This is a genomic window from Pseudomonas orientalis (genome assembly GCF_022807995.1).
Taxonomy (GTDB): Bacteria; Pseudomonadota; Gammaproteobacteria; order Pseudomonadales; family Pseudomonadaceae; genus Aquipseudomonas; species Aquipseudomonas orientalis_B.
This window is the reverse complement of record NZ_CP094351.1, coordinates 2615655-2729519: the sequence shown is the minus strand read 5'-3', so window position 1 is coordinate 2729519 and position 113865 is coordinate 2615655. Positions and strand designations below refer to the sequence as shown.

General features: G+C 59.7%; 105 protein-coding genes, 2 tRNA genes and 2 pseudogenes (2 of these 109 running past the window's edge). 70 read left to right on the top strand and 39 right to left on the bottom strand.

Going from position 1 to position 113865, the window contains the following annotated elements; translation table 11 throughout:
* Both gorA and galU read right to left on the bottom strand, forming a co-directional pair.
* A protein-coding gene (gene gorA, locus MRY17_RS12100) for a glutathione-disulfide reductase (RefSeq protein ID WP_181283676.1) crosses the window boundary here: on the bottom strand, positions 1–553 show its start. 806 nt of this gene lie to the left of the window's left edge; 553 of the gene's 1359 nt are visible here — the first part of the coding sequence; its start codon is at positions 551–553; its stop codon lies off the left edge, out of view.
* A 105-nt stretch (positions 554–658) separates the two neighbouring features.
* Positions 659–1498 (bottom strand): UTP--glucose-1-phosphate uridylyltransferase GalU, encoded by an 840-nt coding sequence (gene galU, locus MRY17_RS12095; RefSeq protein WP_003173830.1) that lies wholly within the window; start codon positions 1496–1498, stop codon positions 659–661.
* Between the two features lie 299 nt (positions 1499–1797).
* On the opposite strand from galU, the gene MRY17_RS12090 reads away from it, so the two are divergent.
* Both MRY17_RS12090 and MRY17_RS12085 read left to right on the top strand, forming a co-directional pair.
* A complete protein-coding gene (locus MRY17_RS12090) occupies positions 1798–1983 on the top strand; it encodes a hypothetical protein (RefSeq protein WP_049713265.1) in 186 nt (61 codons plus the stop codon).
* Positions 1984–2127: 144 nt separating this feature from the next.
* Positions 2128–2409 (top strand): hypothetical protein, encoded by a 282-nt coding sequence (locus tag MRY17_RS12085; RefSeq protein WP_181283675.1) that lies wholly within the window; start codon positions 2128–2130, stop codon positions 2407–2409.
* A gap of 9 nt (positions 2410–2418) precedes the next feature.
* Here the strand turns inward: MRY17_RS12085 and MRY17_RS12080 are convergent, their stop codons facing one another.
* The 4 genes from MRY17_RS12080 to MRY17_RS12065 all read right to left on the bottom strand — a co-directional run bounded on the left by MRY17_RS12080 (position 2419) and on the right by MRY17_RS12065 (position 4819).
* Entirely contained in the window at positions 2419–2649 is a 231-nt protein-coding gene (locus MRY17_RS12080) for a hypothetical protein (RefSeq protein WP_181283674.1), read from the bottom strand.
* Between the two features lie 77 nt (positions 2650–2726).
* Positions 2727–3638 carry a c-type cytochrome gene (locus MRY17_RS12075; RefSeq protein WP_181283673.1) on the bottom strand — a complete coding sequence of 304 codons (912 nt, stop codon included), beginning with the start codon at positions 3636–3638 and terminating at the stop codon, positions 2727–2729.
* On the bottom strand, positions 3635–4258 hold the full coding sequence (locus MRY17_RS12070; RefSeq protein WP_243353836.1) for a c-type cytochrome: 624 nt from the start codon (positions 4256–4258) through the stop codon (positions 3635–3637). The genes MRY17_RS12075 and MRY17_RS12070 overlap by 4 nt, the downstream gene beginning before the upstream one ends.
* 210 nt (positions 4259–4468) lie before the next feature.
* A complete protein-coding gene (locus MRY17_RS12065) occupies positions 4469–4819 on the bottom strand; it encodes a hypothetical protein (protein WP_181283671.1) in 351 nt (116 codons plus the stop codon).
* A gap of 212 nt (positions 4820–5031) precedes the next feature.
* On the opposite strand from MRY17_RS12065, the gene MRY17_RS12060 reads away from it, so the two are divergent.
* The 11 genes from MRY17_RS12060 to MRY17_RS12010 all read left to right on the top strand — a co-directional run bounded on the left by MRY17_RS12060 (position 5032) and on the right by MRY17_RS12010 (position 14762).
* Positions 5032–5334: a DUF1883 domain-containing protein gene (locus tag MRY17_RS12060; protein WP_003173824.1), complete on the top strand. Its 303-nt coding sequence runs from the start codon at positions 5032–5034 to the stop codon at positions 5332–5334.
* A 25-nt stretch (positions 5335–5359) separates the two neighbouring features.
* A complete protein-coding gene (locus MRY17_RS12055; RefSeq protein WP_181283670.1) occupies positions 5360–5527 on the top strand; it encodes a hypothetical protein in 168 nt (55 codons plus the stop codon).
* A gap of 3 nt (positions 5528–5530) precedes the next feature.
* Positions 5531–6196, top strand: coding sequence for a DNA oxidative demethylase AlkB (alkB, locus tag MRY17_RS12050; RefSeq protein WP_181283669.1), 666 nt, complete (start codon positions 5531–5533; stop codon positions 6194–6196).
* Positions 6197–6271: 75 nt separating this feature from the next.
* Positions 6272–7318, top strand: coding sequence for a bifunctional DNA-binding transcriptional regulator/O6-methylguanine-DNA methyltransferase Ada (ada, locus tag MRY17_RS12045; RefSeq protein WP_243353835.1), 1047 nt, complete (start codon positions 6272–6274; stop codon positions 7316–7318).
* A 109-nt stretch (positions 7319–7427) separates the two neighbouring features.
* Positions 7428–8486: an NAD(P)H-dependent flavin oxidoreductase gene (locus MRY17_RS12040; protein ID WP_243353834.1), complete on the top strand. Its 1059-nt coding sequence runs from the start codon at positions 7428–7430 to the stop codon at positions 8484–8486.
* A gap of 104 nt (positions 8487–8590) precedes the next feature.
* Positions 8591–9343, top strand: a complete 753-nt coding sequence (gene modA, locus MRY17_RS12035) for a molybdate ABC transporter substrate-binding protein (RefSeq protein WP_431768380.1) — start codon at positions 8591–8593, stop codon at positions 9341–9343.
* Positions 9344–10024 carry a molybdate ABC transporter permease subunit gene (modB, locus tag MRY17_RS12030; protein WP_243353833.1) on the top strand — a complete coding sequence of 227 codons (681 nt, stop codon included), beginning with the start codon at positions 9344–9346 and terminating at the stop codon, positions 10022–10024.
* Between the two features lie 5 nt (positions 10025–10029).
* Positions 10030–11109, top strand: coding sequence for a molybdenum ABC transporter ATP-binding protein (modC, locus tag MRY17_RS12025; RefSeq protein ID WP_243353832.1), 1080 nt, complete (start codon positions 10030–10032; stop codon positions 11107–11109).
* A gap of 75 nt (positions 11110–11184) precedes the next feature.
* The gene (locus MRY17_RS12020) at positions 11185–12231 is read left to right on the top strand and encodes a DNA topoisomerase IB (protein WP_181283663.1); all 1047 of its coding nucleotides are present in this window, start codon (positions 11185–11187) and stop codon (positions 12229–12231) included.
* Between the two features lie 124 nt (positions 12232–12355).
* A complete protein-coding gene (locus MRY17_RS12015; protein ID WP_243353831.1) occupies positions 12356–13990 on the top strand; it encodes an ABC-F family ATP-binding cassette domain-containing protein in 1635 nt (544 codons plus the stop codon).
* Between the two features lie 67 nt (positions 13991–14057).
* Positions 14058–14762 (top strand): YoaK family protein, encoded by a 705-nt coding sequence (locus MRY17_RS12010; RefSeq protein ID WP_181283661.1) that lies wholly within the window; start codon positions 14058–14060, stop codon positions 14760–14762.
* 159 nt (positions 14763–14921) lie between these two features.
* Here the strand turns inward: MRY17_RS12010 and MRY17_RS12005 are convergent, their stop codons facing one another.
* The 4 genes from MRY17_RS12005 to MRY17_RS11990 form a co-directional block, all read right to left on the bottom strand.
* Complete coding sequence (locus MRY17_RS12005; protein ID WP_181283660.1) at positions 14922–15275, bottom strand: hypothetical protein; 354 nt, start codon at positions 15273–15275, stop codon at positions 14922–14924.
* 171 nt (positions 15276–15446) lie between these two features.
* On the bottom strand, positions 15447–15758 hold the full coding sequence (locus tag MRY17_RS12000) for an AzlD domain-containing protein (RefSeq protein WP_181283659.1): 312 nt from the start codon (positions 15756–15758) through the stop codon (positions 15447–15449).
* Positions 15755–16450 carry an AzlC family ABC transporter permease gene (locus tag MRY17_RS11995; protein ID WP_124423732.1) on the bottom strand — a complete coding sequence of 232 codons (696 nt, stop codon included), beginning with the start codon at positions 16448–16450 and terminating at the stop codon, positions 15755–15757. The genes MRY17_RS12000 and MRY17_RS11995 overlap by 4 nt, the downstream gene beginning before the upstream one ends.
* A 71-nt stretch (positions 16451–16521) precedes the next feature.
* Positions 16522–16737: a hypothetical protein gene (locus MRY17_RS11990; RefSeq protein ID WP_181283658.1), complete on the bottom strand. Its 216-nt coding sequence runs from the start codon at positions 16735–16737 to the stop codon at positions 16522–16524.
* A gap of 46 nt (positions 16738–16783) precedes the next feature.
* Between MRY17_RS11990 and MRY17_RS11985 the strand changes: the two genes are divergently transcribed.
* The 3 genes from MRY17_RS11985 (at position 16784) to MRY17_RS11975 (ending at position 19683) form a co-directional block, all read left to right on the top strand.
* Positions 16784–17053, top strand: a complete 270-nt coding sequence (locus MRY17_RS11985) for a hypothetical protein (RefSeq protein ID WP_243353830.1) — start codon at positions 16784–16786, stop codon at positions 17051–17053.
* A 19-nt stretch (positions 17054–17072) separates the two neighbouring features.
* Positions 17073–18356, top strand: coding sequence for an arsenic transporter (locus tag MRY17_RS11980; RefSeq protein WP_124423733.1), 1284 nt, complete (start codon positions 17073–17075; stop codon positions 18354–18356).
* 715 nt (positions 18357–19071) lie between these two features.
* On the top strand, positions 19072–19683 hold the full coding sequence (locus MRY17_RS11975) for a LysE family transporter (RefSeq protein WP_243353829.1): 612 nt from the start codon (positions 19072–19074) through the stop codon (positions 19681–19683).
* A gap of 85 nt (positions 19684–19768) precedes the next feature.
* On the opposite strand, the gene MRY17_RS11970 is transcribed toward MRY17_RS11975, so the two are convergent.
* The gene (locus MRY17_RS11970) at positions 19769–20458 is read right to left on the bottom strand and encodes a tellurite resistance TerB family protein (RefSeq protein WP_191952755.1); all 690 of its coding nucleotides are present in this window, start codon (positions 20456–20458) and stop codon (positions 19769–19771) included.
* Between the two features lie 123 nt (positions 20459–20581).
* Between MRY17_RS11970 and MRY17_RS11965 the strand changes: the two genes are divergently transcribed.
* The 7 genes and pseudogenes from MRY17_RS11965 (at position 20582) to MRY17_RS11935 (ending at position 24360) form a co-directional block, all read left to right on the top strand.
* A complete protein-coding gene (locus MRY17_RS11965) occupies positions 20582–21109 on the top strand; it encodes a DinB family protein (protein ID WP_191955402.1) in 528 nt (175 codons plus the stop codon).
* A gap of 136 nt (positions 21110–21245) precedes the next feature.
* Positions 21246–21332: transfer RNA gene (locus MRY17_RS11960), tRNA-Leu, on the top strand.
* A gap of 112 nt (positions 21333–21444) precedes the next feature.
* Positions 21445–21768, top strand: coding sequence for a DUF2388 domain-containing protein (locus MRY17_RS11955; protein WP_191952881.1), 324 nt, complete (start codon positions 21445–21447; stop codon positions 21766–21768).
* 420 nt (positions 21769–22188) lie between these two features.
* Positions 22189–22965 (top strand): annotated as a pseudogene (locus MRY17_RS26615) (PAS domain-containing protein); the annotation flags it as partial.
* Positions 22945–23499, top strand: coding sequence for a methyl-accepting chemotaxis protein (locus tag MRY17_RS26610; RefSeq protein ID WP_244640544.1), 555 nt, complete (start codon positions 22945–22947; stop codon positions 23497–23499). The pseudogene MRY17_RS26615 and the gene MRY17_RS26610, both read left to right, overlap by 21 nt.
* A gap of 47 nt (positions 23500–23546) precedes the next feature.
* The gene (locus MRY17_RS11940; protein WP_243353828.1) at positions 23547–23981 is read left to right on the top strand and encodes a hypothetical protein; all 435 of its coding nucleotides are present in this window, start codon (positions 23547–23549) and stop codon (positions 23979–23981) included.
* A 202-nt stretch (positions 23982–24183) separates the two neighbouring features.
* Positions 24184–24360, top strand: coding sequence for a DUF3606 domain-containing protein (locus MRY17_RS11935; protein ID WP_181285326.1), 177 nt, complete (start codon positions 24184–24186; stop codon positions 24358–24360).
* Between the two features lie 193 nt (positions 24361–24553).
* Here the strand turns inward: MRY17_RS11935 and MRY17_RS11930 are convergent, their stop codons facing one another.
* From MRY17_RS11930 to MRY17_RS11915, 4 genes are all read right to left on the bottom strand, one after another.
* Complete coding sequence (locus tag MRY17_RS11930) at positions 24554–25207, bottom strand: RraA family protein (RefSeq protein ID WP_124423739.1); 654 nt, start codon at positions 25205–25207, stop codon at positions 24554–24556.
* 27 nt (positions 25208–25234) lie between these two features.
* The gene (locus MRY17_RS11925) at positions 25235–26290 is read right to left on the bottom strand and encodes an NAD(P)-dependent oxidoreductase (RefSeq protein ID WP_191952752.1); all 1056 of its coding nucleotides are present in this window, start codon (positions 26288–26290) and stop codon (positions 25235–25237) included.
* A 64-nt stretch (positions 26291–26354) separates the two neighbouring features.
* Positions 26355–29042 (bottom strand): phosphoenolpyruvate carboxylase, encoded by a 2688-nt coding sequence (locus MRY17_RS11920; RefSeq protein ID WP_243353827.1) that lies wholly within the window; start codon positions 29040–29042, stop codon positions 26355–26357.
* A 1074-nt stretch (positions 29043–30116) separates the two neighbouring features.
* Positions 30117–30575, bottom strand: a complete 459-nt coding sequence (locus MRY17_RS11915) for an Hsp20 family protein (protein WP_057722310.1) — start codon at positions 30573–30575, stop codon at positions 30117–30119.
* 225 nt (positions 30576–30800) lie between these two features.
* On the opposite strand from MRY17_RS11915, the gene MRY17_RS11910 reads away from it, so the two are divergent.
* The gene (locus MRY17_RS11910) at positions 30801–31208 is read left to right on the top strand and encodes a hypothetical protein (RefSeq protein ID WP_191952750.1); all 408 of its coding nucleotides are present in this window, start codon (positions 30801–30803) and stop codon (positions 31206–31208) included.
* Positions 31209–31298: 90 nt separating this feature from the next.
* Here MRY17_RS11910 and treS read toward each other — a convergent pair whose 3' ends face one another.
* From treS to MRY17_RS11895, 3 genes are all read right to left on the bottom strand, one after another.
* Positions 31299–33362, bottom strand: a complete 2064-nt coding sequence (gene treS / locus MRY17_RS11905) for a maltose alpha-D-glucosyltransferase (protein WP_243353826.1) — start codon at positions 33360–33362, stop codon at positions 31299–31301.
* 440 nt (positions 33363–33802) lie between these two features.
* Complete coding sequence (locus MRY17_RS11900) at positions 33803–34744, bottom strand: IS110 family transposase (RefSeq protein WP_191951590.1); 942 nt, start codon at positions 34742–34744, stop codon at positions 33803–33805.
* A gap of 323 nt (positions 34745–35067) precedes the next feature.
* Positions 35068–35907 carry an AraC family transcriptional regulator gene (locus MRY17_RS11895; protein ID WP_243353825.1) on the bottom strand — a complete coding sequence of 280 codons (840 nt, stop codon included), beginning with the start codon at positions 35905–35907 and terminating at the stop codon, positions 35068–35070.
* A 181-nt stretch (positions 35908–36088) separates the two neighbouring features.
* Here MRY17_RS11895 and MRY17_RS11890 point away from each other — a divergent pair, with 181 nt between their 5' ends.
* From MRY17_RS11890 to MRY17_RS11880, 3 genes are read left to right on the top strand one after another with little or no spacing between them, the layout of a single operon-like run.
* Positions 36089–37015 (top strand): 4-hydroxyproline epimerase, encoded by a 927-nt coding sequence (locus tag MRY17_RS11890; RefSeq protein ID WP_181283642.1) that lies wholly within the window; start codon positions 36089–36091, stop codon positions 37013–37015.
* A gap of 37 nt (positions 37016–37052) precedes the next feature.
* Positions 37053–38000: a dihydrodipicolinate synthase family protein gene (locus MRY17_RS11885; RefSeq protein WP_243353824.1), complete on the top strand. Its 948-nt coding sequence runs from the start codon at positions 37053–37055 to the stop codon at positions 37998–38000.
* Positions 38001–38056: 56 nt separating this feature from the next.
* Positions 38057–39304, top strand: coding sequence for an NAD(P)/FAD-dependent oxidoreductase (locus tag MRY17_RS11880; RefSeq protein WP_181283644.1), 1248 nt, complete (start codon positions 38057–38059; stop codon positions 39302–39304).
* A gap of 10 nt (positions 39305–39314) precedes the next feature.
* Here MRY17_RS11880 and MRY17_RS11875 read toward each other — a convergent pair whose 3' ends face one another.
* Entirely contained in the window at positions 39315–40298 is a 984-nt protein-coding gene (locus MRY17_RS11875) for a GlxA family transcriptional regulator (protein ID WP_191955485.1), read from the bottom strand.
* A 223-nt stretch (positions 40299–40521) separates the two neighbouring features.
* On the opposite strand from MRY17_RS11875, the gene MRY17_RS26405 reads away from it, so the two are divergent.
* A complete protein-coding gene (locus MRY17_RS26405) occupies positions 40522–40653 on the top strand; it encodes a hypothetical protein (protein WP_258232361.1) in 132 nt (43 codons plus the stop codon).
* A 3-nt stretch (positions 40654–40656) separates the two neighbouring features.
* Here MRY17_RS26405 and MRY17_RS11870 read toward each other — a convergent pair whose 3' ends face one another.
* Positions 40657–41265 (bottom strand): LysE family translocator, encoded by a 609-nt coding sequence (locus MRY17_RS11870; protein ID WP_191952745.1) that lies wholly within the window; start codon positions 41263–41265, stop codon positions 40657–40659.
* A gap of 235 nt (positions 41266–41500) precedes the next feature.
* Between MRY17_RS11870 and MRY17_RS11865 the strand changes: the two genes are divergently transcribed.
* Positions 41501–41749 (top strand): hypothetical protein, encoded by a 249-nt coding sequence (locus MRY17_RS11865; RefSeq protein ID WP_181283646.1) that lies wholly within the window; start codon positions 41501–41503, stop codon positions 41747–41749.
* Positions 41750–41777: 28 nt separating this feature from the next.
* Here MRY17_RS11865 and MRY17_RS11860 read toward each other — a convergent pair whose 3' ends face one another.
* The 4 genes from MRY17_RS11860 to MRY17_RS11845 form a co-directional block, all read right to left on the bottom strand.
* Positions 41778–41945 (bottom strand): hypothetical protein, encoded by a 168-nt coding sequence (locus MRY17_RS11860; RefSeq protein ID WP_191955395.1) that lies wholly within the window; start codon positions 41943–41945, stop codon positions 41778–41780.
* Between the two features lie 250 nt (positions 41946–42195).
* A complete protein-coding gene (locus MRY17_RS11855) occupies positions 42196–42393 on the bottom strand; it encodes a hypothetical protein (protein WP_124358350.1) in 198 nt (65 codons plus the stop codon).
* 390 nt (positions 42394–42783) lie between these two features.
* Positions 42784–42857, bottom strand: a tRNA-Cys gene (locus MRY17_RS11850).
* Between the two features lie 222 nt (positions 42858–43079).
* Positions 43080–45359, bottom strand: a complete 2280-nt coding sequence (locus MRY17_RS11845; RefSeq protein ID WP_243353823.1) for an acylase — start codon at positions 45357–45359, stop codon at positions 43080–43082.
* Positions 45360–45596: 237 nt separating this feature from the next.
* Between MRY17_RS11845 and MRY17_RS11840 the strand changes: the two genes are divergently transcribed.
* A complete protein-coding gene (locus tag MRY17_RS11840; RefSeq protein WP_181283648.1) occupies positions 45597–45977 on the top strand; it encodes a fe2+ zn2+ uptake regulation protein in 381 nt (126 codons plus the stop codon).
* Positions 45978–45987: 10 nt separating this feature from the next.
* Here MRY17_RS11840 and MRY17_RS11835 read toward each other — a convergent pair whose 3' ends face one another.
* Positions 45988–46182 (bottom strand): hypothetical protein, encoded by a 195-nt coding sequence (locus MRY17_RS11835; protein ID WP_124386825.1) that lies wholly within the window; start codon positions 46180–46182, stop codon positions 45988–45990.
* 174 nt (positions 46183–46356) lie between these two features.
* Between MRY17_RS11835 and MRY17_RS26400 the strand changes: the two genes are divergently transcribed.
* Both MRY17_RS26400 and MRY17_RS11830 read left to right on the top strand, forming a co-directional pair.
* On the top strand, positions 46357–46488 hold the full coding sequence (locus MRY17_RS26400) for a hypothetical protein (RefSeq protein ID WP_258232362.1): 132 nt from the start codon (positions 46357–46359) through the stop codon (positions 46486–46488).
* 224 nt (positions 46489–46712) lie between these two features.
* On the top strand, positions 46713–51590 hold the full coding sequence (locus MRY17_RS11830) for a membrane-targeted effector domain-containing toxin (RefSeq protein ID WP_243353822.1): 4878 nt from the start codon (positions 46713–46715) through the stop codon (positions 51588–51590).
* A gap of 100 nt (positions 51591–51690) precedes the next feature.
* On the opposite strand, the gene MRY17_RS11825 is transcribed toward MRY17_RS11830, so the two are convergent.
* Positions 51691–52602 carry a LysR family transcriptional regulator gene (locus MRY17_RS11825; RefSeq protein WP_191955367.1) on the bottom strand — a complete coding sequence of 304 codons (912 nt, stop codon included), beginning with the start codon at positions 52600–52602 and terminating at the stop codon, positions 51691–51693.
* A gap of 112 nt (positions 52603–52714) precedes the next feature.
* Between MRY17_RS11825 and MRY17_RS11820 the strand changes: the two genes are divergently transcribed.
* The 20 genes from MRY17_RS11820 to MRY17_RS11725 all read left to right on the top strand — a co-directional run bounded on the left by MRY17_RS11820 (position 52715) and on the right by MRY17_RS11725 (position 79694).
* Entirely contained in the window at positions 52715–53710 is a 996-nt protein-coding gene (locus MRY17_RS11820) for an aldo/keto reductase (RefSeq protein WP_181283650.1), read from the top strand.
* 119 nt (positions 53711–53829) lie between these two features.
* Complete coding sequence (locus MRY17_RS11815) at positions 53830–55824, top strand: methyl-accepting chemotaxis protein (protein ID WP_181283651.1); 1995 nt, start codon at positions 53830–53832, stop codon at positions 55822–55824.
* Positions 55825–55913: 89 nt separating this feature from the next.
* The gene (locus tag MRY17_RS11810; RefSeq protein WP_243353821.1) at positions 55914–56369 is read left to right on the top strand and encodes an SRPBCC family protein; all 456 of its coding nucleotides are present in this window, start codon (positions 55914–55916) and stop codon (positions 56367–56369) included.
* A gap of 253 nt (positions 56370–56622) precedes the next feature.
* Positions 56623–57066, top strand: coding sequence for a YqaA family protein (locus MRY17_RS11805; protein WP_181283653.1), 444 nt, complete (start codon positions 56623–56625; stop codon positions 57064–57066).
* 46 nt (positions 57067–57112) lie between these two features.
* On the top strand, positions 57113–58114 hold the full coding sequence (locus tag MRY17_RS11800) for an alpha/beta fold hydrolase (RefSeq protein WP_181283654.1): 1002 nt from the start codon (positions 57113–57115) through the stop codon (positions 58112–58114).
* Positions 58115–58135: 21 nt separating this feature from the next.
* Positions 58136–59089, top strand: a complete 954-nt coding sequence (locus MRY17_RS11795) for a D-2-hydroxyacid dehydrogenase family protein (RefSeq protein ID WP_243353820.1) — start codon at positions 58136–58138, stop codon at positions 59087–59089.
* 416 nt (positions 59090–59505) lie between these two features.
* Positions 59506–60447: an IS110 family transposase gene (locus tag MRY17_RS11790; protein ID WP_191951590.1), complete on the top strand. Its 942-nt coding sequence runs from the start codon at positions 59506–59508 to the stop codon at positions 60445–60447.
* 632 nt (positions 60448–61079) lie between these two features.
* A complete protein-coding gene (glgA, locus tag MRY17_RS11785; RefSeq protein WP_181284327.1) occupies positions 61080–62636 on the top strand; it encodes a glycogen synthase GlgA in 1557 nt (518 codons plus the stop codon).
* A 19-nt stretch (positions 62637–62655) separates the two neighbouring features.
* Positions 62656–64404 carry a malto-oligosyltrehalose trehalohydrolase gene (treZ, locus tag MRY17_RS11780; RefSeq protein WP_243353819.1) on the top strand — a complete coding sequence of 583 codons (1749 nt, stop codon included), beginning with the start codon at positions 62656–62658 and terminating at the stop codon, positions 64402–64404.
* The gene (gene malQ / locus MRY17_RS11775) at positions 64401–66485 is read left to right on the top strand and encodes a 4-alpha-glucanotransferase (protein WP_243353818.1); all 2085 of its coding nucleotides are present in this window, start codon (positions 64401–64403) and stop codon (positions 66483–66485) included. The genes treZ and malQ overlap by 4 nt, the downstream gene beginning before the upstream one ends.
* Positions 66482–69232: a malto-oligosyltrehalose synthase gene (locus tag MRY17_RS11770; RefSeq protein WP_243353817.1), complete on the top strand. Its 2751-nt coding sequence runs from the start codon at positions 66482–66484 to the stop codon at positions 69230–69232. Before malQ ends, MRY17_RS11770 begins: the two co-directional genes overlap by 4 nt.
* Positions 69233–69253: 21 nt before the next feature.
* A complete protein-coding gene (locus tag MRY17_RS11765; protein ID WP_181284331.1) occupies positions 69254–69514 on the top strand; it encodes a DUF2934 domain-containing protein in 261 nt (86 codons plus the stop codon).
* Between the two features lie 130 nt (positions 69515–69644).
* A complete protein-coding gene (gene glgX, locus MRY17_RS11760) occupies positions 69645–71804 on the top strand; it encodes a glycogen debranching protein GlgX (RefSeq protein ID WP_191953681.1) in 2160 nt (719 codons plus the stop codon).
* A gap of 1 nt (position 71805) precedes the next feature.
* Entirely contained in the window at positions 71806–72804 is a 999-nt protein-coding gene (locus tag MRY17_RS11755; protein WP_191953682.1) for an acyl-CoA dehydrogenase family protein, read from the top strand.
* Positions 72801–73559, top strand: coding sequence for a PIG-L deacetylase family protein (locus tag MRY17_RS11750; RefSeq protein ID WP_181284334.1), 759 nt, complete (start codon positions 72801–72803; stop codon positions 73557–73559). The genes MRY17_RS11755 and MRY17_RS11750 overlap by 4 nt, the downstream gene beginning before the upstream one ends.
* Complete coding sequence (locus tag MRY17_RS11745; protein WP_181284335.1) at positions 73556–74155, top strand: SAM-dependent methyltransferase; 600 nt, start codon at positions 73556–73558, stop codon at positions 74153–74155. Before MRY17_RS11750 ends, MRY17_RS11745 begins: the two co-directional genes overlap by 4 nt.
* The gene (locus tag MRY17_RS11740) at positions 74152–74811 is read left to right on the top strand and encodes a glycosyltransferase (protein WP_181284336.1); all 660 of its coding nucleotides are present in this window, start codon (positions 74152–74154) and stop codon (positions 74809–74811) included. The genes MRY17_RS11745 and MRY17_RS11740 overlap by 4 nt, the downstream gene beginning before the upstream one ends.
* Before the next feature lie 140 nt (positions 74812–74951).
* On the top strand, positions 74952–75713 hold the full coding sequence (locus MRY17_RS11735) for a PIG-L deacetylase family protein (protein WP_243353816.1): 762 nt from the start codon (positions 74952–74954) through the stop codon (positions 75711–75713).
* Positions 75714–75871: 158 nt separating this feature from the next.
* On the top strand, positions 75872–78028 hold the full coding sequence (locus MRY17_RS11730) for a TonB-dependent siderophore receptor (protein WP_243353815.1): 2157 nt from the start codon (positions 75872–75874) through the stop codon (positions 78026–78028).
* A 172-nt stretch (positions 78029–78200) separates the two neighbouring features.
* Positions 78201–79694 carry a methyl-accepting chemotaxis protein gene (locus MRY17_RS11725; protein WP_243353814.1) on the top strand — a complete coding sequence of 498 codons (1494 nt, stop codon included), beginning with the start codon at positions 78201–78203 and terminating at the stop codon, positions 79692–79694.
* 165 nt (positions 79695–79859) lie between these two features.
* Here MRY17_RS11725 and MRY17_RS11720 read toward each other — a convergent pair whose 3' ends face one another.
* Complete coding sequence (locus MRY17_RS11720; RefSeq protein WP_243353813.1) at positions 79860–80735, bottom strand: NmrA/HSCARG family protein; 876 nt, start codon at positions 80733–80735, stop codon at positions 79860–79862.
* Positions 80736–80850: 115 nt separating this feature from the next.
* On the opposite strand from MRY17_RS11720, the gene MRY17_RS11715 reads away from it, so the two are divergent.
* The 5 genes from MRY17_RS11715 to MRY17_RS11695 all read left to right on the top strand — a co-directional run bounded on the left by MRY17_RS11715 (position 80851) and on the right by MRY17_RS11695 (position 85915).
* Positions 80851–81726 carry a LysR family transcriptional regulator gene (locus MRY17_RS11715; protein WP_243353812.1) on the top strand — a complete coding sequence of 292 codons (876 nt, stop codon included), beginning with the start codon at positions 80851–80853 and terminating at the stop codon, positions 81724–81726.
* Between the two features lie 902 nt (positions 81727–82628).
* On the top strand, positions 82629–82868 hold the full coding sequence (locus MRY17_RS11710; RefSeq protein ID WP_181285916.1) for a hypothetical protein: 240 nt from the start codon (positions 82629–82631) through the stop codon (positions 82866–82868).
* 123 nt (positions 82869–82991) lie between these two features.
* Complete coding sequence (locus MRY17_RS11705) at positions 82992–84137, top strand: sensor histidine kinase (RefSeq protein ID WP_181285915.1); 1146 nt, start codon at positions 82992–82994, stop codon at positions 84135–84137.
* 139 nt (positions 84138–84276) lie between these two features.
* A complete protein-coding gene (locus tag MRY17_RS11700; protein WP_191955451.1) occupies positions 84277–85224 on the top strand; it encodes a hypothetical protein in 948 nt (315 codons plus the stop codon).
* Between the two features lie 70 nt (positions 85225–85294).
* Positions 85295–85915 carry a hypothetical protein gene (locus MRY17_RS11695; protein ID WP_057722265.1) on the top strand — a complete coding sequence of 207 codons (621 nt, stop codon included), beginning with the start codon at positions 85295–85297 and terminating at the stop codon, positions 85913–85915.
* A 24-nt stretch (positions 85916–85939) separates the two neighbouring features.
* Here MRY17_RS11695 and MRY17_RS11690 read toward each other — a convergent pair whose 3' ends face one another.
* Together MRY17_RS11690 and MRY17_RS11685 are read right to left on the bottom strand one after the other, a co-directional pair.
* Positions 85940–86713, bottom strand: coding sequence for a pyrroline-5-carboxylate reductase dimerization domain-containing protein (locus MRY17_RS11690; RefSeq protein WP_191953672.1), 774 nt, complete (start codon positions 86711–86713; stop codon positions 85940–85942).
* 95 nt (positions 86714–86808) lie between these two features.
* A complete protein-coding gene (locus MRY17_RS11685) occupies positions 86809–87339 on the bottom strand; it encodes a GNAT family N-acetyltransferase (RefSeq protein ID WP_191953671.1) in 531 nt (176 codons plus the stop codon).
* A 185-nt stretch (positions 87340–87524) separates the two neighbouring features.
* Here MRY17_RS11685 and MRY17_RS11680 point away from each other — a divergent pair, with 185 nt between their 5' ends.
* The gene (locus MRY17_RS11680) at positions 87525–88145 is read left to right on the top strand and encodes a LysE family translocator (RefSeq protein ID WP_191955452.1); all 621 of its coding nucleotides are present in this window, start codon (positions 87525–87527) and stop codon (positions 88143–88145) included.
* A 54-nt stretch (positions 88146–88199) separates the two neighbouring features.
* Here MRY17_RS11680 and MRY17_RS11675 read toward each other — a convergent pair whose 3' ends face one another.
* Entirely contained in the window at positions 88200–89414 is a 1215-nt protein-coding gene (locus tag MRY17_RS11675; RefSeq protein WP_181285910.1) for an aldose 1-epimerase family protein, read from the bottom strand.
* Between the two features lie 397 nt (positions 89415–89811).
* Between MRY17_RS11675 and MRY17_RS11670 the strand changes: the two genes are divergently transcribed.
* The 3 genes from MRY17_RS11670 to MRY17_RS11660 all read left to right on the top strand — a co-directional run bounded on the left by MRY17_RS11670 (position 89812) and on the right by MRY17_RS11660 (position 91769).
* Positions 89812–90072: a DUF6429 family protein gene (locus MRY17_RS11670; protein ID WP_243353811.1), complete on the top strand. Its 261-nt coding sequence runs from the start codon at positions 89812–89814 to the stop codon at positions 90070–90072.
* 434 nt (positions 90073–90506) lie between these two features.
* Complete coding sequence (locus MRY17_RS11665; protein ID WP_243353810.1) at positions 90507–90740, top strand: DUF6124 family protein; 234 nt, start codon at positions 90507–90509, stop codon at positions 90738–90740.
* 354 nt (positions 90741–91094) lie between these two features.
* Positions 91095–91769: a hypothetical protein gene (locus MRY17_RS11660; protein ID WP_243353809.1), complete on the top strand. Its 675-nt coding sequence runs from the start codon at positions 91095–91097 to the stop codon at positions 91767–91769.
* A gap of 245 nt (positions 91770–92014) precedes the next feature.
* Here MRY17_RS11660 and MRY17_RS11655 read toward each other — a convergent pair whose 3' ends face one another.
* Positions 92015–95368: a P-loop NTPase fold protein gene (locus tag MRY17_RS11655; RefSeq protein WP_243353808.1), complete on the bottom strand. Its 3354-nt coding sequence runs from the start codon at positions 95366–95368 to the stop codon at positions 92015–92017.
* Between the two features lie 459 nt (positions 95369–95827).
* Here MRY17_RS11655 and MRY17_RS11650 point away from each other — a divergent pair, with 459 nt between their 5' ends.
* Positions 95828–96739 carry an ion channel gene (locus tag MRY17_RS11650; RefSeq protein WP_243353807.1) on the top strand — a complete coding sequence of 304 codons (912 nt, stop codon included), beginning with the start codon at positions 95828–95830 and terminating at the stop codon, positions 96737–96739.
* A gap of 396 nt (positions 96740–97135) precedes the next feature.
* Here MRY17_RS11650 and MRY17_RS11645 read toward each other — a convergent pair whose 3' ends face one another.
* Together MRY17_RS11645 and MRY17_RS11640 are read right to left on the bottom strand one after the other, a co-directional pair.
* Positions 97136–98617 carry a DUF2971 domain-containing protein gene (locus MRY17_RS11645; RefSeq protein WP_243353806.1) on the bottom strand — a complete coding sequence of 494 codons (1482 nt, stop codon included), beginning with the start codon at positions 98615–98617 and terminating at the stop codon, positions 97136–97138.
* Positions 98618–98739: 122 nt separating this feature from the next.
* The gene (locus MRY17_RS11640) at positions 98740–99255 is read right to left on the bottom strand and encodes a GNAT family N-acetyltransferase (RefSeq protein WP_243353805.1); all 516 of its coding nucleotides are present in this window, start codon (positions 99253–99255) and stop codon (positions 98740–98742) included.
* Between the two features lie 119 nt (positions 99256–99374).
* Between MRY17_RS11640 and MRY17_RS11635 the strand changes: the two are divergent.
* The 3 genes and pseudogenes from MRY17_RS11635 to MRY17_RS11625 all read left to right on the top strand — a co-directional run.
* A pseudogene (locus MRY17_RS11635) lies at positions 99375–99845 on the top strand (GNAT family N-acetyltransferase); the annotation flags it as partial.
* A gap of 409 nt (positions 99846–100254) precedes the next feature.
* Positions 100255–100749, top strand: coding sequence for a hypothetical protein (locus MRY17_RS11630; RefSeq protein ID WP_243353804.1), 495 nt, complete (start codon positions 100255–100257; stop codon positions 100747–100749).
* 69 nt (positions 100750–100818) lie between these two features.
* Entirely contained in the window at positions 100819–101634 is an 816-nt protein-coding gene (locus tag MRY17_RS11625) for a hypothetical protein (RefSeq protein ID WP_243353803.1), read from the top strand.
* Between the two features lie 73 nt (positions 101635–101707).
* On the opposite strand, the gene MRY17_RS11620 is transcribed toward MRY17_RS11625, so the two are convergent.
* Positions 101708–102694 carry a DUF1176 domain-containing protein gene (locus tag MRY17_RS11620; protein ID WP_243353932.1) on the bottom strand — a complete coding sequence of 329 codons (987 nt, stop codon included), beginning with the start codon at positions 102692–102694 and terminating at the stop codon, positions 101708–101710.
* Between the two features lie 327 nt (positions 102695–103021).
* On the opposite strand from MRY17_RS11620, the gene MRY17_RS11615 reads away from it, so the two are divergent.
* Entirely contained in the window at positions 103022–103573 is a 552-nt protein-coding gene (locus tag MRY17_RS11615) for an ankyrin repeat domain-containing protein (RefSeq protein WP_243353802.1), read from the top strand.
* A gap of 125 nt (positions 103574–103698) precedes the next feature.
* Here the strand turns inward: MRY17_RS11615 and MRY17_RS11610 are convergent, their stop codons facing one another.
* Genes MRY17_RS11610 through MRY17_RS11600 form a run of 3 tightly spaced genes read right to left on the bottom strand, consistent with a single transcriptional unit; the run spans position 103699 to position 106164 of the window.
* A complete protein-coding gene (locus tag MRY17_RS11610; RefSeq protein ID WP_243353801.1) occupies positions 103699–104367 on the bottom strand; it encodes a hypothetical protein in 669 nt (222 codons plus the stop codon).
* 3 nt (positions 104368–104370) lie between these two features.
* Positions 104371–105732 carry a M48 family metallopeptidase gene (locus MRY17_RS11605; protein WP_243353800.1) on the bottom strand — a complete coding sequence of 454 codons (1362 nt, stop codon included), beginning with the start codon at positions 105730–105732 and terminating at the stop codon, positions 104371–104373.
* Positions 105733–105735: 3 nt separating this feature from the next.
* Positions 105736–106164, bottom strand: a complete 429-nt coding sequence (locus MRY17_RS11600; protein ID WP_243353799.1) for a hypothetical protein — start codon at positions 106162–106164, stop codon at positions 105736–105738.
* 173 nt (positions 106165–106337) lie between these two features.
* Here MRY17_RS11600 and MRY17_RS11595 point away from each other — a divergent pair, with 173 nt between their 5' ends.
* Positions 106338–107285, top strand: coding sequence for a helix-turn-helix transcriptional regulator (locus MRY17_RS11595; protein WP_243353798.1), 948 nt, complete (start codon positions 106338–106340; stop codon positions 107283–107285).
* A 59-nt stretch (positions 107286–107344) separates the two neighbouring features.
* Here MRY17_RS11595 and MRY17_RS11590 read toward each other — a convergent pair whose 3' ends face one another.
* Entirely contained in the window at positions 107345–108241 is an 897-nt protein-coding gene (locus MRY17_RS11590; protein WP_243353797.1) for a LysR family transcriptional regulator, read from the bottom strand.
* A gap of 94 nt (positions 108242–108335) precedes the next feature.
* Here MRY17_RS11590 and MRY17_RS11585 point away from each other — a divergent pair, with 94 nt between their 5' ends.
* From MRY17_RS11585 to MRY17_RS11575, 3 genes are all read left to right on the top strand, one after another.
* Positions 108336–109520 carry an MFS transporter gene (locus MRY17_RS11585; RefSeq protein WP_243353796.1) on the top strand — a complete coding sequence of 395 codons (1185 nt, stop codon included), beginning with the start codon at positions 108336–108338 and terminating at the stop codon, positions 109518–109520.
* A gap of 309 nt (positions 109521–109829) precedes the next feature.
* A complete protein-coding gene (locus tag MRY17_RS11580; protein WP_181283712.1) occupies positions 109830–111206 on the top strand; it encodes a pyridoxal-phosphate dependent enzyme in 1377 nt (458 codons plus the stop codon).
* Complete coding sequence (locus MRY17_RS11575; RefSeq protein ID WP_243353795.1) at positions 111203–112369, top strand: cystathionine gamma-synthase; 1167 nt, start codon at positions 111203–111205, stop codon at positions 112367–112369. Before MRY17_RS11580 ends, MRY17_RS11575 begins: the two co-directional genes overlap by 4 nt.
* A 654-nt stretch (positions 112370–113023) precedes the next feature.
* Here the strand turns inward: MRY17_RS11575 and MRY17_RS11570 are convergent.
* Positions 113024–113865, bottom strand: the end of a protein-coding gene (locus tag MRY17_RS11570) for an OsmC domain/YcaO domain-containing protein (protein ID WP_243353794.1). Its footprint extends 1357 nt past the window's final position; 842 of the gene's 2199 nt are visible here — the last part of the coding sequence; the start codon falls outside the window, past its right edge; it ends in the stop codon at positions 113024–113026.

The window sequence follows — 113865 nt, the reverse complement described above, 5'->3', positions numbered from 1 at the left end:
AAATGCCCGCGAACTCAACGGCAATGTAGCCACCGCCCACCACCAGCACACGCTTTGGCAGTTCTTTGAGAAAGAACGCTTCATTAGAGCCAATGGCGTGTTCACGGCCTGGAATGTCCGGAATTTGCGGCCAGCCGCCCGTGGCGATCAGGACATGCTTGGCGGTGAAGTGCTCACCGTTGATTTCCACCTGATGGGGATCAACCAGGCGCGCATGCCCTTCATGCAGGGTCACGCCGCTGTTGACCAGCAGGTTGCGATAGATGCCGTTGAGGCGGTTGATCTCACGGTCTTTATTGGCGATCAGGGTCGCCCAGTCGAAGTTCGCTTCACCCAGCGACCAGCCGAAACCGCTGGCCTGTTCGAAGTCTTCGGCGAAATGCGCGCCGTACACCAACAGTTTTTTCGGTACGCAACCGACATTGACACAGGTGCCACCCAGGTAGCGGCTTTCCGCCACGGCCACCTTGGCGCCAAAGCCTGCGGCAAAACGCGCCGCGCGAACACCGCCGGAACCGGCGCCAATTACATACAGGTCAAAATCGTAGGCCATTTCATTCTCCTCGGCAGGACACCAGCATACCGACTTACATGGGGCTGAAAAACGGAAAAGCCACCCGAAGGTGGCTTTCACTTGAAACAGATGAGCAAGGGTGAATCAGTACGCCTTGCCAGTCTTGTAGAAATGCTCGTAGCAGAAGTTGGTAGCCTCGATGTAGCCTTCAGCACCGCCGCAGTCGAAACGCTGGCCCTTGAACTTGTAGGCAATCACGCAACCGTCTTTGGCTTGCTTGAGCAGGGCATCGGTGATCTGGATCTCGCCGCCCTTGCCCGGCTCGGTTTCTTCGATCAGCTTGAAGATGTCCGGGGTCAGGATGTAGCGGCCGATGATCGCCAGGTTCGACGGTGCATCTTCCGGTGCAGGCTTCTCGACCATGTCACGCACGCGGATCAGGCCATCACCAATGTCGTCGCCAGCGATCACGCCGTACTTGTTGGTTTCGGTCGGGTTGACTTCCATTACCGCAACGATGGTGCAGCGATATTTCTGGTAGAGCTTGACCATCTGGGTCAGCACACCGTCGCCTTCCAGGTTCACACAGAGGTCATCAGCCAGTACCACGGCGAACGGTTCGTCACCGATCAGCGGGCGACCGGTAAGGATGGCGTGGCCGAGGCCTTTCATCTGGGTCTGACGGGTGTAGGAGAACGAGCATTCGTCGAGCAGCTTGCGAATACCGACCAGGTATTTTTCCTTGTCGGTGCCCTTGATCTGGTTTTCCAACTCGTAGCTGATGTCGAAGTGGTCTTCCAGCGCGCGCTTGCCGCGACCGGTCACGATGGAGATTTCATTCAAGCCGGCATCCAGTGCCTCTTCGACGCCGTACTGAATCAGTGGCTTGTTCACCACCGGCAGCATCTCTTTGGGCATGGCTTTGGTCGCTGGCAGGAAGCGAGTGCCGTAACCGGCTGCTGGGAACAAGCATTTCTTGATCATATGAGTCCTTACAAAGGGCTGTACGTACGGAATTCGGCGCAGTCTAATCAGGCCGCAGTCACCTTACAATGGGTCCTGCTGGCGCCGCGATGTCATCATAGAGAAAAAATATGGACGTAAGTTCCAACGATCTTTCAATGGGCGGACTGACCGGCACTCGAGCCTCACTGTTTTAACGAGTCGCACTCTTTGTAGCATGCTTTTCATTACCCGGCACCGGGCATGAATTACTTGGGCAACGCCAGGGTATTTGCGGCTATCATTGCGCACTTGAATCAGCTTACGAGACTGCTAATTAGATGTCAGAACCAAAAGGCGTAAACGGCTACCTGATCACCCAACGTGCGGACGGCTGGCACTTGATCAACTTCCATGGCGACAGCGTCGCGGGCGCTTTCGCGACCGAAAGCCAGGCAATTGCAGTCGCCGAAGTATTCGTGGATGAAGCCGGTCATGCATCGAGCAAGCGGCCAAAAGGCAAGTAAGCCACGCAGCCTTGCAGCAAAAGCCCCGCAAAGCGGGGCTTTTTTGTGTTTGGCTGTACCTAGATGGCAGTTCGCTATAATCTTCCGCCAACGCCCCACAACAGTGTCAGCGCCCCCCTCCCACACCTTCGAAGACGATTCTCTATGAACAAGATCCTGGCATTCACTGCGGTATTGGCGCTGGCCGGCTGCACCACCACATCCGACACTTACCTGAAAAATGGTGAGCAAGGCCTGACCATCGACTGCTCGGGCGAAGCCAACTCGTGGGCCAGTTGCTACGAGAAAGCCGACGCCTCCTGCGCGGGCACCGGCTACCGTATCGTCGGTACCGACGGAACCCCGGCCCTCAAGGAAAGCGAACAGACCCTGGGCAAGGACGTGGGCAATTTCAAAAGCCGCAGCGTCCTGGTGGTGTGCAAGTAAGCCTTGGCGCTACAGGTGAACTTCGGCGAACTTGATCCCCAGGCCGCGCAAGGTTTCGATCAGGTCATCCAGGCGCGGGAATGACTCGACCTCATCCTGATCGTCCACCAGGAAGTAACTGCGGCCGTCACTTTTCTTGAAAAATACGATCCACTCGCCCAGGTCGGCAGGGTTCTGGATGACGTGGGTGGCTGTGATCTGACCCTCAGCATGGCGGTCTTTGACGTGTTCTCGCTTCATAACGGGACGTTCCAGGCAGGTCAATGCCGCTCAGACCGAGGGTTTGAGCGGCATTCTTGTAGACAGTGACCAACAGTTTAACGGATGCCTTGCCCGATCAACACGCCTTCCACAGTCTGGCCATAGAGATTGACCCCGTCATTGGCGTGAAACTTGATACGGGTCTTCTCGATCGACCCTTCAACCAGCCTCGGATCCTGCGGGCGTTCGTGGCTGTTGATATACGCGGCGACGTCCCACGCCTGCTGATCGCTCAAGCTGCCGATCTTGCCCAACGGCATGTTGTGCTTGATGAAGGAGGCCGCCGTGTTGATCCGGTGCATGCCAGCCCCCCAGTTATAGGAATCCTTGCCCCACAACGGCGGCATCACATACCCCTCGCCGACTTTCTGCCCCTGCCCTTGCGCACCATGGCAAATTGCGCACTGCCCGTTGTACACCTGCGCGCCTTGAGCCAGGTCATATCCATTGGTCGGTTGCGCCACATCGGGATAACCGCGCCCCGGCAGTTCGACACCCAGAGGCGCCTTGCTGGAGAGCCAGTAGGCGTACACCGACAGCGCGGTAATCTCGGGACTGTCCGCGGCCGGCGGGGCACCGCCGTTCATGCTGAACTGGAAGCAGCCCTGCAAGCGCTCGGCAAAGGTATTGACCTTGTCGTTCTTCTTGCGGTACGCCGGATACATGGGATACGCGCCCCACAAAGGCGCCGAATTGGCCATGCGACCCTGATCCAGATGGCAGTTGCTGCAATTGAGCCCGTTGCCGACAAATTGCGGCGCCAGGCGCTTGGTGTCCACGAACAACTCATACCCCTGCCTGACCAGCTTGCCGTAGGCATTGTCCGGCAGTTCGCTTTCCTGGGGCGGTTCAAAGGCTGGGACATTGGCATGCTTGGCGGCCTGCAATTGCGACTGATCTTCCATGGCGATCGTGGCAGCCTGGGCGGGCAACGCAATGAGCATTCCCATCAATATGATTGCCTTCATGGCGTGGCCTCCAGCGGCAACGAGGCGAAGTAATGGGCCACGCCCTGCACCTCATCCGGAGTCAGGGCTTTGGCGATGTGCCCCATCAGATCATTGGGATCGTTGCGCCGCGTGCCGTTCTGCCAAGCGTTCAGTTGCGCCACCAGATAAGCGGCGGGCTGGCCGGCCAAGGGCGGAAATGCATCCCCCACGCCAACACCAGCGGGACCGTGGCAACTGACGCATGCGGGGATCTGCCGTTCCCACGCACCTTGGAGGGCCAGTTTCTGTATCGGGTTGGCCGGCATTTGGCTACGAGGTACCGCAGCGATCATGGGAGCAGGCATCGCGGCCACGGCATCGCTCAATGCTGAGATTTGCGCATCGGTGAGCGCGCTTGCCAGCGGCTGCATCACCGGATGACTTCGCGCGCCGCTGGCGTAGTCCGCCAACTGCTTGCGCACGTAGTGTGCCGGCAACCCCGCCAGCCTGGGGAAACCTGCCGCGGCCAGCCCCAGCCCATCGGCGCCATGACAGGCCACACAAGGCATCGCGCCGGGCTGCGAACCGCCCTCGGTAAAAATCTTGTTGCCATCGAGCGCGTAAGTGTTGCCCAACAGCAACCATAACGCGCCTCCCATCAGTGCTCGCTCCAGAGACCTCATCACAGCTCCATCTGTATAGTTATAAGCTTAGGCGATAAATGCATAACCTCACAGATGGTAGGGGAATTGGCCTTCCGCTACAACACCAAAAAAGTACAAAAAAAGCCCCACTCTGCAGGATCGAAGAGACTCGTTCCTGGAGAGTGGGGCTTTTATCGGATTCAGTTCGTGGAAATACGCCCTGGCTTAGCCGGAAATGCAATCCTCCCCGGCTTTCTTCACATCGCCCGGGCGAATCGGCACGTTGGACATGCTTTCATAGAGCTTGATGCTGCTGCCACTGGAGCGGTCCTCGATTTCGAAGATCGCTGACGGATCGGCCGAAAACTTCTGCGGCACAATCACTTGAATTCCTTCCTTATGGGGTTCGATCTGTGACGGACGACGTGTCGCCTCCAACTTTCGCACCACGCAGGCCGCATATTCCTGCGGCTTTTTCCCGGAAATGACCACCAACGTGGGTGGGGTCTGCTTGATATCGGCAACCGAAGCACACCCGCCTATTGCCAAGGCCAGCACCAACACACTCCACTTCATACTAAAACCTCCGATAAAGACCCTACGACAGCGGGCATAGGGAATTTCTCCCGCCAATGTAAGATTTATCTCTAAAAACTCGGTAAATAACTGTTTTAAATTGTCGAAGTCGTCGACGACGGCCCGATAATAATCGCGCTGGGGCTGATAAACTCCATCTTAACCTACGTATCGTTCTGATTTTTCAGAAAAAGCCCTTCTGGAGACACCCCATGAAATTCATCCATCAGCGTGAGCACCTTAACGAGGGCGACATTGTCGTCATCGAATGCTCACAGACCTGTAATATTCGTCTGATGAGCGATGCGAATTTTCGCAGTTTCAAGAACGGTGGTCGCCATACCTATCACGGTGGCGCATTCGACAAATTCCCGGCGAAAATCACCGCGCCAAGCACCGGTTTCTGGAACATTACCCTGGATGTGGTCACACGCCGCGCCATCAGTGTTACCCGCAAACCGGCGCTGTCCCACAAGATCCGCATCGTTCGCCGCACCAGCACCAAGCTGAGCTGACCCGAACACCGTAAGGAAGAAAGCCGTGAACGCCACGATCAAATACGTCATCAAGTACAAACTCAACGGCGAACGTCGCTTCGAATTCGCCCAGTTGACCAGCAACAGCGTCGAAGAAGCCCGCCAAGCCCTGGCGAAAATCCACGATGCAAGCGACGAAATTACTGACATCAACGTGAGCAAGGCGCTGTAAGCCATGGCCGGCCCTACCGCTGACCTGTTCGCCGACGATGCTTTGCAACAACCTGCAAGGCGCGAACAGATTGGCGAAGAGTCCTACGTCCTGGGAGGTTACGCCCTGCCCTGGATTGATCGTTTATTGCCCGATCTGCGGCGTGTCCTGGCCCAATCTCCGTTTCGGCAGATGGTCACGCCCGGCGGCTTTACCATGTCGGCCGCGCTGAGCAGTTGTGGCGCGCTGGGCTGGACCACCGACACGCGCGGCTACCGCTACAGCCCTGTCGATCCGTGCAGCCAGCAGCCCTGGCCGGCAATGCCCGACGCGTTGCGCGAATTGGCCGTCTCGGCGGCAAACGCGGCTGGTTTCCGCGATTTCTCGCCGGATGCCTGCCTGATCAATCGCTACGTACCCGGCGCAAAAATGTCGCTGCACCAGGACAAGAACGAGCGGGGCTATGACGCGCCAGTGGTATCGGTGTCCCTCGGACTGCCGGCGATTTTCCTGTTCGGCGGCCATCAACGCAGCGACAAAGCACAAAAAGTCTCGCTGTTTCACGGTGATGTGGTGGTCTGGGGCGGTGTGGATCGTCTGCGCTACCACGGCGTGATGCCGGTCAAGGAAGGCGTGCACCCGGTCATGGGGCCGCAACGCATCAACCTGACCTTTCGCACCGCCGGCTGATTTGACCGCAAGCTTCGGGGTGCCGAGCGCGAACCACAGGGTTAATCTGCCGATCACCACTCAAGAGTGCAGGCCATGAACAATCCACTAGACCCACGCTGGGCCGCCATCGTTGCCCGCGATGCCAAGGCCGACGGGCTGTTTGTCTACGGCGTGAAAACCACCGGTGTGTACTGCCGCCCCAGCAGAGCCTCGCGTTTGCCGCGCCCGGAAAATATCGAATTCTTCGACACGCCGGCACACGCCGAAGCCGCCGGTTATCGTCCCAGCCGACGCGCCGCCGGCGACCAGACCCAACGGACCGCCCACCATGCAAAGCTGGTCGCCGACGCGTGTCGCCAGATAGAACTAGCCGAAACGCCACCCAGCCTGGAGGCCCTCGCCCGTCAGGCCGGCTTGAGTTCCTTTCATTTCCATCGCGTGTTCAAAGCCATCACCGGCCTCACACCCAAGGGGTACGCTGGCGCCCTGCGCTCGCGCAAAGTGCGTGATGGGCTCAAGGGGCAGCAGTCGGTCACCGATACGCTGTACGACGCCGGCTTCAATTCCAACAGCCGCTTTTATGCAGCGGCTGACCAGGTGCTCGGCATGAAGCCCCGGGAGTACAAGGCCGGCGGCGCCAACAATCTGATTCGTTTTGCGGTGGGCCAATGCTCGCTTGGAGCGATTCTGGTGGCGCAGAGTCAGCGCGGCGTGTGCGCAATTCTGCTCGGTGACGATCCGGATACGCTGGTGCGGGACCTGCAGGACCAATTCCCCAACGCCGAACTGGTCGGCGCGGATCGAGATTTCGAACACTTGATCGCCCAGGTCGTGGGCTTTATCGAAGCGCCCGCCCTGGGCCTGGACCTGCCGTTGGATCTGCGCGGCACGGCCTTCCAGGAACGGGTATGGCAAGCACTGCGGGACATTCCGGCGGGCAGCACGGCCAGCTATGCGCAGATTGCCCAGCGTATCGGCGCGCCCACTTCATTTCGCGCCGTGGCCCAGGCCTGCGGCGCCAACCACTTGGCGGTGGCAATCCCCTGCCATCGCGTGGTGCGCAGCGACGGCGCCCTGTCCGGCTACCGCTGGGGTGTAGAGCGCAAGCGCACGTTGCTGGAGCGGGAAACATCAAGCTGACCCCGTTGCATAAAGCACTGCCCTCGTCCAGTGAATAAAACAGACTGGCCTGGCGCCAAGTGCCCTGCTAAAACAGCGAAAAGCCTCACTGACGCTGGAGACGCATCCCATGAGCACCTGGCCAGACATGCGCATTCTCGACCTGTTGGGCATCGACCTGCCTATCATCCAGGCCCCCATGGCAGGCGCGACCACCACCGCCATGGTGATTGCCGCCAGCCAGGCCGGCGCACTGGGCTCCATGCCCGCTGCGGCGCTGGGCATCGAGCAACTGCGCGACGCGTTGGCATTCATCCGCCAAACCGGTACCGGCCCCCTCAATGTCAACTTTTTCTGCCATCAGGCGCCCGCTGCGAATGACGAGCAGGACCGCCGCTGGAAAGCGTTGCTGGAGCCTTACTATCGTGAACTGGGCGCCGACTTGGATGCGCCGACGCCGGTGTCCAATCGTGCCCCCTTCAATGAAGCGGCGTGTGAAGTGATCGAAACCTTCCGTCCTGAAGTCGTCAGCTTTCACTTTGGCCTGCCATCAAAAACCTTGATGGACCGGGTGAAAGCCACTGGCGCCAAGGTGCTTTCATCGGCCACCACGGTGGAGGAAGCGGTCTGGCTGGAACAACACGGCTGCGACGCGATTATTGCAATGGGCATCGAGGCCGGTGGACACCGCGGTATGTTCCTCAGTGATGACCTCAACAGTCAGATCGGCTTGATGGCGCTGCTGCCGCAGGTCGTCGACGCTGTCAGCGTACCGGTGATCGCAGCCGGCGGGATCGCGGATTCGCGCGGGATGCTCGCGGCGTTTGCCCTGGGCGCCTCGGCGGTGCAGATCGGCACGGCGTACCTGTTCACCCCTGAAGCCAGCGTCAGCGCGGCCCATCACCATGCCTTGCGGCATGCCCAGGCCAGCGACACGGCCCTCACCAACCTGTTCACCGGGCGCCCGGCAAGGGGCATAGTCAACCGTGTGATGCGCGAGTTGGGCGCGATCAACCGCGCCGCACCGGCATTTCCTCGGGCCGGTGGTGCATTGATGCCCCTGAAGGCCAGGGACGAAGCGGGTTTCAGCAACCTGTGGGCAGGCCAGGCTTTGCGTCTGGGTCACGAACGTTCAACTTACGACCTGACCCGCCAACTGGCTGAGCAGACATTGGCCAAACTGCGCTAGACGCGCGAGCTCCTTCAGCACTTCGCACTGTACCGGCACCCGGCAACCGCTATATATTCCCGTACATAGCGGCAATCGGCCGTATCCCCTCAAGGAGTTGCTTCATGATGATCCGCGCCGCGCGCCTGGCCCCCCTGCTCGCCGTCTTCGCCCTGGGTTCGACGCAGGCCGATGAAGTACAAGTGGCCGTCGCCGCCAACTTTACCGCGCCGATCCAGGCGATCGCCGCCGACTTCGAGAAAGACACCGGTCACAAGCTGGTCGCGGCCTACGGCGCCACCGGGCAGTTCTATACCCAGATCAAGAACGGCGCGCCGTTCCAGGTGTTCCTCAGTGCCGACGACACCACTCCGCAAAAGCTCGAGGCCGAAGGCGATACCGTCAAGGGCTCGCGCTTTACCTACGCGGTGGGCACCCTGGCCCTGTGGTCGGCGAAAGAAGGCTACGTGGATGCCCAGGGTGACGTGCTCAAGCAGAATGCGTTCAAGCACCTGTCCATCGCCAACCCGAAAGCCGCGCCGTACGGCCTGGCCGCCACTCAAGTGCTGGCCAGGGAAGGCTTGACCGAAAAGGTCAGGGACAAGCTCGTCGAAGGCCAGAACATCACCCAGGCCTATCAGTTCGTGTCCACCGGCAATGCCGAGCTGGGCTTTGTGGCGCTGTCGCAGATATACAAGGACGGCAAAGTGTCCAGCGGCTCGGCGTGGATCGTGCCCTCCTCCCTGCACGATCCGATCAGACAAGACGCGGTGATCCTCACCAAAGGCAAGGACAGCGCTGCCGCCAAGGCGCTGGTTGATTACCTGAAAGGGCCGAAAGCCGCTGCGGTAATCAAGTCTTACGGTTATGCACTGTAAATGCCGCTCACGAGTGCTGATTTTTCCGCGATCTGGTTGACGATCAAGCTGGCGTCGCTGACTACGGTGATCCTGTTGGTGATCGGTACGCCGATCGCCCTGTGGCTGTCGCGCACCCGTTCCTGGTGGCGCGGCCCCATCGGTGCAATCGTCGCGTTGCCCTTGGTGCTGCCGCCGACGGTCATCGGCTTCTACTTGCTGTTGACTCTGGGGCCCAATGGCTATGTCGGCCAGTTCACCCAATGGCTGGGCCTGGGCACCCTGACCTTCAGCTTCGCCGGGCTGGTGGTCGGTTCGGTGATCTACTCCCTGCCCTTCGTGGTGCAACCCCTGCAGAATGCGTTCTCGGCCATCGGCATGCGCCCGCTGGAAGTGGCCGCGACCTTGCGAGCCAGCCCCTGGGACACCTTTTTCACGGTGATCCTGCCGCTGGCTCGCCCAGGTTTTATCACCGCATCGATCCTCGGCTTCGCCCATACCGTCGGCGAGTTCGGCGTGGTGCTGATGATCGGCGGCAATATCCCGGACAAGACCCGGGTGGTCTCGGTGCAGATCTACGACCACGTCGAAGCCATGGAATATGCCCAGGCCCACTGGCTGGCCGGCGCGATGGTAGTGTTCGCGTTCCTTGTGTTGCTGGCGCTCTACTCCAGCCGTAAAACCAAAATGGGCTGGAGCTGATTGCAATGATTGAAGTACGCCTGCACCTGAAGTACACAGGCTTCGCGCTGGACGTGGAACTGCAATTGCCCGGCCGCGGCGTAACCGCCCTTTACGGCCCTTCCGGCTCCGGCAAGACCAGTTGCCTGCGCTGTATCGCAGGCCTTGAGCGCGCCGCTGAGGGGTTTGTGCAGATCAACGACGAGGTCTGGCAAGACAGCCGTAACGGGCTGTTCGTGCCGCCGCACAAACGCGCCCTGGGCTACGTTTTCCAGGAGGCGAGCCTGTTTCCCCATCTATCGGTGCGGGATAACCTGGCGTTCGGCCTCAAGCGCATCCCACGTGCACAGCGGCGCGTTGAAATGGCCCATGCCACTGAGCTGCTGGGTATCGCTCAGCTGCTCGAACGCGACCCACAGCACCTGTCCGGCGGCGAACGCCAGCGCGTCGGCATCGCCCGCGCCCTGCTCACCAGCCCTCGACTGCTGCTGATGGATGAACCCTTGGCGGCCCTCGACAGCCAGCGCAAAAGCGAGATCCTGCCTTACCTCGAACGCCTGCACGACGAGCTGGATATTCCGGTGCTGTACGTTAGCCATGCCCAGGACGAGGTGGCGCGACTGGCCGACCACATCGTCTTGCTCGGCTACGGCAAGGCCCTGGCCAGCGGGCCCATCGGCGACACCCTGGCGCGGCTCGATCTGCCCCTGGCGTTGGGCGACGATGCCGGTGTGGTGGTCACGGGCAGCGTGATTGCCTACGACGCCCCCTATCAGTTGCTCACCTTGCAATTGCCCGGTTGCCCGTTGCAGATCCGCGTGGCCCACACGCCGATGGCCCTGGGCAAACAGCTGCGGGTCAAGATTCAGGCACGGGACGTCAGCCTCAGCCACCAGGCGCAAGAGCACAGCAGCATCCTCAATCGCCTGCCGGTGACCGTCATCCAGGACGTCGCGGCGGATAACAGTGCCCACGCACTGGTGCGCCTGGACGCCGCTGGCACACCGTTGCTGGCGCGCATCACGCGGTTCTCGCGGGACCAATTGAATGTGCAGCCGGGTCAGGTGCTGTGGGCGCAAATCAAGGCAGTGGCGGTGCTCGCCTAAACCATTTGGCACGACCGCAGGGTGACGCGGTCAATCAGACATACCGGCCTGATCCGTTGCCAAGGAACCTGCACCATGCCCGACTCTTCGCTGCCCGATCTGCCCCGCGATTTGCATTACGTTGATGACACCCAACCCGGAATTCGCCGCAAAAAGCTGCGCGGCAAGTTCCAGTATTTCGGCCCCGACGGCGAGCGCATCACCGATGCCGCTGAAATCAAACGCCTGAACGCTCTGGCGGTACCGCCGGCCTACACCGATGTGTGGATCTGCGCCGACCCGCGCGGCCACTTGCAAGCCACCGGCCGCGACGCCCGTGGTCGCAAGCAATACCGTTACCACACACGCTGGCGCGAAGTGCGTGACAGCGACAAGTACGCGCGGTTGCAGGCGTTCGGCAATGCCTTGCCCAAGTTGCGCAAAAAGCTCGAAGCACAGATTGCCGAGCCTGGGTTCACCCGGGAAAAGGTGCTGGCGACAGTGGTGATGTTGCTCGATGCCACGCTGATCCGTGTCGGCAACACCCAGTACGCTCGCGACAACAAATCCTACGGCCTGACCACCCTGCGCAACCGCCATGTGGACATCAAGGGCAGCGAGATAAAATTCCAGTTTCGCGGCAAGAGCGGCGTTGAGCATCAAATCAGCGTCAAGGATCGGCGCCTGGCCAACGTGGTCAAGCGTTGCATGGAACTGCCCGGGCAGAACCTGTTCCAGTACCTGGACGAAAACGGCGAACGCCATACCGTCAGCTCCCAGGATGTCAACGCGTATCTGCATAGCCTGACCGGGGAAGACTTTACCGCCAAGGACTACCGCACCTGGGCCGGCACCGCCATGGCATTGGCGGTGTTGCGCGAACTGGCATGGCAACCGGAATCCGACGCCAAGCGCCATGTGGTAACGATGGTCAAGGACGTCGCCCGGCAACTGGGAAATACGCCGGCGGTGTGTCGCAAGTGCTATATCCACCCGGCGGTACTCGACCATTTCAGCCTGGGCGAGCTGTCCAAGCTGCCCAAGCCACGGGTGCGCAAGGGCCTTAAAGCCGAAGAAGTCGCCTTGGCCATGTTCCTTGAGCAGTTGGCCGCAGACTTGCCCCAGACAGCCAGGGTGGGTTAGCCTCCGAGTCCCTTCTGACTCGCGGGACGATCGCCGACGTGAACAATTAAGCCTTCCAAAATGTATCTGCAACCAGGCGCCTGGCGCGCTGGTTGGCCTGTTCGACATTTTCCTGGAGGTGCTGATGACTCACGTCAACCGGCGGCCCGCACTTGTTTGCTTGCAACACCTGTCTTTGCGGTTCGCCAATGGTGAAACCTTGCTGGAAGACCTCAATGTGTCCATCGACCATACGCCCACCGGGATCGTCGGTCGCAACGGGCGCGGCAAAAGTATCCTGGCGCAATTGATGGCCGGCCTCCTGCAGCCCACTTCCGGTTCGTTGAAGGTACCAGCCCATATGGCGTACGTGCCTCAGACCGTGGTGGTGCAGCCGGGTGCGACCGTCGCCGATCTCACCGGTACCGCCCAGTGCCTGGCCGCCCTTGAACGTATGGCCCGGGGCGTGGGTCTCGCCGGTGACCTGGACCTGATTGATGAGCGCTGGGACCTGGCCGAGCGTCTGCGCGCGGCCCTGGATGCGGCGGGGTTGCCATCGCTCAGCATCGCTTCTCGGGTCGATCAACTCAGCGGCGGCCAGTTGGCCAGAGTCGCCGTGATTGGCGCACTGCTGGCGGCGCCGCAGTTGCTGATCCTCGACGAGCCCAGCAACCACCTCGACAGTCTCGGGCGTGCCTGGCTGCTGCAGCAATTGGCCGCCTGGCGCGGTGGCCTGGTGGTGGTCAGCCATGATCGGCAATTGCTGAACACCATGGGCCGGATCATCGAATTGTCGCCCCTCGGTGTGCAGGCTTACGGCGGCAACTACGAGGCCTATCTTCTGCAACGCGACACTCAGCAGCAGGCGGCTATCGCGGCCTGGGAATACGCCCGCGAGCAGCGCAGCCGCGAACGCCGACGCTTGCAGAAGGCCCATGACAGCCTGCAGCGCCACGCGGCGCGCTCACGCAAACACGCAGAGACCGCGAACGTCGACCGATTTACCAAGGCGCGCTGGAAAGGCGCGGCCACGCAAATCATCAGCGCACTGGGCAGCGCCCAGCGCGATCACAAAGACGCCCTCGACGCGCAGGTGCGCCAGGCTTACGAGCGTGTGGCGGACCAGACGCCGACCTTGCTGGCCCTGCCGGGTTCGGCCCTGGCCAACGGTCGCCACGTGGTAAGCCTGCAACAGGCGCAGTTGCCCTGGCTGGACCCGCATGCACCTTCAACTTATCTGAGCCTTGACCTGACCGGGCCGGTGCGCGTAGCGGTGCGCGGGCCGAACGGATGCGGTAAATCCACCTTGCTCAAGCTGCTTGCCGGACAGTGGCAAAGCGTCAGTGGCAGGTGCGCGGTCGCGGTGCCCTGCGCCTATATCGACCAGCACCTGACGCTGCTGGACGACCAGCGCAGTATCGTCGAACAGCTCAACCTGCTCGAAACGCCGCTGGTCGAAGCCGAACTGCGCACGCGCCTGGCCTTGCTGCAATTGGATGCCCTGCGCGTGACCCAACCGGCGGGGCAACTCAGCGGTGCCGAGCGTCTGAAAGCAGCGATGGCGATCGCTTTGTGGCGCGGCGCACCGGCGCAGCTGTTGCTGTTGGATGAGCCGACCAACCACTTGGACCTGGAGACGGTGATGGCCTTTGAACAAGCCTTGAAGGGGTTTACTGGCGCGCTGGTGGCGGTGTCCCACGACGAGGCGTTCCTGCAAGCGATCCAACCCAGCCATTACTTGAGCTGGTACCGCACGGGCTGGCGCCTGGAAGCGGTGTGATCTGATTGCACGCCGTCGCAAAGCGCCCTAGGGTAGTGGCCGGATAACCTCACTGGAAACCGGCCCGATGCTGCCTTCGCCCCTCAAGCCTTACGCCAACGCCGCGCTCGCCCATCGACAACGCTGGCGTGGACGCGTGGGCTTGCTGCTGGTGGCCGGTTTGTCGGTGCTGGCGGGCATGACCGATGCGATTGGTTTCATGGCCAGCGGTGATTTTGTCTCGTTCATGAGCGGCAACACCACGCGCCTGGCGGTCGCAATCAGCGCAGGCGACGGGGGGCTTACCGCGCGCCTGGTATTACTGATTGCCACCTTCATCCTCGGCAACGCGTTGGGAGTCATCGTCAGCCGCTTGAGCAGGCGCCACGCGCTGCCCCTGCTGCTCAGCATCGGCGCCCTGCTCTGCGGTGCGGCACTGCTGCCATGGCCCGATACGCTGCCCGCACTGTTGGCGGCGATTATCGCCATGGGCATGCTTAACGCGGCAGTCGAGCAAGTCAATGGCGTGCCGGTGGGGCTCACCTATGTCACAGGGGCGCTGTCGCGTTTTGGTCGCGGGCTGGGCCGCTGGTTGATGGGCGAGCGCCGCAATGGCTGGCGCATGCAGCTGGTGCCCTGGGCAGGGATGTTTGTCGGCGCGGTGATCGGGGCGCTGCTGGAGCAGCGGATCGGCCTGCGCGCGCTGTGGGTCAGTGGGGCACTGGCGGGGCTGCTGGGCCTGGCGACCCTGGCGATTCCCCGGCGCTGGCAGTTGGGCTTCATGCCACGCTGACCATCAAGGTTTGGAAAAAAAGAGGTGCTCGCCCGACGTTTCGGCCTCGACATCCGTGTACCGGTAAAGAGCCTCACGTCGGGCGAGCGGGTCAATAATAAGCCAACGCCCGACGGCTGTCCCGCCGGACGTTGGCGAATACAGGTCTGGAGCAAAATATTACAGGCAGGTGGCAAGCGCAGCCAGACGGCGTTTGGCGGGCATCGTGTCTTCTGCGGCGTAATAGTTGACGGTAGAGCCCGCGCCTTTGCTCAGCACATCCACAAAGTAGTCGCCGCCGGTGGTGTAAACCGTGAAGCCACCGGCCTCGGTGGCTTCCTTGAATCCGCCGGCATCGACGCCAAACACGCTTTCATCCTGCCAGCCGTACTGGATGCATTGGGCGACCACCAGGGTGGCCTTGTCCGACGCCATGCTCTTGTAGGGGCTGCCCGCACGCGCCTCTTTCATCTTCGAACCCGCGCAGCCGGCCAGCGTCGCCAGTACCAATGCGCCTATCACCACTTTGTACATGCCTGTGCTTCCTTGGAAAAACCGTGACTCTACCATTGCGTCGCCGCCAACTGACGCGCCCATGAACTTTGTTTCACTGTAAAGGCAAGACCGGCCGCCAATAGTTGTCGGGCTCATTTTTAGAAGTCTCCCTTCTGCCCGCCCTCCCGCGGGCTTTTTTTTGCCTGCGGCTCACAACCACCAGCGCAACAGATAAAACAGCGCCATGCTCGACAGCACGGTGACCAGCACACTGCGCGTCCACAGCATCAACCCTACGGCGCAAATCCCGGCCAGCAAGTAGGGGTTGCTCGGACTCAGGTTCAGTTGGTGGTCTTTGATGAAAATAATCGGCCCGCAAATCGCGGTGAGCATGCCCGGTACGGCAAACCCGAGGAACTCACGGGTGGCCCGATTGAGCCGCACCGGCAGGCGCGGTTCGATAAACAGGTAGCGATTGAAAAATACCACCAGCGCCATCGCCACAATCATCAGGTAGATCATCGCTGCCCTACTCCCAGGCGTTTGCAGGCGAACCCTGCGCTCATCCCCAACACGCCCGAGACCACCACCGCCGACTCCCAGTGCAGGTAACTCAGCCACACCGAACACAACAGTGAGACGGCCACGCAGACCACCGTCGGCACGTCGCGCACCACCGGCGTGATCAAGGCGATAAAGGTCGCGGCAATCGAAAACTCCAGCCCCAGCTGGTCCAGGCCGGGGATGCTTTTGCCCAGCACAATGCCGGCCAGGGTGAACAAATTCCAGATGATATAAAACGTCAGGCCGACACCCAGGGCATACCAGCGGTTGAAGGTCTGGCGGTCATAGTGATTGACCAGGGCAAAGAACTCGTCGGTCAACAAAAAACCCAGGCTCATGCGCCAGCGGGTATTGAGCGAGGACAGCGTCGGGCGCATGTGCATGCCGTAGAGCAAATGCTGGGAGGTGAGCAACAAGGTGGTCAGCACAATGGAGATCAGGCTCGCGCCGCTTTTGACCATGCCGATCGCCACCAGTTGAGCCGCGCCGGCGAATACGATGGCCGACAAGCCCTGGGCCTGCAGTGGCGTGAATTGCGCATCGATAGCCATGGAGCCGGCGAGCAACCCCCAGGGGGCGCAGGCCAGGGATAACGGAATGACAGCAATGGCACCGCGGGTGAACGCGTCACGAGGTAAGGCAGTAGGCATGGACTGGGCTCATCGACAAACAGTCGGCAAGCATGCCTGCGCGTTCAGGCGCCTGTCTTGAACGATCTTGCTCAGGCCAGCTTGACCGACACCATCTCCACCGAGTCGCGCGCTTCGCGCAATTCGTAGGCGTCCTGGTTCAACCGGTGAATGGTGTTGAGCAGGCGCTGGCGCAGCACTTCATCGCCGAGCTTTTCGACGGCACGCATCAGGTCGAACGCCGCGGTTTCATTATTTTCCGCGACGGAATCCAGGGTCTTGCGCAGGTTACGAGTGGCTCGGGTCACGCGGGAACTTCCTTCATCGGCAATGGGCGGGCACTTTAGGACATTCGTGTTTCAGTTTAATTTCAATCACTTGTGGCTGATTAACGGCCAGTTGATCCACGTCAACCGAAATCAGGATTTGACTTACATGGGCGTGCTGTTCAAATGCCTGGCCGATGCCGCTCAAGCGCGGCTGACGCGATTAATCCTGCGCGAGCGCGAACTTTACGCAGGCGAACCGATCCATGCCTTGGATGAAAGCCGGCCCTGCTTGCAACACGGCGCGCTGCGTCGGGATGCAATGGGCGACACACCACAACGGGCCAGCATCTGCTGAGCCATCGGAGCGTTAATTCATGCTTGTCGCCATTGCGATTTTCCTCGTCACCATCGTGCTGGTCATCTGGCAACCCAAGGGCCTGGGCGTGGGCTGGAGCGCCAGCCTGGGCGCGATCCTGGCCCTGGCGTGCGGGGTGATCAGCCTGGCGGATATTCCCGTGGTGTGGCATATCATCTGGAACGCCACCGGTACCTTTGTCGCGCTGATCATTATCAGCCTGCTGCTGGATGAAGCCGGGTTCTTCGCCTGGACCGCGCTGCATGTGGCGCGCTGGGGGCGTGGCCGAGGCCGTCGTCTGTTTGCCTACATGGTGCTGCTTGGCGCACTGGTGTCGGCCCTGTTCGCCAATGACGGCGCGGCGTTGATCCTCACCCCGATTGTGATGTCGATGCTGCTGGCCCTGCGCTTTTCTCCGGCGGCGACGCTGGCATTCGTCATGGGCGCAGGCTTTATCGCCGACACGGCGAGCCTGCCGCTGGTGGTGTCGAACCTGGTGAATATCGTCTCGGCGGATTATTTCAAGATCGGCTTCAACGAATACGCGGCCGTGATGGTGCCGGTGAACCTGGTCAGCGTCGCCGCGACCCTGGCGGTGCTGCTGTGGTTTTTCCGCCGCGATATTCCGCAGAGCTACGATCCGGCCGATCTGGAGCAACCCGCCAGTGCCATTCACGACCGTGCAACGTTTCGTGCCGGCTGGTGGGTGCTCGGCATTCTGCTGGTAGGCTGCTTCGCCCTGGAGCCGCTGGGCATTCCCATCAGCGCAATTTCCGCAGTGTGCGCCGTGCTGTTGCTGGTAATCGCCGCCAAGGGCCACACGATCTCCACGCGCAAAGTCTTGAAAGACGCGCCGTGGCAAATCGTGATCTTTTCCCTGGGCATGTACCTGGTGGTGTACGGCTTGCGTAACGCCGGCCTGACCGATTACCTCGCCACCTGGCTCGACGCCTTCGCCGCCCATGGTGTATGGGGCGCCGCCATGGGCACCGGCGTGCTGACCGCGCTGCTGTCCTCGGCGATGAACAACCTGCCGACGGTGCTGATCGGCGCGCTGTCCATCGAGTCCAGTCATGCCGTGGGCGTGGTCAAGGACGCGATGATCTACGCCAACGTGATCGGCAGCGACCTGGGCCCGAAAATTACCCCTATCGGCAGCCTCGCCACCTTGCTGTGGCTGCATATCCTGGCGCGCAAAGGCATCACCATCACCTGGGGCTACTACTTCAAGGTCGGGATTGTACTGACCGTGCCAGTGCTGTTGATCACCCTCGCCGCCCTCGCCTTGCGCCTGAGTGTCTGAGGAATGCCGTGATGAAAGCTCTGTTCATGCGTTTGAACGGGGGGCAACTTCCCAAGCCGACCTCGATAGAAATGTGGGAGGGGGCTTGCCCCCGATAGCGGCCTCGGGACCGACCAGGATGTTGGATCAGATCGAGTACATATCCGTTTCTGCGGTAACGGCTACTTAGGGTTCCGCTTTTACAGCGGCTCACTTTTGAAAAGCCGGAATGCCGGCCCAGTCAAAAGTAAGCAAAACGCTCTTGCCCCACCACTCGGCACCTCGCTTGGGCTCGGTGTGCCCGAACACAGGCTTGAATCCGTGGGCCGCCGCAATGGGCTATCCCTGGCCCAGTGCGGCTAACCCGGCGTCCTGCCGGGTTGCCCACGGATTCAAGCCTGCGTTCGGCCAGCGTGGTTTAACGGGGCGCCTACGATCAAAAGCCAGATCAAGATCAAGAGCGACTCGCTGCGCATCGTGGTTACGGTTGAGCGCTACAGAGTTGTGTAGATACCTATGTTTCGTTCGCTTAACTGAAAGGCATTAGGGCTTGCCCCCGATAGCGGTGGGTCAACCAGCATCAGTGAGTGCTGGGCCAACGTCTCGCGGGCAAGCCCCCTCCCACATGGGACCGAGGCGACTCATCGCCAGCGCGCCCTCTTGCACATTCAGTTCTGCATGGTTTCCTGCCCTCGGACTGACGTATGCTTTCGCACTTTCTCGACAGGACGCGGGCATGCTGACAATCTTTTTCTACGCACTGGTCTTCGGTTTTGTGTTTTGCCTCTCTCCCGGCGCGGTGCTCGCCGAGACCCTGCGCCGTGGTTTGCTCTACGGTTTCACCCCGGCCCTGCTGGTGCAGGTTGGCTCGTTGGTGGGCGATGCGGTCTGGGCGGTGATCGGGCTGACGGGCATCGCGCTGTTGATCCAGCATGACGCGGCGCGCGTGCCGCTGACGGTGATCTGCGCGCTTTACCTGGCCTGGCTGGGCATCCGCAGCCTGATCGATGCCTGGCAGCTACCGCAAGTTGAAAGCGCACCTGCCAGTTCCGGAAAAAACGCACTGGCCGTGGGCGCGGCGATCTCCCTGGCCAATCCGAAGAACATCGTTTACTGGGGCGCCTTGGGCAGCGCGTTGTCGGGCATCGTCGGCACTACGCCGAGCCATGGGCAAACGCTGATGTTTTTTGCAGGCTTCATGATCGCGTCAGTGCTGTCCTGCTTTCTGACTGCCGCGCTGGTCAACTTACTGCGCAAGAACGCCTCACCGACTTGGCAACGCATTAGCTATGGCGCTTGTGGCGTGGTATTGATTTATTTGGCAGTCCTGGCGGCACGGAGTATTTGAAGTTACAAAGGCTACAACGAAGTGGCCCATGACAAGCCGCCTCACGCCCTCGCCCAGTTCCTGCAGGCGCTGAACAACCGAGGTTTCAGGCCTTGGCCTGCTGCTCCAGGTGCAGCTGCAATCGCGGATCGATGTGCAACTGCCCCGCCAGGTCGTCCAGGTAATTGCGCTCTGCATCCTGCTGATCATCGACCAACAGGACACTGGCCAGATACACCTCGGCCGCCACCGCCGGGTCTGCGGCAAACTCGGCGAAATCCGCAGCATTCAGCGGCTTGGCGACTTCAGCGTCGAGCCACTGCTGCAATTGCGGATCGTCCGTATGCTTGCCCAGCTCTTTGGAAATCAACTGCTGCTCTTTGTCATCAATCCGGCCATCGGCCTTGGCAGCCGCAATCAGTGCGCGCAACACAGCATGGCTGTGCGCTTCGACTTGCGCGCCCGAGAGCTGATCGGCCGTCTCGAAGGTTTGTGGCGGCTGGCTGGCCTGCTGGCTCTGCCAAGCCTGATACGCCTTATAGGCCATCATCCCGAGAGAAGCCAGCGCGGCATAATTCATCCCACCGGTGCGCCCTTGCGCCGGACGCGTTGGCGCGCCACCGCCCAGCATGCCGCCGAGCCCACCCAATAAATCGCCCAGGCCGCCGCCCGAAGCATTACCGGCGCGGTTACCCTTGAGCAGTCCTCCAAGCACGCCGCCCAGACCGCCGCCCGAAGAAGCACCGCCCTGCCCTGCGCCGCGCAACAGCTGTTCCAACAGATCGCCGGTATTCATGGTCTCGCCCTCCCAGGCGCATAGTGGCGTTAATCAACCCTAGTCCGACGTCGATGGAACACCATGACCGTCGGGCGGGCAAGCTTTATGATGGCGTCACCACCACCTCAAGGGAGAGCCCAGGTGAACCGCATCGAGCACATCGGGTTGATGGCCAACTACAATCAGTGGATGAACCGCAAGGTCTATGAGGCTGCCGGCACGCTCACAGACGCGGCGTTGACTGCGGACCGACAGGCGTTTTTCGGCTCGATCCTAGGCACTCTCAATCACTTGGCCCTGGGCGACACCGTCTGGCTCAAACGCTTTGTCGAACACCCGGCGGGGTTCAGCGCGCTGGCCCCCTTAAAGGCCGTCGCCGCACCCACCGACCTCAGGCAATTGGCATTCGCAGACATACGTGAGCTCGCGGCCCATCGTGCCTGGCTGGACCAACTCATCCTCGATTGGGCCCACAGCCTGCGCGAATCCCACCTGGACCAGCGATTGAGTTATCACAGCATGGGCGGTGTAGCGTCTGAAAAACCGTTTTTTGGCCTGCTGACGCATTTCTTCAATCATCAGACCCACCATCGCGGCCAAGTGACCACATTATTAAGCCAGGCCGGTGTGGACGTGGGTGATACCGACCTGCTCGCGCTGATTGACTGAACGGAGCCTGCTTCGCTGCGTAGATCACTGATCTGGCAGGTTTTTTCAGGCCCGTGTTTGTGCAGGAAAGGATGTATCGAGGTTGCGCCCAAGCGTCTGGATCTATATATTCGCAACCCTGCTGCACCGCGCTACCGCCCGAATGGCGAAACTGGTAGACGCATGGGACTTAAAATCCCCCGCTCGTAAGGGCGTCCCGGTTCGATTCCGGGTTCGGGCACCATAGATATCAAGGGCTTGCCGGGGAAACCCAGGCAGGCTCTTATCGTTCCCGCTCCGCGATTTTCGCGTGGAAGCGAGGTGGAGCTATCTGACCGCAATGGAAGCATCGAAGCATGGATTCATGGAGAACACTGGCAATCGCCATCATGGTATCAATCAGCCCCCATGCAGTTGCGGAGGATAAAGGTTCCTATCAAAACTCAATGATGATGATAACGCTGGCTCCAACTTTCATCATTGCAGCAACCACGGCGCTTCCGCTAGCGGCCACGAAAAAATTAAAGCCCGCCAAGGATGATGCGCTTGCGTTTATTGGCTCGGATGGCGAGATTCGAGGTGCTCAGTTTGAGCAGGCGTCCAGATATTACCAGTCAGCTTACCCCTCCCCCCCAATGTCAGACATGCAACTGGCCAAGGCGATCGCGGTGACCTTCTGAACGTGGCCATTCACGCTCTTTTCACAGCAGCGTATGTGGTTGCCAACTCCCTGTAGAAGCCTTTCAGCCCGCACTCCCCGTCGCGGGCTTTTCTTTGCCATTTGCCTGGATCACCTCGGTTGGGTGGGCAAGCAGGCCCTTGCCAAGCTGAGGGCGCCCGGCCCTGACTGACAGATTGCTCCTCTCGACAGCGTTTCACTGAGCGGGGTTTATTACGCCCGATTATAGATAACATTTCCTTTACTGCAATTGAGCTTGGTAAATAGGTACCACGCGTACTGACTTAATATTTTTTCGCTGGCGCAAGCTTTCATCTACAATAAAAAATCAGTACAAATCGACTTGTCCAAACGCTTAGCCAGCTAACTTAATTTCATTGCTTCGACGGTCTCACCAAGCTACCTAACCTCGGGTATTTATATGTTTAATAAAATCTTGAACAAAAAGCTGCTGGAATTGCAGGGCGAACTTAAGAGGCAGCAAGAACTACAAGATAGCATTGATTCCGAAATGATCAACGTGACCGTCGATAGCAACATGATGATTACCAGCCTCAACAAAAATTTTGCAAAACTGGTAGGTTATGATCAGCATAAACTGGTAGGTACCTCACTAGGCACTCTCTCTCCCGCGTATGTAAAAGAATTACCCTGCTATAGGAATTTTATGCTCGCCATGTCTGAAGGACGGTCGGTCAGTGATGACTACAGATATATCGCAGCCGACGGACGAATGGTTTGGATTCACGCGGCCTGGTGCCCAAGCAAAGATGAGAATGGCCGTGTAACCCATATGAGCTGCTATGGATTGGATGCAACCGCGGCCATGGATAAAGCACGTGAAAACAGCGAATTTATCCAAGCCCTGTTGAGATCCACGGCAGTAATAGAATTCGATACCTCGGGAAAAATCATAACCGCAAACGCTAACTTTTTGAATGCAGTGGGTTATTCACTTGTACAACTGGTAGGAAAGCATCACAGCTTATTTTGTGAACCTGCCTACACCGCTTCAGCAGAATACCAACAATTTTGGAAAACGTTGAATGAAGGCAATTTTGTGGCAAACCGATTCAAAAGAATAGACAGTTCCGGCCGGGAAATCTGGCTTGAGGCTACCTACAATCCGGTGTATGACACCCGAGGAAACCTCTACAAAATTGTAAAATTCGCTACGTTGGTTACCCAGCAAGTCCAGCGCGAACAAGAGATCAGTTCAGCTGCGAGCACCGCCTACGATATTTCACAGCAAACCGATATTTCGGCCAACCAGGGTGCAGAAGTTGTACAGAAAACGGTCGGCACAATGAACAAGATTGTTGACCAGATATCCTCTGCCTCGGAAGGCATAGAAGCACTGGGCAAGCAGTCGTATCTGATCAGTTCAATGGTACAAACGATCGGCGGCATTGCAGCCCAAACCAATCTTTTAGCATTGAACGCCGCCATCGAAGCTGCGCGCGCAGGCGAACAAGGCAGAGGATTTGCGGTGGTCGCCGACGAAGTACGGCAACTTGCCGGACGAACCAGTAACGCGACTGAGGAAATCGTAGCAGTCGTGCAAAAAAATCAGCTTCTCGTCGACGAAGCCGTAGCAAACATGGGTAGCAGCCGCTCCCAGGCGGAGCAAGGGCTGATGCTCGCTGAACAAGCGGGAAGTGTGATATTGGAAATTCAATCTGGCGCCCGGGAGGTTCTGGGGGCGGTTGAGCGGTTTGCCAGGCAGCTATGAGGTCAATTTCATCTGGTCTGCACCTGTCCGCTGTTCAGGCGCCCAGCATGGATGAAATGCCAGTAGCAGGATTGGATCCAGGCGCAGTAGCATTGTGCCTTTCATGGATGGACAGGTGGCAGGATATGTCAACATTAAATAACGCCAGAGCAAGGGTAATACAATCAGCTGTCAACATATTGCTAAGCGGTCCAGATACAGAGGAACGCCGCAAGGATGCAAGGCTAATTATTGATACGGTGCTGAAAAATACGAATCTGGAAAAGCACCGTATTAGCGAACTGATAATTCCGTTTCCCGTCCCTGCGAGCAACAATAACAGAGCCATCACGGGTGATGGTGGAGCAGGTGGATCGAACGTCACTACCGCGCTCCCGCCTATCAATGAAGAAATGTTGAAGAACCTGGTCGACTACCTTGATACTTCCACCGATGTCGACCTTGCAGATGCCGAGGAGCAATGGAATGTGATGTACAACTAACCATTTATGAAGGATGCCTCGGTCAAAACCTGGGCAGGCTATCTTTTGTGTCCCTCAATTGTATTGCCTGTTCCGCAACATCCCCCGCGGCATCCTGCCGAACGAACACCCCACCGCTGTGTTCCGACCGAACTACCCACCGGTACTAACGTCTATCAGGAGAAGCCTGGACGTTTCCAGGTCAACCCGCATGGAGCTTAAGATGTCTGACGATCTGAACAACCGTGGCCCGCAGGACCGCGCTCGAGTGAACACCTCCGAAGCCTGGGAACTGAAGCACTGGACCAAAGAGTTTGGCGTAACCGAGGAACAGCTCAAGGATGCGGTGAAAGCAGTTGGCCCAATGGTCGCCGACGTGCGTAAAAAACTCGGTAAGTGAGCGTGGTAACGCCCCGCACTTTTTTGCGGGGCTTTTTTAGACAAAGCCAATTCCGTCCCCGTAGCCCGTTTCGCTAATTAATAGAGAAGCCGCTCTGCAGCAGGGCCGAGGCCAGCAGGCTGAACTGGTGAAACTTCACCGGAACCGGCATCAACAAAAAGCCGCACCCACTGCGGCTTCTGCCGTTGGCCCGTCAGCCACGCGGCGTCTGCAAAGCGTGGTAGCCATAATCGGCGCGAGCCTGGCGCAACGGCACGCCTGCCTCGATCGCCGCACGAATATGCTCTTCGGCCTGGTGGATTTCTTCGGCCACCGCCAGCACCTGGCTCAGTGAACCGGCGGGAATCACCACCAGGCCATCACCATCGCCGCGCAACCAGTCATCCGGTTGTACCCTGACGCCGCCCAGCGTCACGGGTGCCTGGATGGCTTCGACACGCACGCGGTCCTTGCCGGTACGCATCCAGTTGCCGCGGGAAAAGATCGGGTAGTCAAGCTCCAGCGCACGATCAACGTCGCGGCAGATGCCGTCAATCACCGTACCGGCCAAGTCTTTGCGCGAGGCGGTAGAGGTCAGCAAATCCCCCCACACGGTGGTGTCCTGCCGCCCCTGATTGTCGATCACCACCACTTGGCCGGCTTGGAGGTCATCGATGTAATCACCCACCGAGCCGCCGTCCAGGCCAATGGGGCCATAGCGCAGGGTCCAGGCTTTGCCCGTGAGCTTGAACGTGCGGTCCAGGGGCATGATGTCGGTGCATTGGCAAACGATGTTGAGGCGGTCCATCGCATCGCTGAGGTCGGTGCAACTCAGGGCGTCGAGACGGGTAAAAATAGAGGTTTGCATGATATGGCCTTCCTTGTGTCCTGGGGGTCAACGCGCGGTGGCGCTGGCGCTGAATGCGTGGATCTTGTCGACGATCTGGCGTGATGCCGTCCGGATTGCCGTGGTGGTATTGCCGGCGATATGCGGCGTCAGCTGCGCATTGGCAATAGCGGTCAATGGCGAGTCGAAGCGGTCTTTCTCCAGAGCAAAGGTATCGATGGCCACCGCTTTGATATGCCTGGGAAACTCGCGCATGAAGGCGGCCAACTGCTGCTCGTCGACGATCCCGCCGCGCGCGGTATTGATGAGGATTGAGCCCTGGCGCATCTGCCGGAACTCGGCAGTGCCGAACAAGCCTCGGGTCTGCGGGGTGAGCGGTACGTGGATCGAGACGATGTCCGCCTCGGCCAGTAACTGTTCAAGACCTGCCCTTCGTTCAAGTCCGAGGCTGTGCGCCACCGGTTCGGTAAAACGTTCGGACCCGGTGGCGATCACCTTGATGCCCAGCGCCGCAGCCTTGCGCGCCACCTGCCGGGCAATGCTGCCGGTGCCCACCAGGCCAAGCGTCAGTTCGGCGTATTCGGGAGCAGGTGCCAAGCTGCCTTTTGCCCAATGGCCATTGTGCGTTTCGGCGTTGTAGTCATCCAGGTCGCGTGACAGAAACAGCGCCTGGGCCACGACGTATTCGGAAACGGCGGTCGCGTTGGAACCTGGGGTGTTGAGTACTGCCACGCCACACTGTTCGCACTCAAGCCGATCAATATGATTGACCCCCGTGCCAGCCTGAGCGATGGCGCGCAGTGGCGTGGCCAGCGCCGTCGAGGTGGCGGCGCGGATCAGGCCGGCGCCCAAGGGGATGTTCAGGCGCGTCTTGAACACGCTATAGCCGCCGGCCTGAGTCACGGCGGCAATAAAGGCCGGCTCGTCATGGCAGTTGATCTCGGCATAGTCAATGCGCGTGCCGTAGTGCTGCCGAATGCGCTCTTTGTCGGCGCAATAGTGCAGGTTGAGGGTGACGCCCAGGTCCAGTTCGAGAAAGCGATCGACTTCCTCAAACAGTAACGGCGGCCCGGGGGCATCCAGTATCAGGGTGGTCAATGCCATACAGTTGATCCTCTTGGAGGGTAGCGCCTGCCGATGCCCAGGTTGCCCCAGGCATCGGGGTTAATCACCAGGTGAAATGGTGGGCGCTTGTGGGATCGACCAGACCTGCATCGGTACTCACGGCCGCGAGGAACCCGCTGTAGAAATCATTCAGCGATGAGGACTGGATGAACGCGGGATTGCTTTTGGCGTAGATCAGAAACAACCGATAGATTCGCAGGTTCTTTTCCTTGCGGTACACCTCTGCCTTGAGGCTGGGCCACAGGTTGAGCAAGCTGCCTTCCTTGATTTTCCATGGGTCTGCCGGCTCGGTGCCGGTGGTGGCTTTGTACACGAAGCGCTTACCTTCAATCACTTCCAGGTGCAGGCTGGCCAGCAGTTGTTCGGCGGTGCCGACGGCTTCGGTCTTCAGGGCTTGCGCCAGTGCCAGGATGTGGGCCTTTTCCGGGATGCTGCCGGTCAGGGTCAGCCAGGCGCATTTGAGGTCGGTTCGCGCAGTGGCGTAGGCCATGCCTTTGACGTAGGTGTGAAAGCTCTCATCCTCGTTGAAAGCCTTCGACAGCTGCGTTGCAGGCGCTTGCGCGAACTGCCCGACGCCGATCAGTTCGCTGTGCAACCCGCCGGCCAGCAAGGCGCGGGTCCACGGAATCGCACGAATGGCATCGGGTCGCGACTCGAACACCTTGATGTTGAAGATACGAGAAGGCGGCCGGGTGCCTTTGGCGGTGGCCCTGACCACATCGAACCGCGCCAGATCGCGCAGCAGTGAAGGCAGCGCCGGATGCTCGAAGAACGTCGCCTGGTAGCGGCGCACCACCTCCCCCCAACGTTGCATCCTGCCGGCAATGACAGCCTCGGACGGTTGCGGCTGAGGCTCGGCGTGCATCCGGTACAACTGGCTGAGGAAATTGACGGACTGGTTGCGGGTCAGCAGATGCCCACGCATCTCCGCGCAGCCGGCCAGCATGAAGCGGGTTTCCGGGCCCTCCAGCGCGCCGAACTCCTGCAAGGTTTCGGCTATCACCCCGTTACAGCGTGCATGTTCCCCGCCCATAATGACGTGGACCACCACCTCGATGCCGTAGCGGGCTGCGATCAGCTTGTGCTGGTTGGCAATCGCCATGTTCAGTTTGTGCATGGCCTTGCCGCCTTGCTTGCCGGTGTCGCTGGGGCCGAACGTGATGTATTGGCGGTTACCGCGCGTTGCCAGATGCTGGCGGTACAGCGGGTTTTCGTACACCTCATGCACTGTGGCCAGCGTGCGCTCGGCACCTGCCAGGTCTTCGGGTTGCAGGGCGATGTCGATCCCGTCCCGCACCTGGGCCGCCTTCATCAGGAACAGCACCTCCAGCGCGCTGAGGGCCGAGGTGTACTCGGCGATCCCGTGGATTTTCATGCGGTCGCGATAACGGTCGATCATTTCAAACCGCTCGACCGCGTTGCGCGCATCGTGCATGCGGATATAGCTTGGGTCCTGCTCCATCAGCGCAATGTAATCCTGGCCGGCGTATTGCTCGACTTTGCGGGTGTAAAGTGCCGCGGTGCGTTGCAGATACGCTTGCCACAAGGCAGCGGGCGACTGGGCCGCCCCGCCGTCCAGCGCGACCTCAAGCGCGGCCTGACGCGCACGCTCATCCAGCTCGTGATAGTGCCGGCCTTGACCGAAGCCGATGGTTTCCAGCCACTGGCTGGACAGAATCTCATCGACCACGCTGCTGAACATCTCGGCGTTTTCACGAAACTCGATATCCAGATAGTGAAAGCCAAATGCATGCACCCGCAGCAGCAGACGGTCGATGGCGGCCGGCTGGGTAAAACGGATACTGCTCAGTGCATCGATCAGCTCGGCGGGATGCTCGAAATGCCCGGGTTGATCCTTGTCCACGCGAGCGCGAATCTCTTCCAGGCGGTGCCGTGCGCCACCCTCCTTGATCAAGTGGTCGATATCGGCGATATAGCGCTTGCGCAGCGCCGTTTCCAGCGCAAGCACCAGGGTTTCGGTGTGCTGGTTGGTGTCATAGGGGCGGCCATCCTTGTCGCCGTATAGCCAGGTAAACAAAGTCAGCCATTTTTCCTGCGGCGCCAGGCCCAGGGCGTGATGCACGTCGGGCAGCGCGTCATACACGCTGTCGGCGTAAAAAATCTGCGACTCGATATCGGTGCCATTACTGCCCGACCACACGGCGTTGTACAACTCCAGCAGGATCTGCGAGGTGACTTGAGGCTTTTTGAGGCCACGGTCTTCGATGTGCTGTGCCAGTTTCTGCAACGCCAGTACAACGGAATGTTTGAGCTGGTCGGTTTCCTTGCACAGCAGACCCAGGCTGATATTGACCCCCGACGGGGCTGCAACCAACTGCGAATCGAGCGTGAGCAACTGACGAGGAAGGCTGGCCTGCGAAGCAATCTGGCTGGCCACACTCCTGACCGACAATTCGAACAGCAGTTGCTTGATCAGCAATAATTTCCAGAACGCCTCGACGTCTTTGCTGGAGCGCGATTCGAAGAACGCCTTGCCCAGGGCAGCCGCCAACTTCGAATCCGCCTTGTCCAGGTACGCCAGCGTATCGATTTCAGCGTAGATCCTCAGGCAGGCGCGGGTGTGCGGGGTTTGGGAGGCATCATCGGTGTTGGCCTTGAGTGCGTGCTCCAGTGCTCGCCATAAAACATCATGCAGTAGCGCGGGGTTGGTGTGGCCGATTGAGGGGCGAGTTGATGCATTTTCCAGTATGGAATTGATCACATGATTCATGGGTTCAAGCCTCGATAATTGTCAAATCCCTTGTTTGCGGTGCGCCGGACAGACACACGCAAAATCATCAATGTCCCAGGCTTAACCCACAGCGTCGCAACGAACGGCACTCACCTGTTCGCCGACAGAAAGCCCCCTTGCCGGTACCGAAAAACGGCAGAAAACTGAAACAAATTGTTACATCCATCGGCACTAAAACATGGCTTGGATTTCTCCACAAAAGACCTTTTTGGAATAGCCAACTTGAAAATAAAGATAGGAAGCTAATAAAAATCACGGCACTGAAGTCCGGTTAACTGCCTGCATATTTTCTAACGTGCTGATTACCGGATATTAATCTGCATGCACGAAGACCGGCTGAGCCGAGTGGAATATCGAGTAGGAATCACCTGCGGGCGCAACCTAAATAATTCTTCATGAACACCATTCCCACTCGGGGAGCAGTCATCCCTCCTGCCTGCAAACGAAAAACCCGGCACTTGGCCGGGTTTTGTCAGGTCATGCTGTGGAACGGACTACTTCGCACCGCCATTGTTACGGTCGGTCTGGGCATCCTGATCCGATCCGGGATTGCCCGGCGGGGGGTTCCAATCTTCCGGCTTCTCGCCTGTGCCCTGCCTGGGCTCGGATTCAGCCTGATCCAGGCCTGTCCCGTGACCTTCGCCCAGGTCGGGCACTTGCTTATCCGGTCCGGGATAGGGCGCTGCGGGACCGTTATTGTCATCGACCATAAATCACCTCTATTGCAGTAGCGCGCGGTTGCGCACAGGGCTGAGTAGGCTGTTCAAACAGAACGCGCGAGTGCCCTTCAGCACGCGCCCGGCGGGATACCGTCCTTGTTGAAATCCTTGAGTCGCTCACGCTCCTCTTCGGTGGAGTGCGCCGGCGTTTGCTCTTCGGGTTCCTTGGGCTTTTCTTCGGTCATGGCTGATTCCTCCAGGTTGTAGAGTTTCGGCACTCTGCGGTGCGGGCAGTTCAAAATGAATGGTCGCGCAAGCCGCGACCTTGTGGCAGCAACTTTGCGCACGCACAAAAAAAGGCGCTCCGAAGAGCGCCTTCTTACCGCCGATTGCGTTACTGCAAACTTACCTGACGCAGCTCAGGCTTGGCTTCGCCACCAATCATGATGCGTTTGGGTTTGGCCTCTTCAGGCACCTCGCGCAGCAGGTCGATGCTCAGCAGCCCGTTGTTCAAGGCAGCGCCACGTACTTCGATGTGGTCCGCCAGGCGGAACGACAACCGGAAAGCACGCTGGGCGATGCCCTGGTGCAGATAAGCGACCTTCTCGTCGGTTTCGCGTTTGCCGCCGGAAACCGTCAATACGCCTCGTTCGACCTGGATATCCAGATCCTCCTCGGTCAGGCCAGCCACTGCAATGACAATCCGGTAGGCGTCATCACCGTGCTTTTCCACGTTGTGAGGTGGATAGGAATTCGGAGCCTCGCTGCGCAGCGCCGACTCGAACAGGTCATTGAAGCGATCAAAGCCCACCGATTGACGGAACAGTGGAGCCAACGAAAGGGTAGTAGCCATTTTAAAATCTCCTGAGTTTCTCCAAGTGATTTAGTACGCGACCCGCATTCGGCATCGCGTGATCAAAAATTTATGGACGCGCAAAAGGATTTCAAGGGGGCTGAAAAAAATTTTCTTTGCTGATATCGCTATAGCAGGAACGGCGGGGTCAGCGCTTGTGCTCTAATCTCAACACAGGCGTGCTTTACCCGTGAGCGCCTGCGACAGCCCTTGAGGTATAAAAAAATGAAAATGACTCTCCCAGCCCTGGCATTGGGCATCCTGATCTCCCAAGGCGCTTCGGCCGCCGGGGATGGCACAACCGCTCTGGGCGGCGGTGTCGGCGGCGTGCTGGGTAATGTCGTGGGCGGACAGCTCGGTGGCTCGACCGGTGCGGCCATCGGCGCCGGCGTAGGCGGTGCGACCGGCAGCGCGGTGGGCGCGCGCAAAGGCAATCGAGCGGAAGCGGCACTGGGCGGCGGGATTGGGGCTGCGGGTGGTTCAGTGATTGGCAATCACCTGGGCGGCAGCACCGGTTCGGCTATTGGAGCCGGCCTGGGTGGCGCCGCCGGTGGCGCGGTGGGCAACAACCTGGGGGATGACGGCGGAAAACACAAAGGCAACAAGCATAAACACAAGAACAAGCACCGCTGATCCGCACGCTGTTCCCTCAGCAAACTCGCCGGGTTGAACGATATTAAAACGTCCTTCAACCCGGCGTGTAAGAGACCGCCCTTACCGCAGTTACATCGGCGTACTGCTCACCACCCGCAAGGCCAGCCCTTCATAGGCGTCCAGCGTAATCGTGAAGGTGCCCTCCTCGGTCAAATCCCCTTCCACTCGCTCATTGATGATGTCCACCACCGGCCCCGGTGCGATATTGGGCAGGTGCAGGGATTCGGTGATCGGCGTGGCGCCGAAGTTCAGCGCAGTGATCTGCGTGCCCTTGCCTGCCGGCAACTCGTGCACCATGACCAGCAGGCCGGGGTGCTCGACATCCGGAATCAGGATCTGGCGACTGGCGGCAATGTCGTAGGCACGGCGCACGCCGAGGATCTTCTGCAACTGCGAGGCGAAGGAGTCCGGGTCCTGCAACTGGCTGTTCAAGCTGCCGTACAGGCTTCTGGAACGCGGCATCTGCCCGGCCGACAGTTCGGCGTCGGGGTTGAGGTCCACCAGGTCGTAAGCGCCGCGATGAATCCAGCGCGTGTCGCCGTCGGCCATCAAATGCCCGACCTCTTCGGCGGCCAATGGCAAGGCACCCACCAGGTCCCAACCGGACAGCGCAAACACCCCCGGCTGCATGGCGTTGTACATCACCAGCAGCAAATGGATCTGGCGAATCTGCTGCACGTCGGCCGCGGTGATCGCGTCCAGGTCGCGAATACCGAGGGCGGCGGTGATGATACTGGCGGTGGTGCAGGACACGCCGTTGGTGACGAACTTGAGGTTGTATGGCGCGTGTTCGCCGGTCAAACGCTCGTACATCTGCTCGCGGATATGTTCGCGCAGGATATTGCCGGGGAAGGTCTGGCCCTGGAACATGAAGCTGTCATGGGCATGCAGGGTCCAGAAGTGAACCAGTTCCAGGGTCAGTTCGTCGTGGTTTTGCAGCGCGTGGATCAGCGAGCCGGGGTCGATGCCGAGGCTGTGCATCTGACGCAGCATCAGGCGCAGGAACTCGGCGTCGCCCATCAGCAACGCGTGCTGGTAGGCCGGCCGGGTGATGAAGTCATAGGACAGATCGGCGCCGCCGTGGGACATGGAGGCGATATCGTCGACGGTGAGGTTCAGTTCCTGGAAGCTGAACCCCCCGGCCTTGCGAATCGCGCCGCCCAGCAACTGGTTGCCGGTGATCGACAGCGGATGGCTTTCCGACCAGGCGCTGCCGTCGAGCTTGCGTTCCACGCCGAGAAAGCCATTGGCGTCCAGGCGCAGGATCTTGGCGCCCATTACATCGATGGCGTGCAGCGCGTCACCGATGATCATCTGCTGGGCGGCGAATGACGGGTCGAGCCAGTTCAGCGACGGCTGCCCTTCCTTGAAGTAATGCAGGTACACCCAGCGTCGCGGTTTGCCGTCCACACCCACCACCACGGGCGTGGCGCTCCAGTCGGTTTCCTTGACGCCGGGCTCGAAGAAAATCACCCGCTGCAATTGGCCGACGATGTAGTGCTTGTCGCGCAGTGCGTCCACCTGCGGCGGGCTGAGGTTCTGCGCGTCGCGGCCTTCGGCGACGTCGGGCAGCAGCGCCCAGTCTTCTTCACGGATTTCGACCATGTGGTACAGGCCGGGGTAATCCTCATAGGCCATTTCCGCCAACCGGAAATCCGCGCCCTTGCCGGTGTGGGACGGGATCACATCGTCGATGATCACCGCATTGTGCGCGGCAGCCATGCGCGTCAGCGCCTGCAACTGCGCCTCGGTGCCCAGCTGCGGGTCGATGTCGAAGCTGATGCGGTCGAAGTTGCCATCAATGGTCGGCGTGTGTCGGGTACCGGACAAACCGCCGGACTTCTTCAGCGGCCCGTTATGAATGCCCTGGATGCCGATTTTCGACAATGCATGCCACAGGGCTTCGTCGCCCAGCGCCTCCAGCACCGTGCCGTCTTCGCGGGTCACGATCGATGCCGGATACGCCGTGAACCATACCGATGACAAGGCTGAAGCGTCACGCGGGCGCGTTTGTGCGAAGGGTTGCTGCCACATCCGTCCCTGCCCCGAATAGAGCTTGGCGCGCTGGCGCGCCGCGTTCAGCATGGACTGTTGCACCAGCCAATTCACATGATCGTTGTCCGCCGCCGTCATAAGCCTGATACCTGTTGGTTAAAGGTGATTCGTAAGCATAGGAGCGACCGCGGGGGTGATTCGTTGCATCGGGATGCAGATCCATATCCAAATCTGGGAGGCGCTTGCCCCAGTGACGGCATCCCAACTGGTGGGAGGGGGCTTGCCCCCGATGGCGGTGTGCCAGCTTACACATCGCTGTCTGGCTGCCTGCTATCGGGGCATAGGTATCTACACAACTTTCCAGACCGTAGCAGCAGACGGTAACCACGATGCGAAGCGAGTCGCTCTTGATCTTGATCTGGCTTTTGATCCTGGGCGCCTCGTTAAACCACGCTGGCCGAACGCAGGCTTGAATCCGTGGGCAACCCGGCAGGACGCCGGGTTAGCCGCCCCGCGCCATGGATGGCGCGTGGCGGCGGCCCACGGATTCAAGCCGGAGTGAGCAACCGTGTCGAAATTCAAGCCATTTCTGCGAAATGTTTTTGATCGCGGACCATGGCATTCAGGATCGTCAGTAGCTTTCTCATACACGCAACCAGCGCCACTTTCTTCGTCTTCCCTGTAGCAAGCAGATGGTTGTAGAACCTCTCGATCACCGGGTTGTGGCGCTTCGAGGACAAGACAGCCATGTAAAGCACACTTCTCACCTCAGCTCGACCACCCCATATCCTTCTACGGCCTTTGTACTGGCCGCTATCGCAGTTAAAAGGAGCCACACCAACCAATGCAGCCACTTGTTTACGATTAACCTTGCCAAGCTCCGGAACCATCGCCAGCAGCGATAGTGCGAGCACGTTGCCAACACCTGCGACTTCGCGCAGCAAATCATAATTGGCCTTCCAGACCGGGGAAGCCTTGATGGCCTCGTGCAAGTCATCGTCTGTGCTTTTAAGGCGCTTTTGAAGCCAGATGATATGTGCCTTGATGTCTCTTCGAAGTGCCTTGAATACCGCCTGCTTTAGCCGAGACTCCTCCGCCACGATCATGTCGATGAGTTGGCGGCGTCGAGTGAGTAGGTCTGCCAGCTCACGAGCGTGTTCATCTGGTATCTCTCGAATCTCGGGTTTGACCGCCTGAGCAAACTCCGCAATCACCTGGGCATCCAAAGCATCGGTTTTAGCCAACCGACCGGTAGCTTTGGCGAAATCACGCACCTGACGAGGGTTGACGACAACGACTGGTAGTCCTGCAGCGCAAAGCTCCGCAGCCGCAAGCCGCTCATATCCCCCAGTCGCCTCCAACACCACCAAAACCGGGTCCTGAGCCTTGAGATGTTTAGCTAAACGATGGATATCTTCTTGAGTATTGAAAAACTGTTCGACTTGGCCAGTCGTGCTGACAAATGAGTCGAGCTTGTTTTTGGAAACATCAATTCCGACGAACGCAGAGTTATGATCCATGGCGTTTTCCTCACGTCCAACCTTGCAGAATCGGGCTTTGCGCCCAGGCAACCGTTCGGACTAGTTTAGAAAAGAACCTGCTTCGACCCATGCTCACTCACGATCTCGAAATCTGAGGGCACAACGGTCTGAAGCAGGTGAAAATAATCTTACAAGGGTACACCGAGCATTAGCGAGGTGCCGAGTGGTGGGGCAAGAGCGTTTTGCTTACTTTTGCGCTTTTCAAAAGTGAGCCGCCGTCAGGGCGGAACCCTAAGTGGCCGTTGCCGCAGGAACGGATATGTACTCGGTCCAATCCAACATTCTGGTCGGCCCTGAGGCCGTCATCGGGGGCAAGCCCCCTCCCACATTTGGGCCGGGATCGACACAACATCCTGGTCGGCTCTGAGGCCGCTATCGGGGGCAAGCCCCCTATGCCGGTATTGCCTGGGCGTAAACCCGGTCGACGCCTTGAACTGCCGGGTGAATGCACTGTGGTCGGTGTAGCCGCACTGCAACGCCACTTCGGTAATCGGCAGTTCACTGTGCAGCAATCGGTGAGCATGCTCCAGCCGCACCTTCTGGATCATCTGCCGGGGCGTGAGGTGGAACACGCGCTTGCAGTAGCGTTCCAGTTGCGCCACGGAGATGTCGGCAATGCGTGTCAGCTCGCCGAGGGTGACACGGCGGTTGAAGTGGGCGCGGATATGCTCGTCCACCGCTGCCAGGCGCTGATAGGCGGGATGGGTCTGGCTGGCCGATTGCAGGTCGAGCGAGATGCCGGCCAGGCCGATGATCGCGCCGCCATCGTTATACAGCGGCCATTTATGCGTCAGGCACCAGCCCGGTTCGCGGCTGCCGTAAAGGTGCAGCTCAAGCTGGTCTTCCAGCACCAGCCCCTGTTGCAGCACCCGCCGGTCCTGTTCGGTATAGCCCGGCCCCAGTTGCGCCGGGAACACTTCGGCGCTGGTCTTGCCCAGCAGTGGTTGCAGGTGCCGCAGGCCGCAGCGCTGCACCAGGGTGCGGTTGGCGAGCACATAGCGGGCCTCGATGTCCTTGATGAAAATCGCCGCGTTGGGGATCACGTCCAGCAACGGCAACAGCTGCGCCGCGCCCGTCAGCAACTGCTCGATGCTGTGGGGGCGACTGCCCTGCAAGAGACGCGCAAACACGTGCTGCACCATGACTTAATCGCCCGTTTCCGACCCCGACGCCGAGCAGATTGCCCCAGGCCCGACACACTGTCGAGCGCTGAAACTGTGCCGAATTCGTCATCCATCCCGATGCAAACCATCAAGCGCCGCCCGTTCATGGGGTTCACGATAGCACCGTACTTTCTCCGGCCACCCACTGATGGAGCCTTGCATGAAACGCCTGCACGTTATCGACTCCCACACCGGCGGCGAACCCACGCGCCTGATCATGAATGGCTTCCCCACACTGGCCGGCGCCACCCTCGCCGATCAACTCGACGACCTGCGCAGCCAGCACGATCAATGGCGCCGCGCCTGCCTGCTGGAACCCCGCGGCAACGACGTGCTGGTGGGCGCGCTGTATTGCGCGCCTGTCACCCCGGGCGCGACCTGTGGCGTAATCTTCTTCAACAACGCCGGCTACCTCGGCATGTGCGGTCACGGCACGATCGGCCTGGTTGCCTCGCTGCACTACCTGGGGCTGATCGCGCCGGGCGTGCACACCCTCGACACCCCGGTGGGCCCGGTGGCGGCCACGCTGCACGCCGACGGCGCGGTGACTCTGCGCAACGTTCCCGCCTATCGCTATCGCCATAAGGTCGCGGTGCAGGTGCCGGGCCATGGCGGGGTCGTGGGTGATATTGCCTGGGGCGGCAACTGGTTTTTCCTGGTGTCCGACCACGGTCAGGCGCTGCAGATGAGCAACGTCGACGCCCTCACCGACTACACCTGGGCCATGCTCAAGGCCCTTGAAGCCCAAGGCATCCACGGCGAAGACGGGGCGCTGATCGACCACATCGAACTGTTCGCCGATGACACCCAGGCCGACAGTCGCAACTTCGTGATGTGCCCAGGCAAGGCCTATGACCGTTCCCCCTGCGGCACCGGTACCAGCGCCAAGCTCGCCTGCCTGGCGGCCGACGGCAAGCTCGGCCCCGGAGAGCCCTGGGTCCAGGCCAGCATCACCGGCAGCCAATTCCAGGCCCGCTATGAATGGGACGGCGACCGCGTACGCCCGTTCATCACCGGCCGCGCCCACATGACCGCCGACAGCACCTTGCTGATCGACGAGCAGGACCCGTTTGCCTGGGGCATCTGAGCCCTTCCTCCTACTCAAGCACCAAGGAGTCAGCACCATGAGCGACAACATCTTCACCGGCTGCATGCCCGCCCTGATGACACCCTGCACCCCCGCACGCAAACCGGACTTCGACGCCCTGGTGGCCAAGGGTCGCGAACTGATCGATATCGGCATGAGCGCGGTGGTGTATTGCGGTTCCATGGGCGACTGGCCGCTGCTCACCGAAGCCGAGCGCCAGGAAGGCGTGGCGCGCCTGGTGGCCGCCGGCATACCGACCATCGTCGGCACCGGCGCGGTGAACAGCCGTGAGGCCGTGTCTCACGCGGCGCATGCGGCCAAGGTCGGCGCGCATGGCTTGATGGTGATTCCGCGTGTGCTGTCCCGTGGCGCCTCGGCCACCGCACAAAAGGCCCACTTCGCGGCGATCCTCAAGGCCGCGCCCAACCTGCCTGCGGTGATCTACAACAGCCCGTACTACGGTTTTGCCACCCGCGCCGATCTATTCTTCGAACTGCGCCGCGAGCACCCGAACCTGATCGGTTTCAAGGAATTCGGCGGCGCTGCCGACTTGCGCTATGCAGCGGAAAACATTACCTCCCAGGACGATGACGTGACACTGATGGTGGGTGTCGATACCCAGGTAGTGCACGGCTTCGTCAACTGCAATGCCACCGGCGCCATCACCGGTATCGGCAACGCGTTGCCACGGGAAGTCCTGCAACTGGTGGCGCTGAGCAAACAGGCCGCTACGGGCGATGCCAAGGCCCGGCGCCAGGCCCGCGAGCTGGAAGCCGCACTGGCGGTACTGTCCTCGTTCGACGAAGGCTGCGACCTGGTGCTGTATTACAAGCACTTGATGGTGCTCAACGGTGACCAGGCCTATGCCCTGCACTTCAACGAAACCGATGTGCTCAGCGACGCTCAACGCCGCTATGCCGAGCAGCAGTACACGCTGTTCCGCCATTGGTACGCCAACTGGTCGGCCGAGCAGAGCGTCGCTTGATCCCTGTGGCGAGGGAGCTTGCTCCCGCTGGCTACGCAGTAGCCCCGGCTTTAGCGATGACCAACCCCCACTCAGCCGACGTCGTCGTGGTCGGCGCAGGCATCATCGGCGTTGCCTGCGCCTTGCAACTGGCGCGACAAGGACGGCAGGTGCTGGTGATCGACGCGCAGGCGCCCGGCATGGGCGCGTCCTATGGCAATGCCGGGCACCTGGCCACCGAGCAGGTGTTTCCGATCGCCGACCTGTCGATCCTCAAGCGTCTGCCGGCCATGCTGCTCGATCCCATGGGCCCGCTGCGCCTGGACTGGACCTACCTGCCCCGCGCCCTGCCCTGGTTCGTGCGCTTGCTGCTGAACCTGCGGCCGACACACTACCGGCGCACCGTCGCCGGCATTCGCGCGTTGAACGAAGCCAGCCTGGGCGCGTGGCAGCAGTTGTTGCGCTCTATCGGGCAACCGCAGCTGCTGCGCGAAGAGGGTTCGCTGCTGGTCTACGAGCACGCCGAATCCCGCGCGGCGCTGGATGCCTTGCAACAGCGGATGCAACAGCAAGGCGTGCCCGTAGCATTCTGGTCCGCTGAAGCGGTGCACACGGCGGCGCCGCAGCTAAGCGAGGCGATACGGGGCGGTCTGTTTTTTCCCGCTACGGGGCATTTCCTCGACCCGTACCAGGTAGTGAGCGAGTTGGTGAGCGCCGCCGAGGCCCTTGGCGTGACATTCCTGCAACGGCGCGTCGTGGATGGCCGCGTCGAAGGTGACGGCGTTTCATTGATGACCGACACAGGCGCAGTGACAGCGCGCCAGGCCCTGATCGCCTGCGGCGCCCATTCGGCTCATCTCACCGCCGCCCTAACCGGCAAACACGTACCGCTGGACACCGAGCGCGGCTATCACCTGATGCTGCCCCGCGAACACCAGCGCCTGCCCTTCGCCGTCACTTCACTGGAGCGCAAATTCATCATGACCCCCATGCCCGACGGCCTGCGCCTGGCCGGCACCGTGGAATTCGCCGGCCTGGAACGTCCGGCCAACATGCAGCGGGCATGGCAGTTGCACCGCTTGAGCGACGGCCTGTTCCGCCAGCCGCTGAATGCCGCTGACGCCACACCGTGGATGGGCTTTCGGCCCTCCCTGCCCGACTCGCTGCCGATCATCGACCGGGTGTGCAACGGCAAGGTGCTGCTTGCGTTCGGTCATCAACACCTGGGATTGACCCAGGCGGCGGTGACGGCGGAAAAAATCGCCGGGCTGGCAGGCGGTGAGGAGGTGCCTGGATTGCAGGCGTATCGATTGGAGCGGTTCTGATAAAGCCCTTTTATTTGACCAGCCGCTTCTCTTTAGAAGGTCGATAGCCGAAATACGCGCTGTAGCACTTGCTGAAATGACTCGGTGACACAAACCCGCAGGCCACCAGCACGTCCACCTGCGACAGCTCGGTGTGCTGCAACAGGCGCCGCGCTTCGGTCACGCGCAACTCCATGTAGTAGCGCTGCGGCGTGGTGCCCAGCTGTTCCTTGAACAGCCGTTCCAGCTGGCGACGCGAGCGGCCGGCGTAGACGGCGAGTTGGTCGAGCTCGAGCGGTTCTTCCAGGTTGGCGTCCATCAACTTGAGCACTTCGCGCAGCGGTGCGCTGACGCAGACGTTTTCGGTCGGTTTGATGCGTCGGTAGCGCGACTCTTCGAAGGCGAGGATGTCTTCAATGCCTTCGACCAATGCCTTGCCGTGCAGGCTCTTGATCCAGTCCAGGGCCATATGAAAGGCGCCCGAGGGGCTGGAAGCAGTGAGTCGATCGCGGTCGATCACGTAGGGCTCGCTGGTGACCTGCGCGGCCTTGGACACCTCCGCCAGCGCCGGCCGATGCTCCGGGTGAATGGCGCAACGGTAGCCCTGCAGCAGCCCGGCGCGGCCGAGAAACCACGAGCCATTCCACAGGCCGGCAAGCCCGATACCCTGTTCGGCCGCGGCGCGCAGGATGTGGATGAAGTCTTCACTGGCCTTGAGCTCGGTGCGAAATCCACCGCAGATCACCAGCAGGTCCAACTCCTGCAACACAGCCTGCTCCAGGCGCGCATCGGGACGGATGACCAGGCCCAGGTCGCTGACAATCTCGTGCTCGTCCCAACCGAACGTGCGTGTCGCGAACAGCTCGGGGCGCAGCAGGTTGGCGGTGACCAGCGTGTCGAGGGTTTGGGTGAAGGCAGGCAGCGAGAAGTGTTCGAGCAGCAGGAAGCCGATGCGGGTGACCGCCACTGCCTGCTGGGGGTTGTCATTGAGGTAGCGCAGGTTCTTACCCTTCATGCCACCGCTGAACTGGCGTCTTTCCATCGAGGGTTGGCCCACTCTTATTGTTGATGCAGTGGGCGCTATCTTAGGGGCAAACGCACGAGCTGTCTCATTCCTTGCGGCTGATCAGCTAAAACCTGTGGTGCCTGAAAACCTGCGGCCCAGGCGCTGGCGCGTCATCTGATACGGTTTTTTTCGCACCATCTGCCGCTGTATCGAAAACCGCCCGAAGCGGACAATGGCGCCATCCGACATTCCTGTCGTTCCCCTTCCCTTTGGAGGCCTTATGACCAAGATGGCTATTTTCCTGTTCGGTTTCCTGGTGTTGACCATCGGCATCGGCTTGCTGGCGACCATCTCGCCGGTCTAGCTGTCACCCCACGAAAAGCATCGGGTACAGCGACAGCACCAGCAAACCCGCCATGCTCCAGTTGAACGCCCGCAACCAGCGCGGCTCGCGCAATACACTGCGCAAGCCGCTGCCGCAGCCCACCCACACGCACACACTCGGCAGGTTGACCACGGCAAACACCAGCGCAATCACCAGCACGTTGGTCACGTAACCCTCAGCCGGCGTATAGGTCGTGATCGCGCCCAGTGCCATGATCCACGCCTTGGGATTGACCCACTGGAAAGCCGCCGCACCGAGAAAGGTCATCGGTTTGCCCTGTTCGTCATCGCTGTCCGCCATGCCGCCGGCGTTGGCAATCTTCCAGGCCAGGTACAGCAGATAGGCAGCGCCGACATAGCGCAACAGCATGTACGCCCACGGGAACAGCTTGAACACTTCGCCCAGGCCCAACCCCACGCAAATCACCAGTACCATGAAGCCGATACTGATACCCAGCGCATGGGGCATCGAACGGCGAAAGCCGAAATTCACGCCCGATGCCAACAACATGGTGTTGTTGGGTCCCGGGGTGATTGAAGACACGAAAGCGAACAGCACAAAGGCTGACAGAAGACTGGTGGACATGAACATGGCGCGGCATCCAGACGAAGGTGATGTGCCTGCGACAGTAGAGGGTTGCGCGACCTATCGCCCCATACAGCTGGCACTGGATCGAGGAATACACTTTGACGACATGGGTTTCACGAAGCTTTCACAGACGGACGCCTAAAGTTATCCCAGCTCCTACATGAACACCTTTTAGCCCGCTCCCCCATCGCGGGCTTTTCTTTGCCTGTAATTTTCTCCGGGTAACCAGGATGGACGCTTGATAGACGATCTCGGCGGTCCCAGGACTGCGCAGCAGGAACTGTTCTACGACCTTGAAGATGCCGGCGCAGTGATCGGCTGGTCGGTGGTTGAACTGACGGCCATGGCGGCCGACGGCAAAGCGGATGATCAAGCGGCGCTGCTGATCAAAGTATGCGAACTGCTGGCCGTGCAGCAGAAACGCCTTGAAGACTACGCGAATGAAGTCAAAGAGCAGCGAATCAATCGCTCTGAAGCGGCTGGCTGAGACCAGCCGCAACGCTGCATTGGGCCAATCAGCGGTGTTGCGCTGAATGCTGGCCTCCATCAGCATGTTGTTTTTTTACACGCTTTCGCGCCCTGAGTTCGTATTGGTGGTGGACAAACCAGATCACCAGAAGCAGAGCCGTTACGCCGAAAACCAGGGTTAAAAGCTCTAGCGCAGTACCTTCGTGTGCAAACATTTTTCGTTCCTCATCCTGAAGCCGTGTGACCGGAAAACAGTCACACCGAAATTGTTTGTAACAATACAAACAATTTCAGGGTAGTCGGCACAAGCGCTGGTGACAACCCTTACCGGGCCGGAACCCTTGATCTAGACGTGTCATTCGTCGAAAACTACTGATTCGGGATGGGAGAAATCGCTGGCCGGGTCATTTTGCACCGCAAAAAAAAACCCGGCGCCAGGCCGGGTTCATTAGCTTGAATCAATCACTAGTTATCCGGATGCTCACTCGCCACCGAATCGGCCGCATCCACATCCGACATATCCTCCTCCAGCGGCGCCTCGTCGTCCGGCGGCAGTGGAATATTGTCCTCATCACGCTTCGGATCGTGGCCTGTTTCGTTATCGGTGCTACGAGTGACTGCCTGCTGGGACAGGTTACCTGGGGCATTCTCGTTGATGTGCATGCTGGCTCTCCGTCATACGCCCGGGATATCCGCGCTTGATATTCAGAAACGCCATGGCAGGCAGAGTGCCGGTTGATAGACGAATGGTGATCCCATGTGGGAGGGGGCTTGCCCCCGATAGCGGCGTGTCAGTCAATATAGGCATTTCTGACCCACCGCTATCGAGGCCAAACCCTAATTGTAGGAGCGAGCTTGCTCGCGAAAAACTCACAGGCACCGCGTTCATTCAGGAAGCACGCATTATCGTTGACGTTTTTCGCGAGCAAGCTCGCTCCTACAGACGGCTGTGCACTTGACTGATCTGAGTCCTGCCCCTTGAGCAGATGAGTTTTCACTTTTTCACAGGCAATAAAAAACCCCGTAGACGCTAATCTACGGGGTTTTCAAGAGTGGAGGCCGAGGTCGGAATCGAACCGGCGTAGGCGGATTTGCAATCCGCTGCATAACCATTTTGCTACTCGGCCTCAAACGATCAATGCCTGTGTCGCCGGCACTCATCGCATACAAACTTGAGTGGGCTCTGTGAAGCGCGCCTCTACTCTAACTTACCTAACTCATTGAATACATTAAAGTTTTTAATGCTTCATTGCGTTCGATGGGCGCCATTATGTACTTATTTGCTTTTGCCCGCAACCCCTTGATTTCAAAAATATTTCGCATTGGCATCAAGGGGTTGCGTGCCCGCCCTACTCCTTCACCCGTTGCGTCTGGTACTGCGGGTCGGCCTTGATCTGGGCTTCGGTGAAGGGCAGTGGGCGTAACTGTTTCTCGGAGAAGGCCTGGGTCTGGTCCACGGCGTATTTTGAGTCAGGGTTGCTGGATTCGGAGAACGCCAGTACGCCTACCGCCTGGGGGCCTTTGTCGTCGAAGGTGACGATTTGCAAATAGCTGGTGCCGCTGACGACTTCGCGTTTGCCGTCGGCGCGGGGCACAGTTTGCATGGCGTTGTAGATGCCTAGTTCTTGCGGGCCGCCATGGATGGGGGTTTGGCCGGAGACCTGGATGTCGCCCCAGCGCGTCAGGCCGAGCTTGTCCACGGCGGCGCTGGAAGCAAGCATTGCTTCGCGCAGGGCTTTGGCCACGGGCGCGCGGTCGATGGCCAGGCCGCTCGGGGTGGTCAGTGGGTGGGCCGGGTCGAAGGCGACGCGCCAGGCATCGGGCATCTGCTGCAGGTGTTCCACCAGGTTGATGAAGTGCACCAGGCCCAGGCCGCTGTCGAGGTTGGCGCGTTGGTCCCAGGTTTTCAGGCTGTTGCACAGCGGCTGGAGCGCGGCGGCATCGTTGCCCAGGTGCTCGGCGCAGAATGCCAGCAGGTCAGGCATGACTTGGCTTGCCAGGTACACCTCGTTGTCCATGACCATGTTTTGCAGGGCGCTGACGGTGATCGGTTGTTTCTCCAGGGATTGCAGGCGTTGCAGGGCAAAACGCGCACGGGCCCCGAGGCCGATGTTGTCTTGGCTGATCACCGGGGAGAACCCGGTAAGCGGCGCCTTGGGGTTGGCCATCCAGGCCGAATCGTTGGAGTGCTGCACATAGTCGCTGCGTTGCAGTTGCGGCAGCTGGGCGGCCGGGAAGATCCCCGCTTGCGCAGCTTGAGGGTCGATATCCCAGGCGCAGGCGCTGCGGCTGCCGTCGAGCATGATCATTTGCAGGCCGGCGCGCGGGTCGCTGCATTGCGCGAGCTTGGCGGCAGTCACATTGGGCACCACCGACAGGTTCATGTACAGGCTTTGGCCCTGGTCATCGGCGGCCAGGGTGTTGACCCACGGGATGCCTTGCAGGGTGTGCACCGAGCTTTGCAGCGCCTCGAGGCTGCCCGCGCGGTTCATGGCGTACCACTGTTGCAGCACGCGGTCGTTGCCGAGGTTGGCGTCGCGCAGGCTGTAGGCGTAGTGGTTGTCCCAGTCCAGCTTGCCGGGCCATTGCACCACGGGCCCGAATTGCGAGCTATAGACGTCATGGGTAACGTTCTTGAGGCTGCCGTCGGCCTGTTTGACCTGAACGGTCAACGTGTTTTTATCCAGGGGCAGCGACTTGCCGTCGAGCAGGTAACGGGTCGAGTCCTTGGGGTCGAGGGTCAGGCGATACAGGGTGAAATGCTTGGAGGTGTCCACCGTATGCGTCCACGCCACGTGCTGGTTGAAGCCGATATTCACCACCGGCAAGCCCGGCAGCGCCGCACCCATCACATCCAGCTGGCCGGGAATGGTCAGGTGCATCTCGTAGAAACGCATGCCGCCCACCCACGGGAAATGCGGGTTGGCCAGCAGCACGCCGCGTCCATTGAAGGAGCGATCGCGGCCGACTGCCACCGCGTTGCTGCCCCGATCAAGGCTGAAGCGCTGTTGATGCGCCGCAGCCAGTTCGAACGCCTTGGCACCTGGTTGCACAGCGGCGGTAGCTTGCGCAGGCGTCGCGCCCACCAACGCTTCGGCGAATTGACCGACGCCACCTTCCACCAGCAGCCTGCGAGTCAGCTTGACCAGGTCTTCCTTGACCAGCGGACGCACCCATGCGGCCTGACACTGTGCCGGCGCGCCCTGCTCTTTCAGATAGCGGTTGAAGCCTGCCACATAGCCTTCGATACGCTGGCGGATCTGCGGCGTTTGCGCGCGCCAGAATGCCTCGACCTCGCTCGGTGTGTTCAGCCAGGTAAAGAACACATCGCTGGCGAGGTTGTTGCGCTCTTCCAGGGTGGCCTGCTCGGGACCGAAGAACTTCGAGCGCTGGCCGTTCACGGTAACGATTTCATTGGCCAGCAGGCACAAATTGTCCTGGGCATAGGCGTAGCCGATGCCGAAACCCAGGCTGCGTTCGTCGTTGGCACGGATATGCGGCACGCCATAAGTGGTACGCCGAATCTCCGCCGACGCCTGCGCCACCTGCTCGCGCGCCGATGCCGCCAGGCTCAACCCCAGCAACAGCCCTGCCACGCATACCCTGGACAACCCATTGGAAATAATCACGCCGACCCCACAGTCAATTGAACACCCCTCGATAGGGACAACTGCCCCACCGTAAGGACGCAACCCGACGGGAATAATTTAGCCGCGCGCCCGGTTTATTCCGGGCGTGCTGAGTGTGACAAACCCGATACCGACAAATTTTCTACATCCGGCACTTCATGATTTTGCTCGTTCGTTCGTCTTATTGAATAAGAGCACCGTCATTTTCCTGATCAGGCTCTGATAAGGAGTTTTTGCATGTACAACCCACAAGCGCCCACGGATGGACACTCCCCCACCGCCGAAGCCGGTTTCGGCGCTGGCTCACAAGGGTTCGGCAAAACGCCCGAACAGCAGGGCAACCAGCGCATACGCCATTTGCTCAAGTGTTTCGGTCTGCGCACCAGCCTGATTCGGCTGAAGGTCATCGACGCCCTGCTCACCGCTGCCGACAACCAGCGCACCCTCGGCGTGCGCGGTGTGCACAGCCATCTACTGGAGCTGGGCATCCCGTTGTCGTTTCTCAGTGTGCGCGAGGTGCTCAAACGCCTGTGCAGCGAGGGCGTCATCACCCTCAATGCCGACAAGAGCTACAGCCTCCATGAAGAGGCTGCCAAGGTCCTCGCCAGTCGTGCCTGAATAACGTCCGTCAGAAGTTGGGCTTGACCTTGCGCCGCATGATGCCGTTGATCACCACGACGACAACGGCAATCGCAATGGCCAGGTACTGGAAGGTCTTCTCGCTGATGGCGCCAATGTTCTGCAGATAGGACAGGCCGAACATCGAGGCAAGCACGGCCAGGGCGATCAGAATCGAGTATTTCAAACGTTGCTTTTGGGTCATGACGGGTTCCTGAACCTGAAGAGTGTATCCACTGTGTATCGCCGTGCATGCCAAGCACATACCCGATCGCGGGGATGGCACGGGGTCGGCGGAGTCTTATGTTACAGGCCATGAAAAGTTTTGGCTTGTCCTGCGCCTGACAGCCTCTGTGAAGCCCCCTTGGAGAATTGTGAAATGCTTCGACGATTGATCCTGCTGATTCCCTTGATGCTCATGCTGGGCCTGGGCGGTTGTTTCTTCTTCCCGCGTGGCGGCGGCTGGCATGATCACCACGATGAGGGTGGCCGAGGTTACGAACGCCGCTGATGCCCTGCCGATTTAGCGTCACAGCGACCCCACCCGCCGAGCACGACGCGTGCGGCAAGCCCGTGCTTGCCGTACCGACGCTACATATTCGTTAATAACCTTCCAGAGGGCGTATTCGGAACCTTCCGACGTTATCGCCCCAACAATCCGCAGCCCAACCAAGGAAGATTCATCCCAAGAATTATCATCAGGACGTGTGGGCCAATATCATTGGAATCACTCACTTGATCACAGGTATCACCTCCCCTCGTCTGCGCCGGGACGTTCGCACCGATGAAACCGCGTTTACTTCCTACACCCGACCGCTGGCAGAGTCGACCCCAACCACATCCATTCCTGAGGTGCAGCCTGTTACGCCGGTCAGCGCGACGCGTTCCGACCTGATCAAGGGCCTGCACATTACCGATCAACGCCTGCTGCTCAATCAATACCAGGCACTCAATGAGACGCTCCAGGCCCTGCTGTTGCGCCAGCCGACGCTGCACAGTGTCATCAAACAGCAACTCGCCCGCAGCTTCGGCACCACACCGCCTGTGGATGCCTCGTCAGTGTATGTGCATCGCTATGACACCGATGAACAGGGGCAGCGCACACTGATCTCGGGGGAGTGCATCACTGAGGCGTTATTCAACGCGTTGCGCAAGCTCAAGACGCAGGCCGACGGGGAGGCTTCGGCACGTGATGCCGCCGCCGAAGTCGGCTTCTACACCAGCACCTCGCCCAGCGAAAGCAGCCGGGAATTGCGTACCCACGACACACTCCTGTCAATGGCACAGGCCATCGAAAAAGAACTGCCCCTGAGTCTTACCCGATTCTGGACCGAGCCACGCACGGGCGAACCCAATCCTGAGTCACCCCAAACCGTGCTGCTGAATCTGCATCGGGAGATGCTAGCCACGCTGGCCGCCCTGGGAGTGGAAGACGGCGCGTTGACGCCTGCCGCCAAAACCTTGATCGACAAGGCCCTTGAGTATCCGACCCTGGCGGCTCGTGAAAGCGCGATGAAAGACGCTGAAAGGCCCGGTGTCTATCCACTCAAGCTGGACACACCAAGCCCCGACGGCAGTCTGCTGGCGGGCGCCTTCCTGATCACCAGCAGCGATGGCTCGTCGGCGACACGCCCCTTCAATAACGTGCAAACCGACCGCACGCTGCTACCTGCCCAACAGCAGGGACTGACAGTGCTTTATACCCCCCGCGATGGCTACGAAACATTCGACAGCCCGGGCAAGGCACTGGCGGCGTTGCGTCAACGGATCAGCGAGGTCCCCGATGCCGCCGAGCAATTACTGCAGAGCCTGCCGATAGCGGTTCAGCAAGGGCTGAAAGGTGACTGGAAAAATCAACTGAACCAGAACCTCGCCCCGGTTGCGGGCGACGTCGTTGCCGCCGGTATGCCGCAGTTGCTGGAGCGCCAGCGACAACAGGTGAGCGATCAACTGCGAGCGCTTTATGAATCCGAAGAACCGGAACCGCTGCTGGTAGACCCTTGGCGACACCTGTTGACTGAAGCGGGCCTGCACGAAGCGGCTGACCTGGGAGCGCATTTCGACGGTAACAACGTCTTGCTGACGCGCGCGCAGTGGCTGGACAGTCGAGCAGACGCTATCGATGCTCGCCAGGCGCTGGATCAACGCCTCGGCGACCAGGAAAACTGGCGCTACCTGGCGCAAAAACTCAACGAGGCCGCGCAAACCTTGCCGGACACTCCCACGGAGCGAGACGTGTCGGCCATGCTGAAAAAAATGCCGATGAACATTGCGCCGCAGTCCGCCCATTATCAAACCTACGTACGCGCACCTGGCAAGTCCGTAACCCTTGAAGCGTTCATCAGCGAGACCGGCTTGCCTTTGCCCAAAACCGCGGACGACCTCCTGGCCCTGGCGCAAACTGCGAAAGCCCGGGCGCAACGACACCCCTTTGGCAACTTTGCAGGGGGCTTGTCCTGGCCGATCCCCCTGGATATCGATCAACAGAACACGCTGCGCCTGGCTGCCGTCGAATACAGCCATAGCGCTGCGGATTTGCCGCAGGCGATCCCGAAGCGCGGCGTCCTAGAAAATCTTGGCACAAACCTGAGTGTTGCCGACCAGGCATTGCAGGACCCGGTCAAGGTGATCGAAACCCTGATCAGCTCCAGGGAAGGCCAGGCACTGGGCCGGGCCCTGCAAACCAAGATGGATGGCATCCCCACGAAGTCCAGCGCAAACGACTACGCACTCGCGGCGATCCAACTGTTGCTGGACCCCGAATCCCTGACGGCGCCTCAACGTAACCATGTAGCAGGCTACGACCTGGCAAACAAACGCCATTGGGGCAAACCGCTTTCGTCCATCGCCGACAGCCTGCGCCAACACCTGATTGACACAGGGCGCGAATCCCCGGAGTTCGCACACGCCGCCGCCCATCTGTTACTCAGGCGCACGGCGCCGCAACTGCTGGTCAAGAATATTCCTGATTCGGTGGTCTACGGCAGTACCGCGTGGGCGAACCTTTGCATTGCAGTGGCCGCCATCGAAGCCAAAACACCAGGCAGGACGGCCACCATGTCCTTTGCCGAAGTGATGATTACCGCCGACACTGCAGGCGCCGCTTCCGCCTCTGCGCAGGCAGCAGTGATGTTGGACTGGGGCGTGGCCAATAACATTCTTCCAGCACAGGACGATGCCCTGTACCAGCCAGACGACCTGACGAAAGCCCAGGCGCTGTTCAAGGCACAACTCGATAAATCGATCGAAGCCTCATCGCTCATCGGCGGGAGTTTTCCAAGCCGCAAACAAATGGCGCTGGACCTGCTCTTGAAGACCTTCGGCCCCGGCATAGACTTCGAACTCAAGATGCTCTCCAGGTACAACGGCGATATGCCCGGCGCGCCGCGCTCACTGGTGGAAATCGCCATGCAGGAGCAGGTCATGGATGGCCGGTGGATACTCACCAGGACCAATACCGGCGTGAATCTTGATGCGGTCATTGCGTTCACCAAAGGTCCGCAATTCAATATTCAAAGAGCCTTTGAAGACGCGTTTACAACCGCCTTGAACAATCACAAGACCGTCAAGAAAAACGCGATCATCAATGCACTCACCAACCTGCCGCCTGAAGACAGAAAAAACCTGACTCAAGGCAAGCTCAACTATTTTCAGGAAAAAAGTTACAAGGTGGGCATGATCCCCTTCGAAGGCGACTCCTTGTTTCACACCAGCCCTACCGTACTGGTCACCGCGCAGAACAAAGGACAAACCACCACCTATCAAGTCGATACGGTGAACGGTGTTATTAAAAGCCTGGGCAGCAGAAAAACACCGGCAGCCCCGTTAAAGTTCTCCAACGAAATTATCAAGGAAGAGCCCTTTTATCCGGACAGAGAAAGAGTCAAGGTCGTCGACGGCGGGCAATCGGCCCTCGCAAGTATTCCGCTCAACTCGGTGCGGGTTTCGTGGTTTGACCTGGATGGTTTAAAGGAAAGCGCGCTCGACCGTGAACAACCTTCCACGGCTCCCCAGCCCTATATGTTTCTCAACCCACGCACTCACCATATCGCCGACTCCGTGCTCAAGGCGTTGGACCTGGATAACCCAGCCATCAAGCAAGCGGCTGCGGGAACCACAACCCTTGAGCGTAACCACGAAAGACTGACGAACATCAAAGAGTTCGTGCTCAACCTTATTCCCTTGCGCAGCGCAATTGTCAATGCCATGGATGGTAACTATGGCGAGGCAATCAGTGACGTCACCCTGGATATTTTCGGCCTGGTCACCGCAGGCGCCGGTATGGCGGCCAGGATTGGCAAAGTCTTGGGCGCGGCTGGATCAGCAACGAGCAAGGCGCTCAAAGCGTCGAAAATCATGGTGCCGGTGCTGCTCAAGGAGTTGAACCCGTTGAACGGCGTGGGCGACCTGCTAAAGGGCGCGGGTAAATTGACTTACCAAAGCGCCGAAGCCGTCGCTGGCGCGATCGGATCCCCCAAGGGCAACGCAAGCCGCGAAGCGCTGATCAGCGCCGCAAGCCGCTACGAAAGCGCTGCCACCGGCACCTTCAAGGTGGGCGAACAAACGGTGCAAGGTGCTGCCATCAAGCACAACGGAAAATGGTATGCCTTTGATGAAATGACCAGAACCCCCTACGGCCCGCCCAAGGCATTCGACCCGCAACACACTTTCTCGCCGCAGTCACCGAAGCCCACAGACACACACGCCCCCCGAGAAAGAAGCAAGCAGCGCCCAAGACCCTACGACATCAACGGCCGCGTGGCTGCGAAGCCTGCCGGCACGCCAGTGCCTGCGGGCGACTATGTGAAAGAGACGAAAGGAAAGCTGGTGGCCTCGCACTTCAAACGGGACAGCGCCATAAAAGAGGAGGTCATGGCCAAATTCGACAAGGAAATGAATGAGCATTATGACCTGCTGGATAAAACAGGCATCGCGCCACGGACCATTCCTGCCGTTGACGACATCGAGTCGGTGCCCAACCTGTTCGAAAAAGCCTTCAAGGTTTCACAAGGCGTGGTATTGGGCGAGTCGCACGATCAAATGGCAAGTTTCAAGCTGCTTTATCAGCAGGTTGAGACACTGAAGCGTCAGGGTGTCAAAAAAGTCTACTTTGAAGGCCTGATCGATATGCCTCAGGGTCTCGTGCCTGACGGCATCCATGAAGTCGGCAGGAGCGGCAAGCTGCGTACGGAGCCCAGCTTTGAGCAACTCAAACGGAAACTGGAAGAGAACGGTATAAGCGTCTTGCCCATTGACCACTACTACTTGACGCGACACAAGGACACCAGGACGCGCCTTCGCGCGGGTGACCCGGGTTACGACTCCGTAGGCAGGCTCAAGCAAATGAACTACTTCGCATCGCAAACCATCCTGGCGAATTCACCTGACGAAAAATGGGTCGCACTGGTGGGTCATTCCCATATGAATACCTGTGAGGGTGTCCCCGGCCTGGCTGAGCTGACCAAGAGCATCAGCATCGGCGTGTTCGACAACCCCAGCGTGAGGGTCCCTTATGGCTTGAAGGGGAACGATCCCGATCGTTTCCCCAACCCCCAAACGCCTCTGCGCCCCGATGACCTTCCAGGGGACCTGCAAATCTACGTCGGCAAATAACGGTAGCGCTCAAGCCAGTCCAAACAGTGGAGCGAGTGCGAACCTCGTTCCACTGTGGCGTCACCGCGCAAACACCGGGAGCCTGCCGCCGCCCACAAGGCTAGCGCCGCAAACCATTGCCCGGCTGCGCGCACAGCGCCACCAGCCAGTCGACAAACACCCTCACCCGCTGGGACAGCTGACGATGCGGCGGGTACAGCGCCGTCAACGCCATTTTCGGCACGGCCACCTGCGGCAACACCTCCACCAGCGTGCCCTCGGCCAGTTGCTTGAGCGCATGATAATGCGGCGCCTGGATCAGCCCGTAGCCGGCCTCACAGGCAGCGAAATAGCCATCAGAACTGTTTACCGCCACCACCTTCGCCAGGTTGAGCGTGCGCACCTTGTCACCGAGCTGGAATTCCAGGCCAAAGCGCTTGCCGCTGGCGCTGGAGACATACTCGATCATCTGGTGCCGCGCCAGCTCGTCCAGGCTGGCGGGCATGCCGGTGCGCTGCAGATACGCGGGGCTGGCCAGGGTCAATTGGTCCATCATCGCCAGCGGACGCGCCACCAGCGATTCGTCCAGCGCCAGGCCACCGCGCAGCACGCAATCGACCCCTTCGCGAATCAAATCCACCGGACGATCGTTGAGCCCGATATCCAGCTCGATCTGCGGATAGAGCGCGGTGAACGTCGGCAATGCCGGAATCACGATCAGACGGCCAATGCCCGACGGCATATCGATGCTCAGCGTGCCTCGCGGGTTTTGTCGACGGGAGGAAAACACTGCCTCGGTTTCCTCAAGGTCCGTCAGCAACTGCACGCAACGCTGGTAGTACGCCGCGCCGTCCAGGGTCGGGCTGACCTGGCGCGTAGTGCGTTGCAGCAGTTGCACGCCCAGGTGCGCCTCCAATTGCTTGATCAGGATCGTCACCGAGGCGCGCGGCAGTTGCAGGCTGTCCGCCGCCCTGGCGAAACCGCCCAACTCCACAATCCGGGTGAATACACGCATGGCATTGAAACGGTCCACAGTGAGGCCCTGGCAATTGTTTGGACTTTCCAAACAGTGATAGTGCTTTTAGCCGGTTTATCCAGGTTTTGTCGAGCGTGACAATGGCCACCTCATCCACAGGAGCTTCACCATGCGTACTCGTCAACTCGGCAACAACGGCCCTCACGTGTCCGCCATCGGCCTCGGCTGCATGGGCATGAGCGATTTCTACGCACCGGGCATCGACACCTCGCAGGCCATCGCCACCTTGCACCGTGCGCTGGAACTGGGCGTCAACTTTCTCGACACCGCCGACATGTACGGCCCCCACACCAATGAACAGCTGATCGGCAAGGCCATCGCCGGCAAGCGCGACCAGGTGTTCCTGGCCAGCAAGTTCGGCATCCTGCGCGATCCGGCGAACCCGGCGCTGCGTGGTGTGAACGGGCGCCCTGAATACGTGCGCGCCTCCATCGACGGCACGCTGCAACGCCTGGGCATCGAAACCCTGGACCTGTACTACCAGCACCGCATCGATCCCGAGGTGGCCATCGAAGAAACCGTCGGCGCCATGGCCGAGCTGGTGCAACAGGGCAAGGTGCGTTACCTGGGCCTGAGCGAAGCGTCCGCCGCCACGCTGGAACGGGCGCACAAGGTTCACCCCATCAGCGCCCTGCAAAGCGAATATTCATTGTGGAGTCGCGATCAGGAAGACAACGGCTGCCTTGCCGCCTGCCAGCGCCTGGGCATCGCCTTCGTGCCTTACAGCCCGTTGGGCCGGGGGTTTCTGACCGGCGCATTGAAGCGCCCGGAGGATTTCGGCGCCGAGGACTACCGCCGCTTCAACCCGCGCTTCCAGGGCGAGAATTTTGCCAGGAACCTGCAACTGGTCGAGCAGGTGCAAGCACTGGCGGCGGAAAAGGGCGTGACGGCGGGCCAACTGGCGCTGGCGTGGGTGTTGGCGCAAGGCGATTACATCGTGCCGATCCCCGGCACCAAGCAACGTAAATACCTGGAAGAGAATGTGGCCGCCGTGTCGATCACCCTGAGCGCGAACGAACGGGACGCGTTGACAGCGATCTTTCCGGCGGATGCAACGGCCGGCCTGCGCTACCCCGAGGAGGTGATGGCGATGCTGGAGATCTGACCTGGCGGCATCTGCACTTTCTTGCACGCACGTACCTAAAGCTCCCCCGGTCCGGGCCGATAGCCCTACGAAGCTCTAACAAAGCCGCGTCGACAATAACGCTTCGTAAGGACGGCCCCATGCCCCCACTGCGCTCCATCCAAGCCCGCTATACCCTGTTTCTGGTGCTGTTCGTCCTAGTGTTATTGGTGTTGACGGTCGTGGGTATCGGCCAGTTGGTCGCACCCAAGCTGCAAGACACCGAAGAACAGGTGGTGCTCAACCGCGTCGCCGAAGTGGCCGAACAGATCCAGGGCGAACTGAACAAGGTTCAGGCCCAGCAACGCACCATCACCCAGACTGTGCCTCTGCTTGAAAGCGATGCCATCGACAAGGTCCTGCCCGGCCTGGTGGATCAATATGGCGAGCTGAAAGTGTTCGGCGGCGGTATCTGGCCGCTGCCCAACCAGCGCACGCCGGGGCGTAACAAGCACAGTACGTTCTGGCACCGTGACGCCTCGGGCAAGCTGGCGGTCAACACCTTCTGGAACAGCGACGCCGCGCCCAACTATTACGATCAGAGCTGGTACAAGGGCGGCCTCGCCTCGCCCCGTGGCCAATGCGCCTGGGCTGCGGCCTACAAGGACGACGCCAGCCAGGAGCCGCGCACCAACTGCGCCATGGCGATCCAGCGTGACGGCGCCGCCTATGGCGTGGCGACCATCGACGTGACCCTGGGCTTCTTCAATGACCTGGTGGCCAGCAAGGAAAAAGACATTGGCGGGCAAATGCTGATCGTCGAAGGCGACGGCAAGATCATCAGCAACAGCTCGCGCATCAGCGGCCCGGTGGTGCTGAAGAACATCAGTGAGCTGACCGGCACTTCGGCGTTCGCCGCCCAGGTCAGCAAAGCCCTCGCCCATCGCGATCAGGCCCTGCAACGCGCCGAGTTCGACAACCAGGGCGTGGCCAGCACCTTCTACATGCGCCCGATCGAGGGTACCCCGTGGTTCCTCGCGACCGCCCTGCCCACCTCGTTGATTACCGCCCAGCGCAACGATGTGCTCGGCAGCCTGGCGCTGCTGCAAATTCCGATGGTGATCCTGCTGGTGCTGCTGGCGGCGTATGCGATTCGCCAACTGGTACAGCGCATGAAAGCGCTCAAGGGCAATATCGACGCGCTGTCCGCCGGCGACGCCGACCTCACGCGGCGCATCACCATCCGCGCCGAAGACGAACTGGGCGCCATCGGCCATTCGGTGAACCGCTTTATCGTCTACCTGCAAAACATGATCGGCGAAGTGACCCAGGCCACCGGCGCCATGGCCTCGGGCCTAGAGCAGTTGCAGCACACCTCCGCGCACACCAACCAGATCCTGTTGCGCCACGCATCGGAGACGGATCAGACGGTGACCGCCATCACCGAAATGAGCTCCACCGCCGACACGGTCGCGCAAAACGCCGCAGAAACGGCGGCCTTTACCCAGCGCGCCAGCGAGCACGCCGACCGTTCGCGGGTGGTGGTGGGCGAAGCGTCCACCAGCGTCAGCGCCTTGATCGGCGAAGTGGCCAGCGCGACCCACACCGTCGAGAACATGCGCCAGGACGCCGCGCGCATCACCGAAACCCTCGGGGTGATCGGCGCCATCGCCGGCCAGACCAACCTGCTGGCGCTCAACGCCGCAATCGAAGCGGCGCGGGCCGGCGAGCAAGGCCGCGGGTTTGCCGTGGTGGCCGATGAGGTACGCGCACTGGCCGCACGCACCCAGGCCAGCACCTCGCAGATCAACGAGATGCTGGCGCGCTTGACCACCGGCGTCAGCTCGTCGGTAGCCGCCATGGAAAACACCCAGGCCAGTTGCCAGTCGGCGGCGGATGCCACCGCTCGGGTGAACACCGGCCTGGATGAGATGGCCGGTTCGGTCAGCCATATCAACAACCTCAGCACCCAGATCGCCACGGCCGCCGAGCAACAGAGCGCAGTGACCGAAGAGATCAACCGCAGCATGGTGCAGATCCGACAGATGGTTGAAGAGTTGGTACACAGCGGCCATGCCACTGAAACCAATACCCAGAGCCTGCTGGAAGCCAATGGCCGGGTGATTGCCTTGATGGGGCGCTTCAAAGTGCGTTGATCCAGGCCCGACCACTCCCGTGCAAAGCGCGGGAGTCGGGCTATCCTGACAGCTCGTGGTTTAACACTCGCCACACAGGGAGGTGCGTCATGCCCGCGATTGAGCAGTCGGTCCGCTTGGAGCGCATCAGCCAGGAACGCTTCATCCTGGCGCCGGTCGAGACCGTGTATGACTATGTGACCCAGCCCGACCGCTGGCACGAATGGCACCCCTACTCCCTCAGCGCCGACACCGGCACCCGCGGCTCGCTGCCCGCCGGCGCTCGCTTTACCGAAGTCATCGACCTGCTGGGCATCCGCGTGCCAATGAGCTACCGCGTGCAAATTGCCTGTTGCCCCGGCGAGTTCAAGACCGTATTCACCTCGCTGGCGGTCGATGGCTGCATTCATTACGTCCTGCACGCGCAACAGGGCGGCACGCTGTTCAAACGTGTATTGACCTATGAGACCGAACTGCAGCTGGCGACCTTGCATGAACGCATGGTCGCACTCTCGGGCATTGCGCTGGACCGCCTCAAGCAGCGTCTGGAAAACTTCAGCCGTTGACCGCTCTATCGCTTAACTGACCTGATTCAGGGAAAATGCCCGGCCCAATGCCTTATTGTAGGAGCGAGCTTGCTCGCGAAAAACGTCAACGATAACGCGTGCTTCCTGATTGAACGCGGCGCCTGTGAGTTTTTCGCGAGCAAGCTCGCTCCTACAGAGGGCGATATACGCTTAACTGAACAGCATTACGGCCCAGTGCCGCACCTTTTCCGAGACCCACCATGAAATCCCCTGTGCAACGAGCCCCCGCGCGATGTTGATGGCGTACCTTGGCCTGTTCCTCGCCGCCTTTGGTGCGGCGACGTTGCTGCCCTTGCAGTCAGAGGCCGTGCTCGTCGGGCTGCTGCTCAGCGGGCATTACAACCTGTGGCTGCTGCTGGGCATCGCCACGCTGGGCAATGTGCTGGGCTCGCTGGCCAACTGGCTGCTGGGGCGTTCGGTGGAGCGCTTCCAGGAGCGGCGCTGGTTTCCGGTCGGCACCCGGCAACTGGACAAGGCGCGCAGCCACTACGCGCGCTGGGGGCATTGGACACTGCTGCTCAGCTGGGTACCGATCATCGGTGACCCGCTGACCCTCGTGGCCGGCGTCATGCGCGAACCGCTCTGGCGGTTCCTGCTGCTGGTCACCCTGGCCAAGGCGCTGCGCTACGGCGTGCTTGCCGCGATCACCCTGCAGTGGGTGTTAATCCCCCGTTAATCTTGCCCAAACAGCATCCGGAACATCTTTCCCGGAGCTCATGACCATGCCTTTGATCCGTGACCTGTGCGTAGCCGGCCTGCTCACGGCCAGCGCTGCGCCCGCGTTTGCCGCCACTTACGGCCCTGAACTCCAGGGTTTTCAGTACCCCTATCCAGTTGAACGCTTCAACTTCGAATCCCAGGGTAAAAGCCTGCAAATGGGCTATATGGATGTCCCTGCAAAAGGCAAGGCCAATGGGCGCAGCGTGGTCCTGATGCACGGCAAGAACTTCTGCGGCGCCACCTGGGAAGCGTCGATCAACGCCCTGAGCGACGCCGGTTACCGCGTGATCGCGCCGGACCAGATCGGCTTTTGCACCTCCAGCAAGCCCGAGCATTACCAGTACAGCTTCCAGCAACTGGCGCTCAACACCCACCAATTGCTGGAAAAACTCGGGATTAAAAAGGCCACGCTGCTCGGTCACTCCACCGGCGGCATGCTGGCCACGCGCTATGCCTTGATGTACCCGGCACAGACCGAGCAACTCGCCCTGGTCAACCCCATCGGCCTGGAAGACTGGAAAGCCCTGGGCGTGCCCCACCAGAGCGTTGACCAGTGGTATCAACGCGAGCTGAAACTGAGCGCCGACGGGGTGCGCAAATACGAGCGCGACACCTATTACGGCGGGCGCTGGAAGCCCGAATACGAGCGCTGGGTGGACATGCTCGCCGGCCTGAACGAGGGCCCGGGGCACACGCTGGTGGCCTGGAACTCGGCGTTGATTTACGACATGATCTTCACCCAGCCGGTGTACTACGAGTTCAAGGATGTGCAGGCGCCTACCCTGCTGCTGATCGGCACCAGCGACACCACCGCCATCGGCAAGGACCTGGCACCGCCAGCGGTCAAGGCGCGGATCGGCAATTACCAAGTGCTGGGCAAGCAGGTGGCCAAGCTGATTCCCCATGCAACCCTGGTGGAATTTCCCGGCCTGGGCCATGCACCGCAGATGGAAGAACCGGCGCGGTTTCATAAGGCGCTGTTGCAGGGTTTAAATGCCCTTTGACCCTTTTTGAGGCACGCATGCATGTCACTACAGATCGCAGTGATCGATGATTGGCAGCAAGTGGCCAGTGGCGTGGTGGATTGGTCAGTGCTCGCTCCCCTGGGCCAGGTGCACTTTCTGCACGATTTTCCCGCCGACACCGTCACGATGGTCGAACGCTTGCAACAGTTCGACGTTATTTGCGTGATGCGCGAACGCTCCCCTTTCGACCAGGCCTTGTTGCAGGGCCTGCCCAGGCTGAAGTTGCTGGTGACCGGCGGCATGCGCAACGCCGCCATCGATCTACCCGCCGCCAAGGCGTTGGGGATCCAGGTGTGCGGTACCGACAGTTACAAGCAGGCCGCGCCGGAGCTGACTTGGGCACTGATCATGGCCTCGACGCGCAACCTGCTGGCCGAAGCCAACGCCGTGCGCGCAGGCGAGTGGCAGGTCGGCCTGGGCGGCGACCTGCATGGCAAGACCCTGGGCATTCTGGGGCTGGGCAGCATCGGGCAAAAAGTCGCGCAATTTGCCCAGGTATTCGGCATGCGCGTGATTGCCTGGAGCGAAAACCTTACGCCGCGACGGGCGGCCGAGTCGGGAGCGACTTGGGTCAGCAAGCGCGAGCTGTTCGAGCAGGCTGACATTCTGACCATTCACCTGGTCCTCAGCGAGCGCAGCCGCGGCCTTGTCGATGCGCAGGCGTTGGGCTGGATGAAGCCCGGCGCGCGCCTGGTGAACACGGCGCGCGGGCCGATTGTGGATGAGCAGGCACTGGTGGATGCGCTGAGCACTGGGCGACTGGCCGGCGCGGCGCTGGACGTGTATAGCCAGGAGCCACTACCGCATGACCATCCGTTCCGCTCCTTGCCCAATGTGCTGGCCACGCCCCATGTCGGTTATGTCAGCGAGCAAAACTACCGACAGTTCTACCAACAGATGATCGAAGACATTCAGGCCTGGGCGAACGGCGCGCCCATTCGGGTGCTCGGCTGACGCACCAACAAAGTGCATGCCTTGAATGAAAATGCTCAGCTGCACAATGTTGGCATACGCTGTTGATTTGTGTGGGAGGGGGCTTGCCCCCGATGGCCTCTGGGCCGACCAGGATGTTGGATCAGATCGAGTACATATCCGTTTCTGCGGTAACGGCTGCTAATGGTTCCGCTTTTACAGCGGCTCACTTTTGAAAAGCGCAAAAGTAAGCAAAACGCTCTTGCCCCACCACTCGGCACCTCGCTAATGCTCGGTGTGCCCTTGTAAGATTATTTTCACCTGCTTCAGACCGTTGTGCCCTCAGATTTCGAGATCGTGAGTGAGCATGGGTCGAAGCAGGTTCTTTTCTAAACTAGTCCGAACGGTTGCCTGGGCGCAAAGCCCGATTCTGCAAGGTTGGACGTGAGGAAAACGCCATGGATCATAACTCTGCGTTCGTCGGAATTGATGTTTCCAAAAACAAGCTCGACTCATTTGTCAGCACGACTGGCCAAGTCGAACAGTTTTTCAATACTCAAGAAGATATCCATCGTTTAGCTAAACATCTCAAGGCTCAGGACCCGGTTTTGGTGGTGTTGGAGGCGACTGGGGGATATGAGCGGCTTGCGGCTGCGGAGCTTTGCGCTGCAGGACTACCAGTCGTTGTCGTCAACCCTCGTCAGGTGCGTGATTTCGCCAAAGCTACCGGTCGGTTGGCTAAAACCGATGCTTTGGATGCCCAGGTGATTGCGGAGTTTGCTCAGGCGGTCAAACCCGAGATTCGAGAGATACCAGATGAACACGCTCGTGAGCTGGCAGACCTACTCACTCGACGCCGCCAACTCATCGACATGATCGTGGCGGAGGAGTCTCGGCTAAAGCAGGCGGTATTCAAGGCACTTCGAAGAGACATCAAGGCACATATCATCTGGCTTCAAAAGCGCCTTAAAAGCACAGACGATGACTTGCACGAGGCCATCAAGGCTTCCCCGGTCTGGAAGGCCAATTATGATTTGCTGCGCGAAGTCGCAGGTGTTGGCAACGTGCTCGCACTATCGCTGCTGGCGATGGTTCCGGAGCTTGGCAAGGTTAATCGTAAACAAGTGGCTGCATTGGTTGGTGTGGCTCCTTTTAACTGCGATAGCGGCCAGTACAAAGGCCGTAGAAGGATATGGGGTGGTCGAGCTGAGGTGAGAAGTGTGCTTTACATGGCTGTCTTGTCCTCGAAGCGCCACAACCCGGTGATCGAGAGGTTCTACAACCATCTGCTTGCTACAGGGAAGACGAAGAAAGTGGCGCTGGTTGCGTGTATGAGAAAGCTACTGACGATCCTGAATGCCATGGTCCGCGATCAAAAACATTTCGCAGAAATGGCTTGAATTTCGACACGGTTGCTCACTCCGGCTTGAATCCGTGGGCCGCCGCAATGGGCCATCCCTGGCCCAGTGCGGCTAACCCGGCGTCCTGCCGGGTTGCCCACGGATTCAAGCCTGCGTTCGGCCAGCGTGGTTTAACGGGGCGCCTGAGATCAAGATCAAAAGCCAGATCAAGAGCGGCTCGCTTCGCATCGTGGTTACGGTTGGGCACTACGGAGTTGTGTAGATACCTATCTCCCGATAGCGGTGACCCACCGCCATCGGGGGCAAGCCCCCTCCCACATTTGGATCTGGGCCTCAGCAAGCATAAGGTTAAAAGTTTTTTGTCCTACAAAAACCCCTTCTAAACCCGGCAAGCGCTGGGATCTGGCCTAGACTCATGACCGATGGGTCCGTTCCAAAACAAAAACCCCGCAAAAAAACTAAACTTTTCAACTCGGCCCTTGGTCAAGTTTTAAGGCAAGGCGAGCACTCCGCGATTCACGCTACATGCCCGTCCATCCAATCTTTTTAGTTATCCGTGCAACTGGCATACGCCTTGCCAGATTGTCGTGCGCTTGTGCGCTTGGCCGCAGGAAGCGGTCATCGAGCTAATGGCAGCGGGCCATTAGCTAACCAACACGTTGGAGAGAATTATGATCAGTGCCGCAGCAAGTATTCAGGGAGAGCGTGTTAGTCAGCCAGTTGGCGGGTCGACCTCTTTGGTCGTCGACCTCAATACGGTGCGGCCGGTGTCCAGTCATAACCCCAACCGAAAGAAGGTACTGTTTGTTACTTCCGAATTTGCCGACCTGGTGAAAACCGGCGGCCTGGGCGATGTGTCGGCGGCCCTGCCCCGCGCCATGGCTCACTTGCACGATGTACGCGTACTGATCCCCGGCTACCCGCAAGTGATGGAAAGCGACAACCCGATTCACATCATCGGCGAGCTGGGTGGCCACGCCGCGCTGCCGCCGTGCAAGATCGGGCGCATGGACCTCAAGGACGGTCTGGTGATTTATGTGCTGATCTGCCCCGAGCTGTATGAGCGCGAAGGCACGCCCTACGGCGCCAACAATGGCCGCGACTGGCCGGACAACCACATCCGTTTCGCCCGGCTGGGCCTGGCCGCCGCTGATATGGCCGCCAACCTGGCGCAGATCCACTGGTGCCCGGACCTGGTGCACGCCCACGACTGGCCCGCTGGCCTCGCCCCGGCCTATATGCACTGGCGTGGTTCACGCACCCCGACCCTGTTCACCATTCATAACCTCGCCTACCAGGGCGTTGTGAGCCTGGGCTGCACCCCCGAACTGGGCATTCCGCCCCATGCCCTGCAACAGGAAGGCATGGAGTTCTACGGCAAGATGTCGTTTCTCAAGGCCGGCATGGCCTACTCCAGCCACATCACCACAGTCAGCGCCACCTACGCCCAGGAAATCACCACGCCGGAATTCGGCTGCGGCCTGGATGGTTTTCTCGCCAGCAAGACCCAGCAAGGCCTGCTCAGCGGGATTCCCAACGGCATCGACGAAAGCTGGGAAACTTCGACCGACACCCACCTGACCCACAACTTCAATATCGGTGACTGGGAAGGCAAGGCCATCAATGCCGCCCATGTGCGCGAACTGTTCGGCCTGCACGATTCCACCGGCCCGTTGTTTGCCGTGGTCTCGCGCCTGGTCTACCAGAAAGGCCTGGACCTGACCGAGGCGGTCGCCAGCTTCATCGTTGAAAACGGTGGCCAGATCGCGATCATCGGGCGCGGCGAGCCGGAAGAGGAACAGGCCATGCGCGAACTGGCGCTGCGCTTCCCCGGCCAGGTTGGCGTGCGCATCGGCTTCAACGAAACCGACGCCCGCCGCATGTTCGCCGGCAGCGACTTCCTGCTGATGCCTTCGCGTTATGAACCCTGCGGCCTGAGCCAGATGTATGCGCAGCGTTTCGGCTCTTTGCCGGTGGCGCGCAATACCGGCGGCCTGGCTGACACCATTGAGGATGGCGTCACCGGTTTTCTGTTCAACGAGTCCACCGTCGACAGCTACAAAGCCGCCCTGCAGCGCGCGTTCAAGGTGTTCTCCTATCCAGGCCTGCTCAATGCCATGCGCAGCCGCGCCATGACCCAACCGTTCAACTGGTCGCAGGCGGTGGAACCCTACGCCGAGCTGTACGAACAACTGGTGGTTAAAGCACTGGGGAAATCGACTAAATAATCAAGAGAGGTCTTCATAGATGCCGTTACGGACTCTGGAAACCTGGCCCCACGGCGCACTGATGCTGGACGCGCAACACACGCGTTTCGCCTTGTGGGCGCCAGACGCGTTTTATGTCAGCGTTGAATTGCAGGAAGGAAAATCCGTGGCCATGCTGCCCCAGGCAGATGGCTGGTTCGAAGTGGAGATAGCCTGCCCTGCCGGGACGCTTTACCGCTTCAATATCGACGGGGAACGAGATGTTCCCGACCCCGCCTCCAGGGCCCAGGCCCTAGATGTGCACGGTTGGAGCCGCGTGGTCGACCCGCTTGCCTATCAATGGCAGCACAGCCACTGGCAAGGCCGCCCCTGGCACGAGGCGGTGATCTACGAACTGCACGTCGGCGCGATGGGCGGTTACGCCGAAGTCGAGAAGCACCTGCCGCGCCTGGCCGAGCTGGGCGTGACTGCGATCGAACTGATGCCTCTGGCGCAATTCCCCGGTGAGCGCAACTGGGGCTACGACGGCGTACTGCCTTACGCCCCGCAAGCCACCTACGGTTCCCCCGAACAGCTCAAGCACCTGATCGACAGCGCCCACGGGCACGGTCTGGCGGTGATCCTTGATGTGGTCTACAACCACTTCGGCCCGGATGGCAACTACCTGGGCCAGTACGCCAAGGGCTTCTTCCAGGAAGACGTGCACACACCGTGGGGCGCGGGGATTGATTTCGAACGCCGCGAAGTGCGGGACTTCTTCCTCGATAACGCCCTGATGTGGCTGCTGGAATACCGCTTCGACGGCCTGCGCCTGGATGCGGTGCACGCCATCGACAACCCCGGCTTCCTGCAGGAGCTCGCGCAGCGCGTACGCCAGCAGGTCGACACAGGGCGGCATGTGTGGCTGGTGCTGGAAAACGAGCTGAACCAGGCCGGCCTGCTCAAACATGATTTCGATGCGCAATGGAACGATGACTTCCATAACGTGCTGCACGTGCTGCTCACCGGCGAAACCGACGCCTATTACAGTGACTTCGCCGAGCAGCCTACGGCCAAACTGGCGCGCTGCCTGGGTGAAGGCTTTATCTATCAGGGCCAGCCCACCCGCCACGGCCATGCACGCGGCGAGCCGAGCGGCGAATTGCCGCCCACCGCGTTCGTGGTGTTTCTACAGAACCACGACCAGATCGGCAATCGAGCCTTGGGTGAACGCCTGCACCAGCTGTGCCCGCCCCAGGCGTTGAAGGCAGCGACCGCGCTGTTGCTGTTGTCGCCGATGATCCCGCTGATGTTCATGGGCGATGAGGTCAATGCTGCCGAGCCGTTCCTGTTTTTCACCGACCATCACGGTGAGCTGGCGCAGGCCGTGCGTGAAGGTCGACGCAACGAGTTCGCCGATTTCGCCGCGTTTCATGACCCCGAGCAGCGCGAGCGCATCCCCGACCCCAACGCCTTGACGACCTTCCTGCAATCCAGGCCAACCCTGGCGGAGAACGAGCATGCCCAGTTCTATCGTCACTTGCTGAGCCTGCGTCATCAATATGTGGTGCCCCATCTGCCCGGCAGCGTGGCCTTGGGCGCGCGAGTGCTGGCCGACGGCGCGGTCACGGCGCGCTGGCGGCTGGGCAATGGCAGCGTGCTGCACATCGATTTGAACCTGAGCGCCGAGCCCGTCGACCATCAGGCTTCGCCTCACGTGATCTTTCAAACGCCTGCCGACCCTGCGGCGGCGCAGTTGCCGCCCTTCAGCGCACGCGTGTCCTTATTCCCTGCTGGAGAACAGTCTTGAGCGAAGCGAACCTGGAAATACTCGCCAGCCGTGCGGGCCTGGCCGTCGATTGGATCGATGCCAACGGTCGCCCGCAACACGTCAAGCCCGACGCCCTGCGCGCCGTGCTCAAGGGGCTCGGTCACCCGGCCGATACCGAGGCCGAGATCGAGGCCAGCCTGCAGGAACTGGAGCAGGCACAGCAGGATAAGCATCTACCGCCGCTGATGACCGTCGACAGCGGTGAAGGGCTGGACCTCGCGCGTTTTTTTGCACCGGACACGCCGTGCCGCGTGCAACTGGAACATGGCGAAAGCCTGGAACTGCGGCTTGATGGGGATGCCGTGCTGCCGGGCGTGATCGCCCTTGGTTACCATCAGGCGCATATCGACGGCCAGACCTTCACCCTCGCCGTCGCCCCCGCCCAGTGCCATAGCGTGGCCGAGGCGGTCGACACCCACCCCGCCCGCGCCTGGGGCCTCAGTGCCCAGCTCTACTCGCTGCGCCGCCTCGGCGACGGTGGCTTCGGCGACACCCTGGCCCTGGAGCACCTGGCCCGCTCGGCCGCCGAGCGCGGGGCCGACGCCCTGGCGATCAGTCCGATGCACGCCATGTTCAGTGCCGACACCGAGCGCTACAGCCCCTACTCGCCTTCCAGCCGGCTGTTTCTCAACAGCCTGTATGCCTCGCCGGAATGCATCCTGGGCGAACGTGAAGTGCGCAATGCCATCGAGGCCACGGGCCTGGCCGAGGAACTGCACGAGCTCGAACAGCTCACCCTGATCGACTGGCCTGCCGCCGCCAAGGCCAAGCAGCGCCTGCTGCGCGCCCTGTATGACGACTTCCGCCACGGCCACCATCCACAACATGCCGACTTCCAGAGCTTTCGCCAGACAGGCGGCGAAGCCCTGGAAAACCACTGTCGGTTCGAAGCGGTGCAAGCGTTGCGCGCCGCCGCCGGGGAAGACCTCGACTGGCGCCAGTGGCCGCAGGACTGGCGTACACCGCAGAGTCCAGCGCTGGCGCAGTTCGCCGAAGAGCACCGTGACGAAATCGGCTATTTCGCTTTCACCCAGTGGCTGATCGCGCGCAGTCTGCAGCGTGCGCAACAGGCCGCGCGTGGCAGCGGCATGGGCATCGGCCTGATCGCGGACCTGGCGGTGGGTGCGGACGGCGGTGGCAGCCAGGCGTGGAGTCGCCAGGACGAACTGCTCGCGGACCTGACCGTCGGCGCGCCACCGGACATTCTCAACCGTGCGGGCCAGGGCTGGGGCATTTCCGCATTTTCCCCCGAGGGGCTCAAACGCAACGGTTTCCGTGCCTTTATTGAAATGCTGCGGGCCAACTTCGCCCACGCCGGCGGCCTGCGCATCGACCACGTGATGGGCCTGCAACGCCTGTGGGTCATCCCTAACGGGGCTTCACCGCGCGAAGGCGCCTACCTGTATTACCCGGTGGACGACATGCTGCGGCTGTTGGCCCTTGAGTCCCACCGTCACCAGGCCATCGTGCTTGGTGAAGACCTCGGCACCGTGCCCGACGGCCTGCGCGAAAAACTCAGCAGCCGGGCGATCCTGGGCATGCGTGTGTTGCTGTTCGAGCAAAACCATGAAGGCCAGTTCAGGCCGATCCTCGACTGGCCCGACAACGCCCTGGCCACCACCAGCACCCATGATTTGCCGACGCTCAATGGCTGGTGGCACAGCCGTGACATCGAATGGAATATCGAATTGGGCCTGATCGACGCGCCGACCGTCGATCAATGGAGCGAACACCGCCTGCGCGAACGCCAGGCATTGCGCCAGGCCTTGAGCCAGGACCCGCAGAATTTCGTCGATGAGATCCGCAACGACACCGACCACATGATCGATGCCAGCGTGCGCTACCTCGGCCACACCCGTGCGCCGCTGGTGCTGCTGCCCCTGGAGGATGCGCTGGGCATGGAAGAACAGCCTAACCTGCCCGGCACCACCGACACCCACCCCAATTGGCGCCGCCGCCTGCCCGGCGAAGCGTCCAGCCTGCTCGACAATGCCGGCGCCGCGCGCCGCCTCGAGCTGCTGGCCGTTGCGCGCAACCAAACCTATGAGCGTGACCGATGAAAGCACTGCCCCTGCGCGCTACCCAGCGCCTGCAATTTCATAAAGGCTTTACCCTGGATGATGCGGTGCCGCTGGTGCCGTATTTCGCCCGCCTGGGCATCAGCCACCTGTACGCCTCGCCCCTGCTCAAGGCACGGGCCGGGTCGATGCATGGCTATGACGTGGTCGACCCCTCCTGCGTCAACCCGGAACTGGGCGGCGAAGCCGCGTTGCAGCGCTTGGTTGCCGCGTTGCGCGAACACGACATGGGCCTGGTCCTCGATATCGTTTCCAACCATATGGCCGTGGGCGGCGCTGACAACCCCTGGTGGCTGGACCTGCTGGAATGGGGTCGCTTGAGTCCCTACAGCGAATTCTTCGATATTCAATGGCATTCACCGGACCCGCTGCTCAAGGGCCAACTGCTGATGCCGTTCCTGGGCAGCGATTACGGCGAAGCCTTGCAGAGCGGCAGCCTGGTGCTGAAGTTTGAAGCGGCGCAGGGGGCATTTTACGTTGAGCACTACGAACATCGTTTCCCGATCTGCCCACGCGACTATGCGCTGATCCTCGGCAACGAGGAACCGCTCAAGCCGCTGGCCGAGCGCTTCGCCGCCCTGGCGTACCAGGACGACGCCTACGCCGAAGCCGGCTGGCTGAAACAGGCACTGGCCGAGCGCGCCAGCGAGGTGTTACCCGCCATCGAACAGCGCCTCGCCGCGTTCGACGGGCGTACGCCTGAGGGCTTCGCGCGCCTGCATCGGCTGCTGGAAGAGCAGACGTACCGCCTGGCCAGTTGGCGCACCGCGGCGGACGACATCAATTGGCGGCGCTTTTTCGACGTCAACGAACTGGGTGGCCTGCGGGTGGAGCGCACGGCAGTGTTCGAAGCCACCCACGGCAAGATTTTCGAGTTGATCAGCGCAGGCTTGATCGACGGCTTGCGCATCGACCATATCGACGGCCTGGCCGACCCGCGCGGCTATTGCCGCAAGCTGCGCCGCCGAGTGGATGCACTGTCGCCTGCGCGGCATTTGCCGATCTTTGTGGAAAAGATCCTCGGTGAAGGCGAGACCTTGCGCGAAGACTGGCAAGTGGACGGCACCACCGGCTACGAATTCATGAACCAGCTGTCGTTGATGCAGCATCACCCGGACGGTTTCGCGCCGCTGGCCGAGTTATGGTCGCGCCACAGCGAACGGCCATCGGCGTTTATGGACGAAGCACGGCTGGCACGCCAGCAAATCCTCAATGGTTCGTTGGGCGGCGATTTCGAGAGCGTGGCTCAGGCCCTGTTGCAAGTGGCCCGGGACGACGTGATGACCCGCGACCTGACCCTGGGCGCGATCCGCCGGGCGTTGCAGGAACTGATCGTGCATTTCCCGGTATATCGCACCTATATCAGTGCGCGCGGGCGCAGCGCGGCGGACGACAAGGTGTTCCAGCAGGCCATGGAGGGCGCGCGCAGCACCCTGAGCGAGGGCGACTGGCAAGTACTTGACCACTTGGAGAAATGGTTGGGTGGTCAACCCTGGCGCAATCGCCCCCTGGGCCGCGAGCGCAAGATACTCAAGCATGCCTGCGTGCGCTTCCAGCAACTGACCTCGCCCGCTGCGGCCAAGGCCGTGGAAGACACGGCGTTCTATCGCTCGGCGGTGTTGCTGTCGCGTAACGACGTGGGCTTCAGCACCGAGCAGTTCAGCGCGCCGTTGGCCGATTTCCATGGGGCCAACCAGCAGCGTCTGAAAGCCTTCCCGCACAACCTGCTGGCCACCGCCACCCACGACCATAAACGTGGCGAAGATACCCGCGCGCGCCTGGCGGTGCTGAGCGAGTGCGCGCCCTGGTATGCCGAGCAGGTCGAACGCTGGCGCAGCCTGGCCGCGCCGTTGCGCGAGACGGCCGACAGCCCCTCGGCCGGCGACGAGTTGATCCTCTATCAAGTGCTGCTCGGCAGTTGGCCGCTGGAGCCGAAACCTGATCTTGAGGCCTATCAGCAACGCCTGTGGCAGTGGCAGCAGAAAGCCCTGCGCGAAGCCAAACTGCAAAGCAGCTGGAGCGCGCCGAACGAGGCCTATGAACACGGCGTGGAGAGTTTCCTGCAGCGCGTATTGCTCAGTGAAGCCGGCAAGCCATTGCGCGACGCCCTTGCCGACGCCGCCCAGGCCATCGCCCCCGCCGGGGCCTTGAACGGGCTGGCGCAGACTTTGCTGCATCTGAGCGTGCCGGGTGTACCGGACGTGTACCAGGGCGATGAGTTCTGGGACTTCAGCCTGGTCGACCCGGACAACCGGCGCCCGGTGGACTTCCCCGCGCGGCAACGCGCACTGGATAACCCGGCGGACATCGGTGAACTGCTGTCCAACTGGCGCGACGGGCGTATCAAACAGGCGGTGATGGCGCAGGTGCTGGCCTTGCGCAAGGCTAACGTCGAGCTGTTCAGCGACGGTGCCTACACGGCCCTCGAGGTGGTTGGCCAGCAGGCCGAGCACGTTGTTGCTTTTTGCCGCGAGCACCAAGGCAAACACGTGCTCGTGGTGGTGCCGCGCTGGACCCGGCGCCTGCTCGAAAATGTGCTGCAGCCCCTGATTCCTGCCCAGGTTTGGGGCGATACCCGGGTGAAATTACCGTTCGCCGCCACAACACAAAACTGGAAGGGACTTTTTCAGACGAGCGCAGTCACACCAGACAAGGAGCTGTTGATCAGCGCTGCCCTGGGGGATTTCCCGGTCAATGTTTTTATCAATGCCGATATTCAAGAAAGCTGAACATTTTCTGAGGAGTGTGTGATGAGTAATGAAGACAAACGCATCCGCGAACTGGCGCACCAGATCTGGGAGTCCGAAGGCAAGCCCCACGGTGAAGACGCACGGCACTGGGAAATGGCGCGCAAACTGGCCGAAGCCGAAGCATTGACACCCAGCAAGCCCAAGCCGGCCGCCAAACCCAAGACCGCGCCCAAGCCTGCAGCCAAAGCCAAGCCTGCGGCGCCTGACGCCGCCAAGCCTGCGCCAAAGAAGCCCGCAGCACCGAAAAAGCCCAAACCCTAAGCTTATCAATCGCCGCGCCCCCTGAGCGCATTGCCGCCAGGGGGCCTTCATCTCTCTACGTCATACGCTGAATAACTGTCAGTACGGCCGCGTTCGGCCCGAAAAAAAGAACCCTTGCAGGAGCAACACCATGAGCCAACCCGATAAAGCCTCAACCACGCCGGACCATGAGCCGTCGCGGATTCGTGAAGGCCTGCCCTTCCCGCTTGGCGCCACCTGGGACGGCCTGGGCGTCAACTTTGCGTTGTTTTCCGCCAACGCCACCAAGGTCGAGCTGTGCCTGTTCGACGCTGCCGGCGAAGTGGAGCTGGAGCGCATCGAGCTGCCCGAATACACCGATGAAATCTTCCACGGCTACCTGCCCGACGCCCATCCCGGGCTGATTTACGGCTACCGTGTGTATGGCCCTTACGACCCGGAAAACGGCCATCGCTTCAACCACAACAAATTGCTGATCGACCCCTATGCCAAGCAGTTGGTGGGCGAACTCAAATGGTCCGAAGCGCTGTTCGGCTACACCATCGGCCACCCCGACGACGACCTCAGCTTCGACGAACGCGACAGCGCACCGTTCGTGCCCAAGTGCAAGGTCATCGACCCGGCGCACACCTGGGGCAACGACCAGCCGGTGCGAGTGCCATGGGACCGCACGATCATCTATGAAACCCACCTGCGCGGCATCAGCATGCGCCACCCTTCGGTCGGCGAATCCGTGCGCGGTACCTGCGCGGGGCTGATGGAAGACGACGTGCTCAAGCATATCCGTCAGTTGGGGGTTTCCTCGGTCGAGCTGTTGCCGGTACATGCCTTCGTCAACGACCAGCATTTGCTGGAAAAAGGCATGACCAATTACTGGGGCTACAACAGCATTGCGTTTTTCGCCCCCGACCCGCGCTACCTGGCCAGCGGCAAGATCGCCGAGTTCAAGGAGATGGTCGCGCACCTGCATGAGCAGAAGCTCGAAGTGATCCTCGACGTGGTCTACAACCACACCGCCGAAGGCAACGAGCGCGGCCCTACCCTGTCCATGCGCGGCATCGACAACGCCTCGTACTACCGGCTGATGCCCGATGAAAAGCGTTTCTACATCAATGATTCCGGCACCGGCAACACCCTGGACCTGAGTCACCCGTGCGTGCTGCAGATGGTCACCGACTCCCTGCGTTACTGGGCCACCGAGATGCACGTCGACGGCTTCCGCTTCGACCTGGCGACGATCCTCGGGCGCTACCGCGACGGTTTCGACGAACGTCACAGTTTCCTTGTAGCGTGCCGCCAGGACCCTATCCTGCGCCAGCTCAAACTGATCGCCGAACCCTGGGACTGCGGGCCAGGCGGCTATCAGGTGGGCAACTTCCCGCCGGGCTGGGTGGAATGGAACGACCGTTTCCGCGACACCGTGCGCGCCTTCTGGAAAGGCGACGACGGCCAACTGGCGGACTTTGCCGGGCGCATGACCGCCTCGGGCGAGATGTTCAACCACCGTGGACGCCGGCCTTACAGCTCGGTGAACTTCATTACCGCCCACGACGGGTTCACCCTGCACGACCTGGTGTCGTACAACGACAAGCACAACGAAGCCAACGACGAGAACAACCAGGACGGCAGCAATAACAACCTGTCGTGGAACCATGGCGTCGAAGGCCCCACCGACGACCCGGAAATCAACGCGCTGCGTCTGCGCCAGATGCGCAACTTCTTCGCCACTCTGCTGCTGGCCCAAGGCACGCCGATGATCGTGGCCGGGGACGAATTCGCCCGCACCCAGCACGGCAACAACAATGCCTACTGCCAGGACAGCGAGATCGGTTGGGTCAACTGGGACCTGGACGACGACGGCAAGGCCCTGCTCAAGTTCGTCAAGCGCCTGATCAAGCTGCGCCTGGCGTACCCGATCCTGCGCCGTGGGCGCTTCCTGGTCGGCGACTACAATGAAGATATCGGTGTAAAAGACGTCACCTGGCTGGCGCCGGATGGCAATGAAATGACCACCGAGCAGTGGGAAGACAGCAATGGTCGCTGCCTGGGCATGCTGATGGATGGCCGCGCCCAGGAAACCGGGATTCGCCGTGCCGGCGGCGATGCGACGTTGTTGCTGGTGGTCAACGCCCATCACGACATGGTCAATTTCCGCCTGCCACCGGTGCCTCAGGGCGAGTACTGGAATTGCCTGCTCGATACCAATGACCCGGCAGTCCGTGGCCAGGAGCGCTTTGACTTTGAGCACGAGTACGCCGCCACCGGCCGCTCGCTGCTGCTGTTTGAGCTGCATCACGACGACGAGGTGTGAAATGGCGTTGCACGGATTCCTTTCCGGCTACCGGGGCTATGCGAATACGCAAGCCCTGGGTAATGCCTTAAAGGACCTTCAGGAGGAAGGTCTGGACCAGCTGCCGTTGCCCGGCAGCGGCCAGACGCTGGAGCGTTACAGCGGGCTGGCGCAAGTCGCCGGCCACGACCTGCGCTTGTGCAAGCTGTTTGAAGGCCACACCGATGCACTGGCGATCATTGCCGAACTCGACAGCCCGCTGCCGCCGTTGGGCAGCACCTGGGGGATGTGGGCCGCCGAACCGCCGAGCGCCAAGGTGCGCGTGCGGCGCGACGGCCAAAGGCTGATCGTCGACGGGCGTAAAGCCTGGTGCTCGGGGGCATCCGTTGTCTCGCACGGGTTGTTGACTGCGTGGGATGAAGACGATCGCCAGCAACTGGTGGCCGTGCTGATGGACCAGCCCGGCGTCAGGGTGACGGACGACGGCTGGGACGCGGTGGGCATGGCGGCCACCGGCAGTGTCGAGGTCGTCTTTCATGAGGCCCGAGGGCTTGCGGTGGGCGGGCCAGGCGACTACCTGGCCCGCCCAGGCTTCTGGCACGGCGGCATCGGCATCGCGGCGTGCTGGTATGGCGGGGCGCAGCGCCTGGCCGAAGTGCTGCGCGAGCAGTGCGGCAAGCATCCCGAACCCCATGCCATGGCCCACCTCGGCGCGGTGGACAGCGCCTTGAACAGTGCGGCGTGCGTGCTGCGCGCCAGTGCAATGCAGGTCGACCGGGCCCCGACCGCCGACGCCCGGCTCCTGGCCCAGCAGGTGCGCGCGTGCGTGGAGGAAACCGTCGAGCAGGTGATCCATCATGTCGGCCGTGCCGTAGGCGCGGGGCCTTATTGCAAGGACCCGCACTTCGCCCAATTGATGGCCGACTTGCCGGTGTACGTACGTCAAAGTCATGCCGAGCGGGACCTGGCAGCCCTGGGCGAACAAGTCGCCGGCGAACCGTCCGGGAGGTGGCAGTTATGAAACCCAACCCGATTGTCGGCCAGGGCACGTCATTGCATTACTGGCAGACGTCGTCGCGCCTGGCTGAACTGCCCCATGTCAGCGTTGAGCAACTGGTGCCCGAGGGGCGGCGCGCGGTCATTGTTGCGCCGCATCCGGACGACGAAGTGCTGGGTTCCGGCGGTCTGCTGCAAGGCCTGGCTGCGCTGGGCCGGCCCATTCAGCTGATTTCGGTGACCGACGGCAGCGCCAGTCATCCGGGGTCCAAACGCTGGCCGGTGCAGCGCCTGAGCGTAGTACGCCCCCAGGAATCGGCCCAGGCGCTGCACCGCCTGGGGGTGCCGCTGCACAGTTTGAAGTGGCTGCGTGCCGGGTTCACCGACAGCAAAGTCGCCGAGCGCGAAGAAGAACTGGCGGTGTTCATCCAGCGCTATCTCAAGCCCAACGATGTGGTGTTTGCCACATGGCGCGACGACGGGCATTGCGACCACGAGGCTGTCGGCCGCGCCAGTGCGAAAGCCACCCAGGCGGTCGGCGCCACCTTGTACGAACTGCCCGTGTGGACCTGGCACTGGGCGACCGCAGAAGATGGCATGGTGCCTTGGGAGCGTGCGCGAAAGATCCCGTTGACGCCTGAAAAAGTGGCGCGCAAACGCCACGCCATCCACGCCTTCGCCAGCCAGCTGGAGGGCGATCCGCAAGTCGGCCTGCCGCCCGTATTGGCGCCCTATGTGGTGGAGCGTTTGCTGCAACCTTTTGAAGTGGTGTTCGTTTGAGTGTGACAACCCCCTATTTCGACCAGATGTTCGCCGGCAACGACGACCCCTGGGCGTTTCGTCAACGCTGGTACGAACGACGCAAACGCGCGTTGACCCTGGCAGTCCTGACCCGCGCCCATTACGCCTCGATTTTCGAACCCGGCTGCGCCAATGGCGAGTTGAGCGCCGAGCTGGCAACGCGCTGTGATCGCTTGCTGTGCTGCGACACGGCGAGCGCTGCGGTAGCGCTGGCGAGCAAGCGACTGGCAGGGTTTTCCAACGTGCAGATAGAGCAACGCTGGTTGCCTGAACAATGGCCGGCGGGGCAATTCGAGCTGATCGTGTTGAGTGAGTTCTGTTACTACCTGGACCCCGCTGATCTCGAGCGCCTGGCTGACCGCTGCCTCGCCGCCTTGACGCAGGACGGCCAACTGCTGGCCTGCCATTGGCGACCGCGCATCGAGGGGTGTCCGCAAACCGCCGAACAAGTGCACGCGCTGCTCGAGCGACGACTGGGTCTGCACGCGGTAGTACGGCACCACGAAGAGGATTTCCTGCTCGACCTGTGGGGCCGTGACGACGCCTCGGTGGCAAGCCTCGAGGGCCTGCGATGATCGGCATCCTGATTCCGGTGCATAACGAAGAGGCGCTGTTGGGCGACTGTCTGGACGCGGCCTCAATCGCCGCCAATCATCCCGGGTTGCAGGGTGAAGCGGTGCAAATCCTGGTCGTGCTCGACAGTTGCAGCGATGGCAGTGCGGCGATTGCCCGCGCCCACGGGGTGCACAGCCTGCCGGTGCAGGCGCGTAATGTCGGGCATGCCCGCGGTGCCGGCGCACGCCATCTGCTGGACCTGGGCGCGCGCTGGATTGCCTGTACCGACGCCGACAGCCGCGTCGCCCCGGACTGGCTGGTGGCGCAACTGGCGCTGGGCTGCGACGCGGTATGCGGCACCGTGACGGTGGACGCCTGGAGCGAGGGCTTCGACGCTGCTGCGCAGATCCGCTATCACCAGGCCTACGAAGCCCGCGACGGGCATCGGCATATCCACGGCGCCAATCTGGGCGTCAGCGCCAGCGCCTATTTACAGGCCGGTGGCTTTGAACCGCTGGCCTGTCATGAGGATGTGCAACTGGTGCGCAACCTGGAGCGCTGTGGCGCTTCGATCGCCTGGAGCCATTCCCCGCAAGTGATCACCAGCGCACGCCTGGATTGTCGCGCCCAGGGTGGTTTCGGTGACTACTTGAAGGGCCTGCTGCACGTTTCGTAAAAATACGACGTTGCCTTTATTTTTCCTTGTCTATGCTTAGAACGTCTCGCACAGCGCTCCAGGATCGGAGCGCCGCGCACTCACCGCAGCGGAGCCTGAGGTGAGCACCAGAGCGTCAACCGACAAGGATGTGACACCCCATGAAAACTGCCTCGCTAAGCGAGGGCCGTCGCGGTCCCGCGCAAATCTGGAACAGCGCGCCACAGTTGGCGCAGATGCCCGTTATCACGTTGACCGGCCTCGTACCGCCCAGTGCCCGTGTGGTGGTGATCGCGCCCCACCCGGGCGATGAAGTGCTCATCTGCGGGGGCTTGCTGCAAATGCTCAGCACCCGCCAACACCCGTTGAAACTGATTTCCATCACCGATGGCAGCGCCAGCCACCCCGGCTCCCGGGTCTGGTCGGCCGGCCGCTTGAGTGTGATTCGTCCTCAGGAAAGCGCCGAGGCGCTGCGCCGCCTGGGCATGCCGTTGCACAGCCTGAAATGGATCCGTGGCGGGTTCTGCGACAACGCCCTGGCCAACCACGAACACCTGATGAGCCAGTTCATCGCCCGTTACCTGATGCCAGGTGATGTGGTGTTCACCACTTGGCGCCATGACGGCAACGATGATCACGAAGCCGTCGGTCGCGCCAGCGCCACTGCATGCAATCAGGTGGGCGCGCAACTGTATGAGCTGCCGATGTGGGCCTGGCACTGGCCCGTGCGCGAGGGCTCGCTGATGCCGTGGCAGCGTGCGCGCCGGTTGTGTCTGGACACCTGGAGCGTGGCGCACAAGCTCCACGCCGTGCATGCCTACGCCAGCCAGCTTACGGGCGACCCCACAATCGGGCTGGCGCCGATGCTCGCCCAGGTATTGCTGGAGCGCATGCGTGAGCCTTACGAAATCGTATTCATCTAGACAGAGGCGGCAAAACGCCACCCCTCCGCGCGTGAAAAATTCGTTAACTGATTCATCTTGTAGGCTTTTTCCCACAGACCTGATCTGCCACACTGATGCGAATAATTATCAACAGATTTATTATTCGCCACGGACGGCATCCCGGGAGAGCTATGTTCATGTCTGTGCAACACCACGGCGGCAAAGTGTTTTCACCCAGCTTGATAGCAATGGCTATCTGTCTGACCACTTCCCATGCGGCCTTTGCCGCCGACGCTGGCACACCGCCAGCCACCATAGAATTGGGTGCCACAGAGGTTTCCGGCCAGCAGCTTGGCGAAACCACCGAGGGGTCTGAGTCGTACACCACAGGTTCCATGAGCACCGCCACCAAGCTGCCGCTGACCCTGCGCGAAACCCCGCAGGCCGTGACCGTGATTACGCGTCAGCGCATGGATGACCAGGCCATGACCAGCATCAACGATGTGGTCAATGCTACGCCGGGATTGTTTCTCAACTACTCCAACGGCCCCGGCCGGCAGGCCTACACTGCGCGCGGTTTCAACGTCGACAACCTTATGTATGACGGCATTCCAAGTGGCTATAACGGTGTCAATGTAGGGGCTCAACCGAACCTGGCGATGTTTGATCGCGTCGAGGTAGTACGCGGCGCTACCGGCCTGGTAACCGGCGCCGGCAACCCATCGGCGGCCATCAACCTGATTCGCAAGCGGCCCCTGGACGAGCAGAAAGTCACCTTGACCGGCGCTGCCGGCAGCTGGGACGACTACCGTGGCGAGCTCGACGCCTCCAGCCCCCTCAATGACAGCGGCACCTGGCGTGGCCGGGTGGTCACCTCCTACCGCGATGCCAACAGTTTCATCGACAAGGCCGAACAGGATCACGGTCTGTTCTATGCCGTGACCGAAGCCGACCTGAGCGAGGACACGCGCCTGACCCTCGGCTACTCCAACCAGAAAGACAAGACCAACTACTTCTGGGGCTCGTCGATGATCGGCCTGGATGGGCATCACCTGGACCTGTCGCGTTCCTACAACCCCGGCACCGACTGGGAAAACAAGGACCAGGAGATCAACACCGTATTCGTCGAACTGCGCCAGCAACTGGCCAACGACTGGAAACTGCAGGTCAACGCCAATTACGCCGAACAGAACGCGCTGTTCTCCGGTTCCTACCAGTCGCGCTGGGTCGAAAATACCTTGGCCCGCACGGTTTACCAGGCCGCCTTCGATGAAAACCAGGCGGGGCTCGACGCCTTTGCCAGCGGCCCGTTCCAGGCCTTCGGGCGCACCCATGAGCTGGTGGTGGGCGCCAGCAAACGCATCTACGACATGACCACCCACAATTACAGCCCGTACGACATGAATTGGCCGATCAATGCCGGCAAACCGAACTTTACCCGCACCAACAACCAGCGCGACGTCACCACCCAGGACGGTGTCTATGTGACCACCCGCCTGAGCCTGGCCGACCCGCTCAAGCTGATTCTCGGCGGACGCCTGGACTGGTACGACTATGACAACCGCGATGGCGACGGCGACTATAAGGTCACCCGCAATCTCACCCGCTACGCAGGCCTGATCTACGAGCTGGACGACCAGCACTCGGCGTATGCCAGCTACAGCGACATCTTCACGCCGCAAAAGGAAAAAAGCACCGGCGCCACCCCGCTTAAGCCCATCGTTGGCAAAAACTATGAAGTGGGCATCAAGGGCGAATACCTGGGCGGCGCGCTGAATGCCAGCGTGGCGCTGTTTCGTGTCGACCAGGAAAACCGCGCCGTACAGATCGTTGTACCGGACTGCCCGCAGGCGGCCTGCTATCAGGCCTCGGGCGAGATTCGCAGCCAGGGTATCGACTTCGAACTGCAGGGCGCCCTGACCGAGAACTGGCAGGTCGGCGGTGGCTACACCTACGCGCGCACCCACACGATCAAGGACGACGCCAACCCGCAGAAGGTCAACAAGCAGTTCGACACCGACACCCCGGAACACCTGTTCAAGGTCACCACCCGCTACAACTTCCAGGGCCCGCTGGAAAAACTTCGCGTGGGCGGCAATGTGTCCTGGCAGAGCCGCATGTACAACGACATCCAGCTGGCGGACGGCAGCACCTATCGGCTCAAGCAAGGCGGCTACGCCGTCACCGACCTGATGGCCGGCTATCGCGTCAACCAGCACCTGGATCTGCAGCTCAACGCCAACAATATCTTTGACCGGCACTACTACCAGTCCATCTCCGAAAGCGTCAGCTATGGCGGCGACGCCTACGGCAGCCCGCGCAATATGATGCTGACGGCCAAGTACAGCTTCTGATCGTCATTGCGATCACGGCTGCCTGCCCGGGCAGCCGTTCTTAAAGTCTCCCTGCGGCGTGCCGATAACCGATTGCCGTATCTTGTCGCCGCACCCACCTGGCTCTTGACCCGCCATGCGCGTGGCACGCCGCGTGCTTGATTCCTGGCCAAACCACATGGAGTAACCGTGAATGCCCCTCCGCACGCGCTTTCTGGAGCACTACCGCAAGGCCGACCGCATCATGCTGGCGCTGATCTGGCTGATGTTCCTGTTCTCCCTCGGGCTGGGTTTCTGGCATGACACTTTCACCCAGGCGGTGATCGTCGGTGGCGGCACCGGCGTGGTGCTGACCGCGCTGTATCGCGCCATCGGCGGCACTCGCGTGATGCGCTGCGCACTCGGTGCCGGCCTGATGGTGATGGCAGCCTTGCACATCAACCAGGCGCAGGGAGTCATCGAAGCGCACTTCGGTATCTTCGCGCTGCTCGCCGTGCTGACGTTCTACCGTGACTGGCTGCCGATCCTGGTGGCGGCGCTGACCATCGCCGTGCATCACCTGGTGTTCCACGCCCTGCAGCATCAAGGCTGGCCGGTGTTTGTGATGCAACATCACGGCGGCTGGACCATGATCTTCGTGCACGCCTTCTATGTGGTGATGGAAAGCGTCGCCCTGCTCTACCTCGCCGTGCACAGCCACGCCGAAGCGGTTGAAAGCCAGGAAATGCTGGAAAAAATGCTCGCCGTCACCTCGCAGTTCAGCGAAGAAACGGCCAAGGGTGAGGACAAGGAGCACGTGTCCCTGGCCAAGCGCTTCGACCACTTCCTGCAGCAGCTTACCCACCTGATCGACGGCGTCGCGCGCGACTCCCATGGCCTGGGCCAACTCGGCCAGGAACTGGCCACCGCCAGCGGCACCCTGGAAAAAGGCGCGCGGCATCAACTGGCGCAAATCAATGAAATGACCGGCTCGATGCAGCGCATGGAAGACGCCACCGGCCACATCACTGTGCACGTCGAACAGGCCGTGGAGCATGCGGGTCAGGCCAGCCAGCAGATTGAGCGCGGTCAGCAAAGCGTGGGGCGTGCCCAGCATGAAATCACGCAACTGGCCTCGCGCATCAATGGCACCGAATCGACCGTGCAATCGCTGGCCGTGCAGGCGGAGCAAATCGGTTCGGTGCTGGAGGTGATCAGCAGCATCGCCAACCAGACCAACCTGCTCGCCCTCAACGCCGCCATCGAAGCCGCCCGCGCCGGCGAGCAAGGCCGTGGCTTTGCGGTGGTCGCCGACGAGGTGCGCAGCCTGGCCCAGCGCACCGCCCTCTCCACCCAGGAAATCAGAACCATCATCGAAGGCCTGCAGCAAGGCAGTCGCCAGGCCGTCGAAGCCATGCACGATAGCCGCCAGGGGGTGGAGCGTTGCGTGGAAGACAGCCAGGTGGCTGTCGATATGCTGCGCGCCGTCGGCGAAGACATTGCACATATCGACCAACTCAATGGCCGCATCGTCACCACCACCCGCGAGCAGAGCTCGGCGAACCTGGAAATTGTCGAGCGCCTGCAATCGGTGCAGCACATCGCGCAAAACACCGCCGACGACGTGGAAACCCTGGCCCGCAGCAGCGAACGCCTGCCACCGATCGCCGTCCGCCTGGATGCGCTGGGGCGCAGGTTTCATCCCTGATTCAATCTCCCAGGAGCGGTCGAGCCGTAATGCCAGTCCGTTAAGAAAGAGCCCAGCACTGTGGCGAGGGAGCTTGCTCCCGCTGGACTGCGTAGCAGGCCCATTTTCCGGGACCGCTTCGCGGCCCAGCGGGAGCAAACTCCCTCGCCACGGGTTACAGGAGGCTTAAGCGGCAGTAGTCGTCACCGACTCGCCCACGAAGTCCTGATACCTGCGCAACGGGCGCCCGAGGATCGCCTCAAGCCGCGCCACAGCGCCCTGCGCTGCCTGCATGCCGAACGCCTGGATACCTTCCATCATCAGACGCATGTCATACGCCAGCCAGGCCGGACCGTAGGCAGCCAACTGTGTTTCAAACGCGGCAACGTCATCGCCGCCGTAGGCTATCTCACGGCCCAGGGCCGAACTCCAGAGTTTGGCCACATCGGCCCCCGTCAGCGCCTGCGGCCCAACCAGCTCCAGCGTCACGCGCTCCAGCGCAGTGGCTGCCCGATCGCGGCGCAGCAGCTCCGCAACGGCAATATCGGCAATGTCCCGCGTATCAATCATGGCGACACCGGCCGAGCCGATGGGCATCGGGTACACCGAATAGTCCTGGATCGTCTGCTGGACCATCCGGTCGTTTTGCATGAAGTACGCCGGGCGCAGCACCGTCGCCGGGATGTCGAGGCTGTCAATCATGCGCTCAACGCTGTACTTGCCGGTAAAGTGCGGGACCTGGGTGAAGGTGTCGGCATGGATCACGGATAGGTAAACGATCCGCTCGATGCCGGCCTCCCGCGCGAGGTTCAGCGCGATGAGCGCTTGCGTCACCTCGTCGGGCGTCACGGCATTGAGCAGAAACAGGGTACGCACCGAGGCCAGTGCGGCGCGCATGGACGCGACATCAGTGAGGTCGCCGACCACTTGGGTGACGCCGGCCGGGAATTCCCGTTTGCCTGGTTGGCGCACCAGGGCTTTGACCTGCGCGCCTTGCGCGGCAAGGCCCTGGGTGACGAGTGAACCGACGGTGCCGGTGGCGCCGATGACGAGAATGCTCATGGTTGAAACTCCTGCGGGTGGATCAATGGGTTTGGGTTCGAGTGCAAAGTAAACCGTTGCATAACGAAAACGAAGACCACAGAATCCAGACACCTCGTCTCAAAAACGGAACACCATGAACCTCAACGCGCTGATCGACTTCATCCAGGTCGCCACCCATGAAGGCTTGGGCAAAGCCAGCCGCGCGAGCGGTGTGTCCAAGGCCACCCTGTCGCGCCGAATCGCCGATCTGGAAGAACAACTGGGTGTGCGGCTGATTGAGCGCAGTGCGCGCGGGCTGAAACTAACCGAAGCCGGCGAGCTGCTGATGTCGCGCACCCAAGGCCCGCTGGGTGAAGTGACGGAAGCCATGACCGCCGTACGCGAGGGCGTTTCGACGCCACGCGGTCGCTTGCGCGTGGCGGCGCCGATACTGTTCTCCCAGCTGGCAATGGGCGCAATTGGCGCCCGCTTCTGTGCAGCCTATCCGGACGTCGTCATTGAGGTAGTGGCGGAAGACCGCCAGGTGGACTTGGTTGAAGAACACTTCGACGTCGCCATCCGCATCAACCCGAGCCCGGACAGCGACCTCGTCGGCAGATGCTTCGCCAAAGACCGCCTAGTGGTGGTGGCCGCACCCGACATACCCAGGCCGCAGCCCGGCGCGATCAGGCCCGTAGCCGGCATCGTCACGCCGGGATTCACGCCGACCCATTGGCATCTGGACGGCGGGCAATTGATTCTGGAACCGATCCCCAGACTGCAATTCTCTTCGTTACTGATGGTGCGCGATGCGGCCATCGCCGGCGGCGGTGTTGCCCTGATTCCTCTGTCCATCGCCGGCGCCCCGTTGGCCCGGGGCGAACTGGTGCAATGGGGCACGGTGGCCGGCGTCGAGCCGCAGCTCTGGGTGCTGCACACCTCAAGGCGCCTGGCGGCTCCCAAAGTGCGCGCTTTCGTCGACTTCATGTGCGTGCAATACCCGGATATGGCGCTGGTGCTGCGCGGCTGAGCACTTCAGCGCGTGGCGCATTCATGCGTTGCGCTACACGCCAGACGGCGCGCGGTGATCCGTCTGAAAAACCTGGGTCCAAATGTGAGAGGAGGCTTGCTCCCGATAGCGGTGGATCAGTGAAAGATTCATCAACTGACACACCCCCATCGGGGCATAGGTATCTACACAACTTTGGCGCGACACCGGATCTGTAGTGAGGGAGCTTGCTCCCGTGACGGCCGGACAGCCGACGCGTTTCTACCTGACGCTCCGAGGTCAAAATGTGGGAGGGGGCTTGCCCCCGATGGCGGCCTCAGGACTGACCAGAATGTTGGATCAGATCGAGTACATATCCGTTTCTGCGGTAACGGCTGCTATAGGTTCCGCTTTTACAGCGGCTCACTTTTGAAAAGCGCAAAAGTAAGCAAAACGCTCTTGCCCCACCACTCGGCACCTCGCTTGGGCTCGGTGTGCCCGAACGCAGGCTTGAATCCGTGGGCCGCCGCAATGGGCCATCCATGGCCCAGTGCGGCTAACCCGGCGTCCTGCCGGGTTACCCACGAATTCAAGCCTGCGTTCGGCCAGCGTGGTTTAACGGGGCGCCTAAGATCAAGATCAAAAGCCAGATCAAGAGCGACTCGCTGCGCATCGTGGTTAGCGTGCCAGCGTTGGCCGCTACAGAGTTGTGTAGATACCTATGCCCATCGGGAGCAAGCCCCCTCCCACATTTGGACCGAGGCGTATCAATTGGATACCCGTCGGCTGCCAAGCGGCCACAGGGCAACGACGGCCCTGCACATCATCGCCTTCCAGCCGTGCACGACGAAACTCTTGAACCATCCTCCGGTCGATGCTTTCAAGAGGCCGACAGTGCCTCTGTTGCCTTGTGTGTGTGTGAGTGAATGCCTGCGGAGACGGCCATGAAAGAAGCCATAAACGATTTGCCCGGCCCTATAAAACGACAGGCTGACAGAATTCTGCGCGAGATCGAACTGGCGGGGTCGATGATTCTTGCCGTCAAAGGCGGTGCCAAAGCCCAGGGGTTCGTGCTGGGAATAACTTGCTGTGAAGGGCTCACGTCGGAGCACTGCGAGGCGTTGGCCAGTCATTTTGACAGCGTGGTGGAACAACGGCTGCGGTCGCTGACATTGGGGCTGTAATGTCCAATGTCTGCCTGTCGCAGGCCGGGCTTTAAAAGCGACGAACAACCTCCTACACTGCCGGGAATTTCCTACACCTGCGCAGCTTCGCTTTTCTGCCCGCCTCCCTTCAGGATTACAGACATGCGCCTGCCCGACTTCATTCTGGAAAACCTCGAGCCCATTCTGCAGGCCTGGGAAGATTTCGCCAGAACCATCGACACGCCGGGCGAGGAACTCGACAGCGTCGCGCTGCGCGACCATGCCGAGCAGATGCTGCTGGCCATCGTCAGCGATCTGCGCACCAAGCAGACCCGGCGCGAGCAAATCGCCAAGGCCCAGGGCCAGGCCCCGGCGGATGAACAGGAAACCGCGGCGGAAACCCATGCAATGACGCGGCTGATGGCCGGGTTCACCATCGACCAGATGGTCTCGGAATACCGCGCGCTGCGCACCAGTGTGGTCAGCCAGTGGATGCGCCAGGTCAAGGACGGCACACCGATCAACGTCGACGACATGACCCGCTTCCACGAAGCCATTGACCAGGCCCTGGCCGAGTCCATCGCCAGCTATTCACGGGCGGTCGAGGCCTCGCGCAACATGTTCCTGGGCATCCTCGGCCACGACTTGCGCACCCCACTCGGCGCAATCCTGCTGGGTGCCGATGTGCTGCGCCGCTCCCAGGACGCAGGCGCCCGGGCGACCAAGATCGCCAATCAGGTCTACACCAGCGTGCGCCGCGCGAGCCAGATCGTCGGCGACCTGCTCGACCTGACCCGCTGCCAGATGGGGCCGGGCATTCCGGTCAAAACCGCCGATATCAACCTTTCACCGCTGTGTCAGCGTGTGGTGGAAGAAATCCGCGCGTTTCATCCCGAGGCCATCGTGATGTTCGACGCGAACACAAGCGTTTCAGGCAAGTTTGACGGCGGGCGGATGGAGCAGGTGTTTTCGAACATCATCAGCAACGCGGTGCAGCATGGGGACACCACGCGACCTATCCAGGTCGAGCTGGGTACACAGGAAAAGTTCGCAGTATTCACCGTGCACAACAGCGGCGAAGCGATACCCGAGGACGTGCTCCCGTTCATCTTCAACCCCATGGGCCGTTTCTCCCAGCGTACCGCAGTCAACCACGGCCCCACCGAAGGCCTGGGCCTGGGCCTGTTCATCGCCTCGGAAATCGTCGCCTCCCATGGGGGATCGATTGAGGTCAGCTCCGACACGGAACAGGGCACGGTGTTTCAGGTGCGAGTGCCGCTTGATAGGCAAGCGCCTGGGGTTGCCTGAAGTCGGCTATCCCTGACCCTGGCAGAGACACTTTGCGGCGAGCAGGAGCATTAAGTCATAATGCGCCCGCCTGACTGCAACGAGGAGTGGTGACTGTACTCAAGGGCAGCAGGGCTCAATATCTTAAAAGGATTTAAGTATGAAAATAGAGCCGCCCTTCCCGCGTCGCTTCTATGCGTCTCCAATACCCAATTTCGAAAAATTTGATCCCTGCCGTGGGATTGAAGGGTATTGCGCAGCGATCCGAAAATTTCTCATGCCTGACTCAACACCCAACAGCTTCAGCTTTGCGGAGTTTGAAATCGTATCGCGCACTTACTGCAAAGGCTCGATCTTTTCAAGAGTTCGAAGACTAAGCGATAAAAAGCTTGACCAGCTATTATCGACCCCTCTGAAGGTCGATGACTTCTTCCCCCCAACCTCCAACGCTGGACACGTCCGTGCCGGCCGTTTCAACGCCGAGGGCGAACGCAAACTTTATTTGGCCGACCATCCGTTTGTTGCATTAAAAGAATGTGGTATCAAGCCTGGCGACTATTTTCTATTCAGTTATTTCACGCTCAACAAAGACACACACTTCACGTATGCAGCCAACGACGGTTCCAGATTTTCACAAGTGCTAAGTTCTTTATTTGCCACTCAAGACGAAAGATTTTATGAGGTCATCAGGCGGGTCTACAACGATTATTGCAACTATAAAGCGCATCACGGAATCGCTTATGACTCTGTAAAAGTACAGCGTAACCAACAGGACGCCACATGGGGGACAATTGACTCTGTCACGAATTTCGCAATGACCGAGGACGAATTTCCCGCGGCGCGCCTGCACGCCGGCTGGCTTGCTCGCTGCGATGAACATTACCGCCCATGCTACGAGCAGATGCTTTTGCCCATTGCCAGGAAGAAAAGACAACTTCACTGCGTGCCCTACTTTGGTAACGAGTCGATATTTTTGTCAGCGCACCAAAAGGTAATGAAAAAAATCCAGCAGATCAGAAAAAAAACCGAATCCCTCATCCAGCGAGAAGATTACGAGGACATCAACACCGCCCCATTCAAGTTACTACCGCAACAGGGATATATCTGAGTCCTCGGCGCTCACGCCGTCCCAACACCTGACCACATTGGCGCTTGAATACCCTCTACCGGAGAAATAAATGCAATTTGCCGTAGCACTGATCGAATATCTTATATCTGGCGTGGTCGCATCAGCCTGGCTGACCGCAATACTCCATCATTACTATCCGCTGTCATTCGACAAGATAAATAATTACAAAGAGGTTTTTATCGTCATCTACCTGCCCATCACTTACATTTTGGGCATTTATATCGACACCACGTCCTCCTATCTCATAAGAAGAAGCGGAGAAATATTCAGCCTACTGGGTGAAAAGCTGAATATCGCCGAAAGCGTTCGAAATAAGCTCGCATCAATATATTTTGCTATTGCCGGAACGCCGAAGAAAGACTCCTATGAACGAAGCGCTGCAATTCTAGCGCGTTCGGTTCCGGATGCCGTCAGGACAATGGAGGCCTATGTCAGCAGGGATAGAATCGCTCGAGGAGCCGCCCTCAATGCTTTTGCAGGAGCCCTCACCGCATTTTTTTATGCGCCCCCCGAGTACCAAACGCTCATAACGGTCGTCTGCTCCATTGCCTGCGTGTATTCGATCATTATGCATAAGCGATTACGCCGCCTTTCATCACGATTCAAAAAGGTCGCGCTGTCGAACCTGGAGAAGATCAAGCCGACTGAACCGGACGAAGTCACAAGCTAGACAAATCCCTTGGATTACCCGCGCCTATAAAACGCCGTCGGTCTGCAACCGTTCAAGCACGTCATCGCACGCCGCTGCCCATGCCTGTGTTGCACCCTTATCTCGCAACACCTCAAGCCCGGCGGCCGTAAAGGTGCCCGGCGTAGCGATGGCATTGCCCAGGGTCGCCATACTGACCAGGGGCTGATGTCCGGCGCTGGAAAGGCAGTCCTGCATGTTGCCCATTACCAATTGGCGAGCTTGCTCTGCGGTCAGACCTTTGTCGGTAAACCACTGCTGAAGATCGTTGAGAAAGAAATAGAACCAGCCATTCATGCATGCCGCTACGGTTGCCAACTCGAAGGCTTGTTCCTGTTCCAGCACGATCAGTGAACCAAGGGTACCCAACAACGCCTCGTGGACGGCTCCCGCCGGCGTGACCACCACGGTGGAGCGGTTGATCTGGGCGGCATAGGACAGCATCGCCCGCACCGGCTGCGCCTGTGGGAAGTAGCGTGCCAGGTCGCTAAGTGCCATGCCGGCTACCAAGGACACCAGAGGCTGCCCCGGATTGAGCCATACATCCCTGGAGAGCTCTTCGACTGCATCGGGGCGCACACCGAGGAATAACAGGTCGGCCCCATCGACAACCCCTTGGTTGTCGACCATGACCTCACAAGCCCAATCCTTGCCCAACTGCTCGGCGCGCGCCTGATTGCGGGGCGACAACAGCACCCGCCCGGTAAAACCGCCACGCCGCAGACCGATCACCACTTTTTCAGTCAGTTCGCCAACGCCCAAGACTCCAATGCTCAGCAAGGTGTTTCCTCCGTTCGAAGCCAGTGGTTCAAATCAATGGCTATCACTTTGTTTTCAAATTAACTCATAGGCAGCAAGCCACATGCACGCATCCGTCATGCTTTAGTCAATCCGGTTATCGGCACCCCATACCTCACCTCCATCAGTGTGACACCACCCCTCTCAAGCGTGCGCTCCGTTCCGGCTTCCTCAACACATCCTGCCTTGCGATAAAATCGGATAGCCCTTTCATTACCGGTCAGTACCCACAGCGTTAAACGCTCGAACCCTCGCTCCATCAAATCCTGCACGCCCGCGCGCCACAAGGCCAGCCCGACGCCCGTTTGCCAATACCGGGCTAGAACATAGAGGGCCATGACCTCACCGGTATCTGCCCCAGCTGCGTCATCATCACGGCTGGCTCCGACTGATATCCAACCGACAACCTGCTGGTCGAGTTTCGCGACCCATGTGTTCGATTCGCCCGATGCAATCAAGCGGCTCCAGTGCGCTTCTCGTTGAGCCAGTGTTGCATTGAGCGCATTCAAGTAACGGGCAGGCATCAGATCGCGATAGGCTTCTTGCCAACTGCTGACATGCACCTGAGCGATAGCCCCTGCGTCGGTGGGTAAAGCTCTGCGGATCATGAAATTGCTCCATCTTCAGACACTGAATGCTGTCGCCTGACTATGCACGCGGGCCTATGACGAAATTAAGTTTCATCCTAGGTAATCCGGCCGCAGGAGGGCGTCCACTTTCGAAGCTCGAATTGCCCCACCGCCCCAATAGCCCTTATTCTCGACACTCCCGCCCGAGCCAACCCGGAGCCGCCATGGACCTCGCCACCCTCGCCCTCTTCCTGCCCGCCTGCTTCGCCCTGAACATGGCACCCGGCCCCAACAACCTGCTGTCGGTGAGCAACGCCACCCGTTACGGCTACCGCACCTCCTGCCTCGCCGGTCTCGGCCGCTTGCTGGCCTTCGCCGGCATGATCGCCCTCGCCTCCGCCGGGCTGGCGGTGGTGCTGCAAACGTCGGAGTTGTTGTTCTACGGGATCAAGCTGCTCGGCGCGGCGTATCTGTTTTACCTGGCCTATCAGCTGTGGCGTGCAGACCCGCAGGCAGAAGCGGAAATTGCCGCCAGCAAGGTGGGCTTATGGGCATTGGCGCGGCAGGAGTTTCTGGTGGCGGCGGGCAACCCCAAAGCCATCCTGATCTTCACCGCCTTCCTGCCGCAGTTCGTGGTGCAAGGCCAACCCATCACCGCGCAATTTGCGCTGCTGGGCGCGATGTTCCTGGCTTTGGAATGGATCGCCATCAGCGCCTACGCCTATATGGGCCTGCACATGCGCCGCTGGTTTGCCGAGCCGAGAGGCAAGCGCATCTTCAATCGTTGCTGCGCGGGGCTGTTGTCGGCGGCGGCGACGGTTTTGTTGACGGCGCGCCGGGCGTAAATCAGCGCCTGTCTGTGGAAACAGTGCAGGCGCCCGACAACGCTTCAGTTGGCCTCACTCCTTGGTCAAATCAACCAACGGCGTCTGCCGCACCTCAGTCTCGCGCCCAGCCTGAATCTCACTGACCTGCTTCAAGGCCCCGTCCACAGCCGCTTTATCCGCCAGCAAGCTGTAGCTGATGCGGAACTGCCTGTGTTCCTTGGCTCCGATGGTGGGCACCAGGTTCAGTGGCCGCTGATAACGGCGGTTGTAGGAAAAGCTTGTCCCCGGCTCCAGCCCCGTGACATAGCCCTGGCCTTGGGTATCGGTGTTCTTCCACAGGGAAAACACCGGCAGCGTCTGCGTATTGAAACCGACCGACACGCCCAGGCTGCCGGCCTTGTTATGCAGCACGGTCAAGGTATCGCCCTTGGCATCGGCATAGGGCACCACGTTGTACACGGTTTCGTCGTAGTCCTTGGTGGGTGCGCGGTAGGTCTGCCAGTCGGCCAATTCGCCCTTGGCCTTGTCGTTGAACGGCGACACCTGCTTCACCGGTGCGACGAACCGCGCGCCCTGCTCCAGGAACGGGGTGCTGAAGTTACTGTGATACAGCGCCTGGTATTCCTTCGGATAGTCGCCGTTATTGGTCAGGGTATCGTTGAGGGCGAACACAACGCTGCCGGGCTCGGTGACCAGTTCGGTCGCCACGGAGAAATCGACCTTCTTGAACGCCTGCTCTTTCAGCTCACCGCGCAGGGTGATAGCGTACGGCGGTTTTTCATCGATGTGCAGGGTGACTTTGTTCGCAGGAATATTCGCGGCCCGGCCATGCAGGGTCAGCAGCTCGCCGTTGTCGATGCCGGGGTGACCGACCCACTCGTAGCCGCAACGGGTGACCAGCTCGTTGAAACCCTCCAACCAACCCAGCCCACCGCGACCATTGAGCTCGATAAAGGAAGGATTGACCACCTCCTTGACCGGTGAATCCCATCCCATGCGCACATCGCCGACCGAAGCCTGCAACACGTTCATACCGCGAGTCGGCACCACCGAGAGCTTCATCGTGCCGTTATCGATGTCGACAATACTCACCCCCTCCTGCCGACCACCGTGCAAGGTACGCAGGGTCACGCTGAAGGGTTTGTCGGTTTGCACGCCCAGTTGCTGGCTGGTGACCTGCCAGTTCTGCGCGGCTTTGTCGGTGTCGAGGAGGACGTAATCCCAGGCCATGGCGTGGGAGGCGGCAGAGAGTGCGCTGAGGGCGACAACGAGTTTGAGTGGAGTCATGGCGGTAGCCTTTTTTGGAGTTGTGGACGTTTTATAAACTCGATGAAACGTTTCAGCAAGCTTAAAAGGCGGTATTACGTGGGCAATTGCCATAAAGGGGTTGGGGAAAATTGAAAAAACGAGTCGGTGCCATCGTTCGTCTTGAAGAAGAAAACGTGCTGTTGCGTCAGCGTCTTTTCGGGCGCAAGTCATAGCGGACTGCTGATCCTCAAAACCCCGTAACTCTTGCTGAATTTGATTGCTCGAAAGCTATCGTGACTACCTGATGACCGATGATTACGCTGGTTACAACGCCTTGGGTGCGCAAACCGGTGTCGCTTAGTCAAACGCGCTGTCCATTTTGATGGCCAGGTAGGGCTTAAGATGAGTTTTTTAAAGAACGAGCGGAGCAACGATCATGGAATACGACGATAAACTGATTGAAGAAGCCATGCTTGCCCTGTTGGTAACCTTCAGTTTTGATAACGGCAATGCTTGGAAAGGGTTCGACTTCGAGACCATGAGCCGACTGCATGAACACGGTTTCATCAGCAATCCGGTGAACAAGAACAAATCGATTTGGTTGACGGCTGAAGGGCTGGAGCGTGGTCGACAGATAGCCGACCGATTGTTTGGGGTAAGCACTCAAGTGGAGCATGGATCCGACTCGGATACCTGACTTCAAGTACAAACGGGGTCAGGCCAGCACTATATAGAGTGTGGTCCGACCCTGGCTTTCTGATTAATAGTGGTCTGACCCCTATAGTGCACCGCAGAGCAGCGCCTGAAGGCAAAATCCGATTCCCTCGCCGCGGCTTGCTCCATTGCCTACGCGTGCGTCAGAATCCGCCGGCTTGTGTGCTGGGGTGGCCGTCTCTAAGGTGGCTCGGTCGCTGAATTGTTCAGTGATTCGGGTTTAGTAGCCTGAGCTTGGGTATCTATTAGTGCATGAGTTTCATCAGTCAGACAGTGCGTCTGTGCTTGATGGTGGCTGTGCGTAGGGCGTCTTCGGGCGCGCCGGCTTTAGATATCCACCGGTCTACTAACCTGCGTACAGCCGCCCCCCACTGTTTAGTAGCGGAAAGGTGGTGGCATCACTCAGGATGTCTACTCATGTCAAAAGCAGATTCAAGTGCCCTCTTCAACGTTGCCCCCAACGCCAGCAACGACACCCTCATCACCAACAGCTACGAAACCTTCACCAGCGTCAGCACCCTGCTGCTCGACCTGTCCGAAGACCTCAACGGCAAACACCGCGACATCGCCCTCGCCATCCACCAACTGAGCGAACTGGGCGTACTCCTCACCGCCAGACTCCTAGACCGCGAAGCGCCCTGCCCTGGCTGATGATTAACCCTTCGACTCAACTCGCCGCGTCGTCGTAAGCCACGTACAACGACTCGGCGATTTGTTTTTTGATCACCTTGGTGGACTCCAGCCCCAGCACAAAACCCTCTGCGATGACGAAAGCGGCGACTGCTTTCGGCCAAAAGTAGCCAGTCGACGGCGTCTAGGAAATTAGGAGCGACTCAATACATCCTGCAGAGCTTTCAAACAAATTTGCTGCACGCGAAAAGTTAAATGAGTATTTTGAGCTGGCCATACGAGGTGTTGATGCTTTCATGCGAGACATCTAACTACTGAATGCAGCCGACTCGCTAAAGCGGCTGGCTGATTTCTTGCGTCGTGGGAGCCTGGTAAATGTTTACATATTCAGACCGTGACTTTATGTCGAAAAGCATGAAGGTAGTTGTTGAGTCAATTGAGTCAAAGCTGAGTGAGCCATTCTTTTCGGAGTTCAAGGAGGTCGCGATAGCCGCAATATCAAGATCCATAGAAGCAATTAAGGCATTTGAGGCGTCAGGGTTGCACCGAGACCTTTCGTGCTTCAGAGGCAATCAGGCCGAAGATTTGATAAATGCGCTTTTCTGCGAGATCACTGACGAGATAGTAAATAGCGAAGCGTTTCAGGTGCTCGACGCCTTGCGACATTCATTTGTGTGTTATGCATACAATGGCCTGCATCAACTTTATACGCGTCAAGAAAATGAGTGTTGGCACCCCCAAATAGTGCTCACAGAAGTGCTTGAGCCAAACGATATTGACTCATTGCCTCGGGTTTTGACCCTATATCGAGGCTGCGATAGAAGCGAGCTTGAAAACCGCTCCTTCGGGCAAGCGTGGTCTACATCGTTAGAGTCCGCCCAAAAATTTGCGTATGCTCATTATTTAGGCCAGGACTGGTTTGATGAAAATAACAGGATCGTATTGGAAACGAGATACCGAAAAGACTATGTTTTATTTTCGGATCAATCAATAGAGTATGAAGTGGTAGTTGATGCCAACAAATTGGATGGTGTACGTAAACACGCTTAATAATTCGCTGTAGATGCGACGCCCTGAGCTCAGACGTCAACTTCAACTTCAACTTTGGCTGATAGCGGTTATACCTCCTAACCGACCGACTGCCCTTCATGGTCTCGACTCAAACCGCTCCGCTAGACGTCACGACTCTAAGCCGACCCACTACATAATTGATTACCAGAGTGCTGCTAGAAGTTTCGCCTGCTTTCCTCCCCCACGTTTTGTGTCGTCAAGTCGATGCAGGCGACTTCAATTTTTCACTCTTTGCCGAAAAGGGCTCTTGCCAATTTTTGCATGCGTCCCTTGTTCCCATGCTGCTCGGACAGGTTAGTGTAGATATTTGGGAGGCGTTCCTTAAGCTTGGTTACCTGGGAAGCGTACGTGTCTTTATGTTCATTAGAAATTTTCCACTCAGCGAATTGAGACGCTCTTGAATCTATAAAACTCGCTGCGGATCTTGTGCCCTCAGGATCATTGTTCATCTGCAGTAGTATCTGAAGAAGGCGTTCCTCCTCTTCAGGTGTTCTAGGGGTGATGCTCGGCAACAGCTCGCCGTATTCGCCCAGAATAAAGATAGAGGCCTCTACAGAGACTTTGAGATCGTATACAGACGGTCGAAGCATGGTGCCAGTAATGGCGCGGGTGTCTTTTTCAAAGAGGTTGAGCAGTAGCTTTGAATTCTGAATGATCGTGGAGGACGGTTTGGCGAACGTGGCTTGTTTGACTGCAGCTATAAGCCAGACGGACATAGCTTGGTGAGCCGAAGTCTCACCCGCAAAATCGATTTTGTGGTCGATCATGTATCTCAACGCAGTTCGCTCATTGGTGCTGGCAGCTTCAATGAGGTTCGTCCATCCAGAAGCATCAATACCTATCCCAAAGCTTCGATCAAGTATGGTGGCTCGCAACTCCAGCAACTTGGCGTTGGATCCCTCAAGGGCGTGTCTCAAGAACAGCGTGTCGATATCTGGGAGCGCGGGTACTTTCTCGGATGCCAAGTTGAACGAGGTGAACCAATCAAGAAATTCATTATCCGTTAGGTCGTAGCCACTCAGCCTATCCGCAAGGGTCGAATACGACTCATAGACGTGGTCAGAGGCAACGTTTCCGATGGCTCCGACCTTAATCAGCCTAGACAGAATCGGTGCCACTAGGTGTGAAGACTCATCTTCAATTGTCAGTTTGAAGAGGTTTTCAGAGATGATCGCTGCCCGAACCAACGCGTCCAGATAATCCTGTTCGGCTTCAAAGGCCTCCTTGATGCCTGGAATCTCGCTTAGTGGTACCCCCGTGTTCAGCCTCATGTACATGACTGCAATTGAGACTTTGATGCGGTTGGATTTCACGTTAGGTAGATGCACCAGAATCAGCTGTGGTATCGCGCTGGAAAGCTTTCCGAACAGGGCTGCTGCGAACCAGACTCTATGTTCAGTAGGGTTCAAATCAATTGCCGTCGTAACTGCCGCAGTGGGCTCAACACCTAAGAAATAAGGCCTAGGGATAGTGCTCAGTCTTTTTTGGCCAAAATAGGCTGTGAAACATGGCAGCCAATCGCTTTCATTGAGTGGAACTCGATTCAGCTTTGCATGCTCAGTGGCTGCCAGTTGCAGCACTGCGTCCCTCAAGCCATTGTCGTTGAGGCTGATTTTACTCGTATCAATCTTTTTGAGATCTGGATCGGGCATCACCATATGGAACAACAGTTCAGCGCCACCCATGGTCAAGGGTTCAAAGGGGGCGTTCACAGAATCCAGGTAGCTGTCGTACCTGGAAATGGTCTCTGTGTAGCCTTCAACAGACTCAGGATCATAGGCCTCTTCTGCCATTTCTTCGAACGCGGTTTTGGCAGTCGCCAGTGTTTTCTCGAAGATGTCTCTGCGTAGGCCTAACCCAATCAGTCCTTTGATGGATTCAAAGTAACCGGGTTCTGTGCTTACCGTATTCAACTGATCCCCATTCCCGAATTTCGCACTCACGTGCGGCAGCAGGTCATCAATGCTGCATCCTTCCATTTGAGACGCTTGATGGAGGGTTTTCAGAAGACTGACCGGGGAAACGGGTGTCTCCAAGCGGCGAACAAAAGAGTCCTTGAACCCAAAGTAAGGGACGAGTGCGGCGAGCCTTTTACCGTCTTGGGAGTCGATAGCATCTTCAAGTGGCTGGTCGATCAGCTCAGCGATGGCGATATCCGAAGATGTCTGGAAATGGATCTGTAGGATCTGGATGGGCCAGCCTGTTTTCATGTCCTCTCCCAGAAGTGCCTTCAGGGAACGTTTGGTTTTATCGATGTTCAGCGCCACGGCTTGGGCGGTTTCATCTTCAGCCTCTGTGGCGCTCTTAGCGCTCTCACCGACCGTCGGAGCATCTGGGTCTTTCAGCATCTCCTCGATGGCCACGCCATTATATTTACAGATTGCCAGGTAGGCAGCGATGCAGACTACGCTTGGTCTATCTGCAGTGACCAGCAGTGTGGTCGCGATGTCGTTGATGAATCTTTTCTGTAGGCGAGGAGTCACCAACCCGCCAGCCATGGGGCTATGACGCTGGAGAATCACGCTGCACGCATCAGCATCCAACAGGTTGGATGCACCAAAACTCTCACTCCAAAGTTTCCTGAATGCATCTTTCCAGCCGGATGTGATGATCGGCGGGGTACGGAACACCACAGGGAATTTTTTGGCGATGAAGTCCTTCGAGTCGTAGCTCTGCTCGTTGTCACCATTGAGATATTTGGATACCTTTGTGGAGCAGAATGGCACTATGACACTGAGATTTTCCTCGCCTGTGACGGACGTGAAAATTTCTAGATCGCTCCATACTGCTCGTAAGACATCCCGTGGGAGCCTGTCCAAGTTATCGATCACAATGATGATGTGGTAATCCTTCACTGCATGTAGCTGCTTCCGGAGGGCCTGCTTCAAATCGAGAGGGCTTACCTCTTTGCTGACTTCGATAGTTTCGGTGATTCGATCATCGGAGCTGCCTTTGAGCAGACTGGCCAAGTTCCAGCGTTTCTTAGGATCCTCTTCTCTTCGGCTAGCCAGATACGCGAACAGAAGAATAATGCCAGGCGCTGTGCACGCCAGCAGGTAAAGAGCATGGAGCCCTAGGGCGAGAGAATCGCTGCCATGAAGGCGAATTAGATAGTCACGAATAAAGGTCGGCGTAAGTACACCACTTGCGATCAGTAGCACTGCCCAGATACTGATATGACTGCGGGTGTCCTTCGTGTAGCTGTAGTGCCGACCTAAGGCGATGTCGCGGCTGGTTTCGACCTCCGCGATTTGCTTTTCTCGACCCAATGTCTTGAGCAGTTCTGTCACTTGCTCGGTCAGTTGTTGGATAAAATTGCTTTTGATTGAGCCTTGATAATTCTGCTCGCAGTCAAAGAGCCACAGCTTCGTCTTCGACTTCTCCGTAACGATCTTCTTTTCGAGCATCTGAAGGATCGAGCTCTTCCCTGAACCGAATTCACCGTCCAATCCAATCACCCGGTGATTGGTTTTAGGCTTTAGATAATCATGCATCGCTTGAGCCACGCGGTCGTGACTCTCGCCCTTGAAAACATCGACATCGGACGGGCTTTCATTTTGGAAATTTAGGTTGTTCATCAGTCCCTTGCACCTCGGCCGGCCAGTACCGCATGGCCAATGGCCTCCAGCATACGACTTTGACGGCAATTTGCACCAGAGTGGTTAGATGCGTCGCGCTAGGAATGCACGGTAATCGTGCTGAATCTGGAGAGAGTTGGCAGCAGGTCTTCTGCATAGCTTACAGGTATGTCCTTTGCTGTATTCAAGGTAAAGGGCAAAGCCTAAGGTTAGGCGATGATCGCTTTCGGCCAGAAGCGGTCCTTTAGAGTAGGAAAAATAAGTCTGCCCCGTAAGTCCGTGATCCGTCCCGAATCTTCTCGAGGACGGAAAAGGACGAAAAGTGTTTTCATCTATCATTGCAGGCGCTAGCCGCCCACAGGACTTATCATGCGCGTCCTAGAAAATGCTTTGCTTGTCTAAATTCAAATGGTTCGGAGGCAATCGTCGGCAGTGTTCAAGAAAATAAACGGATGGCTGTTGAGCTATCTCGCAATCGTGTTGCTGTTTAGTGGGGCGTACTACTCCATCTGGGGCGCCCGGCCAGACAGTTTTATCATTAACAGTGAACTGAACTTGGACCCACTGTCGGATATTCCGTTGCTGGCCTGGCAGGAAATGGATACTCACGCCACGACCGGTGCTCCTAACTTGGGTGAGATCAGTGCAAAGCTGGCAGGCATCAAAGCCGGAATCAACGAGCTCGACCTCAAGGTAAGGTCGTTGGACCAGCAAGTCGACTCTGGTCGCGCAGAGCTCGCCGAGGTCGGCAGGCGCAATCAAACTATCACCATGGCCAATGGCGAGCATTATCGGCTGGGCATTACCGCAGAGGCTAGCCGAAGTGTTGTTGATGCCGAGCGAGTCTTGAAGGCGTTCTCGGAGCGTGACTCGTCAGAGCGGGATTTTGGTGTCGCTGAAGCTAACCTGAGGGTGAAGCTTGCAGAGATGCGGGTCGTTCAGGCTGAACAAATGGCCGAGGCTTACCGATATTTCATCAGCAACATCGGGCAGTTTGGCGATCCCCAGCTTATGGCACAGATGGATCAACTGCATGACAAGACCCAAGCCCAGGCCCGTGAGCGTGAACAGGCTTGGGAGCTACTTAGTCAGAAGCGTACAGAACTCATCGACGTTGCCCAGACCTGGCGCAAACAACGCCTAGACGCCGTATCATGGTTGGATTTCCTCTTTTTCAGTATCGGTATTTCCACGACAACTACGTATGGTGATGTGGTCGGCAATTCAAGGTTGGTGCGTAGTCTGATCGCGATACAACTGTTGATCTGTGTGTTCGTGATGGCGGGCTTCGTGTCGTCGGTGGTATCCAGGTCTGGACGGCGGGATGGTGGCACGTCGCTTAGCCCCGCTCCGGACATCAGAGGGTCCTAGGGGGGGCTTTCGTCCTTCAAAAGAAAAGAACGCGCAATTTTTTCATTTGAATGGTGGACCTCCCCGGGGTCGAATCGGGCACCAACGAATTATGCATACCGCTTCAGCCTTCGCTGCCAATTTCTCCAATGGCGGTTGTGCCTGAGTTGAAGCGTGTTAAAAATCCGACTGTTTTCAACAGAGTCGGCCGATAGCGGTCCATCATGAGTGGCTGCTTCTGGCCGACTCCGGCCCGTTCTGAAGGTAGGGGTCAAAGTTCGTTGGGGTGGCGATTGGAAAGGGAATGGAAGCTCGAAAGACGAGAGGTTTTTAGATCTTGTTCGCTTCGAGCTTCGATGAGATCGCTCTGAGCAGTCGCCGTTTCTCATCAAACCGACGGTCAGCTTGGACCGGTGCTCAGTCCCTATGCGTTCTAACACCTTGTTTGCCAACGTGAGCGACTGGCCGATAAAGAATGGCATCAGCGGAAGAATCATAGAACGATTGGTAAAATGTGAATTCTTCACGGTTTCTTGTCTGACACATCCTCTCTACCATTTCGATAAGCTTATACTTGTCTGAATCAGCGGTTTTTATCCCGAATATAATACCGTCCAGATCATCAAAGGTGTAACGGAGCTTTCTATCATCTTCGTCAATATAGGAGTTAAACTGAGACTTTAGAATAAGCCTGTACTCTTGCTCATTCGACCAATGCTTTGTTTTTACCGTAAGGCTTTTAAAATTGTCTCTGTGATAATTAGCATGCCATTGCGGTTGATTCTCGAAAACATCCATTTTTCGCGAGCTTACATTTCCGCTTTTATCGGTATACCATTTGTCTATAACTTCTTGAGCGCCATATCCAGCTAGGTTACAAAAGAAATCAAGATCAGGGCTCTTTTCTGTATAGGAGACTTTACTGAAGTGAAATTTGGTTTGAGTCCACCACTTTATGCCCTGCTTTAATCCGGGCTTCATCAGCGAGATTCCAGGCTGCCCTTCATCATTATTCACTTTAAACTTAAGACAAACGCCCTGATGGTTATTGCCATACGTACCCCAGATTGCCGAGTTCTCACAATTCTCCATGAAACAGCTTACAAACCATTCAGAGGTTGTGAGTCTGATCCTTGAGGCCAAAAACTCTTCCGGAAAATCTATGCAAAGCCGTGTCCAATTTTGAGACTCGCCTATTTTCGACCTAGCATAACCTTTTACCAGATCATCACTTCTTAAAAATGCCAATGCAGAACTGTCGAATTCAGCTTCTAACAGCTCATCACCTAGGCCTTCGAAATAGTTTAGAAGATTGGTTGAGACTGTCAGCAGCTCCTCATGCGGTGCGCCATTTATACCGTAGCCTTTTTCAACAAGTTTGTAGGACACTAATACTTCAGAAATAATATGCATTGCAAAGGACTGAATCGACCGCAGGTGCAGCATTAGCTCGTTCTGATTTACTTCTCGCTCCTTAAATGCCAAAACTGCGATATGTCTCTTTACATTTGGCGAGTCAAAAAATCTCGATACAAGATCGGCAATCTCTCTGTAATTTTCAGGTGGCACTGCTTGAACTTCATAATTTGGATATATCGGAAAATCTAAAGCTTCAAACTCACCAGTAAAATATTGGGTATTTCGAATGAGTAAGCAGTCCATGAAGTGCTGGAAGAAATTCTCCCATACGACCGAATCTCCTTTCCATATGACCTCTCGGTGTCCTTCCAGTGGGTCGTTGAGCTTTTCCGGTGGCGAGAAATAGATATAGCACCCCTCCAGCTCGCTTTCTCTGTTACCACCAAGAAGGCTACTGACAGGGCGAAACCTATAAAGATGATTGAGCACTACTGTCACTCCAGGTCTGTTTGAGCTTCCATTTGCCACAACGCCGGGCATCTACGCTTCGATCTGACCCGTCACTGCAAGTCATACCAGCAAGGTTACGTCAGTTAAGGTCAGCTTCTGGCCGGTTTCTGCCGTTCGTGAAGGACAACAATCGGCAAACCTGTTACCCAGAGTTAAACCCCCGGTATCCGGTACACAACCGAATCATATTTCTCCGTCATCCGCCTCTCAATGACGACTCCCCCCAAAGCTTCGGCAATACGTCGACTCGCACGATTCTGCGTCGCAACAGGGTACATGAAGCACTTTGCCGCCACCCGCTTGCTAGCCCACTCAACAACCGCCCGCACCGCTTCACCACCAAAGCCCAGCCCGTGTTTATCTTCACGGATCCAGATACCCAACTCCGGTGTTTCACTGCCGGTATGGTGCAGCCCGACCAAGCCGGTAAAACGGGCACCCACCAGTTCCCTGACCGTGAACACGATGTCGCTGCCATCCGCTATCGCAGGCAGCCACTGCTCCCAGACTTGCGCGTACTCTTCTAGCGAGGCAGGCTGTTCCCAGGACATGTATCGAGTCAGAGACGGTGTGAGACAAGGGAAAGACTCAGCAGCGTCCTGCTCGCAGAAGGGCTCAATACTAAGGCGTTGCGAGAGAATGCGGATTGGGTGGGTCTCGACTGGCATTGCAATTTCCTTCCTGGGGTCCATTACTCCATTTATGCCGTGAACATACCATGCGGGTCGCTTCATCAGTATCAGGCTCTCTATACTGGCCCCCCAGGATGGTAGTTGGAGCACACCCTATGCCCGTCACACCCAATCAAAATTCCCCCATCATTTTGGTCCCCGCTCAACAAAGCGACTTGGATAATCTGGTAGCCATTCGAATTGAGGCCATGCGCGAAAGTCTGGAGCGTGTTGGGCGGTTTGATCCGGTCCGTGCGCGGGAGCGGTTTCTTAGCGGCTTTGAAGCTCGCTGCACACGTTACATCGAGGTATCTGGAGAGAGGGTGGGTTTCGTAGTGGTCAAACATCACCACAATGAACTCTTGCTCGATCATTTGTATGTAAGGCCGAGCGCGCAAGGATCAGGGGTGGGGTCTGCTGTTCTCACGCAGATTTTCAAAGAGGCGGATGCAGCTGCGCTTCCTCTTAAAGTGGGCGCTCTCAAAGAAAGCGCTTCCAATCGCTTTTATACCCGCCATGGCTTCCAGTTCATCGAAAGCAGTGAATTCGACAATTATTATGTTCGTCAGCAAGTTCCGGCGATTGGCCCAGCCTGCCAGCTGGATGTGATGCACCTCGACGTACGCAAAGCTCTGCCTTTTCAACAGGCTCGTTTTCAGCTTGGCCAGCCGGGTTCAAACGCTGCAACGCGACCAGGCACCGGCCACCGTCCAACAGAATCAGTTCATAGTCCTGGCCCGCCTTTGGGGTGAAGCGGAAGGTTTGCTGGCAGGGTCAGCGGCAGTGGTAAGGACTCTCGCTGCGCAGTTCCTCGCCACTATGGTGATAGCCGGCAGCGGCAACCAGGACCACTGCGCAAGCTATTGAAATTGAAGGGTTGCAGGCCGGATATGTGTTAGTTCCTGCAGGTTGTGAATTCGTTATTCATCCGATGTGTCAAAAACGCAACCCTTGGCTTAAAGAATTCTGGTCACCTGCCGTTATAGAGGTTGAGTCTTGCTGTCTTTTCTATACAAGACGACGCGCAAGGACAAGAGTCATAGTGATTATCAAATTAAAGGGATATTTATGAGATTCGCTAAACTGTTCGGGGCAGCAACTCTATTCGCCTCTATGATTGCATCTGCCCAGGCAGGCATAATCGTCACCGTCAAGGTAAAGAACTCTACGACCGGTCCAGCCGCCTACACCTTCGAGTACTTTTCAGGGAGTGTAGCCCCCTCCCCCAGTACGATTCTGCCGTCTGCGACGACCACATTTGCCCTGGTCAGTGTGGCGGATACGGTTTCAGGAATGCGCTTCGTCTATACGTCAGGTAATAAGAAATGTCGTTTTGCAGCAAGCCACCAAGTCAATCCAACGACTAAAGCTCCTAGCTGGACTAAAATGGGTACCAGCACTGGTTCTGATATGGCTACTTGCAATGCCACTATCACAGCAATTCAATCGACGCCTCCCTATAACTACACTGTCGAATTTGAAATCAAATAATCCGACATCTGTATAGGCACCCTAGCTGGAGATAGCTCTCGATCTATCTCCAGCGTATGGAGTATCACCATGGATATTTCGATTAAATCGTATCAAGCAAGCACACAGGCAAAAGTGTCTACACAAGAGAAGCCGCCTTCGTCCAACCCTGTAAATTTACCTTCAGGGGATGTCGCCCTCAAGACGACGGAGACCGTCACCATCTCCGATTCTGCACGGGCACTGTACGCTTTAAGTAACGCTGATGATAAACAAGCCTCTATGTCCAATAAGGATTTAAAAGGACAATATGCAAAAGGTCAGAGCGATATGTACAATTTCGGGCAGCGGATTGCTGGCGGGAATCTTAATAATGAGGACCTGCTTCCCAAAACAGACGACCCTGCCCGTTTGGCGTTAGGTCAGCAGTCACTGGATTACGCAATTGGGCTTTCTAAACTACCCCCGGAAAAACTTCCAAACCCATTTGAAGGTATGGCCCGAAACGGGCTAAGCAATATTGTTTATGATGACTCAGGAACCTATACGGATGCCGAACGATATGCCGCTTATGGGGAGCTTAGTAAGCAGGATGAAACCTATTTTTCCAAGTTGTACGCCAATATAACGAACGGCGGTGACAACAGTGAAATCTTCAAAGGCATCATGGACTATTTCGATGATCTTCCAGCGGTCGAGAAAGCGGCATACCCTGATGGCTTTAGGGACAGTATAAAAAGTCTTTACCAAGAGCAGTTAGAACAATCGGGGCCGCTCGCCCTTCTCAGGCAATCGACTGAAAACGACGCTGATAAATTGTCACCGAGCGTCTTCAACAAGGCACAATCACCGGAGAAGATGTTACAAGCCGTCTTAGAAAAAGCGATTGCTCTTTCGACGGCCTGACCAGTCCAAAGCAGCCAATGTGTCACTGCACGGATCAATCAGGAACGTCAGCATGGTGGGGTATCCGACAGTATCAGCGTCTTGCCTGGGTACGCCACAGCACAGGCCAATACACTTGATCCAGCCCCATGCACGGGATCATTTCAGCCGCATGCGTCAGGGTGAAACCGTTACCATCGTAACGCCAGCGCAGGGTAGTGCCACAATTGCCCATACTCATCGCCCTTACCTGACTGCTTAGTTCACCCGTGGCCGGATCAAACGCTACGAAGCCCTGGGGCTCTCTTTCCGGCAGGTTTGGCACTTCGGCGATCAGCGCCGCACGCGCCTGCTCCGGGTGGTCCAGAGGCGCTTGGTAAATAGTGTAGAAACAGTTGTAGGCCCCACAGCCGGTTTCGATGATCACTAGCGCTTGATCTGAACTCAGGGCGTACGCTTTGGCTTTTGGCGCGACACCTTCATTCAGATCTTCCTGCCAGTCCTTGCGCGTGGCGACCACCACGGCATCCGTGATCTCTTTTGCTTTGTCCGGCGTCAGCGCGGCAGGTGCCTGCCAACTTGGCGCTAGCGGAGCGGCAGCGGCTTGCGGCACGCTGCCAGCGGGCGCCGGTCCCTTGGAGATCAGTGCGTCCTGCGTGCCGACCCGCCCTTGAACCGAGTCCATCAGCAACAGCGCCGCACTCATCCCGCTTAGCGATGCGTACGATTTATCCTCCTTGAACGGCAGCACCAGGTAGTTGCCGTTACGCAACTCTGTGATCAGGGCTTGGGCTGACTTGCCGTTCAGCGCAAACACCTCGGGCGTATCGCCTTCTTTCAGTTCGCCAGGCTCAAATTGAGACTTCAGCGGATCGTCATCAAGTGTTGGCTGGCCGTGGGGTTTTATGTAGCTGAACACCCCGACATGCAAGGCGCCCTGCGGACCGGCTTCACGTGTGATTCGTACGCTGAACGTTGAAAAGCCAGTGTCATCGCGCTGCTGCACGGCACTGATGGCCGTGCATGCTCGTGTATTATCGCAGCCGATAATCCAGTCCTTGATTTCGCGCTCCAACGGCACCTTCTCGGCCGCGTGGACGCAGCCAATGCATGCCGCCAAAAGGAATATGAAAGTGCTTCGTATCATCGGACAGATGCCTTTGAACAGGTAAAAGCGTATTAGGCCAGAATTATTTGCTCATACCTATTGCCTGGCCGTCAGTCACAACAGAATTGCCGTATTGAACAATCGGCAAGAAAAAAAGGGGCAGACTACATCGGCAGTCTTGCCGTCCCCTTCGAAGCGAAATGAAAAAACTGATATGTCGCAGCGTTACCTCCCTCGTAGATAATCCCGCGCAACGTGATCCCGATTGGAATCACACTGTCGATCATAGGTCGTAAACGCATGAGCGCTCTGAACCATCTGATAAGTCAAATCTACGAGCAGGCCAAAAATGGAGACTGGGACAGCGTTATGTCGCAGTGGATGCAAGAGCCTTTGCTCGGCCGGCTTTGCAGCTTGTACCAGGCGCCCTCCTCCGGCTGGACATTCTTGCACCAAGCCGCTTATTTCGGGCGCGAGGCCGCATGCATTGAACTCATTCGCCTTGGTGGTTCAGCTGCCAGGCAGAGCGCCAAAGGGAAGTCCGCAATTGAGGTGGCTCGGGAGCATGGACACAGTGAACTCGCTCTTCTACTGGATCGGTCAAGCTTTGAGGATCGCTCCTTGTGGACAGTTCCGTCCAACCCAGCTCTGCTGCCCAGCAGTAACCTTTTCCAAGAGGCGAATGAGCATCGAGCGAGTACGTTGATGCTCGTTGCCTATGCGGGAGGAGTGGTACAAATTCCCAGCGAAGCCAGGTATTACGCAGATTCGTTTGGGCGCCCGCTGATTGGATGGCATGGCACATTCGATCCTCCCTGCGGAATGGACGGTGAATCGATACTGCGTATGTGAAATGCCCGGTCTCTCGGCCTTGCCCATCGCATACGTGCGTGGGCCAGACAAACGGGGTCAGACCACCACTAGCTAAAGTGTGGTCTGCCCCTGATTTCATGACCCGTTTTTCACCGTACAACCGCTCAGCAATCGCGCCGAGTGCCCTGGCGCAGCGCATCAAGATGTTGTTGCGCGTGGGCGGCTTTGCAATAGGCGTCGAGGATGTGTGCGGCCTGGTCGCAATCCAGGGTAACGCCCTCATGCATCAGGCCGGCAGATTGGATGCGGATCTGCGGCTGGGGCTTTTTCAGGGCCAGGGCCTGGTTGCCGAACAGCTGTCGCGCGGAGCGATGAACAGGCAGGGGCGCATCGGGCCGCAACATCAGTTTCTGCACCGTCAGCCAGCCTTCCTCACCGACGGACACGTCGACAATGTCCACCAGATTCAACGGTGCGCTCAGGGTGTCCACAAACAGCTGGCGGCGGGTCAAGCGCATGAACGCGTGTTGCCCGGCGTTGCGGTGCTGCCAAGTCATCAATACAAACACAACCGCCATCACCGCGGCACACACGGCCAGGCCGGTGGTCCCGCGATTCAGGCCGTACCCCAGCAAGCCCAGGGCAATCAGCAAAAACAGCGGGCCGCGCACCTTGTACCGGCGTGAGTTGGTGAATTCGGTCTGCTCGGGTACGCGCTGGATAACCTGCTCGAGTTCGGCCATCGCACGCTCGCGCTGGGCGTCGCGGGAGTCGGCATATTCCTGGCTGAGTGAGCTGGCGAGATCCGACAGCGGGTCGAAGGGTTGGGTCATGGGTCATTCTCCTTGGACGGTTGGTATCGGCGGCGATTCGGGCTGCGTGGCAGCCGGCGACGCCGTACGGGTAAGTTGGCTGAACCAGTGTCGGTCGTGCTCGGTGGGCACGCGGGTGGCCTCGGCCAGCAGTGCCTCATCCAGCGTTACGCAAAGCTGCTGGAGGCGTAATGCCGTCGGCGGGTGTGTATCGAAAGGGTGCGCGATGGCATGGTCCAGCGCCGCCTCGTTCAGGCGCAACGGCGTGTGGCTCAGGTGGTCGGCCAGGGCCTGGATCAGGTTGGAGTGACGCTCGGCGAGCAGCGTGGCGATTTCAGCGTCCAACGCGATCACCCGTAACAGCGCCTGGCAGAACAGGCGCTCACCGCCGATGTTGCCGCCTACCCGATCCGCGACCAATTCCTGAGCGCGGCCCCAGTGATGCACCGCCAGTTGAAAGTAATGCAGGAAACGTTGCGTCATCCAGATCGCCGGGCGCTCGATCCAGGCCGGGTCGGCATCCTCGGCACGAATAAACGCAAAGTGCAGGCACATCAGGCTGAACTGCGCACCGATCTCGCTGCCGCGCTCGGTATCGCGGCGGCTGAAATGGCCCAGCTCATGACCGATGATCGACGCGGTCTCGGCCTGGCTCAGGGTCGAGAGGTAGGTCAGCGGCAGGTACAGGGTACGCCCGCAGAGCAAGTCGCAGGCCGGTTGCAGGACCACATTGACGCTGGTGACGAAAAACGATTGGTCGATGCCCACCACGATATGGTCGGGTACCGGCGCGCAGGTGGCGGTGGCCAGTTGTTCAATCCACGCCCACAAGGCCGGGGCCTTGTCACGCCCGATCCGTTGCCCCAGAAGCGCCGAGGACGGGCTATCCAGGGCATGCCATCGCTGGCGCAGACGCCCGATCAACAAACATCCCGCCCACAGCACCGCAATCAGCGGCACTGCCACCACCAGCATGAACGCGCCACCGGCCTTGAAGTGGTCCCAGCCCCAGCTCAGTTCATACACCAGGCTCAGGGCCAACGCGCCCACCAACAGCCCGGTGTACGCCACCAGCCAATGCCCCAAGGCACGCCAGCAGAGGAACAGGCGGTCGTAGAGAAAATCCCGGGACTTCAGCGCGCGCCAGGCATCCAGCCTCAGCTTGAGCCACGTCGCAGGCCCGGCCACCAACGCGGCGAGGGCCAGCCAGTAGGCCAGCCCCGCCAGCACCTGACGCACGCGCAGCCAGGCGTAGTCGCTGCCCATACCCTGTGTTTCGCGCAGCACGTCATCGACCCGCCCGCCTTGCACACTGGCCCAGCCCATCAGTACGAGCGGCAGCAGCAACATCATCAGCGGCCACGACCACCGCGCGAATCGGCCCATGGCTCAGTTGGCCTGCAAGTAATCGGTCAGAAAAGCCTGTGCATTGCCTTGGCTGGACAGGAACTCGTCATAGCCGACGTTCAGCGCCTGCGATTCGCCAGGCAGGTACAGCTCGCCCCAGCCTTGCTGCAGCACCAGCACCACGAATTTCTGGCCGTCCACGGTGGTGGAATAGCGGGTGTCCTTGCTGGTCTTTTCCACGGCCATCTTCTGGATCTTCATGTTCCAGTCATGGTCCACACCCTCTACCTGCACCAGCGCCTGATTGTCACCGCGCGCACCGATGCGCAGGGTCCATATTTTCACGCCGCCTTCGCCAGCATAGGCCAGCACTTTTTCCGCGACTTCCGGGCGATTTTCAGCATGGGCGACCCCCGCGATCACGGCCAGAACCAAGCCCAGCAGCGCTGCCCACTTGCGATACATCAACATTTATGGCTTCCTCGACAGTTCAAAGCCGACCATTGAAATCAAAGCGCCGACGCCTGCCAAGCGGTCCGGCCGCGGCGCACAACAATAAGGCCGTGACTCACAACAACTGCTCGGGCGGCCCGATGTCGATATCATGCAACGCCGCCCACCAGCCCTGACGGACGCTTTTGCCAATGCACCGCCGCAACCCCTATCTGGACACCCACTTCTGCTTCGATCATCCAGAGGCCCTGGACCAGGCCGGTGTATTCGATGCCAGCGCGCGGCAGGTCATGGGCAGCGCGATCGGCCATTACCGCGCGCAGACGGTGCGGTCGCACCTGCAGTATTTCGACTGCGATTTGCAGTTCCCCGAACCGTTACGCATCCACAAGGTGCTGCCCGACAGCGTGTGCATCGTGCAGGTACTGGGTGGGCAATGGCAGCATCGGGTAGACGGTCGCCTAAATGAATACACCCTCGGCGCGCCTAATGTGCTGGGCTTGAGCGAAAGCATGGAAGCCATGGACCAGATGCCCGCCGGCAGCCGTGCGCGCATGGCCGGGCTGCGCATCGGCGGCGACTATCTGCGCGAATTGGCCGAAGAAGACCCGTCACTGCAATCGCTGGCCAGGCTGCTCGACGATGGCATGCACTTTTCACAACTGCACGGCTGCCGTGTCGTCGGGCGTTTGTTCGAGCGCCTTTATCACTCGCCCTACCAGGGGACGTTGGAACGGCTGAATCAGGAAAGCCTGAGCCTGGCCGTGCTGGTCGAGCTGGCGACGCACCTGGCGCCACAGCCGGCCAACCCCGTGGCCGCGTTGCGCAGCCATTCGGACCTGGCACACGAAGCACGCTTCAAGCTCGACGCCAACCTGATGAACCCACCCGGCACTCTGGCGCTGGCACGGGAACTGGGCGTGGGTGAAACCACCCTCAGACGTGCCTTCAGCCGGGTGTACGGCCAGTCGATGCTTGATTACGTGCGCCAACAACGCCTGGAACTGGCGCGCAACCTGCTGCGCCAGCGCAAATGGCACGTGGCCCAGATTGCCCACCGCCTGGGCTACGCCAACCCTGCCAACTTCAATCATGCGTATAAGGCGTATTTCGGTCATCCGCCAGGGGCGGAGTTCTGACGTTCGGTACGCCTGCTCTGTCGGCTTATGCCGGTTGAAGGAGCGTCCACGACAGGCCGCTATCGCACCCCAAGCCGCTCCACCAAAAAATCTACGAACGCCCTCACCCGCGCCGGCATCGCCGTGCCGCCCACAAACACCGCATGAATCGGCTCCACATCCCCCGGGTTATAAGCCTCAAGCAACGGCACCAAGTCCCCGCGTTCAAGATCCTGCGCCACGCTGAACGTCCCTACCCGTGCAATCCCCGCCCCCAGCTTCGCCAATTGCGCCAATGCCTCGCCACTATTGCCCTCAATGGTTCCCGCCACCTTCAATGAAAACTCCCGCCCGTCCATGCGAAACGGCCAGTCGGGAGCTGCCCGACGGAAGTTGAAGCGCAGGCAGTTGTGCTGAAGTAGATCCTGCGGCGTCACGGGGGTGCCATGCCGGGCCAGGTAGTCCGGGGAAGCGACGATGACTTGGCCGGTGGAGCCGATGTGCCGGGCGGTCAAGGGGCTGTCGGGGAGTGGGCCGAAGCGGATGGCCACGTCTGCCTGGCCGCCGAGGATGTCCACCACTTCATCGCCGAGCATCAGGTCGACCACGATGGCGGGATAGCGGGCGCTGAAGGCGGCGATCAGTGGGACGATGGTCATGCGGCCATGGGCCAGTGCTGCGCTGACTCGCAGGCGCCCGCGTGGGGCGCCCTGGTCGGTGATGGCGTCTTCGACTTCGGCCATGTCCGCGAGGATGCGTCGCGCGCCGCGCAGGTAGGCTTCACCTTCGGCGGTGAACGTGATGGCGCGGGTGGTGCGCAGCAGCAGCCGGGTGCCGATGCGCTGTTCGGTGCGGGTGATGATGCGGCTGATGGACGATGGCGTCAGCCCCAGGGCACGCGCCGCGCCGGACAGGCTGCCGTGCTCGGCGACCAGGGTGAACACCTCCATCTCGCCTGATCGACCGCCTATGTCCATTTTTGCCTCCTGCGCAAAGGTGTAGTTCCCAACCGAGGGCTACTGCTGGAAAAGGCTGGATTGTAGCATTCGGCACACAGATCAGGAGTCAACCATGCGTATCAATCCCCCCCTTGTAGCGTTGTCCATCGGTGCCTTTGGCATCGGGGTCACCGAGTTTGCACCCATGGGCATGTTGCCCGGTATTGCCGCCGATCTTGGCGTTTCCATTCCCGCCGCCGGGCTGTTGGTGAGTGCCTACGCGATGGGCGTGCTGATTGGTGCGCCGATCATGACGCTGGCGACGGCCAGGGTGCCGCGCCGCTATCTGCTGATCGGGCTGATGGCGATTTTCACCCTGGGCAATCTGCTGTCGGCGCTGGCCACCAACTACCAGACGCTGATGATCGCCAGGCTGGTGACGTCGCTCAATCACGGGGCGTTCTTTGGGATCGGCTCGATTGTGGCCGCAAGCCTGGTGGCGCCCGAGAAGCGCGCGGGAGCTGTCGCCGCGATGTTCATGGGGCTGACGCTGGCAACCATCGGGGGCGTGCCGCTGGCAACCTGGTTTGGTGAGAACTTTGGCTGGCGCACGGCGTTCTGGGGCATCAGTGGGCTCGGCGCAGTGGTCATGGCCGCACTCTGGTGGGCACTGCCCAATGCGCCCGCGCCCAAGGGTGGCAGCATGATGGCGGAGATTCGCGTGCTGGGTCGCGGGCCGGTGCTGGCGGCGTTGGCGCTGACTGTGGTGGGCTCCAGTGCGATGTTTACGGTGTTCACTTACATCGCGCCTATTTTGCGGGATGTCACCCACGCGTCGACCAACTTCGTTACCGGGATGCTTGTGCTGTTCGGCATCGGGCTAACCTTGGGCAACGTGTGGGGCGGCAAGTCGGCCGACCGTTCGGTGGACCGTACGCTCATCACGTCGCTGGTGGTGTTGATTGCCGTGCTGCTGGCCTTCTCGGTGCTGATGCAATGGCCGCTGCCTGCCGCGCTGTCGATCCTGCTGTGGGGCGCTGCGAGTTTTGCCCTGGTGCCGCCGTTGCAGATGCGTGTGATGGAGGCCGCTAAGGATGCGCCTAACCTGGCCTCGGCGATGAATATTGGTGCGTTCAATTTCGGTAATGCGATTGGCGCGGCGTTGGGTGGTGCGGTGATCAATGCGGGGCTGGGCTATCCGGCCATTTCCCTGGCCGGTGCGCTGATGGCAGGCCTGGGTTTGCTGATGGTGCTGGGTTTGAGCTGGCGTTCGCGGCGGGCGGATGCTCGCGCTTGCGGGGAGGCCGTGGAAGCCTGAGTGCGGGCGTTGCTCTCCTGCCATTACGGGGGCTGATGTGGGAGCGCACGAGCCTTGGCGAGGCCGCGATGGCGGTGGGTCAGGCAACATAGATGCCAGCCGTGCCGCCGCCATCGCGGCCTCGCTAAAGCTCGTGCGCTCCCACATTTGATCTCCACCAGCCCCCTCTCCTCTTTCATCGCCCATGCGCCAAAAAAAGTCATGCATCGGACCGCCCGGTTGCGAGCCTGGCGATACCGGCCTATGTTTCAAGCCATGCTGTGATTTGCTGTCCCCCACCCTGTGCCCATCCCGTAACCAGGTGACGACATGCCTACCCTCTCCCGCCCCGCCGTACTTGAACTGATTGGTAACACGCCGCTGGTCAAGGTCAGCCGCTTCGATACCGGCCCTTGCACGCTGTTTCTCAAGCTTGAATCGCAAAACCCCGGTGGCTCGATCAAGGACCGTATCGGCCTGGCCATGATCGACGCCGCCGAGCGCGATGGCCGCCTGCGCCCTGGCGGCACCATTATCGAAGCCACCGCCGGCAACACCGGCCTGGGCCTGGCGCTGGTCGGGCGGGCCAAAGGCTATCGAGTGGTGCTGGTGGTGCCGGACAAGATGTCCACGGAAAAAGTGCTGCATCTGAAGGCCATGGGTGCCGAGGTGCATATCACCCGCTCCGATGTGGGCAAGGGCCACCCCGAGTATTACCAGGACGTGGCGGCGCGTCTGGCCAAGGGTATTCCGGGCTCGTTCTTTGCCGATCAGTTCAACAACCCGGCCAATCCCCTGGCCCATGAAACCAGCACCGCACCGGAGATCTGGGCGCAGACCCAGCATGATGTCGATGCGATCGTGGTGGGCGTCGGCTCGGCCGGCACCCTTACCGGCCTGACCCGGTTCTTCAAGCGCGTGCAGCCTGAGCTGGCCATGGTGCTCGCCGATCCGGTGGGGTCGGTGATGGCCGAGTACAGCCGCAGCGGTCAGCTTGAAACCCCGGGTTCCTGGGCGGTGGAAGGCATCGGTGAGGATTTCATTCCGTCGATTGCCGACCTGTCCAGCGTGCGCCACGCCTACTCCATCAGCGATGAAGAGAGCTTTGACCATGCCCGCCAACTGCTCAAGGCCGAAGGCATCCTGGGCGGTTCGTCCACCGGCACCCTGCTCGCCGCCGCGCTGCGCTATTGCCGCGAGCAGACCGAGCCCAAGCGTGTGGTCACCTTCGTCTGCGACACCGGCACGCGCTACCTGTCCAAGGTCTATAACGACCAATGGATGAACGACGCCGGGCTGTTGCAGTACAAGCACTACGGCGACCTGCGCGACCTGATCGCCCGCCGCTTCGAGGATGGCCGGGTGATCAGCGTCAGCCCCGACGACACCCTGCTCACCGCCTTCCAGCGCATGCGCCTGGCGGATGTCTCGCAATTGCCGGTATTGATCGACGGCCAGCAACTGGCGGGGGTCATCGATGAGTCCGACCTGCTGCTGGGCCTGCATCAGGACGCCACGCATTTTTCCATGAGCGTGGCCAGCGCCATGACCCGCACCCCGCGCACCCTGGCCCCCAGTGCCAGCCTTGCGGACCTGCAGGCGGAACTGGATCGCGGCCTGGTCGCCATCATTGCCGACGCCTCGGGCTTCCATGGCCTGATCACCCGCGTCGATCTGCTCAACCATCTACGGAGATCCCTTGCATGAGCCAGCCCGATAAAAGCGCGTTTGCCACCCGTGTGATCCACGCCGGACAATCCCCCGACCCGACCACGGGCGCGCTGATGCCGCCGATCTATGCCAACTCCACCTACCTGCAAGACAGCCCCGGCGTGCACAAAGGCTTCGACTACGGCCGCTCCCACAACCCCACGCGCTTTGCCCTGGAGCGTTGCGTGGCCGACCTTGAAGGCGGCACCCACGCCTTCGCGTTCGCCTCGGGGCTGGCGGCGATTTCCACGGTGCTGGAGTTGCTCGATGCCGGCGCGCACATTGTTTCCGGCAATGACTTGTATGGCGGCAGCTTCCGCCTGTTCGACAAGGTGCGCCAGCGCAGTGCCGGCCACAGGTTCAGCTACGTAGACCTGAGTGACGTGTCGGCCTTCGAAGCGGCACTGCAAGACGACACGCGCATGGTCTGGGTGGAAACGCCGAGCAACCCGCTGCTGAGCCTTACCGACCTCAGCGCCATTGCCCGCGTGTGCCGCGCCCGAGGCATTCTGTGCGTGGCCGACAATACCTTCGCCAGCCCGTGGATCCAGCGCCCGCTGGAGCTGGGGTGCGATATCGTCGTGCACTCCACCACCAAGTACCTGAACGGCCATTCGGATGTGATCGGCGGCATCGCCATCGTCGGCGACAACCCGGAACTGGCCGAACGCCTGGGCTTCCTGCAAAACTCGGTGGGTGCCATCGCCGGGCCCTTCGATGCATTCCTGACCCTGCGCGGCGTGAAAACCCTGGCCCTGCGCATGGAGCGCCATTGCAGCAACGCGCTGGAACTGGCGGCCTGGCTGGAGCAGCAGCCGCAGGTGTCGCGGGTTTACTACCCGGGCCTTGAATCCCACCCGCAGCACGAGCTGGCCAAACGGCAGATGCACGGGTTTGGCGGGATGATTTCTGTCGACTTGAACAGCGACCTGGCCGGCGCTACGCGCTTTCTGGAAAACGTAAACATATTCGCCCTGGCCGAGAGCTTGGGCGGCGTGGAAAGCCTGATCGAACACCCGGCGATCATGACCCATGCGAGCATCCCGGCGGCGACGCGAGCGCAGTTGGGGATTGGTGACGGGTTGGTGCGCTTGTCGGTGGGGGTTGAAGATATAGAGGATTTGCGCGCAGATCTGGCCCAGGCCCTGTCACACATCTAACCTTAAACACCAATCAAACTGTGGGAGGGGGCTTGCCCCCGATGGCGGTGTATCAGCCAGCTTGTTGGCAACTGACCCACCGCTATCGGGGGCAAGCCCCCTCCCACACGGGTTGTGCTAATCAGCTGAGGTTAGGCGGCGCGGGCAGATCTGGCCTCAGGCCCTGGCACACATCTAACTTCAAACACCAATCAAACTGTGGGAGGGAGCTTGCCCCCGATGGCGGTGGATCAGCCAGCTTGTTGGCAACTGACCCACCGCTATCGGGGGCAAGCCCCTCCCACACGGGTTGTGCTAATCAGCTGAGGTCAGGCGGCGCGGGCAGAACTGGCCTCAGGCCCTGGCACACATCTAACTTCAAACACCAATCAAACTGTGGGAGGGGGCTTGCCCCCGATGGCGGTGGATCAGCCAGCTTATTGGCAACTGACCCACCGCTATCGGGGGCAAGCCCCCTCCCACACGGGTTGTGCTAATCAGCTGAGGTTAGGCGGCGCGGACAGATCTGGCCTCAGGCCCTGGCACACATCTAACTTCAAACACCAATCAAACTGTGGGAGGGGACTTGCCCCCGATGGCGGTGTATCAGCCAGCTTGTTGGCAACTGACCCACCGCTATCGGGGGCAAGCCCCCTCCCACATTGGTTGTGCTAATCAGGCCTGGGTGATGTTGGCCCGCGCGCTGTGCAGTTTCTTGTAGCTGTCGATCAGGCGCAAATGCCGGTCCAACCCTTCCAGCTTCATGCTGGTCGGCGTCAGCCCATAAAAACGCACACTGCCCTCCACCGAGCCGATCACCGCGTCCATGCGTTCATTGCCAAACATGCGCCGGAAGTTGGCTTCGTAGTCGGCCAGTTCCAGGTCGTCGTCCAGCTCCATCTCCAGCACCGCATTCATTGCCTGGTAAAACAGCCCACGCTCGACGGTGTTGTCGTTGTACTGCAGGAACATTTCCACGCACTCCTTGGCCTCCTCATACTGCTTCAAGGCCAGGAAGATCAGCAGTTTCAGCTCCAGAATGGTCAACTGGCCCCAAGCGGTATTGTCGTCGAACTCAATGCCGATCAGGGTGGTGATATCGGTGTAGTCGTCCAGCTCGCTTTCGATCAAGCGCTCGACCAAGGCCTGCAAAGCCTGCTCATCGAGGCGGTGCAGGTTGAGGATGTCTTCGCGGAAGAACAGCGCCTTGTTGGTGTTGTCCCAGATCAGGTCGTCCACCGGGTAGATTTCCGAATAGTCCGGCACCAGGATGCGGCAGGCGGTGGCGCCCAGGTGTTCATACACCGCCATGTACGATTCTTTGCCCATGCCTTCCAGGATGCCGAACAGCGTCGCGGCCTCCTGGGCGTTGGAGTCTTCGCCATGGCCGGAGAAGTCCCACTCGACGAACTCGTAATCCGACCGGGCACTGAAGAAGCGCCACGACACCACACCGCTGGAGTCGATAAAGTGCTCGACGAAGTTGTTCGGCTCGGTGACCGCCTGGCCTTCGAAGG

Excerpts from the sequence above, each read along its gene's own strand:
- galU (WP_003173830.1), bottom strand. The coding sequence starts at position 1,498 with ATGATCAAGAAATGCTTGTTCCCAGCAGCCGGTTACGGCACTCGCTTC.
- MRY17_RS12090 (WP_049713265.1), top strand. The coding sequence starts at position 1,798 with ATGTCAGAACCAAAAGGCGTAAACGGCTACCTGATCACCCAACGTGCG.
- MRY17_RS12085 (WP_181283675.1), top strand. The coding sequence starts at position 2,128 with ATGAACAAGATCCTGGCATTCACTGCGGTATTGGCGCTGGCCGGCTGC.
- MRY17_RS12080 (WP_181283674.1), bottom strand. The coding sequence starts at position 2,649 with ATGAAGCGAGAACACGTCAAAGACCGCCATGCTGAGGGTCAGATCACA.
- MRY17_RS12075 (WP_181283673.1), bottom strand. The coding sequence starts at position 3,638 with ATGAAGGCAATCATATTGATGGGAATGCTCATTGCGTTGCCCGCCCAG.
- MRY17_RS12070 (WP_243353836.1), bottom strand. The coding sequence starts at position 4,258 with ATGGGAGGCGCGTTATGGTTGCTGTTGGGCAACACTTACGCGCTCGAT.
- MRY17_RS12065 (WP_181283671.1), bottom strand. The coding sequence starts at position 4,819 with ATGAAGTGGAGTGTGTTGGTGCTGGCCTTGGCAATAGGCGGGTGTGCT.
- MRY17_RS12060 (WP_003173824.1), top strand. The coding sequence starts at position 5,032 with ATGAAATTCATCCATCAGCGTGAGCACCTTAACGAGGGCGACATTGTC.
- alkB (WP_181283669.1), top strand. The coding sequence starts at position 5,531 with ATGGCCGGCCCTACCGCTGACCTGTTCGCCGACGATGCTTTGCAACAA.
- ada (WP_243353835.1), top strand. The coding sequence starts at position 6,272 with ATGAACAATCCACTAGACCCACGCTGGGCCGCCATCGTTGCCCGCGAT.
- MRY17_RS12040 (WP_243353834.1), top strand. The coding sequence starts at position 7,428 with ATGAGCACCTGGCCAGACATGCGCATTCTCGACCTGTTGGGCATCGAC.
- modA (WP_431768380.1), top strand. The coding sequence starts at position 8,591 with ATGATGATCCGCGCCGCGCGCCTGGCCCCCCTGCTCGCCGTCTTCGCC.
- modB (WP_243353833.1), top strand. The coding sequence starts at position 9,344 with ATGCCGCTCACGAGTGCTGATTTTTCCGCGATCTGGTTGACGATCAAG.
- modC (WP_243353832.1), top strand. The coding sequence starts at position 10,030 with ATGATTGAAGTACGCCTGCACCTGAAGTACACAGGCTTCGCGCTGGAC.
- MRY17_RS12020 (WP_181283663.1), top strand. The coding sequence starts at position 11,185 with ATGCCCGACTCTTCGCTGCCCGATCTGCCCCGCGATTTGCATTACGTT.
- MRY17_RS12015 (WP_243353831.1), top strand. The coding sequence starts at position 12,356 with ATGACTCACGTCAACCGGCGGCCCGCACTTGTTTGCTTGCAACACCTG.
- MRY17_RS12010 (WP_181283661.1), top strand. The coding sequence starts at position 14,058 with ATGCTGCCTTCGCCCCTCAAGCCTTACGCCAACGCCGCGCTCGCCCAT.
- MRY17_RS12005 (WP_181283660.1), bottom strand. The coding sequence starts at position 15,275 with ATGTACAAAGTGGTGATAGGCGCATTGGTACTGGCGACGCTGGCCGGC.
- MRY17_RS12000 (WP_181283659.1), bottom strand. The coding sequence starts at position 15,758 with ATGATCTACCTGATGATTGTGGCGATGGCGCTGGTGGTATTTTTCAAT.
- MRY17_RS11995 (WP_124423732.1), bottom strand. The coding sequence starts at position 16,450 with ATGCCTACTGCCTTACCTCGTGACGCGTTCACCCGCGGTGCCATTGCT.
- MRY17_RS11980 (WP_124423733.1), top strand. The coding sequence starts at position 17,073 with ATGCTTGTCGCCATTGCGATTTTCCTCGTCACCATCGTGCTGGTCATC.
- MRY17_RS11975 (WP_243353829.1), top strand. The coding sequence starts at position 19,072 with ATGCTGACAATCTTTTTCTACGCACTGGTCTTCGGTTTTGTGTTTTGC.
- MRY17_RS11970 (WP_191952755.1), bottom strand. The coding sequence starts at position 20,458 with ATGAATACCGGCGATCTGTTGGAACAGCTGTTGCGCGGCGCAGGGCAG.
- MRY17_RS11955 (WP_191952881.1), top strand. The coding sequence starts at position 21,445 with ATGGATTCATGGAGAACACTGGCAATCGCCATCATGGTATCAATCAGC.
- MRY17_RS11940 (WP_243353828.1), top strand. The coding sequence starts at position 23,547 with ATGGATGAAATGCCAGTAGCAGGATTGGATCCAGGCGCAGTAGCATTG.
- MRY17_RS11935 (WP_181285326.1), top strand. The coding sequence starts at position 24,184 with ATGTCTGACGATCTGAACAACCGTGGCCCGCAGGACCGCGCTCGAGTG.
- MRY17_RS11930 (WP_124423739.1), bottom strand. The coding sequence starts at position 25,207 with ATGCAAACCTCTATTTTTACCCGTCTCGACGCCCTGAGTTGCACCGAC.
- MRY17_RS11925 (WP_191952752.1), bottom strand. The coding sequence starts at position 26,290 with ATGGCATTGACCACCCTGATACTGGATGCCCCCGGGCCGCCGTTACTG.
- MRY17_RS11920 (WP_243353827.1), bottom strand. The coding sequence starts at position 29,042 with ATGAATCATGTGATCAATTCCATACTGGAAAATGCATCAACTCGCCCC.
- MRY17_RS11915 (WP_057722310.1), bottom strand. The coding sequence starts at position 30,575 with ATGGCTACTACCCTTTCGTTGGCTCCACTGTTCCGTCAATCGGTGGGC.
- MRY17_RS11910 (WP_191952750.1), top strand. The coding sequence starts at position 30,801 with ATGAAAATGACTCTCCCAGCCCTGGCATTGGGCATCCTGATCTCCCAA.
- treS (WP_243353826.1), bottom strand. The coding sequence starts at position 33,362 with ATGACGGCGGCGGACAACGATCATGTGAATTGGCTGGTGCAACAGTCC.
- MRY17_RS11900 (WP_191951590.1), bottom strand. The coding sequence starts at position 34,744 with ATGGATCATAACTCTGCGTTCGTCGGAATTGATGTTTCCAAAAACAAG.
- MRY17_RS11895 (WP_243353825.1), bottom strand. The coding sequence starts at position 35,907 with ATGGTGCAGCACGTGTTTGCGCGTCTCTTGCAGGGCAGTCGCCCCCAC.
- MRY17_RS11890 (WP_181283642.1), top strand. The coding sequence starts at position 36,089 with ATGAAACGCCTGCACGTTATCGACTCCCACACCGGCGGCGAACCCACG.
- MRY17_RS11885 (WP_243353824.1), top strand. The coding sequence starts at position 37,053 with ATGAGCGACAACATCTTCACCGGCTGCATGCCCGCCCTGATGACACCC.
- MRY17_RS11880 (WP_181283644.1), top strand. The coding sequence starts at position 38,057 with ATGACCAACCCCCACTCAGCCGACGTCGTCGTGGTCGGCGCAGGCATC.
- MRY17_RS11875 (WP_191955485.1), bottom strand. The coding sequence starts at position 40,298 with ATGAAGGGTAAGAACCTGCGCTACCTCAATGACAACCCCCAGCAGGCA.
- MRY17_RS26405 (WP_258232361.1), top strand. The coding sequence starts at position 40,522 with ATGGCGCCATCCGACATTCCTGTCGTTCCCCTTCCCTTTGGAGGCCTT.
- MRY17_RS11870 (WP_191952745.1), bottom strand. The coding sequence starts at position 41,265 with ATGTTCATGTCCACCAGTCTTCTGTCAGCCTTTGTGCTGTTCGCTTTC.
- MRY17_RS11860 (WP_191955395.1), bottom strand. The coding sequence starts at position 41,945 with ATGTTTGCACACGAAGGTACTGCGCTAGAGCTTTTAACCCTGGTTTTC.
- MRY17_RS11855 (WP_124358350.1), bottom strand. The coding sequence starts at position 42,393 with ATGCACATCAACGAGAATGCCCCAGGTAACCTGTCCCAGCAGGCAGTC.
- MRY17_RS11840 (WP_181283648.1), top strand. The coding sequence starts at position 45,597 with ATGTACAACCCACAAGCGCCCACGGATGGACACTCCCCCACCGCCGAA.
- MRY17_RS11835 (WP_124386825.1), bottom strand. The coding sequence starts at position 46,182 with ATGACCCAAAAGCAACGTTTGAAATACTCGATTCTGATCGCCCTGGCC.
- MRY17_RS26400 (WP_258232362.1), top strand. The coding sequence starts at position 46,357 with ATGCTTCGACGATTGATCCTGCTGATTCCCTTGATGCTCATGCTGGGC.
- MRY17_RS11820 (WP_181283650.1), top strand. The coding sequence starts at position 52,715 with ATGCGTACTCGTCAACTCGGCAACAACGGCCCTCACGTGTCCGCCATC.
- MRY17_RS11815 (WP_181283651.1), top strand. The coding sequence starts at position 53,830 with ATGCCCCCACTGCGCTCCATCCAAGCCCGCTATACCCTGTTTCTGGTG.
- MRY17_RS11810 (WP_243353821.1), top strand. The coding sequence starts at position 55,914 with ATGCCCGCGATTGAGCAGTCGGTCCGCTTGGAGCGCATCAGCCAGGAA.
- MRY17_RS11805 (WP_181283653.1), top strand. The coding sequence starts at position 56,623 with ATGTTGATGGCGTACCTTGGCCTGTTCCTCGCCGCCTTTGGTGCGGCG.
- MRY17_RS11800 (WP_181283654.1), top strand. The coding sequence starts at position 57,113 with ATGCCTTTGATCCGTGACCTGTGCGTAGCCGGCCTGCTCACGGCCAGC.
- MRY17_RS11795 (WP_243353820.1), top strand. The coding sequence starts at position 58,136 with ATGTCACTACAGATCGCAGTGATCGATGATTGGCAGCAAGTGGCCAGT.
- MRY17_RS11790 (WP_191951590.1), top strand. The coding sequence starts at position 59,506 with ATGGATCATAACTCTGCGTTCGTCGGAATTGATGTTTCCAAAAACAAG.
- glgA (WP_181284327.1), top strand. The coding sequence starts at position 61,080 with ATGATCAGTGCCGCAGCAAGTATTCAGGGAGAGCGTGTTAGTCAGCCA.
- treZ (WP_243353819.1), top strand. The coding sequence starts at position 62,656 with ATGCCGTTACGGACTCTGGAAACCTGGCCCCACGGCGCACTGATGCTG.
- MRY17_RS11770 (WP_243353817.1), top strand. The coding sequence starts at position 66,482 with ATGAAAGCACTGCCCCTGCGCGCTACCCAGCGCCTGCAATTTCATAAA.
- MRY17_RS11765 (WP_181284331.1), top strand. The coding sequence starts at position 69,254 with ATGAGTAATGAAGACAAACGCATCCGCGAACTGGCGCACCAGATCTGG.
- glgX (WP_191953681.1), top strand. The coding sequence starts at position 69,645 with ATGAGCCAACCCGATAAAGCCTCAACCACGCCGGACCATGAGCCGTCG.
- MRY17_RS11755 (WP_191953682.1), top strand. The coding sequence starts at position 71,806 with ATGGCGTTGCACGGATTCCTTTCCGGCTACCGGGGCTATGCGAATACG.
- MRY17_RS11750 (WP_181284334.1), top strand. The coding sequence starts at position 72,801 with ATGAAACCCAACCCGATTGTCGGCCAGGGCACGTCATTGCATTACTGG.
- MRY17_RS11740 (WP_181284336.1), top strand. The coding sequence starts at position 74,152 with ATGATCGGCATCCTGATTCCGGTGCATAACGAAGAGGCGCTGTTGGGC.
- MRY17_RS11735 (WP_243353816.1), top strand. The coding sequence starts at position 74,952 with ATGAAAACTGCCTCGCTAAGCGAGGGCCGTCGCGGTCCCGCGCAAATC.
- MRY17_RS11730 (WP_243353815.1), top strand. The coding sequence starts at position 75,872 with ATGTCTGTGCAACACCACGGCGGCAAAGTGTTTTCACCCAGCTTGATA.
- MRY17_RS11725 (WP_243353814.1), top strand. The coding sequence starts at position 78,201 with ATGCCCCTCCGCACGCGCTTTCTGGAGCACTACCGCAAGGCCGACCGC.
- MRY17_RS11720 (WP_243353813.1), bottom strand. The coding sequence starts at position 80,735 with ATGAGCATTCTCGTCATCGGCGCCACCGGCACCGTCGGTTCACTCGTC.
- MRY17_RS11715 (WP_243353812.1), top strand. The coding sequence starts at position 80,851 with ATGAACCTCAACGCGCTGATCGACTTCATCCAGGTCGCCACCCATGAA.
- MRY17_RS11710 (WP_181285916.1), top strand. The coding sequence starts at position 82,629 with ATGAAAGAAGCCATAAACGATTTGCCCGGCCCTATAAAACGACAGGCT.
- MRY17_RS11705 (WP_181285915.1), top strand. The coding sequence starts at position 82,992 with ATGCGCCTGCCCGACTTCATTCTGGAAAACCTCGAGCCCATTCTGCAG.
- MRY17_RS11700 (WP_191955451.1), top strand. The coding sequence starts at position 84,277 with ATGAAAATAGAGCCGCCCTTCCCGCGTCGCTTCTATGCGTCTCCAATA.
- MRY17_RS11695 (WP_057722265.1), top strand. The coding sequence starts at position 85,295 with ATGCAATTTGCCGTAGCACTGATCGAATATCTTATATCTGGCGTGGTC.
- MRY17_RS11685 (WP_191953671.1), bottom strand. The coding sequence starts at position 87,339 with ATGATCCGCAGAGCTTTACCCACCGACGCAGGGGCTATCGCTCAGGTG.
- MRY17_RS11680 (WP_191955452.1), top strand. The coding sequence starts at position 87,525 with ATGGACCTCGCCACCCTCGCCCTCTTCCTGCCCGCCTGCTTCGCCCTG.
- MRY17_RS11675 (WP_181285910.1), bottom strand. The coding sequence starts at position 89,414 with ATGACTCCACTCAAACTCGTTGTCGCCCTCAGCGCACTCTCTGCCGCC.
- MRY17_RS11670 (WP_243353811.1), top strand. The coding sequence starts at position 89,812 with ATGGAATACGACGATAAACTGATTGAAGAAGCCATGCTTGCCCTGTTG.
- MRY17_RS11665 (WP_243353810.1), top strand. The coding sequence starts at position 90,507 with ATGTCAAAAGCAGATTCAAGTGCCCTCTTCAACGTTGCCCCCAACGCC.
- MRY17_RS11660 (WP_243353809.1), top strand. The coding sequence starts at position 91,095 with ATGTTTACATATTCAGACCGTGACTTTATGTCGAAAAGCATGAAGGTA.
- MRY17_RS11655 (WP_243353808.1), bottom strand. The coding sequence starts at position 95,368 with ATGAACAACCTAAATTTCCAAAATGAAAGCCCGTCCGATGTCGATGTT.
- MRY17_RS11645 (WP_243353806.1), bottom strand. The coding sequence starts at position 98,617 with ATGCCCGGCGTTGTGGCAAATGGAAGCTCAAACAGACCTGGAGTGACA.
- MRY17_RS11640 (WP_243353805.1), bottom strand. The coding sequence starts at position 99,255 with ATGCCAGTCGAGACCCACCCAATCCGCATTCTCTCGCAACGCCTTAGT.
- MRY17_RS11625 (WP_243353803.1), top strand. The coding sequence starts at position 100,819 with ATGGATATTTCGATTAAATCGTATCAAGCAAGCACACAGGCAAAAGTG.
- MRY17_RS11615 (WP_243353802.1), top strand. The coding sequence starts at position 103,022 with ATGAGCGCTCTGAACCATCTGATAAGTCAAATCTACGAGCAGGCCAAA.
- MRY17_RS11610 (WP_243353801.1), bottom strand. The coding sequence starts at position 104,367 with ATGACCCAACCCTTCGACCCGCTGTCGGATCTCGCCAGCTCACTCAGC.
- MRY17_RS11605 (WP_243353800.1), bottom strand. The coding sequence starts at position 105,732 with ATGGGCCGATTCGCGCGGTGGTCGTGGCCGCTGATGATGTTGCTGCTG.
- MRY17_RS11600 (WP_243353799.1), bottom strand. The coding sequence starts at position 106,164 with ATGTTGATGTATCGCAAGTGGGCAGCGCTGCTGGGCTTGGTTCTGGCC.
- MRY17_RS11595 (WP_243353798.1), top strand. The coding sequence starts at position 106,338 with ATGCACCGCCGCAACCCCTATCTGGACACCCACTTCTGCTTCGATCAT.
- MRY17_RS11590 (WP_243353797.1), bottom strand. The coding sequence starts at position 108,241 with ATGGACATAGGCGGTCGATCAGGCGAGATGGAGGTGTTCACCCTGGTC.
- MRY17_RS11585 (WP_243353796.1), top strand. The coding sequence starts at position 108,336 with ATGCGTATCAATCCCCCCCTTGTAGCGTTGTCCATCGGTGCCTTTGGC.
- MRY17_RS11580 (WP_181283712.1), top strand. The coding sequence starts at position 109,830 with ATGCCTACCCTCTCCCGCCCCGCCGTACTTGAACTGATTGGTAACACG.
- MRY17_RS11575 (WP_243353795.1), top strand. The coding sequence starts at position 111,203 with ATGAGCCAGCCCGATAAAAGCGCGTTTGCCACCCGTGTGATCCACGCC.